This is a genomic window from Streptomyces sp. H27-H1 (genome assembly GCF_026627445.1).
GTDB lineage: Bacteria > Actinomycetota > Actinomycetes > Streptomycetales > Streptomycetaceae > Streptomyces.
In genome coordinates, this window is sequence record NZ_JAPNLJ010000009.1 from 109,872 (window position 1) to 223,451 (window position 113,580).

At 70.0% G+C, this 113,580-nt stretch carries 104 protein-coding genes and 3 pseudogenes (1 of these 107 cut by a window edge); 55 read left to right on the forward strand and 52 right to left on the reverse strand.

Features of this window, described 5'->3' with window-relative positions; all coding sequences use genetic code 11:
• The 13 genes from OTB20_RS12530 to OTB20_RS12590 all read right to left on the reverse strand — a co-directional run.
• On the reverse strand, positions 1–1,187 hold the 5' portion of the coding sequence (locus OTB20_RS12530) for a DNA cytosine methyltransferase (protein WP_267817224.1). 748 nt of this gene lie to the left of the window's left edge; only the first 1,187 of its 1,935 coding nucleotides appear in the window; its start codon is at positions 1,185–1,187; the stop codon falls past the left edge of the window.
• 334 nt (positions 1,188–1,521) lie between these two features.
• Entirely contained in the window at positions 1,522–2,019 is a 498-nt protein-coding gene (locus OTB20_RS12535) for a hypothetical protein (RefSeq protein ID WP_267751929.1), read from the reverse strand.
• A gap of 26 nt (positions 2,020–2,045) precedes the next feature.
• Positions 2,046–2,816: a hypothetical protein gene (locus OTB20_RS12540; RefSeq protein ID WP_267751930.1), complete on the reverse strand. Its 771-nt coding sequence runs from the start codon at positions 2,814–2,816 to the stop codon at positions 2,046–2,048.
• A 97-nt stretch (positions 2,817–2,913) separates the two neighbouring features.
• Entirely contained in the window at positions 2,914–3,495 is a 582-nt protein-coding gene (locus tag OTB20_RS12545; protein ID WP_267817225.1) for a hypothetical protein, read from the reverse strand.
• A 136-nt stretch (positions 3,496–3,631) separates the two neighbouring features.
• The gene (locus OTB20_RS12550) at positions 3,632–4,267 is read right to left on the reverse strand and encodes a hypothetical protein (protein ID WP_420716382.1); all 636 of its coding nucleotides are present in this window, start codon (positions 4,265–4,267) and stop codon (positions 3,632–3,634) included.
• An 81-nt stretch (positions 4,268–4,348) separates the two neighbouring features.
• Positions 4,349–4,819, reverse strand: coding sequence for a hypothetical protein (locus tag OTB20_RS12555; RefSeq protein WP_267751932.1), 471 nt, complete (start codon positions 4,817–4,819; stop codon positions 4,349–4,351).
• A 33-nt stretch (positions 4,820–4,852) separates the two neighbouring features.
• Positions 4,853–6,358, reverse strand: coding sequence for an ATP-binding protein (locus OTB20_RS12560; protein WP_267751933.1), 1,506 nt, complete (start codon positions 6,356–6,358; stop codon positions 4,853–4,855).
• 26 nt (positions 6,359–6,384) lie between these two features.
• Positions 6,385–6,837, reverse strand: coding sequence for a DUF6238 family protein (locus OTB20_RS12565; RefSeq protein WP_267751934.1), 453 nt, complete (start codon positions 6,835–6,837; stop codon positions 6,385–6,387).
• Between the two features lie 34 nt (positions 6,838–6,871).
• Entirely contained in the window at positions 6,872–8,344 is a 1,473-nt protein-coding gene (locus tag OTB20_RS12570; protein WP_267751935.1) for an SCO6880 family protein, read from the reverse strand.
• A 142-nt stretch (positions 8,345–8,486) separates the two neighbouring features.
• A complete protein-coding gene (locus tag OTB20_RS12575) occupies positions 8,487–9,881 on the reverse strand; it encodes an SCO6881 family protein (RefSeq protein ID WP_267751936.1) in 1,395 nt (464 codons plus the stop codon).
• Between the two features lie 27 nt (positions 9,882–9,908).
• Positions 9,909–10,595 carry a hypothetical protein gene (locus tag OTB20_RS12580; RefSeq protein WP_267751937.1) on the reverse strand — a complete coding sequence of 229 codons (687 nt, stop codon included), beginning with the start codon at positions 10,593–10,595 and terminating at the stop codon, positions 9,909–9,911.
• Positions 10,595–10,903, reverse strand: coding sequence for a DUF6112 family protein (locus OTB20_RS12585; RefSeq protein ID WP_030581509.1), 309 nt, complete (start codon positions 10,901–10,903; stop codon positions 10,595–10,597). The genes OTB20_RS12580 and OTB20_RS12585 overlap by 1 nt, the downstream gene beginning before the upstream one ends.
• An 89-nt stretch (positions 10,904–10,992) precedes the next feature.
• Positions 10,993–12,138, reverse strand: a complete 1,146-nt coding sequence (locus OTB20_RS12590; RefSeq protein ID WP_267751938.1) for a C40 family peptidase — start codon at positions 12,136–12,138, stop codon at positions 10,993–10,995.
• 578 nt (positions 12,139–12,716) lie between these two features.
• Here OTB20_RS12590 and OTB20_RS12595 point away from each other — a divergent pair.
• On the forward strand, positions 12,717–13,463 hold the full coding sequence (locus OTB20_RS12595; RefSeq protein WP_267751939.1) for a DNA-methyltransferase: 747 nt from the start codon (positions 12,717–12,719) through the stop codon (positions 13,461–13,463).
• A gap of 96 nt (positions 13,464–13,559) precedes the next feature.
• Here OTB20_RS12595 and OTB20_RS12600 read toward each other — a convergent pair whose 3' ends face one another.
• Complete coding sequence (locus tag OTB20_RS12600; protein WP_267751940.1) at positions 13,560–14,495, reverse strand: DUF5655 domain-containing protein; 936 nt, start codon at positions 14,493–14,495, stop codon at positions 13,560–13,562.
• A 230-nt stretch (positions 14,496–14,725) separates the two neighbouring features.
• Here OTB20_RS12600 and OTB20_RS12605 point away from each other — a divergent pair, with 230 nt between their 5' ends.
• From OTB20_RS12605 to OTB20_RS12635, 7 genes and pseudogenes are all read left to right on the forward strand, one after another.
• Positions 14,726–15,985 (forward strand): helix-turn-helix domain-containing protein, encoded by a 1,260-nt coding sequence (locus OTB20_RS12605; protein WP_267751941.1) that lies wholly within the window; start codon positions 14,726–14,728, stop codon positions 15,983–15,985.
• Between the two features lie 60 nt (positions 15,986–16,045).
• A complete protein-coding gene (locus OTB20_RS12610) occupies positions 16,046–17,290 on the forward strand; it encodes a hypothetical protein (RefSeq protein ID WP_267751942.1) in 1,245 nt (414 codons plus the stop codon).
• Entirely contained in the window at positions 17,287–20,616 is a 3,330-nt protein-coding gene (locus OTB20_RS12615) for a hypothetical protein (RefSeq protein WP_267751943.1), read from the forward strand. Before OTB20_RS12610 ends, OTB20_RS12615 begins: the two co-directional genes overlap by 4 nt.
• 22 nt (positions 20,617–20,638) lie before the next feature.
• Positions 20,639–23,443, forward strand: a complete 2,805-nt coding sequence (locus tag OTB20_RS12620; RefSeq protein ID WP_267751944.1) for an RNaseH domain-containing protein — start codon at positions 20,639–20,641, stop codon at positions 23,441–23,443.
• A gap of 179 nt (positions 23,444–23,622) precedes the next feature.
• Positions 23,623–23,882, forward strand: a pseudogene (locus OTB20_RS12625) (IS1380 family transposase); the annotation flags it as partial.
• Positions 23,842–24,282, forward strand: coding sequence for a DUF6087 family protein (locus OTB20_RS12630; protein ID WP_267751945.1), 441 nt, complete (start codon positions 23,842–23,844; stop codon positions 24,280–24,282). The pseudogene OTB20_RS12625 and the gene OTB20_RS12630, both read left to right, overlap by 41 nt.
• Positions 24,283–24,362: 80 nt before the next feature.
• Positions 24,363–24,713, forward strand: a complete 351-nt coding sequence (locus tag OTB20_RS12635) for a hypothetical protein (RefSeq protein ID WP_267751946.1) — start codon at positions 24,363–24,365, stop codon at positions 24,711–24,713.
• A 3-nt stretch (positions 24,714–24,716) separates the two neighbouring features.
• Here the strand turns inward: OTB20_RS12635 and OTB20_RS12640 are convergent, their stop codons facing one another.
• From OTB20_RS12640 to OTB20_RS12665, 6 genes and pseudogenes are all read right to left on the reverse strand, one after another.
• Positions 24,717–25,097 (reverse strand): hypothetical protein, encoded by a 381-nt coding sequence (locus OTB20_RS12640; protein WP_267751947.1) that lies wholly within the window; start codon positions 25,095–25,097, stop codon positions 24,717–24,719.
• A gap of 279 nt (positions 25,098–25,376) precedes the next feature.
• A complete protein-coding gene (locus tag OTB20_RS12645; protein WP_267751948.1) occupies positions 25,377–26,216 on the reverse strand; it encodes a hypothetical protein in 840 nt (279 codons plus the stop codon).
• A gap of 316 nt (positions 26,217–26,532) precedes the next feature.
• Entirely contained in the window at positions 26,533–26,955 is a 423-nt protein-coding gene (locus tag OTB20_RS12650; RefSeq protein WP_267751949.1) for a hypothetical protein, read from the reverse strand.
• Positions 26,952–27,158: a hypothetical protein gene (locus tag OTB20_RS12655; RefSeq protein WP_267751950.1), complete on the reverse strand. Its 207-nt coding sequence runs from the start codon at positions 27,156–27,158 to the stop codon at positions 26,952–26,954. Before OTB20_RS12655 ends, OTB20_RS12650 begins: the two co-directional genes overlap by 4 nt.
• A complete protein-coding gene (locus OTB20_RS12660; RefSeq protein WP_267751951.1) occupies positions 27,155–27,733 on the reverse strand; it encodes a DUF6907 domain-containing protein in 579 nt (192 codons plus the stop codon). Before OTB20_RS12660 ends, OTB20_RS12655 begins: the two co-directional genes overlap by 4 nt.
• 735 nt (positions 27,734–28,468) lie before the next feature.
• Positions 28,469–29,203: pseudogene (locus OTB20_RS12665) on the reverse strand (site-specific integrase); the annotation flags it as partial.
• A 13-nt stretch (positions 29,204–29,216) separates the two neighbouring features.
• On the opposite strand from OTB20_RS12665, the gene OTB20_RS12670 reads away from it, so the two are divergent.
• Positions 29,217–29,618, forward strand: coding sequence for a ParB N-terminal domain-containing protein (locus OTB20_RS12670; RefSeq protein WP_267817227.1), 402 nt, complete (start codon positions 29,217–29,219; stop codon positions 29,616–29,618).
• Positions 29,619–29,621: 3 nt separating this feature from the next.
• Positions 29,622–30,257 carry a hypothetical protein gene (locus tag OTB20_RS12675; RefSeq protein WP_267817229.1) on the forward strand — a complete coding sequence of 212 codons (636 nt, stop codon included), beginning with the start codon at positions 29,622–29,624 and terminating at the stop codon, positions 30,255–30,257.
• Positions 30,258–30,510: 253 nt separating this feature from the next.
• Here the strand turns inward: OTB20_RS12675 and OTB20_RS12680 are convergent, their stop codons facing one another.
• From OTB20_RS12680 to OTB20_RS12710, 7 genes are all read right to left on the reverse strand, one after another.
• Positions 30,511–31,506 (reverse strand): hypothetical protein, encoded by a 996-nt coding sequence (locus OTB20_RS12680; RefSeq protein WP_267817230.1) that lies wholly within the window; start codon positions 31,504–31,506, stop codon positions 30,511–30,513.
• Positions 31,500–32,117, reverse strand: a complete 618-nt coding sequence (locus tag OTB20_RS12685) for a glycosyltransferase (RefSeq protein WP_267817232.1) — start codon at positions 32,115–32,117, stop codon at positions 31,500–31,502. Before OTB20_RS12685 ends, OTB20_RS12680 begins: the two co-directional genes overlap by 7 nt.
• The gene (locus OTB20_RS12690; protein ID WP_267817234.1) at positions 32,114–32,518 is read right to left on the reverse strand and encodes a hypothetical protein; all 405 of its coding nucleotides are present in this window, start codon (positions 32,516–32,518) and stop codon (positions 32,114–32,116) included. Before OTB20_RS12690 ends, OTB20_RS12685 begins: the two co-directional genes overlap by 4 nt.
• Before the next feature lies 1 nt (position 32,519).
• Complete coding sequence (gene serS / locus OTB20_RS12695) at positions 32,520–33,812, reverse strand: serine--tRNA ligase (RefSeq protein ID WP_267817236.1); 1,293 nt, start codon at positions 33,810–33,812, stop codon at positions 32,520–32,522.
• Between the two features lie 153 nt (positions 33,813–33,965).
• A complete protein-coding gene (locus OTB20_RS12700; protein WP_267817347.1) occupies positions 33,966–34,319 on the reverse strand; it encodes a hypothetical protein in 354 nt (117 codons plus the stop codon).
• A 198-nt stretch (positions 34,320–34,517) separates the two neighbouring features.
• Positions 34,518–35,441, reverse strand: coding sequence for an aminoglycoside phosphotransferase family protein (locus tag OTB20_RS12705; protein ID WP_267817238.1), 924 nt, complete (start codon positions 35,439–35,441; stop codon positions 34,518–34,520).
• Complete coding sequence (locus OTB20_RS12710; RefSeq protein ID WP_267817240.1) at positions 35,441–36,688, reverse strand: methionine adenosyltransferase; 1,248 nt, start codon at positions 36,686–36,688, stop codon at positions 35,441–35,443. Before OTB20_RS12710 ends, OTB20_RS12705 begins: the two co-directional genes overlap by 1 nt.
• Before the next feature lie 206 nt (positions 36,689–36,894).
• Between OTB20_RS12710 and OTB20_RS12715 the strand changes: the two genes are divergently transcribed.
• Together OTB20_RS12715 and OTB20_RS12720 are read left to right on the forward strand one after the other, a co-directional pair.
• Complete coding sequence (locus OTB20_RS12715; RefSeq protein WP_324290362.1) at positions 36,895–38,118, forward strand: helix-turn-helix transcriptional regulator; 1,224 nt, start codon at positions 36,895–36,897, stop codon at positions 38,116–38,118.
• A 10-nt stretch (positions 38,119–38,128) separates the two neighbouring features.
• Positions 38,129–38,611 (forward strand): NUDIX domain-containing protein, encoded by a 483-nt coding sequence (locus OTB20_RS12720; protein WP_267817243.1) that lies wholly within the window; start codon positions 38,129–38,131, stop codon positions 38,609–38,611.
• A 226-nt stretch (positions 38,612–38,837) separates the two neighbouring features.
• Here OTB20_RS12720 and OTB20_RS12725 read toward each other — a convergent pair whose 3' ends face one another.
• Positions 38,838–39,521, reverse strand: coding sequence for an Eco29kI family restriction endonuclease (locus tag OTB20_RS12725; RefSeq protein WP_267817244.1), 684 nt, complete (start codon positions 39,519–39,521; stop codon positions 38,838–38,840).
• A gap of 546 nt (positions 39,522–40,067) precedes the next feature.
• On the opposite strand from OTB20_RS12725, the gene OTB20_RS12730 reads away from it, so the two are divergent.
• The 6 genes from OTB20_RS12730 to OTB20_RS12755 all read left to right on the forward strand — a co-directional run bounded on the left by OTB20_RS12730 (position 40,068) and on the right by OTB20_RS12755 (position 48,422).
• Positions 40,068–41,387, forward strand: a complete 1,320-nt coding sequence (locus OTB20_RS12730; protein ID WP_267817246.1) for a DNA cytosine methyltransferase — start codon at positions 40,068–40,070, stop codon at positions 41,385–41,387.
• Positions 41,388–41,656: 269 nt separating this feature from the next.
• Positions 41,657–42,163: a very short patch repair endonuclease gene (locus OTB20_RS12735; protein WP_267817348.1), complete on the forward strand. Its 507-nt coding sequence runs from the start codon at positions 41,657–41,659 to the stop codon at positions 42,161–42,163.
• A 276-nt stretch (positions 42,164–42,439) separates the two neighbouring features.
• A complete protein-coding gene (locus OTB20_RS12740; RefSeq protein WP_267817248.1) occupies positions 42,440–44,806 on the forward strand; it encodes an ATP-binding protein in 2,367 nt (788 codons plus the stop codon).
• Positions 44,803–46,473, forward strand: a complete 1,671-nt coding sequence (locus OTB20_RS12745; RefSeq protein ID WP_267817250.1) for a DEAD/DEAH box helicase family protein — start codon at positions 44,803–44,805, stop codon at positions 46,471–46,473. The genes OTB20_RS12740 and OTB20_RS12745 overlap by 4 nt, the downstream gene beginning before the upstream one ends.
• Positions 46,470–47,069, forward strand: coding sequence for a hypothetical protein (locus tag OTB20_RS12750; RefSeq protein WP_267817252.1), 600 nt, complete (start codon positions 46,470–46,472; stop codon positions 47,067–47,069). Before OTB20_RS12745 ends, OTB20_RS12750 begins: the two co-directional genes overlap by 4 nt.
• Positions 47,070–47,084: 15 nt before the next feature.
• Positions 47,085–48,422: a sigma factor-like helix-turn-helix DNA-binding protein gene (locus tag OTB20_RS12755; protein ID WP_267817253.1), complete on the forward strand. Its 1,338-nt coding sequence runs from the start codon at positions 47,085–47,087 to the stop codon at positions 48,420–48,422.
• A 466-nt stretch (positions 48,423–48,888) separates the two neighbouring features.
• Here OTB20_RS12755 and OTB20_RS12760 read toward each other — a convergent pair whose 3' ends face one another.
• The gene (locus tag OTB20_RS12760) at positions 48,889–50,412 is read right to left on the reverse strand and encodes a DHA2 family efflux MFS transporter permease subunit (RefSeq protein ID WP_267817254.1); all 1,524 of its coding nucleotides are present in this window, start codon (positions 50,410–50,412) and stop codon (positions 48,889–48,891) included.
• A gap of 14 nt (positions 50,413–50,426) precedes the next feature.
• Positions 50,427–51,065 carry an NADPH-dependent FMN reductase gene (locus OTB20_RS12765; RefSeq protein ID WP_267817255.1) on the reverse strand — a complete coding sequence of 213 codons (639 nt, stop codon included), beginning with the start codon at positions 51,063–51,065 and terminating at the stop codon, positions 50,427–50,429.
• Between the two features lie 110 nt (positions 51,066–51,175).
• Here OTB20_RS12765 and OTB20_RS12770 point away from each other — a divergent pair, with 110 nt between their 5' ends.
• The 5 genes from OTB20_RS12770 (at position 51,176) to OTB20_RS12790 (ending at position 55,839) form a co-directional block, all read left to right on the forward strand.
• The gene (locus OTB20_RS12770) at positions 51,176–51,841 is read left to right on the forward strand and encodes a TetR/AcrR family transcriptional regulator (protein WP_267817256.1); all 666 of its coding nucleotides are present in this window, start codon (positions 51,176–51,178) and stop codon (positions 51,839–51,841) included.
• Between the two features lie 235 nt (positions 51,842–52,076).
• The gene (locus tag OTB20_RS12775; RefSeq protein ID WP_267817349.1) at positions 52,077–53,234 is read left to right on the forward strand and encodes a serine hydrolase domain-containing protein; all 1,158 of its coding nucleotides are present in this window, start codon (positions 52,077–52,079) and stop codon (positions 53,232–53,234) included.
• A 115-nt stretch (positions 53,235–53,349) separates the two neighbouring features.
• Complete coding sequence (locus OTB20_RS12780) at positions 53,350–53,874, forward strand: GNAT family N-acetyltransferase (RefSeq protein ID WP_267817257.1); 525 nt, start codon at positions 53,350–53,352, stop codon at positions 53,872–53,874.
• 65 nt (positions 53,875–53,939) lie between these two features.
• Complete coding sequence (locus tag OTB20_RS12785; RefSeq protein WP_267755496.1) at positions 53,940–54,452, forward strand: SigE family RNA polymerase sigma factor; 513 nt, start codon at positions 53,940–53,942, stop codon at positions 54,450–54,452.
• Positions 54,453–54,570: 118 nt separating this feature from the next.
• Positions 54,571–55,839, forward strand: a complete 1,269-nt coding sequence (locus OTB20_RS12790; protein ID WP_267817258.1) for a hypothetical protein — start codon at positions 54,571–54,573, stop codon at positions 55,837–55,839.
• A gap of 100 nt (positions 55,840–55,939) precedes the next feature.
• On the opposite strand, the gene OTB20_RS12795 is transcribed toward OTB20_RS12790, so the two are convergent.
• Positions 55,940–57,598 (reverse strand): bifunctional 3'-5' exonuclease/DNA polymerase, encoded by a 1,659-nt coding sequence (locus OTB20_RS12795; protein WP_267817259.1) that lies wholly within the window; start codon positions 57,596–57,598, stop codon positions 55,940–55,942.
• 348 nt (positions 57,599–57,946) lie between these two features.
• On the opposite strand from OTB20_RS12795, the gene OTB20_RS12800 reads away from it, so the two are divergent.
• Entirely contained in the window at positions 57,947–59,113 is a 1,167-nt protein-coding gene (locus OTB20_RS12800) for a DUF2786 domain-containing protein (RefSeq protein WP_267817260.1), read from the forward strand.
• 8 nt (positions 59,114–59,121) lie between these two features.
• Here OTB20_RS12800 and tatA read toward each other — a convergent pair whose 3' ends face one another.
• Positions 59,122–59,304, reverse strand: coding sequence for a Sec-independent protein translocase subunit TatA (gene tatA / locus OTB20_RS12805; RefSeq protein ID WP_267755487.1), 183 nt, complete (start codon positions 59,302–59,304; stop codon positions 59,122–59,124).
• Between the two features lie 216 nt (positions 59,305–59,520).
• On the opposite strand from tatA, the gene OTB20_RS12810 reads away from it, so the two are divergent.
• Entirely contained in the window at positions 59,521–61,638 is a 2,118-nt protein-coding gene (locus OTB20_RS12810; RefSeq protein ID WP_267817262.1) for an FUSC family protein, read from the forward strand.
• A gap of 104 nt (positions 61,639–61,742) precedes the next feature.
• On the forward strand, positions 61,743–61,979 hold the full coding sequence (locus OTB20_RS12815) for a DUF397 domain-containing protein (RefSeq protein ID WP_112450436.1): 237 nt from the start codon (positions 61,743–61,745) through the stop codon (positions 61,977–61,979).
• A gap of 117 nt (positions 61,980–62,096) precedes the next feature.
• Here OTB20_RS12815 and OTB20_RS12820 read toward each other — a convergent pair whose 3' ends face one another.
• Positions 62,097–62,585, reverse strand: a complete 489-nt coding sequence (locus tag OTB20_RS12820) for an ATP-binding protein (protein ID WP_267817264.1) — start codon at positions 62,583–62,585, stop codon at positions 62,097–62,099.
• A 367-nt stretch (positions 62,586–62,952) separates the two neighbouring features.
• Between OTB20_RS12820 and OTB20_RS12825 the strand changes: the two genes are divergently transcribed.
• The 7 genes and pseudogenes from OTB20_RS12825 to OTB20_RS12855 form a co-directional block, all read left to right on the forward strand.
• The gene (locus OTB20_RS12825; protein ID WP_267817350.1) at positions 62,953–63,789 is read left to right on the forward strand and encodes a helix-turn-helix domain-containing protein; all 837 of its coding nucleotides are present in this window, start codon (positions 62,953–62,955) and stop codon (positions 63,787–63,789) included.
• A 93-nt stretch (positions 63,790–63,882) separates the two neighbouring features.
• A complete protein-coding gene (locus OTB20_RS12830) occupies positions 63,883–65,340 on the forward strand; it encodes an aldehyde dehydrogenase family protein (RefSeq protein WP_267817266.1) in 1,458 nt (485 codons plus the stop codon).
• Between the two features lie 60 nt (positions 65,341–65,400).
• On the forward strand, positions 65,401–67,476 hold the full coding sequence (gene mrdA, locus OTB20_RS12835; protein ID WP_267817268.1) for a penicillin-binding protein 2: 2,076 nt from the start codon (positions 65,401–65,403) through the stop codon (positions 67,474–67,476).
• An 81-nt stretch (positions 67,477–67,557) separates the two neighbouring features.
• On the forward strand, positions 67,558–68,112 hold the full coding sequence (locus OTB20_RS12840; RefSeq protein WP_267817270.1) for a DinB family protein: 555 nt from the start codon (positions 67,558–67,560) through the stop codon (positions 68,110–68,112).
• Positions 68,113–68,138: 26 nt separating this feature from the next.
• The gene (locus OTB20_RS12845; RefSeq protein WP_267817271.1) at positions 68,139–68,738 is read left to right on the forward strand and encodes a PadR family transcriptional regulator; all 600 of its coding nucleotides are present in this window, start codon (positions 68,139–68,141) and stop codon (positions 68,736–68,738) included.
• A gap of 93 nt (positions 68,739–68,831) precedes the next feature.
• The gene (locus OTB20_RS12850) at positions 68,832–69,584 is read left to right on the forward strand and encodes a MerR family transcriptional regulator (RefSeq protein WP_267817272.1); all 753 of its coding nucleotides are present in this window, start codon (positions 68,832–68,834) and stop codon (positions 69,582–69,584) included.
• An 81-nt stretch (positions 69,585–69,665) separates the two neighbouring features.
• Positions 69,666–70,334, forward strand: a pseudogene (locus tag OTB20_RS12855) (DedA family protein); the annotation flags it as partial.
• 111 nt (positions 70,335–70,445) lie between these two features.
• Here OTB20_RS12855 and OTB20_RS12860 read toward each other — a convergent pair.
• Positions 70,446–72,101, reverse strand: coding sequence for a threonine/serine ThrE exporter family protein (locus OTB20_RS12860; protein ID WP_267817275.1), 1,656 nt, complete (start codon positions 72,099–72,101; stop codon positions 70,446–70,448).
• Positions 72,102–72,335: 234 nt separating this feature from the next.
• Positions 72,336–72,830: an inorganic diphosphatase gene (locus OTB20_RS12865; protein WP_266960167.1), complete on the reverse strand. Its 495-nt coding sequence runs from the start codon at positions 72,828–72,830 to the stop codon at positions 72,336–72,338.
• A 142-nt stretch (positions 72,831–72,972) separates the two neighbouring features.
• On the opposite strand from OTB20_RS12865, the gene dacB reads away from it, so the two are divergent.
• The 6 genes from dacB to folE all read left to right on the forward strand — a co-directional run bounded on the left by dacB (position 72,973) and on the right by folE (position 80,513).
• Positions 72,973–74,439 carry a D-alanyl-D-alanine carboxypeptidase/D-alanyl-D-alanine endopeptidase gene (dacB, locus tag OTB20_RS12870; protein WP_420716379.1) on the forward strand — a complete coding sequence of 489 codons (1,467 nt, stop codon included), beginning with the start codon at positions 72,973–72,975 and terminating at the stop codon, positions 74,437–74,439.
• Between the two features lie 38 nt (positions 74,440–74,477).
• Positions 74,478–75,629, forward strand: a complete 1,152-nt coding sequence (locus OTB20_RS12875) for a zinc-dependent metalloprotease (RefSeq protein ID WP_267817279.1) — start codon at positions 74,478–74,480, stop codon at positions 75,627–75,629.
• A gap of 227 nt (positions 75,630–75,856) precedes the next feature.
• Positions 75,857–76,972, forward strand: a complete 1,116-nt coding sequence (tilS, locus tag OTB20_RS12880) for a tRNA lysidine(34) synthetase TilS (RefSeq protein ID WP_267755458.1) — start codon at positions 75,857–75,859, stop codon at positions 76,970–76,972.
• A gap of 65 nt (positions 76,973–77,037) precedes the next feature.
• Positions 77,038–77,598 (forward strand): hypoxanthine phosphoribosyltransferase, encoded by a 561-nt coding sequence (gene hpt, locus OTB20_RS12885; RefSeq protein ID WP_030158549.1) that lies wholly within the window; start codon positions 77,038–77,040, stop codon positions 77,596–77,598.
• A 182-nt stretch (positions 77,599–77,780) separates the two neighbouring features.
• Positions 77,781–79,808: an ATP-dependent zinc metalloprotease FtsH gene (ftsH, locus tag OTB20_RS12890; RefSeq protein WP_267817281.1), complete on the forward strand. Its 2,028-nt coding sequence runs from the start codon at positions 77,781–77,783 to the stop codon at positions 79,806–79,808.
• A 96-nt stretch (positions 79,809–79,904) separates the two neighbouring features.
• Positions 79,905–80,513, forward strand: a complete 609-nt coding sequence (gene folE, locus OTB20_RS12895) for a GTP cyclohydrolase I FolE (protein WP_267817283.1) — start codon at positions 79,905–79,907, stop codon at positions 80,511–80,513.
• A gap of 56 nt (positions 80,514–80,569) precedes the next feature.
• Here the strand turns inward: folE and OTB20_RS12900 are convergent, their stop codons facing one another.
• From OTB20_RS12900 to OTB20_RS12925, 6 genes are all read right to left on the reverse strand, one after another.
• On the reverse strand, positions 80,570–81,055 hold the full coding sequence (locus OTB20_RS12900; RefSeq protein ID WP_267755445.1) for a DUF3180 domain-containing protein: 486 nt from the start codon (positions 81,053–81,055) through the stop codon (positions 80,570–80,572).
• Positions 81,056–81,130: 75 nt separating this feature from the next.
• Positions 81,131–81,739 (reverse strand): 2-amino-4-hydroxy-6-hydroxymethyldihydropteridine diphosphokinase, encoded by a 609-nt coding sequence (folK, locus tag OTB20_RS12905; RefSeq protein ID WP_267817285.1) that lies wholly within the window; start codon positions 81,737–81,739, stop codon positions 81,131–81,133.
• A complete protein-coding gene (folB, locus tag OTB20_RS12910; protein ID WP_053678462.1) occupies positions 81,736–82,095 on the reverse strand; it encodes a dihydroneopterin aldolase in 360 nt (119 codons plus the stop codon). Before folB ends, folK begins: the two co-directional genes overlap by 4 nt.
• Positions 82,096–82,225: 130 nt before the next feature.
• Entirely contained in the window at positions 82,226–82,669 is a 444-nt protein-coding gene (locus tag OTB20_RS12915; RefSeq protein WP_267817287.1) for a nuclear transport factor 2 family protein, read from the reverse strand.
• On the reverse strand, positions 82,666–83,571 hold the full coding sequence (gene folP, locus OTB20_RS12920; protein ID WP_267817289.1) for a dihydropteroate synthase: 906 nt from the start codon (positions 83,569–83,571) through the stop codon (positions 82,666–82,668). The genes OTB20_RS12915 and folP overlap by 4 nt, the downstream gene beginning before the upstream one ends.
• Positions 83,572–83,685: 114 nt before the next feature.
• Positions 83,686–85,536, reverse strand: a complete 1,851-nt coding sequence (locus OTB20_RS12925) for a phosphatidylglycerol lysyltransferase domain-containing protein (protein ID WP_267817290.1) — start codon at positions 85,534–85,536, stop codon at positions 83,686–83,688.
• 153 nt (positions 85,537–85,689) lie between these two features.
• On the opposite strand from OTB20_RS12925, the gene OTB20_RS12930 reads away from it, so the two are divergent.
• Positions 85,690–86,799, forward strand: coding sequence for an alpha/beta hydrolase (locus OTB20_RS12930; RefSeq protein WP_267817292.1), 1,110 nt, complete (start codon positions 85,690–85,692; stop codon positions 86,797–86,799).
• A gap of 24 nt (positions 86,800–86,823) precedes the next feature.
• Here OTB20_RS12930 and OTB20_RS12935 read toward each other — a convergent pair whose 3' ends face one another.
• Entirely contained in the window at positions 86,824–87,786 is a 963-nt protein-coding gene (locus OTB20_RS12935; protein ID WP_267817294.1) for an ABC transporter ATP-binding protein, read from the reverse strand.
• A 132-nt stretch (positions 87,787–87,918) separates the two neighbouring features.
• Between OTB20_RS12935 and OTB20_RS12940 the strand changes: the two genes are divergently transcribed.
• The 4 genes from OTB20_RS12940 (at position 87,919) to OTB20_RS12955 (ending at position 91,588) form a co-directional block, all read left to right on the forward strand.
• The gene (locus OTB20_RS12940) at positions 87,919–88,650 is read left to right on the forward strand and encodes an ABC transporter permease (protein WP_267817296.1); all 732 of its coding nucleotides are present in this window, start codon (positions 87,919–87,921) and stop codon (positions 88,648–88,650) included.
• The gene (locus OTB20_RS12945) at positions 88,650–89,315 is read left to right on the forward strand and encodes an ABC transporter permease (RefSeq protein WP_267817297.1); all 666 of its coding nucleotides are present in this window, start codon (positions 88,650–88,652) and stop codon (positions 89,313–89,315) included. Before OTB20_RS12940 ends, OTB20_RS12945 begins: the two co-directional genes overlap by 1 nt.
• A gap of 97 nt (positions 89,316–89,412) precedes the next feature.
• Positions 89,413–90,405 (forward strand): ABC transporter substrate-binding protein, encoded by a 993-nt coding sequence (locus OTB20_RS12950; RefSeq protein ID WP_267817298.1) that lies wholly within the window; start codon positions 89,413–89,415, stop codon positions 90,403–90,405.
• A 97-nt stretch (positions 90,406–90,502) separates the two neighbouring features.
• Complete coding sequence (locus OTB20_RS12955) at positions 90,503–91,588, forward strand: hypothetical protein (RefSeq protein WP_267817299.1); 1,086 nt, start codon at positions 90,503–90,505, stop codon at positions 91,586–91,588.
• A gap of 33 nt (positions 91,589–91,621) precedes the next feature.
• On the opposite strand, the gene OTB20_RS12960 is transcribed toward OTB20_RS12955, so the two are convergent.
• The 5 genes from OTB20_RS12960 to OTB20_RS12980 form a co-directional block, all read right to left on the reverse strand.
• On the reverse strand, positions 91,622–92,782 hold the full coding sequence (locus OTB20_RS12960; protein ID WP_267817351.1) for an RNA-guided endonuclease InsQ/TnpB family protein: 1,161 nt from the start codon (positions 92,780–92,782) through the stop codon (positions 91,622–91,624).
• Between the two features lie 37 nt (positions 92,783–92,819).
• Entirely contained in the window at positions 92,820–94,175 is a 1,356-nt protein-coding gene (locus tag OTB20_RS12965; protein ID WP_267817300.1) for a lipase family protein, read from the reverse strand.
• Between the two features lie 95 nt (positions 94,176–94,270).
• Positions 94,271–94,486: a hypothetical protein gene (locus OTB20_RS12970; RefSeq protein WP_267817301.1), complete on the reverse strand. Its 216-nt coding sequence runs from the start codon at positions 94,484–94,486 to the stop codon at positions 94,271–94,273.
• 127 nt (positions 94,487–94,613) lie between these two features.
• The gene (locus OTB20_RS12975) at positions 94,614–95,531 is read right to left on the reverse strand and encodes an arylamine N-acetyltransferase family protein (protein ID WP_267817302.1); all 918 of its coding nucleotides are present in this window, start codon (positions 95,529–95,531) and stop codon (positions 94,614–94,616) included.
• A 26-nt stretch (positions 95,532–95,557) separates the two neighbouring features.
• Entirely contained in the window at positions 95,558–96,700 is a 1,143-nt protein-coding gene (locus OTB20_RS12980) for an NADH-quinone oxidoreductase subunit D (protein WP_267755410.1), read from the reverse strand.
• Positions 96,701–96,731: 31 nt separating this feature from the next.
• On the opposite strand from OTB20_RS12980, the gene OTB20_RS12985 reads away from it, so the two are divergent.
• Together OTB20_RS12985 and OTB20_RS12990 are read left to right on the forward strand one after the other, a co-directional pair.
• On the forward strand, positions 96,732–97,223 hold the full coding sequence (locus tag OTB20_RS12985) for a PH domain-containing protein (RefSeq protein WP_267817303.1): 492 nt from the start codon (positions 96,732–96,734) through the stop codon (positions 97,221–97,223).
• Positions 97,220–98,698 (forward strand): PH domain-containing protein, encoded by a 1,479-nt coding sequence (locus OTB20_RS12990; RefSeq protein WP_420716380.1) that lies wholly within the window; start codon positions 97,220–97,222, stop codon positions 98,696–98,698. Before OTB20_RS12985 ends, OTB20_RS12990 begins: the two co-directional genes overlap by 4 nt.
• Positions 98,699–98,728: 30 nt before the next feature.
• On the opposite strand, the gene OTB20_RS12995 is transcribed toward OTB20_RS12990, so the two are convergent.
• Together OTB20_RS12995 and OTB20_RS13000 are read right to left on the reverse strand one after the other, a co-directional pair.
• The gene (locus OTB20_RS12995) at positions 98,729–99,421 is read right to left on the reverse strand and encodes a response regulator (protein ID WP_267755405.1); all 693 of its coding nucleotides are present in this window, start codon (positions 99,419–99,421) and stop codon (positions 98,729–98,731) included.
• Between the two features lie 2 nt (positions 99,422–99,423).
• On the reverse strand, positions 99,424–100,626 hold the full coding sequence (locus tag OTB20_RS13000) for a sensor histidine kinase (protein WP_267817305.1): 1,203 nt from the start codon (positions 100,624–100,626) through the stop codon (positions 99,424–99,426).
• A 106-nt stretch (positions 100,627–100,732) separates the two neighbouring features.
• Between OTB20_RS13000 and OTB20_RS13005 the strand changes: the two genes are divergently transcribed.
• A complete protein-coding gene (locus tag OTB20_RS13005; RefSeq protein WP_267817306.1) occupies positions 100,733–101,713 on the forward strand; it encodes an SAM-dependent methyltransferase in 981 nt (326 codons plus the stop codon).
• A gap of 46 nt (positions 101,714–101,759) precedes the next feature.
• On the opposite strand, the gene OTB20_RS13010 is transcribed toward OTB20_RS13005, so the two are convergent.
• From OTB20_RS13010 to OTB20_RS13020, 3 genes are all read right to left on the reverse strand, one after another.
• On the reverse strand, positions 101,760–103,313 hold the full coding sequence (locus tag OTB20_RS13010; protein WP_267817308.1) for a M28 family metallopeptidase: 1,554 nt from the start codon (positions 103,311–103,313) through the stop codon (positions 101,760–101,762).
• A gap of 247 nt (positions 103,314–103,560) precedes the next feature.
• Positions 103,561–104,685 carry a DUF5937 family protein gene (locus OTB20_RS13015; protein ID WP_267817309.1) on the reverse strand — a complete coding sequence of 375 codons (1,125 nt, stop codon included), beginning with the start codon at positions 104,683–104,685 and terminating at the stop codon, positions 103,561–103,563.
• 189 nt (positions 104,686–104,874) lie between these two features.
• Entirely contained in the window at positions 104,875–106,029 is a 1,155-nt protein-coding gene (locus OTB20_RS13020) for a threonine aldolase family protein (RefSeq protein WP_420716383.1), read from the reverse strand.
• Positions 106,030–106,549: 520 nt separating this feature from the next.
• Here OTB20_RS13020 and OTB20_RS13025 point away from each other — a divergent pair.
• From OTB20_RS13025 to OTB20_RS13060, 8 genes are all read left to right on the forward strand, one after another.
• Positions 106,550–107,503, forward strand: a complete 954-nt coding sequence (locus OTB20_RS13025) for a Rossmann-like and DUF2520 domain-containing protein (RefSeq protein ID WP_267817311.1) — start codon at positions 106,550–106,552, stop codon at positions 107,501–107,503.
• A complete protein-coding gene (panC, locus tag OTB20_RS13030; RefSeq protein ID WP_267817313.1) occupies positions 107,500–108,510 on the forward strand; it encodes a pantoate--beta-alanine ligase in 1,011 nt (336 codons plus the stop codon). Before OTB20_RS13025 ends, panC begins: the two co-directional genes overlap by 4 nt.
• Entirely contained in the window at positions 108,507–110,297 is a 1,791-nt protein-coding gene (locus OTB20_RS13035; RefSeq protein WP_267817314.1) for an L-aspartate oxidase, read from the forward strand. Before panC ends, OTB20_RS13035 begins: the two co-directional genes overlap by 4 nt.
• Before the next feature lie 2 nt (positions 110,298–110,299).
• The gene (gene nadC / locus OTB20_RS13040) at positions 110,300–111,310 is read left to right on the forward strand and encodes a carboxylating nicotinate-nucleotide diphosphorylase (protein WP_267817315.1); all 1,011 of its coding nucleotides are present in this window, start codon (positions 110,300–110,302) and stop codon (positions 111,308–111,310) included.
• A gap of 3 nt (positions 111,311–111,313) precedes the next feature.
• Positions 111,314–112,123 carry a type III pantothenate kinase gene (locus OTB20_RS13045; RefSeq protein ID WP_267817317.1) on the forward strand — a complete coding sequence of 270 codons (810 nt, stop codon included), beginning with the start codon at positions 111,314–111,316 and terminating at the stop codon, positions 112,121–112,123.
• Positions 112,124–112,375: 252 nt separating this feature from the next.
• On the forward strand, positions 112,376–112,561 hold the full coding sequence (locus OTB20_RS13050) for a DUF397 domain-containing protein (RefSeq protein WP_267817318.1): 186 nt from the start codon (positions 112,376–112,378) through the stop codon (positions 112,559–112,561).
• Positions 112,562–112,724: 163 nt separating this feature from the next.
• Positions 112,725–113,303, forward strand: coding sequence for a hypothetical protein (locus OTB20_RS13055; RefSeq protein WP_267817354.1), 579 nt, complete (start codon positions 112,725–112,727; stop codon positions 113,301–113,303).
• 14 nt (positions 113,304–113,317) lie between these two features.
• Positions 113,318–113,491 carry a hypothetical protein gene (locus OTB20_RS13060; protein WP_267755388.1) on the forward strand — a complete coding sequence of 58 codons (174 nt, stop codon included), beginning with the start codon at positions 113,318–113,320 and terminating at the stop codon, positions 113,489–113,491.
• Positions 113,492–113,580 lie beyond the last annotated feature (89 nt).

Sequence of the window (113,580 nt, forward strand, 5' to 3'; positions counted from 1 at the left end):
CCGATCTGCCGAAACGCGTCACTCCGTGTACCTGCGAACCGGAAACGGTCCGGGAAGGTCTGTACGCGCGCGGCCTCGCGCACGGTCAGGGTCCGCAACTGCTCCGGATGGATGTACCAGTAGCCGTCCTTGGCGATGTGGGCCGTGATCGTTCGGCTGAGTTCGTTCCAGGCCAGCTTCTTGTACTTGTCGGTGTACTTGTCCGGGCTGTACCGCTGGAACTGCTTCTCGTCGTCGCCCAGCTTCTCCTGCAGGTCGGAGTACTTGGTGGAGGAGTCCATGACCTGGAAGATCCGGTGGTCGTCCGAACGGACCCGCCGGGTCATGTGGTCCCAGATGACACCGCGGGTCGCTCCCTTCCGCATCTCGTCCGCGAACTCCGAGATCCCGCGGGGCTTGCGGTACGTGAGCTTGCGCTGCCCGACTCGCTCGGTGGCGACGACTTCCAGCTCCGGGAGGTCCCCGATCGCGTCACGCAGCGTGGTGGGCTGCGGGTCTGGCTCGCGCCAGGTGAAGTCGTCGATATCCCGCCTGGCCAGGAGAATGAGGCGCTTCCGGTGCTGCGGGACTCCGTAGTTCCACGCGTCGACGAGCCGCACCTGGGTTGCGTAACCGAGCTCCTCGAGCTCTTCCTCGATCGTGCGGATCACGAAGAAGTCGTCGTGGAGCCCCATGTCGGGAACGTTCTCCATGAGAACCACCCGCGGCCTGATCCGCTTGACCATGTCCAGATAGGCGCTCCACAGCTCCTTCCGGCGGTCCTCCGGGTCCCGGCCGTGGTTCTTCACGAGGTCACGGATCTTGTTGCGCCCAGCCCTGCTGAAGGGCTGACACGGGGGCCCCCCCGCCACGAGGTCGATGTCTGCAGGCGCCAGGATCGCCTCCAGCCTGTCCCGCTCCTCGGGGTCACCAAGATCTATGCGCAGGCTCAGGCCCGGAAAGTTCGCTCTGTGGGTCTCGAGTGCACGCTCGTCGGCGTCCACGGCGGCCGCCGTGGTCCACCCGGCCCGCTCGACTCCGGCGCTCAGCCCGCCGGCACCGGAGAAGAGGTCGACCGCAAGACGTTTCCCTTTACCAAAGCCCTCCAGCCAGTCCTGGAAGGACTCCGTGGTGCAGCTGTGAGGGTGAGACGGCAGCTCAAGGCGGTCACTGCGTTCAAGAGGTACGCCATAGTGCCCCTGACTCACAGCGCAACCTCCGTAATGCATGACATGAACGAGCACCAGGAGAACACAGAAGCGCTGGTGGAAGCAAGGTTCTCGGTAGATCGCCCAACCGGTTCAGCAGAGCTGACAGTCAGCGTCTCCCCAGCGTGCGTCACAGCCTGGCAGGTTCTCCGACCTGCGACTTCGAACCGCTGTTCTGTGCCCTAAGACGATCGATCATAGTGGAATCCACTGCCATCGCGTGCGTCTTGGGCGAGTGCAATGCGCCGGGGCCTGCCCGGCACCCTGACGAAGAGCTTAGTTGCTTGTAAACGCCGTTCGAGCCAGTGCCTCGCCGTAGCGGGACACCGGACGGTCAGAAATGAGGATTCTCGGTGGGCCGGTCGGCCTCGGTGGCTGCCTGGAGGAGTTCGGCGAGGTCGTCGGGCTCGGAGGAACGCTGGTCGATCCACCACCCGGCACGGGTGATGGTGCGAGCGGCCTCCTCGATCTCCTCCCACTCCGTCTCGCTGGTCTCGCCTTCGAGGACCAGGGCGGTGTAGGCAGCGGCCAGGACCTGGTGGCGACAGCGCACACCCCAGGCGACCGCTCGCTCGGTTCCCTCCAGAGGAGGCATCCGGTACTGCTGAGACCAGGCTTCGGATTCAGCCTGATCTTCGGCCCGCTTGGCCTCCAGCCAGGCGGCCTTGTCCTGCTCGTCGCCCTCCTTGGCGGCCCGCCAGCAATCGGTGCACTCCTGCTTGGCGAGCCATTCGGCGAAGCCCGCGCGACGGTCGGCTGCCCGGTCGGACAGGTCGCGCTCGGCCTGATGGCCGCAGGAGTGGGTGATCTGCCAGATGGTCTTCACGGCCATGGGAACTGCTCCTTACGGAAGTTGGGTCAGCGACTGCGGGAGAACGCGATGCGCGGGTCGACCGGTCGGGCCGCCGGAGCGGACGCGGCGGAAGCGGGAACCGGCGCCTTGCCCGGGAGGCCGGCGCGGGCTGGGCTGGCGGCGAGCGCGGCGGCGCTGATGGGGAACTTGCGGGCGGTGAAGCTCTGACTGCGCTCGTGGCGCGCGGCCGGCGCGGGTGCAGGAGGGCGGCGCGCTGCTACGTCCTGGGCGAGACGGGGCTGCACCGCGACCTGGAGATCGGATCGGTGCATCGACACCGTGGCGCTGGCGACCTTCTCCAGGGCCTCGCTGCGGTTGGCGGTGACGGGCAGCGTGTAGATATCCAGGTTCGGGTTCAGCCGCCAGCCGTGTTCCTCCAGGATGAGTCGGCCGCCGAGCGCGGAGGAGTGGTCGCTGGTGGCCGCGACGATGCCGAGCCGCGGATGCTCGGCGAACGCGACGTCGGGATCTATGCGCGGGGGCCGGTCACGGGCGGGAGTCCCACCGGCGGCCAGCGAGGGGTCGAACGCGGCATCCACGTCGACCTGGTAGCCGGCCTTGCGTAGCAGTGCGACGGCCCGGGTAGCGCGACCCTGTCCGTCACGCTGCTGGTCGGCCAGTGCGTACAGCGTCGGCTGGTCAGGGACCGGGTGAAAGTGGAAGCCTTTCAACATCCATGTGCTGGCGGCGAGTTGTTTCGGGTTTGCAGCAACGATGCCGTGGTCGGGGTGGCGGCCGATCGCGATGTCGGGAAGCGAGTCGTAGTGGGTGGGCATGGCTGATCCATCCGGTGCAAGCTCGGGGGCAGAGGCGGTCGAGGGCCGGGATGGTTCTGCTGGTGCGGGACATGGCGCACTCCGAGGCGGGAAGCGGTCAGCGACCGGGTGCGGACGGGGGACGGGGAGCCGTCAGCGCGGGGCGCACGGCCGAAGCCGCTGGCAGTGGTGCTGGGCTCGTGCGCTGAGCGGTCGGCGAGAGCGCGAGAGCAGCAGTCACGCGCGGCGAGGCGGAGCCCGGCCGTGGAGGCACGTCGAGCTGATCAAGACGCGCGTCGACGGCGGCGAGGAGCTTCGGGACACTGCCGCCGTGCCGGGCGTGGGGACCGTCTGGCTCCGAGTCGTAGATCACTTCGTGGACTGTGGAGTCGTCGGGATGCCCGCGGGTCACCAGCCAGCTCTCGGGATGTCCGGGTGGATGGTCGGTCGACGGCTCCTGGGGTGGCGAGATGATCAACGAACTGCCGTCAGGGAGTGCGACGTGGACGATGTAGTCGCTGAGGCCGTACTCGACGGTGCACTCCAGGCCACGTTGCCGAAGGGGAGCGGTGAGGTGTCCGTACCCGTGCTCCCGTTCCGGGGCGCTGGCAGTGGAGTGCGGAGGAAGAGGAGCACTGGTGCGTGCGGTGACGGTTGTGACCTCCCGGCGGAGGGAGACCAAGGACTGGTCGGGGTGCATGGGGCTTCTCCATGGCGGGGTGCCTCAGCAGCCGACGACGCGAGCCGCAGGCGCTGGGGCGATGGGGGTAGCGGCGTTCCATGAGGATCCGGCGATTTGGCCGGTTTGGTGCCGCCGAGATTCGGTGCTAGAGGGGTCAGCGGGAACGACGCGGGGCCGCCGGATTCGTTGCGGGCGGTACAGGAGGCGAAGCGGATGGGGCCCCGCGGTTGCCTGATGTGGACCGGGCGAGGGCCACATGGGCACGGTCGGCCTGCGAAGGTTGGTCTGGGTCCACCCGGCTGGCCAAGTAGTCGCCAGCCCGAGCGAGCGCCGGGCCGTGGAACGACAACTCGTCCGCGTAGTGCCAGCCTTCGGAGTTGCGGATCTCCTCCGCCCGGCTCGCGTACATCGCTCGCGAACCGGGTTGCGAGGCGTCCATAAGCGCCATGACCTGGTCCCACTCGTTATGGATCTGGCCTGCCCGTTCCAGGGTGGTGTCGATTCCGCGTATCCGCCGGAGGTCCTCGCTGACCGGCCCCTCGACGTAGTCGGCGCCGCTGGCGGCGGCGCGGACACCGGCCAGTACCTCGGGGCCGTGGGCGAGGAACACCTCGACGTGCTTCCACGCTTCGGCGTCACGTTCCACTTTGCCGTCGGCATAGCCCTTCTCGTCGGTGGGCCAGTCGTCGGTTCCGCAGAAGGAGTCCGAGATTGCGTCCCAGGCGTCGGACGCCTGCCTGATGCCGGTGGCGGCAGAAGCCAGTGCCGGGACATGCTGCCGCCAAGCCAGGTGATCGGTGGCCGACGCTGGCTGGTCTTCATGGGGAGCGGGAGATTCGGGCACGATGGGTCCCTTTTCTTGTGCCTCTGCTCACCGCGAACGCGGCAGTGAGCGGACGGCGGACGGTGGAATGGGAGCAGCAGCCTGGTTCTGCTGACCGACGGAAGGCCCACTGGCTGACACGACCGGGGAGACACGAGCCGCTGCTGCCGCTCGGTGCGAGCGGGAGTGGATCTCGTGACCCAGGCCCTCCCCCATGAGGTGCAGCTCCTCGCCGAGATCGGTCAGGCGGCCGGTCAGGGCGTCCAACTCGGAGGCGCTGCCCCGGGCTCCGTGGGTGCGGCACCACTCCGAGGCGGTTTCGAGCATCTGGTGCAGCCGGGCCACCGCGCCGAAGTCGTCCGTGAGCGCCTCGTGGAACAGCTCGGCGAACTCCTCGGGACGGGCTGCGGCGAGGCGGTCAATCCAGTCGCTAGCCGGTGCCGCGGTGCGCGGGCTCAGGCCCGAGGCGGAACCTCCCCCGTGGACTCGGTGGTCTGGTCGCGGTACGGTTGACGGCATGGTTTAACTCCGTGTATGCGTCGGCTGGTTGAGCTAAGCGGACATTCGGGCGTCGGTGTCGAACAGCTCTCGCTCGGCGGGGTGCAGGATGTGCTGGGTGATGAAGCTCCGGCCCGCGACCTTCCACAGGCCCCGGCCCTTGGTCAGGGCGGACACGGCCTGGGTCTCGACGCCGGTCAGGCCGAGCAGGGAAGCGGCAGCAGCGAGCTGGTCGGGTTCCTGGCGGTAGATGATGCGGGTGGAGCAGTCGGCCAGCAGACCTTCGGCCAGCACTCGGCCGCGCGAGCCGGCATCGCCTGCGCTGAGCAGGTCGCTGAGGCGGTGGATGACCATCAGGTTCGCGATGCCAAGCCCGCGAGAGAGCTTCCACTGCGACTGCATGCGCTCCAGCAGGCCGACGTGCCGCATCACCCGCCACGCCTCGTCGTAGATCACCCAGCGCCTGCCGCCGTCCGGGTCGGCGAGGGCGGACTCCATCCACGCGGAAGCGCAGGTCATCGCGAGCACCAAGGCGGTGTCGTCACCGGACCCGCCGAGGCGGGAGAGGTCGATGGACAACATCGGGGTGGTCGGGTCGAAGGCCACCGTCGAGGGGGCGTCGAACATGCCGCTCAGGTCGCCGTGCACCAGTCGGCGAAGGGCGTGCGCGAGGTCCTGTGCGGCGGGCCCCATGTGTCCGGCCTGGTCGCCGAGGGCTCGGTCGAGGCGCTCGGGCGAGCCGAGGGCGTGCGCGATCTCGCCGAGCAGCGGCACCGTGCCGCTGGCGTCGGCCTCGGCGACGACCAGGTCGAGAGCGAGGTCCAGGGCGGTGTGCTCCATCGGCAGGAGATCGCGCTTCAGCACGGTGCGCGCCAGGCCCGCCAGGAGAAGGAGGCGGCGCTTTCGAACCTCGGTCGACCAGTCGCCCTCGCTCACCGAAGCGGGCCGAGCCGGAGCATCCAGCGGGTTCAGCCGACCCGGAAGCCCCGGTCCGAGCGCGATGCTGTAGCCGCCGAGGGCCTGCGCGACGGCCGTCCACTCTCCCTTGGGGTCGCAGGGAACGTAGACCCGGTAGCCATGGGCAATCGCCCGGGTGGCTATCGACTTGGCCAGCGCGGACTTGCCCATGCCGATGATCCCGGCCAGGACGGCGTTCGGATTCGTGAAGCCCTCGATCCGCCCGCTGCTGTACAGCGAGAACGGGTCGTAGCAGAACGCCGCCTCCGCGTGTACGTCCCGTCCGATGAAGATCCCTTCGGCGCCCAGGCCGCCCTCTGCGAGAAACGGATAGGCGCCGCTGACAGTGGCTGTGGTCATGCGGTGGGCGGGGAGGCTGAGCTTGCCGCCCCGAGCCGAGGAGGAACCGGGACGTCCGGACGGCGGGTAGGCCGGCCGCAGTTCCGGGCCGAGGTGCTCCTCGGCGCGCTGCTTCGGCGAAGCTCCGGCGCGGCGGGCCTGGCGGCGGGCCTCGGCGAAACCGGCGCGGGCGGCACGCTGCTCGGCGCGTGACGCCTTGCGGGGGACGAACAGGTGGGAGGCGCTGGCGCGAGTGCGGGGCATGAACGTTTCTCCAGACGGAAGGCGGGTCAGCGGCGTACGAGACCGGTGAACGGCGAGTGCAGGTCGGCCGGGGTAGTGCGGCGGCGCACCAGGTGCGCGCTGCGCTGGTGGCGCTGGCAGATGGTCAGCTCGGGCGCCCCCTCGGGCAGGCCCGCCTGGCACGCCTCGCGTTCGGGCACCTCACCGGAGTCCGGGCTGGGTGCCGCGTGGTACGCGGCGTGGACGTGGTCGGCGGCCTGCCAGATCCGGGTGCGGGTGGCGCGGAGCTGGTCGCCTTCGACCGGCACGAGCTGGCCCGTGCGGGCGGCGTGGGCGTCGAGCAGGCCGTGCAGCGAGACGAGATGGGCGTGCAGGGCGTCTAGCTCCGCGCGGGTGGTGACGAGGGGACCGCCCGGAATGTTGAGCGCGCGGTGGAAGTCGAGCGCGGCGGTGGCGAAGGGCACGAAGTCCTGCGCGGTCGGGCTGGCGGTGCGGGACATGGGGGTGCTCTTTCGGGGGGAAGGAGGGCCGGCATCAGGCGGCGAGGGCGAGCGGCATGGCGGCGACGGTGAACGCTTCGGCCTGCTGCCATATGAGCGGCCGGAGGTCGAGCTGGGCGCCGACGGCCGCGGTCTCCACGACGGCGCAGGCGGAGCGGAGTTCCTCCTCGGAATCGGCCGAGACGGTCAGCAGGCCGGTCAGGGCGACATCCGCGTGGCCCGCGATGAGCTGACGCTCCCGGGACTTGATGTCCTGGTACTCGATCGAGTCCGCCTCGGAGTCGACCTGACCCCGTCGGGCTCGCTCGGCGGCATCCGCGATCACGCTGGACTTCTTGCGCTGGACATCGCGCAGGGCGGCGTCCAGTCCCTTCGGCTCGTACGACAGCGACAGCGTGCGCCGGACCCCGGCGGTGAACAGGAGCTGGTGCAGGAAGCCCGCCGACGTTTCGGTGCGGGGCCAGTTCTCCACCCAGTACGTGGCGTGGACGGCCGAGTCAGTCATGATGTGGTCCGACTTCTCGACGACCACGACCGGACCGGCAGCAGCGGGCTCAGCCTCGGGACGTCCTGCGGCGGACCAACGGTCCAGCGGCGCAAGGGCCTTGGGGTCGTACGCGGTGCGCACGACGGCCGCGATCTCGCGGGCGGTGAGCCAGCCCGTGGGGTTGAGGCCGGCGGTTCGGGCTGCCTGATCGAAGGTCGAGGTCAGTTGCGCCAGGACGCTGAAGGACCCGGGGAGGCCGCCACCGGCCTGGTTGATCAGACGTCGTGCGGCCCTGGCGTCCAGGGACACCGCGACGTACGCCTCGTGCGGTGCCGCCGCCGGGCCGGCGCTCTGGATCAGCTCGCTGTAGATCGCACCCGCGACGGGGGCATGGGGCTGGCCGTGCTCCTCCCAGTACCGGCGCAGCGCGTCACCCGAGTCCGGGACGGTGCGCTCGATCACCTGGATACGGGCGACGTGGCCCGTGCGGGCGAGCGCGGCCAGCGCGCGTCCCCATCCGCTGACGTTGGCGTTCTGGGTGCCCGGGTCGAGCAGCGCGTAGGCGTGGGAGGAAACCTTGACGACGGCAGTCAGGGTGCCGGTGTGGGGGTTGTGGACCGCGCCGTATCGGCGGTCGGGCGCAGTGACCACACGCAGGCTCGCCGCTGTGCCGGGCAGGTGGAGCAGCCCTTCGCGGACCGGGCGGCGGGACGGCCGGGTGAGCCAGACCAACTGGCCCCGCATCCGGCGCAGGACGTACCGGGTGACGATCGGAGCCCAGTCGGCCAGGGCACGGCCTCGGTAGCGGACGAAGACGAGGAGGGCGATGGCCGCCCAGACCGGAATGAGTTCGAGGGCGCCGACCACGCCGCGGGTGAGGATCACGGCGAGCAGGAGAAGGCCGGTGAGGCTGACGACGATCAGTTGCGAGGCGGTCAGGCCGAGCAGGATGCCGCGCCGCGAGCGGTGCGGAAATTTCACGCTGGCCGTGGTGGCCTCGGCCTGGGGCTTGTTGGACATGGTGGTTCCAGACGGTGGGAGCGGGCGGGGGCGGGGCGCGCGGCGCTCTTCTGGAGGTCATGGCGAGGCTCCGTTTCTGGTGATCGGTGGTGCGGGGGCGCGGGGCGGGCTGCGGGTGCAGCCCGCCCCCGGATGTGATTGGTCAGGAACCCGAAGGTGGCTGGCTGGGATACACCCAGTTCGTCGGAGTCGGGGAACCGGTTGCCGACGGCCCCGTGGACGACGGCGGCGGCGGTGCTGCAGGGGCCGCCGGCGGCGCGGCACCGGCGCGGGTCATGCTGCTGCCCGCAGCCGAAGCGGCAGCGAACTGGCCGCCCGCGGAGTCTCCTTCGGAACCTCCCGATTCGCCCTCGCCGGGTCGGGTGATGAGCGGCGGGATACCGGGGCGCTGGATCAGGGCCCGACCCTTGTCGCCGGAGGCGTTCGGGTCTTCGCCGTACCGGAAGCTGGTCCGCGGCTTGGGCGGACCGGCGTCGATGCCCTCCTTGCTGAGGTTACCGCCGGAGGGGTTGATGCCGGAGGCAACACCGTCGCTGCCCGCGCCGGGGACCTGGCCCGGCCCCTGCGGTGCAGGCGTGCCGGTGCTGGCCTGCATCGCCAGGCTGCCCGCAGTCTTCGCAGCCCCTGCGGCGACCGCCATGCCGGCAACACCGGTGCGGTGCAGGTCGTCGTGGCCGCCGCCGTCGCTGGCCCAGTGGACGAACTTGTACGTCGCGTAGGGGCACAGGAGCACCAGAACCATCACGACGATGCCGGCCATCGCGTCGGACAGGGCCGACATGCCGTCGTTGGCGTCGGTCTTGCCCATGGCGGAGACGCCGATCAGGAAGACGACGGTCATCAGGAGCTTGGAGACCACCAGGGTGGCGGTGGCTTCGATCCAGCCGCGCCGCCACCGCTTGGCGACCTCCCAGCCACCGCCGGCCCCGGCGAAGACTGCGAGGGCGACCATGATCAGGACGCCGACCTTCCGGGCGACCATCACGCCCCAGTACAGGAAGACGCCGATCGCGCACCCCAGGGCGACCAGGGCTGGGACGCCCCAGCCCAGGCCGTACATCGCCCCCAACTGGTTGACCTTCACCACGCGGCGGATCGCGTCGTCGATCGAGGTGTTGGCCGCTTGGAAAAGGCCGTCGGACAGGGCGTCGACCACGGTGATGGCGACGGTGGTGAAGGCGATGGCGCAGAAGCTGAACAGGATGCCGGTCATGGTGCCGATCGCAGCCTGGGCCAGGGCGCGCTCGTCGCGCCGCCAGGCGGCGAACATGAGCTGGATGCAGAACGTGCCGACGGTCAGCGCGAGCCCGATGGGCAGCAGCAGCTCGTAGTTGTCCCGGAACCATCCGGCGTTGAGGTCGATGGCGGTCGTCTGGTTGACGGCATTGGCGGCGAGATCCGCCGCGCTGGCTGCCAGTTCGCCCGCCGACTTCGCGATCCACGCGCCGATGCCGTCGGTGACGGCTCCGGCGGGGTTGGTGGCGAAGTCGACGGCGCCGCACACCTTGTCCATCAGCGGGAAGTCGCAGACTCCCATGGTCGTGCCTCCTTTCTTAGACGGGGGTCAGGGCGCGACGGACGGCATGACGCCGACCAGAGCGCAGTGATGGTCGGGCCGGCACTGGACCGCGAGGGTGGTGCTACGGCTCTCCGCGCCGCCGGCGCGCGAGCCCTTCCATGCGATCGACTGCTTGCCGGAGACCGTGACGGCGTAGACGTACGCCTGGGTGATCGCGCCGGGGTCTTCCTGAAGGGCCTGGGTGAACGCGTTCGGGAAGTGCCCCTCGTGCACGTCGGCGGTGGCGAACTGGCCGTTGGCGGCCATCTCCTTCCACAGCACGGGCGAGGGGACGATCTTGTCGACCGAGGCCGGGTCGGCGTACTTCGCCTCCGTGGTCAGCCACCCGCGCAGGGCGGTTCGCAGCTCGGCCTGCGAGTACGCACGGGTGTCGTAGGACCACAGCGCTGCTGCGGCTGCCTTCCCGAACGCGATCGGGTCATGGGTCTTCGGCGGGACCGGGAGGGCACGAGGACCGGTGTGCGGCGTGAGCGGTCCGGACGGCGAAGATGAGGAGGAAGCCGTGGGCGAACTCGACGGTGGAGCAGGAGTTTGGGAGGGGCTCCTGCCATCGCGGGTGAGGTACGCGGCCAGGCCGGCGAGGGCGACGAGCACCACTAGGACGACGGTGCCGAGCAGCGCCCGGCGGCGCACGCGAGATGCGCCGCCGGGGTGGGTGGAGTGCTGAGCCATCAGTGGACCTGCGTCCCCAGCGTGCTGAAGAACGCCACCACGCCGTTCGCCGCGCCGAGCAGAAGGGCCGCGCCGGCGCTCACCAGCACGCCCTTCTTGCCGTTCGCCTCGGCCTGGTGGCCGCCGGAGTGGTGGCCCCAGGCCCACACGCCCGCGCTGACGGCGAGGGCACCGACCACGGCGACGAGGCCGAAGAGGTTGATCGAGCCCATCACCTGCTTGAGGACGGACAGGCCCGGCAAGCCGCCCTCGTTCGGCTTGATCCCGGGATCGTAGGCGAGCTGTATGACCTGGTCGGCGAGATACATGGGGAACTCCAGTTCGATTTATGGCACGTCAAAGCTCACGAGGGCGGAGCGGCGGTGCGAGGAAAGGGGAGAGGGGAGAAAAGCGCCGGTCAGGCGACTCGGCGGACCGCGAGAACCTGCGGCCTCCAGGACGCGAGGGTCGAGATGCGGACCACGTCGCCGGTGCGCGGCGCGTGGACGATCAAGCCCTGCCCGATGAACATGCCGACGTGCTCAGGTACGGCGGCCGTCCCCCTGGTGAAGAGGAGGTCTCCCGGCTGAAGAGCATCGACGGATGCCGCCTTGCCGTCCTTGACCTGCGTGTACGTCGTCCGCGTCAGGGTGACCCCGGCGGCCTTGTACGCGCCCTGCATCAGAGAGGAGCAGTCGCACCGGCCCATGGGGTTCTTGCCGTGGGAGTCGGTACAGCTCCCGCCCCACTGGTAAGGCGTGCCGAGCTGGCCGAGCGCCCACCGGATCGCCGTCTGGACCTCTCGTGGAGCGTCGGCCGGGATCTTGTACTCGGCCGGCACCGCGCCGGGCGGAATGGTGCCGAAGTCGGTCCCGTCCCCGTCCGCCGAACAGCCAACCGCCGTGCTGGGCGAAGGGCCGCCGGGGCCGGTCGAGCCGGACGGCGAAGGACTCGGCGGCCCGTTACTGGACCTCGGCAGCAGGGGATCGATGGCCTTCTGCAGGGCGGTGGCCAGGGCCTCCCACTTGGCGTATGCCTCCGGGAAGCCTGACCGCTGCACCGCCTGGGCGGCCTGAGTGACCGACAGGGACTGCCAGCCCGAGACCTTCTTGAGCCCCTCGTAGAACTTGGTCGAGGCGTGCACCGGGTCGAGGATCTGGTTCGCCGTGCCCCAGCCCATCGACGGCCGCTGCTGGAACAGACCCAGCGAATCACGGTCGCCGTAGGTCAAGTTCCGCAGCCCGCTCTCCTGCAGGGCGGTCGCCAGGGCCACGACCTGCCCCCGGGCCGGGATGTTCATCGCGACGCCGGTGGCCTGGATGGTCTTGGCGTTGGGCACCTGCTCGGCCGGGTCATCGAGACCCGGCACGGAGACCGAGCCTTTGTCGCCGCCGTCCAGGATGGCCTTCACCTGTGAGGCAACGGCTGCGGTATCCACAGCCTGTGCACCGCCGGTCGAGCAGGAGGCCGAAGCCGTACCGGCACCGATGGCGAGGATGGGAACGGCCAGCAGCAGCGGGCCGGATGCGAAGAGACCGACGACGGCTCCGGTGGTCTTCTTCATCGCCGCTGCCGTCCACCGGTACGGCAGTGCCAGCCAGACAGCGGTGTTGGGTCGGGGCGCGGGGGTGTCAGGGCATGCTGCATCGCAGCGGCTCCTCGTGGTTCGTAGGAGGCGCGGTGCCGACTTCTCGTGCAAAGCCGTCGGCACCGCGCCGATGTGAATTCGCCTCTCAAGGCGGGCCCGGGTCAGAGGAGTTGGTAGCTCCCGGACGCCGGTGTTGGATCAAGCGCGGCAGCCAGCCGCGCTCGTAATCTCAGGCGGTACACCGGGTCTCCTCACGGCTTCTCGGACGAAGGGCTAACGGGCCTGTCGTGCTGCCCATTCGTACGAGACAACACGGATAAGCACAGGTCAGCTGGGGTGGAGCGCTGCTCCGTCCCGGTGACATGGCGAGACAGTAGACCGGGATTCCGGCCGCGCCAAACGGCTCTCGGGCTCGGTCTCGGACAGGGACACGGCTCGTTAGGTGCGGCCGGAATTCGCGATTAACCTCCGGCGCAACCCCGCTCGAAACGAACGCTGTTGAGCGACGTCCTGAGCGGGTCCAGTCCCGCCGTGCCCTGAAAGAGGCCCCGCACATGAGCTACACGCTGCACCGAGGCGATGCCCTCACCGTGCTGAAGACCCTCCCGGACGAGAGCGTCAACGCCGTCATCACCGACCCGCCGTACAACTCTGGCGGGCGTACCAGTTCGGACCGCACCGGTCGCACCGCGCGAGCCAAGTACGTCACCAGCAACAGTGCGCACGACCTGCAGAACTTCCCCGGAGAGAACCGCGACCAGAGGAGCTATCGGAGCTGGCTGACCGCCCTGCTCACCGAGGCGTACCGGGCCTCCACCGAGCACTCGGTCGCCATCGTCTTCTCGGACTGGCGCCAGGGGCCGACCACGTCAGACGCCCTGCAGATGGCGGGCTGGACCTGGAGCGGCACGATCCCGTGGATCAAGCCCGCCAGCCGGCCTCGCAAGGGTGGGTTCAAGCAGTCGGCCGAGTTCATCACCTGGGGAGTCAAGGGCAGTCTGGCGAAGGACCGGGACCTGTACCTGCCCGGCCACTTCATCGCCTCCCAGCCGCGCAAGGACCGGGTGCACATCACCCAGAAGCCGGTCGAGATCATGCAGCAGCTCGTGCAGATCTGCCCCGAGGGCGGAACCGTCCTCGACCCCTTCACCGGCAGCGGCTCCACGGGGATCGCAGCCCTCCGCGAGGGGCGCCGGTTCGTAGGGGTCGAGCTGTCCTCGCACTACGCCGACGTGGCAGAGCAGCGGCTCCGCGCGGAGCTGACGCAGGACGACTTCGTCCTGGCTGGACCGGAGGAGTGATCATGAGAGCGGAGAGCCCGGGGCCCGCGGACCGCAGACGCCAAAGGGCGGCTGGAGCATCGAGTAACCGATGCGCCAGCCGCTCTTCTGTTTGCGTCAAGCCGCTTCGAACGCCCGTCGGATCAACGGCGCCGCCTTCTCCAGGTCGGCCGCCGAGGCGAGGCGTACCTCCAGGTCCCCGGTCCCGAGGTGCCCGATGCCGCGCATGTCCCGGGTGAAGCCGTCCTCCAGCGTGACGGTGTCCGGGTCGAGTCTGAGGTAGACCAGGATCGCTTCGTGCTTCGGACGGAAGATCACCGACGCGACGTTCACCAGCCGTCGGTAAGCGATGTAGTGCCTGAGAGGGGCCACCTCGACCTCGCCCCACGCCGTGAGTGCGTCGTCCAGCTCCGCGTACAGGTCCCGCAAGCACCCCGGGACGAGACCAGAGCCCGTCGGCGGGGAAGTTACAGGGGCAGTCGGCACGCTGATGGTCGCCGTGTCCCGCTCCCGGCGCCGCCGAGACGAAGCAGCGTTCGTCGAACCGGGCGACGAGTCCACGAGCAGTAGGCTCAGGAGGTCGCCGTCGAAGATGCGGTAGCGCACCAGGTCGATCCGCTCGGGCAGCCTCTGCACGGCCACGCGGTCGTGGTGGGAGAAGCTGGCCGCGATGCAGACCATCCGCGGGCGGCGCCAGTCGATGCTCTCGGCGGCCTCCGCGCCGAGCACCTTCCGGACGAGCGCCTCGACCTCGTGGTGAGCGGAGTCCAGCCAGGACATGTATGAGACGGCCTGCGACAGGGCCCCGCTGTCGGAGCCCTTCTTGTACTCGATCACCACCGGGCTGCCGTTCTCGTCCAGCCCAAGGGTGTCGATCCGGCCCCGGTGCCACGGACCGGTCGGGTACTCCGACGCCAGGAACCGGATGCCGAGCATCGCCTCCAGGCCGGCCTCGACCCGCCGCTGCAGTTCCACCTCCAGCGCCACAGTCGAACCCCGCAGCTCGACGTCCTGGCCATCTGCATCCAGCCGGAACAGCTTCAGGTCGGTCACCAGCGTCCCCCTCCTGTAATCACTACAGGAGGATCAATCGATACCGGTACCGCACTATTCCGGCCGGAGGAACGCTGGAGACCGTACCGGCTCGAGGACGAAGGAGTGGTCGGGCGGCACGCACCGTTCAGGGGACGGCTCGCCGGTGTCGGGGTTGATCCATCACGGTAGTAGGGCCGACAGCAGAGGCGCGGTTGCAATGAAGTCTTCAGTCTGGTTCTTATGGAGTCATGACCGCGCCCCTTCGAAGGATCGAGCCGAGCCGCCTGGCGGCCCGGCGCGAAGAGTTGGGGCTGACACGAGCGGAGCTGGCAGCTCGGGCTGGGGTGTCGGAAAGGATGATCTTCTTCTACGAGGAGGGCCGGCACTCGCCCACTCCGGCCCGGTTGGACCAGCTGGCCAAGGCTTTGGGGTGCGACTCTGGAGAGCTCACCGGAGCTCCGCGCGGTGCGGAAACGCTGATCGATCTTCGTTATGCCGCTGGACTGCCCGTCGACCGAGTCGCTGAACTGCTGCGAGCATCGTCCGCCGGACGTGAGTTGTGCGTGTCCGCGGCCAAGGTGGCGGCTCTGGAGAGCGGTCGCCAGGTGCGTGGCCGGGGGTGGAAGGACACCCAGACGACCGGCAGGTTGCTCGCTCCTCTTGCGAAAGTCTACGGCGTGCCCGTGCGTATGGTCCTGGACGCCTGGATGCGTACACGTGCAAGTGAGCCGGCGCCGCAGATCCCGGGCAAGCGGCAGCAGGACCCCTCGCAGGCCGCACTGAAGACCTGGGAGTTGTTGAACGAACGGCAACGCATCTACCTGGGAGAAATCATGCGGGATGACCGTATGACGGCGACCGAGATGTGGATGCGACGGATGCAGCGTCTGCCAGTGCCCCGAGCGGCCGAGTGGCGCAAGCTGCCGTTGACCCTCAAGGCCGCACCGTCACTGGTGGGCTATACACGCCTGCAGGAACGCCTTCGGCGTGGCGGAGTGCACGATCCTGGCGCTGGTCAGACCGTGCATGCACTTGAGCGGCGCGGGCTGCTGACCATTACGGAGGACGCCGTCGAGCATCCCGGCGTTGGTTATGTGGACCGGGTGTTGGTGGAGATTACCCGCCGGGGCCGAGCAGCCGCCCGCGCCGGGCTGGGCGAGCCTCGTGAACCCGACCACGCAGTGCATCTGCTGTCGGAGTGGCTGTGGGGCGTATTGGCACGGGTTGCGGCGGCGGAGCCGACCGGGTTGGAGGACGACCGGTTGGCGGGCCGGTCCCTCTTCTTCATCGGCGTGGGCTACAAGGGGAAAGCGGGCGGTCAGCCGAGCCGGGGCTTCGTCGAATCCGTTCCGGTGATGGCGGCAGGGGGCACGCACGTTGCCGAGTACCGATGGCGATTGACCAGGCTCGGTAAGCGGCATATCGCGGAGTATCTCGATCTCTACCGGGAGCTCTATCCGCAGGTCAATACCACAGGGCTCGGCCTTTTTCCGGTCGACTCACTCTAGAAGCTGGTATTCCCTCCATCTCGGGGTGATTGTCAGTGCTACGGTCTACGCTGCGGATTTGTGACGAGCCCCACGCACGACGATGCTCAGACACTTGACGAAACCAGGGTCCGCTACCTGGTCACCCGGGCCGCCCTGCGGGCGGCGAAGGCCATGACGTCGCCCGGCTTGAAGCCGGAGCAGCGTCTGGCGACCCTGATGGAGTGCCACGGCACAATGCTGGCGGCTCGCGGGCCAAGCAGCCCGCTGCGATTCGCCGAGTTCCGGAAGGCACTCAGAGGGGATCTGGCCGGGCTGCTGCCGGACGGCGTGAGCGCCTTGGACCTGGGCGGGTTGCTGGTTATCGACCGGGACGGGCAGGTGACCGAGGATGCCTTCGACCTCGATCTGGAGCAGCGAATTCTGCTGCATACCCTGCGGAAGCTCGAACAGGACGCGGGCACGATCAGCGACCGGGAGCTCCAGTCAGAGATCGAGCAGGAGACGGCATACGCGCTTCTGCGAAAGCAGGGTACGCAGCACGCCTACGAGGCAGGCCGGTCCGACCTCATCCGGCATCCGGCGGGTCCGGTCGACCAACTGCGCAAGCTGAAATTGCCGATGGGGGTCGTCGACTTCTACGAGGAGATCCCCTACGGGTCCGTCCACCACGGCTGGTGGTTTCCCTGCCCGGTCTGCCGCTGGCCGATGCGCCTCACGCTCCGCAAGAACGCCGGCAACATCGTGGGGTCTGCTCGCTGCTGGCACGCCCCCCACGCGGACATGGGTGCCGCGTACCTGTTCCGTCCAACGTCGGACGAGAACGCGCCGGAGTTGCTGCCAGAGCCGTCGCCGGCGCGCCCGAGCGGGAGGGAGGCAGTGCTGTATCCGGACACCGAGACCCCGCCCGAGGCGCTGCCTGCGGAGGGCCACAAGGCGCTCGCCCGCGGCATCTGGAGATACACCACCGTGCCGGGGCTTCCGGAGCTGGCCCTGTTCGACCGGTTGAAGGAGCGCGGGCTGAAGGTGGACCTGTGGCCGGGGCTGGACGCCTACGACCTGCTGGTCGAGGTTGTGCCGAAGCGACGCAAAAAGGTGTCGTTCAAGGTCGACGTCAAGGATTACACGTCGGTCACGACGCTCGCGAAGCTCATCCACGCACAAGAGGGCGACAAAGGCGGAGCCGAGTGGCTGGTCGTGCCGGACTACCGGGCCCGCCAGGTCCCGCTGCTCTCTGGGGTGTGCGAGAGGTACGGGATGAGGGCGGTCACCGCCTCCGAGTTCGGTGAACTGGTCTGCAAGGAGGCAGGGGTGAGCTGGACATGAGCGAGGCGTCGGTCAAGGAGACTGCGGTACTGGCGGCGCTGGCACTGGCCGCCCACTACTTCCCCGAAACGGTGGACGGGGACGAACGCGGCGCTGCCCCGTTTGAGCAGGCGGCGTTCCTGGTCTCCGGCAAGTACCAGGCGTGGGACCGATGGGACAGCCTCACCCATGAGGAGAAGCAGCGGATCACGGCGGTATACGCCATCGCCCCCACCGAGATCTCGGGTCTCCGGGCCTTCTCGATCACAGCCCGGACCATGCTCGCGCCCCTGCATGGAGACGACCCCAACGGCCCAGGGACAATGCTTCCCTTTGAGCTCGTCGGTGAAAACCCGTTCACCGCCGTTGCCGCCTTCCCACGGGTAGGCGGCGACCTGCCGGGATACGTCGACCGTCTCACGGCCCGCTTCCGCCGGCCCAGCGGCCGTCCCAAGCCTCCGGACTTCGCCGGTCCGGGGACATGGGCCACGCAGGAGATGTTTGTGAACGGGGAGGGACAGATTCAGGGGCGGCTCACCATCCCCACCTACCCGCAGTTCACCGCCCCGCTCGGCCACGATCAGCTCCCACACGTCTCCTCTGTCCCCTACCTGCCTGACGTCCGTATCCCCACGCCCGAACTCCTTGGGCTGGCCCGGCATATCGACCGGCGCTACACGCCGGAGAAGCGCTATCTGCACCAGATCCTGCAGCAGCTCTTCGAGGTGCTGCAGACCACCGACAGTCTGTCCCCCCGCGAGGCGCTGACGATGACCGCCGGTCGGACAGAGATCTTCAACGCCCCGACCGGCACCGGCAAGAGCGTCCTGGTCCGGGTCATGGCCGCATGGTTCGCCGCGAACCAGTTACGCGTCGCCATCGTGCTGCCCGATATCAAGGCGTGCCTGGCAGCCACGTGGAATGTGCGTGGGGACCTCGACCACCTGCGTAAATCGGGGGTCATCGAACACGAGGCAGGTTGTGCCCACCTGATGTCCTCGTCCGGGATGCACGACCGCGCCCTCAAGCACGCCTCCCTGATCAACGAAGACCCCGACCTTCCCGGTGAGTGGGGTGAGCGAGGCGAGCGTGATCTTGACCAACTGGCCTACGGATGCGCGCAAAAGACCTTCCTGGAGGCCACCGGCGACTACCCGCCCGGGCGCGAGCCGTGCTTGAACCTGCGCCGTCAGGGGGTGGGGTCCGCAGCCTGCCCCTGGATCCCGACGTGCGGGAAGTTCGCCCCCGTCTACGACGCATGCGCCGCGAACGTCGTCGTCATGAACCACTACGCCTTCATGCAGGGCAACCTGCGCATCGGCGTAAACCTGGACGGCCGGGCCGTCCGGAGTATGACGGCGGCCGAGTTCGCGCTTCGGACCTGCCACGCCGTGCTCGTCGACGAAGTGGACCAGTTCCAGTCCCGGGCCATCGACAACTGCGCCGGCGAGGTGGTCCTGCACTCTCGGCGGCACTGGTCCGCAGCGCCGCAGGAGATGGACACCGACGCGAAGCGGCTGCACATCGACGACGAGCACAACCTGCTGCCCGCTGTCAGCCACGTGCGGCTGATGGCGGAGTTCCTCCTCCTGAGCATCTGCAAGAACGCCCTCAGCTTGCACGCCACGGAAGACGAGCGAGCCCAGGCCCGCATTCCGGACCAGACCAGTACCCGCTGGCACTTGGCCCGTGGGCGGGACCGCGCACTGATCCGCCTGCTCTGGCCCGAGACGGAGATCGCGGAAGAGGCGGACATTCCGCCGGACTTCTTCCAGCGGCTCAACGCCCTCATGCCGGCCCGATATCGGGGCCTCGATCCGCTCGCCTCCCAAGCGAGTCTGCTCGAACCCGACTGGGACGACGTGCGGCGTGCCCTCGGCGCCCTCGTGGCGCCACGAGGCGAGCACCTGCTCGACATGGTGAAGCTGGAGCTGCACACGCTTCTCGAGGATTCCATCAAGGACGTTCAACGGCGCTCCAAGGCCATCAACCTCCTGGTGACGCGCACCGCCATGACCGAGCTGGACGAAGCTCTGTCCGAACTGCAGGACAAGGCCCAGGACTATCGCTCCTCCGGCCTGCGGTCGGCACAGAAGATCGTGGAACTCCTGCGGGCCACGGCAGTCTCCTCGGTGATTCCGCTGGGCATGCTCGGCCGTTCCATCACCGGCTACCGCATCACCGGGCTTGACGACAAGGAGAAGAACGCCAGCCTTGTCGCCCAGACCATCACCGGTGACCCGCACACCTACACCGCCGAGCTCGGCGGTGTCGTCTCGCTCCTCCTGGCCGCTGTGGAGCGGCCGGTGATGGGCTTGTCGGCCACCGCATACTTCCCCCAAGCCGTGCGCGAACATGTCCATGCCCCCGTCCGATGGTGGATGACCGACGCGCAGGCCAAGTCCATCCGGGCCAGGAAGCACCGTATCGAGTACGGAGAGGGCCACCCCCTGTTCGGGGAGCCCATCAAGGTGTCAGGCACCCACCCCAGCCGCAAAAAGGACGCCCTGATCGAACTGGGCAGCAACCTGTACGACCAGAAGATCCACCGCGAACTCGAACGAACGGCGGCCCAGGACCCCGATCGCGCCCACGTGCTCGTGGTGGCCAACTCATACCAGCAGTGCGCCTGGCTGGCGCGCGGCATCGCGCAAGCCGGCCACTACGGCGGCGGATTGTGCGTCGCGGTGCGGGCGGAGGACCGTCACCGCGCAGACCCCGACCTGCCCAAGGAGAACGTCGCAGTACGCCTCACCGCCGAGGAGTTCGAGGACTTCCCCAAGCACGGCAAGATCCTGGTCGTGCCCCTGTCGCTGATTGCCAGGGGGCTCAACATCGTCGTCGGCATCCGCTCCGCCGTCCGCTCCGTCTACCTTTGTGTACGTCCCCTGGCGCTCCTCAGCGAGCCCGCCGAGATGTACGCCAGCATCAACGCCGCCGGTCTGCGGGCCCTGCCGACCGGCGGTCGCTCGAACCCGTCACAGGGGCTTGCCGTCGGTCGTGACGCTGCCTGGGAACGTCTGTCCCTTCTCCTGCGGACGGCCCCGCAGTTCACGGCCATGCACAAGTCGCTCCAGGAGGAGGTCGTCGCGGGCATGATCGTCGATCTCATCCAGCTGGCCGGCCGGGCTCGCCGCGGAGGCACCGAAGCGGTCCTCCACATGGTCGACTACGCCTTCCACGAGGACACCTGGAACGCCGACCTGGAAACAGTCCTGCACCGCATCTACTCCCAGTGGAAGCCCGAGGTGCGCCAACGGATGAACGAGCTGTACGGAGAGGCGCTCAACGCGTTCCTCTCCTACGCCGGCATCGAACCCCACGAGCCCGGCTTCCCGGACGCCTGAAGAGAAGAAGAGAAGAGGACGCGTGACCCAGCCAGACCGCGAGCCCGGGATGTACCTGAACACCCTCGGCTACCGCTGCACCCCGAAGCTCGTCGGCGACGCCTCGGTGTACGTTCGGCACTTCGACAGCGAGACCGAGAAGCTGTGGAGCGACTTCAGCAGGCAATGCGCACGCCGCTACGGCGACGACGCGGCGCAGGCCCCGTACTCCATCGCTACCACCGTGCTCAGCACCCTAAGCGGCGGCTACGTCTACTTCGATCCCGACTTCCGTGGGCCGTTCCTCGCCTCGCGCGAACCGCTCGACAGCGAGCTGCTCTGTCAGGTGTTCACCCTCACCCATGCGCTGGCGCTCGGCGAGAAGATCGACACCATCGACCTCACCATGGCTCCTGAGCTCGCCAAACGAATCGCCGCGTCAACAGAACACCGATACGCGCTGGCCGACCACCTCAAGCCGGTCGACGGCACGCAGCCCAACGCCCCCGGATGGGTCTACCGGACCGTCGCCTGGGACCTCTCCCGCCGCATGGCCGCCAAGCCCTGGGCAATCTCCGACAGCAGGAAGATCGCACTGCGCCCCGACACCACCGGCGGTCTGGTCGCCCTGGAAGAGCCCTGGCAGAACGAGCAGGGCGGCCGGTACGCACTCTCCCGCACCGCGCTGCGGCTCAAGACTCTTCCGAACATCGCCAGTCCCGTGCTCCTGGTGTCATCGAGGGTGACCCGCATCTCCTCCTCGCTGATCTTCTCGAAGACGGCCCTGGCTGTGCAGCCCGGCTCTGGGCGCCCGCTCCTTGAAGTGTCGCTCAATGGCCGCGGCGCCGCCCGCACCGTGAACCGGCTCGCGCTGGAGGCGCTGGGGCGTCTGGAGATGGACTACTCGATCTTGCGGACGATCGACCAGCGATCCCGCAGGGAACAGGAGCTCCTCAAGACGGCCCGCGAGGAGAAGAAGCCGGCGGCGTTCCCCCGCGAGCACCCCGGCCAGGTGTGGCCAGTCCTCCCCAAGAGCTTTTCCTTCCCCATCGGCACCGGCACCGGGATGCAGCACCTGCGTCTTCTCTACGACCACGTTGCCGAGGCGTTCGGCGACGCGGCCGTGCCTTTGACGATGCGGGAGGCGCCCATGACGCTTCCCCACCGGCCGACCGACCCCGAGCGCGTCACCAAGAAGGAGCTCGAACGCCGCAAGGAGGAACGAGAGAAGAGCGAGAGCAAGGAGCCGCTCCGGGCGCGAGGCAGCGCCGTGCCCACGCCGGAGTCCGTCTTCTCCGCCGTCGAGGCCGCCGGCTTCAAGAAGCTGCGCATCGCCTGCCTTTGGTACCGCGACGAGACCCGGCTGCGGATGCTCGACACCCTCTGCAAGACCTACGGCATCGACCCCACGGGGCTCGACCCGCACGACGGCCAGGAGTTCAGCCTCCATGGCGACCAGATCACCGCGGTGCTCCACCTGGCCACCGACTTCCTCAAGCCCGGTGGACCGGACGGCAGGCGAGAAGCCCTGGCACAGACCGGAGCTTCGCTGGCCTCCCGAGACGGAATCCTCGTCGGCGCCTGGTGCGAGACCGAGAAGCCCGAGGCCGTGGACGAGCAGAACGGCACGGACGCCGACAGCCGCGACGGCAAGCTCCTGACGCGATCGTTCCTTGCAGGCCTCGGCGTTCCCACCCAGTACATCCTGGGCAAGAACGACAAGGGCATCGTCATGCCGAAGGCGAAGGACCACCCGGCCGAAATGGCCCTCCTCGACCTCTACCGCTCGCTCGGGGTCATCGACGACCGCATCGCCAACGCGCTGGAACCCGAAACCTCCGACTATCCCGTTCACCGAGTCGCCCAAGTCGGTGTCCATGTACGCCAGCAGAACCGGCGGAAGGGGGAGAACGGGCCCCCCAAGGTCGTGATCACCGCATCAGCACTCATCCCGCCAGCCCATGTCGGCGGAGCATGGAGCATGCTCGGTTGGAGCTCCACCCGACCCCAGTGGCAGCCCTACCGCAGCGCCCAGCCCGCCTTCCACGCCACGGCCTACCCCCAGGAGAACGGGGACAAGAAGACTCACCGGCAGCGCTGGGACGACGCAGCCGAGGCGGTCGAATTGGCCCTCGGAGACCTCGCCGAGGAGCTGGACGATGTCCCCTACATCGTCACCGTGGACGGGCTGGCCTGCCGCCGCATGTGGGAGGGGCTGCAGAACATGAACCAGGGAGCCTCCCGGACTCCGCGATTCAGCCGCTACTGGCTCCCAGGCAGCTCCCTGAGCAGCGACGAGAGGCCGCGCGCCGTGATCCGCATCAACATCGCGGACGAGGAGGTCCCGCCGCCTGTCAGCACCACGCGTGTGCTGAAGGGACAGGCTGGCGCCACGACAGATGGCGAAACAACTCGAATGCTGTATCAAGTGGATGTGGACTTCGGCGCACCCGTCTGGATCTTGTGCAACGTGCCGCGGGCGTATGACGGCGACGGTGCTGGCCGGCTTGGCTCGAAGTACGCCCGATGGGACGCCAAGCGGTCCGTCCACTCGGAGAAGAAGGAGGAGCGTCGCAAGGGTGAGATGCCCCAGAACTGGTACTCCATGACCGCGACCGAGATCTACCCGCTGGCCTGCGCCGAGGGCGTCTCGGCGGAAGCTCTTGCCGTGGCCACGGCAAAACTTTGCCACCAGACCCTCTTCTGGTCAGACCGGGCCCGCTTCCCCGTGCCCTTGCACGCCGCCAGGCAGATGGACATCGACCACCCGCAATACCGGCGCACTGCTCCTCCCGAGGAGAAGCCCGCCGCCGAGCCGGGTTCTGACGGCGAGGCACCCGAGCAGTAACGGCCGGGGAACAGGGGGCCGTGGAGGCGCCGCTGTTTGTCTACCAGCCCGCCCTAGCCTCGGGCTTTCACGAGGTGGGATGTCCGATGCTTGATCAAATAAGCGGAGAGCGCTCTTGATCAGCAACGATGGGACTTGTCTAGGGTCCTGCTGGCTGCACGGAAGGAAGCAGTCTCCAGGTGAAGAAGCGTATTGGGTCGTACCCGCGTATCCGCATCGAGGGCGGCGGTCTCGCAGGCCGGGTCGTGCTGCTGGTCCAGACACTCCGCAAGGCCGGCTTGGACACCGCGATATCAGCGGCGCTGATGCCATGGCGGAAGGCTCGGGCGGTGCACGATCCGGGCAAGATCCAGCTGGACGTGGCCTGGTGGTCGCGCTGGCCGGGGACTGTCTCGCGGATGTCGGCATGCTGCGCGCTGAGCCGGCCTTCCTCGGGCCCGCTGGAGGAGTGGGCGCGCCGGCGAGCCGAACGCCAGGCCGCCTCGAAGGGCAAGCGGCGCGCGGTGCCGCTCGGTGACGGTCCTCACCGCGGGGCCCACGTCGACCCTGGCGCCCCGAGATCGATCGAAGAGTGGACCGGCACGGAGTGGCACGTGGTCGGCGTTGTCGAGAACCTGGCCGCTGCCCAGGCCCTTCTGTACCCGCCGCCGCCCGAGCTGGCGAAGCCTGCCGAGTGGGACCGGCCCGCGATGGGCAAGGGCCGGGGCCGACACCGAAAGCCGACCTCGGCGGAGGAGCGGGTCCAGCAGGCGGCCGAGCGCCCGACGGTGGTCACGGCGCATCAGCGTCGCTCGGCGAAGGCCCCGCTGCGGAGGCAGGCAGTGGCCAGCAGGGCGTAAGCGGTCGTGATCGCCAACTGGGCCAGCCAGGCGATACCTTCAGCAGCTCGGTGTCGAGTACGGGGAAGGGGAGGGGCAGCATGTCGAGGGGCAAGCAGATGTTGCGCGAGCTTGGCCACGCGGTACGGGAGGGGGCCAAGGAGGGGGCAGAGGAGAGCGCACGCGCCTATTACTTCAGTGTGTACTATCGCGGCTTCAACGAGGCGGCCCAGACCTGTCTGGGTGTCCTGTCCGATGCCACGGAAGAGTTGTTGGCGAGGATGAAGTCCGGAAACCTGTCCAAGCAAGAACAGGCGTTGTACGCGCGGCTGACTGAACTGACGGCCGAAATGGACGAACGTCTCCGGAATGTCTGCCAAGAAGAGCCGACAGCAGACGCCCTGCCGCAGCCGTCCGGCGCCCGACCCGGCCAGCTAACAGAACGGTCCTGAGGCTCACTTCTGAGGTTCGGCCCCGTACGTCACGACGTCCGGTACACCGAGAGCCATGCCGGTGATGCAGCCCTTGTTCCATGCGTCGCGCTCGTCGCCGTCCAGGCCGCCAGGGAGCGCGTCTGCGCACTCCCGATGTCCCACGGAGGCGGGGTACCGGGTGTCGGTGCCGTCGGGGCGGGTGCACATGTCCTGCCGGGCGGCCACCTCCCCGCCGGTCGTGCAGTACGTGAAGTTGGTGTCAAGGACGCGCTTCGCGTAGTCCGTCGCCGTCTGCTCGCCGAACCGGTAGCCGTCCCAGTACCTCGCGGCCTTGTCCTCCTCGGTGGTGCAGCCGGCCAGCGCGAGAGCGGCGAGGGCGAGCGGTATGAGGGTGCGTCGCATGCGCCGGAGCATACGAGAAGTACCCCGCCCCCCGCAGGGGGCCGGGGTACCGGCCAGACCGCCAAGTCGTACTCGTCGGTCCAGGGTTCCTCGGTCCACAGGTCGTCGTAGTGGTACAGGCCGGTCAAGCCCGCCGCCCGTGCGGTAGGCGTACACGAACGGGGCCCATGATTCGGCATGGAAGAAGATCACCCGCGATGCGGATCTTTCGAATCGCGGATAACGGCTTTACCCAACGGGGAAGGTCCCCTGCGGACTGCCAGTAGGGCGAAGCGGTCCCTAGTCGATCTGTTCCAACTCAGCACGTAGACGCTCGGCCTCGGTTTCGGCCTTTCGCAGCCTCCGCTCCAAGGCGGACCGCGAGGGTGTGGGTGCGGTGCTCGCCGCCCTCCCGGACTGTCGCTGCCGGGGGACAAGCCATCCGACGCGCTCGTAGGCCGAGATCATCCGAACTTGGGGGCAGGAGTAGCAGAGTCGCTCAGGCTCCGGTCTCGGCCAGCCGTCCGCGAGCATCCGTCGGGTGTGCTCCCGATCCCGCTCGGTCTGCAGCTCCGGGTTCGCACGCCACGCGTCCTCGAACTCGGCAGACATCTGCTGGACTCGTTCCGGAGGCGCACGACGAGGTCCAGAAGCAGGCACCCAACCGAGACTCGGGGCGATGGCCTCCTCCACGTGACCGCAAGCCAGCGTCACTTCCCAGAAGGCGGAGGTGTGCGGCTCGTCATGGCAGATCACCGACCAAACCTTGGGGTCCGTGTCGTCCGGCGGTTCGACCGGGTCGGCGGGAAACATCACCTCCCTCCGTTCTCCCCACTCAGCGATCACGCGATAAGGCGGCGGTGGGGAGCCGTCGTGATGACAGACCATCTGCCCCGGAGGCAGTGGTGAGTGGAGAGCCTTCCGCTGTGCCTCGTGCGGTGGGGTGCCGTCGTCACGAGTAAGGACCTCGGGGATGCAGCCGCAGTCAAGCTGAACGCGCCACCGGAACACGCGGCTCAGATCCGGAATCAGGAAGTTCCAGAGCACCCTCGGGATGTACCCGCGCATTTCGGCGACCTCCGCCTCGCACTCCCGCAGCACCTCCTGGCGTGACCTGGCTTTGCCGGGAAGCCGCTTCACCGTGGGGGTGCTCGGCGGCGGTCGGTCTTCTAGGAGAAGACGGCGACTACTAATTGAAGGAGCACCCATGGCGTCCCCCCGTTCCGCGTCCGGTGTTGCCATTCATCGTCCGAGTGGACTGTGAGTTGCAGCCAGGCACGCTACGGAGCTGGCCGCACTGTCAGGAAATGTCCCGCCGTTTCACCCGTGTGGGTGGTTGTTCGCGCGGGTGCCGAGTCTTTAAGGACCCATAAGGTTTGCTGTCAGGTGCGGGCCGGGCAGCCGGGGCTGTCCACGAACAGCACACCCCCGACCACCGAGGTCTTCGCGGTCGTCCTCACGCAGCCATAGCTTTGGTTTTCGCGCGGGCCTGCCGCAGCAGGTCCAGCATCTGGTCCATCACGCCCTTGGAGTCCTGGGTGCGGTCGATCTCGCTGAGGACGATCTTCCAGATCTCCCGCCCGCCCGCTGCCTTCTCCTCGTAGTAGGCGTTGCGGACGCCCTCGCGGATCGGGTCCTCGGTGAAGGTGGCGTAGATGCCAAGGAACTGGCGCGCCATGAGCCCGCTGGTCTGCCGCGGATCGTAGACGATGTGGTGGCCGTCGCTGTCGAGCCGGTGAGTGAAGTACTCATCCGGGCCGAGCGAGGCATGTTCGATGTGGAGATGCTGGTTGCCTAGCCCGTCGGACAGCTGTCCGAAGTGGCGGCACATGCGGTCGCGGAAGGCGTCGAAGCCGGCGCGCGTGGTCAACGTCGTCATACCGTCACCTCCACTGGCTTGCTGAGGAGGTTGCGCATCGCCGTTTCGGCGGCGGCCTTTGGAGACTCGCAGACGACGATGTGGATGATCAGCTCGTCGGCGGACTTCTCCATGGCAGGGAAGCAGGAGCCGAGTTCTCTCATCTTGGTATGGAACGTCTCGACCTCGGCGATGGCGCGTTCGGTGATGGCCGTGTTCTTCATGCCGCCAACTCCGGTGAATTGAGGTACGCGGTGCGGACGTTGACGAGCTGGGTTTGGGCTTCGCGCAGGGAGTCGACCTGCTTCTGTAGATGGCTGATGACCATCTCCAACGTGTCTGGGTCGAGGTACTCGATGTAGTGGTCGTCGATGGCCTCGATGGATACGAAGGGCAGCCGCTCCGACGGCCGTCCCGAGAAGGGGTGGGACTGGATTTGCCAGCTGAGGAAGCGGAAGTCCTCAGGGCTGCCCGTGTCGCACAGCGGGCCGTAGAGGGGAAGCTCGCCGGCCGTGCCGGGGATGTTGCAGTAGATGTCGTGCGGGTGCTCGGGCCTGTTGTTGTACGCCTTGTGGTCGATCGTGCAGCCGGGCATGCAGGTCGCGGTCACCTTTTCACCGGTGATGGAGCTGGTGAAGGTGAATGTGCGTCGGACAGCGGACGCTCCCATGGCGGGCTCACTGTCGGACGGGGCTGCGGGGACGGGCTGGAGCCGCGTGGCCAGGCCGGTGCTCCCGAGAGGATGGGTGGTGTGGTCCTCGGGACGGCCGTTGTTGGCAGCCGTTGGTAAGTTTTTCATGTTTTGTCTCCTTCATTATGGGAGTCGGGCTATGGCCTTACCTCCGGTGTTGAACCCACCGGCCGGGACCCTTGCTTTGGTGATACGCGCCCTGTGGAAGCCGGGGCGAGAGCACTGTCCCGTTCGAGGGGTCCAGGCTCGGAATGGGGCTATTTCGCGGTAACTGGGGCGTACAATGCGCTGTTTCGGCTGGCGGGGTGACTCCTCGGGTACGTCCCGCCAGGCGGTGCCGGTGCGGAACTACTGGGTTCTCGCCCGAGCCGCCCGCAACCTCAAGGCCGCAAGCGCAGCACTTATCCTGAGCTGAACCTCTTCGATCGGATTGAGTGATTGTCGAGTTCCGACAAGCGCGGAAGTCTGGGTGACCCGGACGACCTTCCGTGGTGACAGTGAGCCGGAAGGTCGTCTAAGTGGTGAGCGTCGAGGTGCGCCGGTGGACAGCCGGTGGACAGACGCCTTTGGACCGTGCATCACGGGGTGGCACGGGCCAACCTGCTGCATATGCTCTGATCAGGGAAAACGTCACCACACAGCACGACGAGGCACCACACAACATGATCGCTCACGGTCTCGTAATGCGTAGGTCTCGGGTTCGAATCCCGAAGGCGGCTCTGTAGAACCCCCAGGACTCACTCGCCGTGACCTGGGGGTTTTGCTATTTCCGGGGGCTGTCGGGGCGTGGGTCGGCCAAGAACCGAGACCCCGTGCGTGAGCGATGCGTGAGCGGAGGGGCTGTCAGCCCTTCTTCGCGGCCTTCTTGGTCTTGACCTTCTTCTTCCTCTTGGCCTTCGCCTTCGCTGCTTGCTCGGCCTTCTCGGCGGCCTTGCGGGCCTGCTCCTCCTGCTCCGCCTTGCGTTGGGGAGGGACCAGCTTGGCTGTGGCCTCGGCGGCGCTCTTGCCGACGTGGGGGAGCACGCTCTGGTAGATGTCGCGCGTGATCCGGGTGTCACTGTGCCCGAGGGTGTCGGACACGATCTTGATGTCGATGTCGGCCGCCAGCATGAGCGTTGCCGCCCCGTGTCGCAGATCATGCAGCCGGATCGGCGGGAGCCCTGAGGCCGCCACGAGCCGCTCGAAGAGATCGGTCACCTTGCCCGGGTGGAGCCAGGAGCCGTCCTCCTGCGTGAAGACGAGTCCCGTGTTCACCCAGGCCGACCCCCACTCCGCGCGGTCGGCTTCCTGCCGTTTGCGGTGCAGCTCCAGGACGCCGACGGTGTCGTCATCGAGCGCGACCACCCGGAACCCGCTGTCCGTCTTCGGCTCGGACGCCTCGACCTCCCAGCCATCCTGGACGAGCTGCCCCGTCACGGTGAGGGAGTGCCGGTCGAGGTTGGTCTCCGACCAGGGCTGCCCGCACGCCTCACCACGCCGCAGGCCGCGGAAGGCGATCAGGTGCCACATCGCGTACAGCCGGTGGCCGGCGACGAAGTCGAGGAAGGCGCCAGTCTGTTCCGGCGTCCAGACCATCACCTGACGTCCTCGTATGGCGACTGCACCGGCTCGCCGACCTGGACCCGCACCCGACCGCAAGCCACCCCGCGCCCACACCGGCTTCGGCCGTGCTGCCCGCTCAGTCGCGCCGTACGCGCTGACCCCCACATCCCACCCCAAGGAGACCACCCTGAAGATCCACCCCATCGCCGCCATCTTCCCCATGTTCCCCGAGGACGAGCTGCACGACCTCGCCGAGTCCATCAGGACCGAAGGCCAGATCAAGGAAATCCTCCTGGACCGCAACGGAGTCCTCCTCGACGGCCGCAACCGCCTGGCCGCTTGCACCCTCGCCGGCGTCGAACCCCGCTTCACCCGCTACGAAGGCGACAGCCCCCACGCCCTGATCCTCAGCGCCAACCTGTACCGTCGGCAAATCAGCAAGGGTCAGTAGGCCATGATCACGGTGATGGCGCGTTCACTCTCGGGACGCTCCCCGCGCACCCAGGCCAAGCTCCACACGATCAGCCTCAGCGTGCTCTCCCGCGCCAACGTCGTACTCGAACACGGCCCCGGCCTCGCCGAACAGGTCCGCATCGGCGCACTCCGGCTCGACGCCGCCTACGACGAAGTCTGCCGTCGCAAAGCCCAAGCCGCAGCCGTCACCGCCCAGTACGACAACCTGCTAAGGCATGCACCCGACCTCGCCGCACAGGTCGCCGAAGAGCTCCTCACTCTCGACGAGGCAACCACCAAGCTCGGCCGGCGGCTCGAAGAAGATCGCCTTCGCCAGCGCGTGAAGGAAATCGACGCCGTCCGGCAGGCCGACGGCGACACCACACCTGCCCACACTTACCTCGCCGAGCAGGGAGAGATCACTTGGCAGCAAGCACACCAGCTCGCCGAACAGCACCACACCCAGCGGCAGGAGAGCATCCATCGCACTCAGCAGGCCATTGAACAGATCAGCGCGAACTGGACCGCCATCCAGAACGTCTCAGCGCGCCCGGACACCCCCTACACGCGAGAAATTCTTGAAGGCCTCACCCCAGAAGCCCACACCCTTATCCAGGGTCTGACCGCCCAGGCCTGAGCCGTGAACACCTCTGGGGCCAACGCCAAGGAACGGGTTTGGCCCCAGAGGCACATGTAACGGGCAGCCAATCCGTGACCGCCGCGCTAGCGTGCGTTCCGTTGCGGGACACTCCTGCGGAGCGAAACCACTCCCGCCGTTGTTGCCCGGCCCCTGACGGCGAACCGCCACGGGCACCGCGGCTGGGATGTCATCCCGGCCGCCGGCCGTGTTGTCGTGTTTGCGCTTCTGGCACGGATATCGGCGCCGGTGCCTACCGGCGCAGCTCTTCCTCGATGAGACCCGCGATTGTCGGCCACGGGACACGCAGGACGCCGCAGTGAGACCAGTAGTTGAACGCCTCGCGGACGATGGCGCTGACGCCGAGATGTGCAACATCAGGGTCGATCGTGCCTATGACCCGTCGTGTGACGCCCCCAGCCCCGCGGGGCGCGGGATTGATCCCGTGGCCAAGGAGGAGCGTGGCGGTGCGAACGGCGTCCAGCGTCGCTGGAGGTGCCATTTCAGCGAAGCGCCCATAGACCAGGGCCGGCCAGTGTTGCTGCGTACGCGCCCAGGCGAGACGTTCCAGGCCGGTTCCGAGGTCGACGGCCATGCAGGTCGGGTCGTCGGCGTTCCACAGGAGGACGATGTCGCCAAGGTCGAGGCCGAGGTGGCGGAAGTGCAGCGTGATGCCTGCGACCTCGCGCCGGCGCCACGGGGTGAGAGTCCCGCGGGCGCTCATGTGGCGGGCGTGGAAACCGAGTTGGGAGAGGACGGAGAGCCAGCCGTCGAGGATGTTGCCGTACTCGTCGAGTCGTTCTATGGGCTGGACGCGGGAGACGTTGACGAAGGAGGTCAGGAAGCCGTCGCACAGATCGCCCGAGGCGTCGCGTTCCCCGGTGAAGCGGACGACGGGCTGGGGAAGGAAGCCCTGGCGGTACGTCTGGGGTCTGCCGTCCTTGAGGAGCGGGTCGAGGGCCTGGACTGCTGAGATGGTGAGCTCTGTGTCGCGTCCCCAGCGGAGCGGGAGGCAGTCGTCGCGTGGAGCGCCGGTGTCGGCGAAAGCGGTCTGCAGGCTGTGGAGGAGTCCCTTCCACGAAGGCGGCCGGCGCGGCGGGCGGTAGGGGGTGCCTCGGTGGGGGTGTTGGATCTCGATGCGGGGGCCGTCGACGGTGAACTCCCAGTGGGTGCCTAACGCCGTGCGGAGCACGGTGGGTATTCGCAACGCCAGGACGTCGCCGGCCGTACTGCTGGCCGTAGTCAGCACGATCGGGCTGCCATCGCCGAGAAGTGCCGCGCGGGGGCGAAGCGGCGCATGCCGATCTCTTGGACCTGACCGTGGTCGAGGTCTTCAGCCTGCTCGATGGCATGGGCCAGCTGGCGAGCCGCGGCCTCGTCGTCCTCGTCGGGGTTGGCCACGGCGATGGCGCCAGTCTGGTCGCAGAGCGCGGCCTCGGCGCAGGTGCCGGTGCGCCAGGTGAGGGCGGCCATGGGAGTACCGGCGCGGAGGGACTCGCCGAAGACAGCGGCGCCTGCCTCCACATAGGTACGGGCGTACGTGTAGACGAAGACCGAGGCGTCGCGGAGGGCGGCGGTCTTGGCGGGGCCACCGAGTTCGCCGACCCACTCGACGTGGTCCGCGCCGAAGAGCCGGCCATGGCTCTGTACGTAGTCGTGATCGAAGACCGGGCCGACGATGCGGATCTTCCGGCCCAGGATCTGGGCGGCGCGTACGGCCAGGTGCGGCGCCTTCTCGGCGTCGATGCGGCCGAGCCAGACCAGGTCCTGTCCCGTGACGGCCGGGGGCTCCTCCTCGTTGAGGCCGAGGTGCACGGCCAGCTCGGGGATCGGTTGGTGGTCGGCATACCGCTCGATCATCTCGGGCGAGTAGCAGTAGAGGCGGGACCGCTTGCCGTCGAAGGCCGCGGGCTGGAAGACCGGCGAGTGCTGGAAAACGTGGCGACGTCGCAGTCCAGCGCGTTCCAGGTGCGGGTCCAGGCGGGCAGCGAGGGGTACTCGTGCCCCACGACCAGGAGGTCGTACCCGGTGTCGCGGAGCTCGCGCTCGGCGAGCGATCCGGTGGTGATGTCCTCCAGTCGGACCGGCTTGCGGACCCAGTCGTGTTCCAGGTCCGTGAGCCAGCCCTGCCCGAGGAGGTGTACGTCGGCGCCTGCGGCCCGAGCGCCTACGGCGACCGCCCACAGCCATCGTTCGATCCCGCCGTACCCGGCGGGTGGAAAGGCGTAGCTACCAGGGAAGTCGCAGACGCCGACGAGCACGTTATGCCTCCGGTGTTCCGTCCGCCGAGATACGGCGGAAGCCGAGGTACGGGAAAAGGGATTCGGGAAGGACGAGGGAGCCGTCCTGCTGCTGGCACTGTTCGAGGAGCGCGGCCAGGGTGCGGCCGATTGGCAGGCCAGAGCCGTTGAGGGTGGCGACGAGCTTGGGCTTGCCGTCCTCGCCTCGGGTGCGGATGTTCGCGCGGCGGGCCTGGAAGGTGCCGAAGTTCGAGATCGAGGAGATCTCGCGGTACGTGTTCTGGCTCGGGATCCAGACCTCGATGTCGTACGTGAGCTGGGCCGAGAAGCCCGTGTCGCCTGCGGCAAGCTTGACGACGCGGTACGCGAGGCCGAGCTCCTTCAGGCACGCCTCGGCGTGACCGACCATCGTCTCCAGCGTGGCGTCCGCGTCCGCCGGGTCGACCATCTGGACGATCTCGACCTTGGCGAACTGGTGCTGGCGGATCAGGCCGCGGGTGTCGCGACCGTACGAGCCGGCCTCGGACCGGAAGCACGGCGTGTGGGCGGTCAGGGCCAGCGGCAGGTCGGCCGGCGGGATGATCTCGTCGGCGTAGAGGTTGGTCAGCGGTACTTCGGCCGTCGGGATGAGGAACAGCTCACGGTCGGCTACGCCGGTCTTGAACAGGTCCTCCTCGAACTTCGGCAGCTGTCCGGTGCCGGTCATCGTCTTGCGGCTGACCAGGTACGGGACCGCGTGCTCGACGTACCCGTGGCGACGGGTTTGGATGTCGAGGAAGAGCGTCGCCAGGGCGCGCTCCAGCGCGGCGCCGGCGCCGCGGGAGACCGCGAAGCGGGGGCCGGACAGCTTCGTGGCCCGGGCGAAGTCGAGGATGCCGGTGCCCTCGCCGAGGTCGACGTGGTCCTTCGGCTCGAAGGCGAAGGCCGGCGGGGTACCGACCCGACGGACCTCGACCGCGAACTCCTCCGAGTCGCCGTCCGGGGCCGCGTCGTCGGGCAGGTTCGGGATGGTCAGGAGGAGCTCGGTCAGCTCCTCCTGGACCTGCTCCTGCTCGGTCTCGATTTCCCGGATCTGGTCCTTCAGCTCGCGGGCGCGCTCCTTCAGCTTGGAGATGTCCCCGCCCTGCTTGGCTGTCTGCTGGACCTCGCTCGCCACCCGCTTGGCTTCCGCCCGCATCTCGTCGGCTGAGCGGATGCTCTGGTTGCGCCGGGACTGGAGGTCTTCCAGGCGGGACAGGTCCAGGGAGTAACCGCGACGAGCGAGCCGACGAACTGCTTCGGCACCCATTTCAATCAGGGCGCGGGCGTCATGCATGAGGGAGATCCTTTTTATCCAGCGAGTGGGATGGGGATACCCCATCGACGTTAGCAACCGTCGACCCGTCGCTGATCCGCAATATCGCCGCGTCACTGGCGCCGGTGATCTCCCTACACGCACCCGAATCAAGATCGTCCAGGAGCGTGGTGATCAGAATGGGCAGCTCGTCATCGGGAATGGCGACCGGTTCGACGTACGGGGCCTCGGGGAAGAACAGCGGCATTGCTTCTCCCGCGGCGCGGTCGCGGTACCAGAGGAGGACCGAGACCAGCAGGCCGTGGCCGACGAGGACCCGGGGCCCGGGCCGCTCCAGAGCCCCGAGCGCTCCGGCGAGCATCCGGCGGATGCCCTCGCGTTGGGACTCGGAAGCGCCGGGTGGGCGCTCGCGGAGCCGTGTGTGTCGAGCCAGACGGCGTATTCGAGGAAGGGACTGCTCTCGAATTGCCCGTAGTCCAGTTCGTTCAGCCGGGCGTCGACCACGAGCCCGGCGGACGGTACGCCCATCAGCAGCGAGGTCGTCTGGCGAGCCCGCGGGAATTCGCTGGTCAGCCAGGTGGCCACCGAGTGCAAGGGGGAGCGTGGTCCAGGCGCGGCGTAGGGAGTGCCGGCCTTCCTCGTTGAGATGGATGTGCTTGGCCGGGTCGCCGTTGACGAGGTAGCGCTTGCTGTAGTTCGTCTGGCCGTGACGGAGGACGTACGTCGTCATCGGTCACCCCCTGCTCCAGTAGCCAGCAGATCGGACAGGACCGCGGCGATCTTCGGTTCCGCGGGGTCATGGATCTCCCTGTAGTAGAGGAGGCCATCGACAGCGAGGGCCCTGCACCACGGCAGGATCTCTGGTACGGGGATACGGGAGATCCGAGCGGCGGTGGCCAGCCGATCGGCCAGCCCCTGTTCGAGGTCGTAATAGACGCTCCAGAAGGCCCAGTCGAAGACTGCGTCACCTTTCACAGGGTGTGGATCGATCAGGCGCGGTTGCCGCCCCGCGTCGAAGATCACGTTCTCCGCGTACAGGTCAGCGTGCAGGACTGTCGTCCGGGCTGGGGCCTGGCTCAGGCCGGCGAGCCCGTGGCAGGCCTCCTGAACGAGTCCTTCATGGGTGCCGAGGTCGAGCGCCTGCGCTCGCTGGTGGATGCGAGGCAGAACGACCTCGCGCATGAAGTCGGTCAGTAAGGGCACGCCCGATCCAGGCCTTCGGCGGCCAAGGGCATGGAGCCTGTGGATCGCGCCAGCCACCGACTGCGTCGCTCGTGCGGGACGATCGGCGCCCCCGGGCCGTCCGCCGACCAGCTCCAGGGCCGCCACCGAGAGGTCATCCGCCGCTTCGGCTACGTTCGCGGTCGGGCCGCCGGCCCATACCCGTAACGCGGTGATCTCGTGGCGGTAGCGGACGGGGTCGACCCACGCCTTCAGGACCAGCTGGCTCCCGTCGGGCGCCACGGCGAGCGCGACCGCCGAGGCGTGTCCGGCATCGTGGTAGCCCCTCAGCGAGAGGCCCCACCGCTTCGCCGCCTCGGCGAGGAGGCCCGGGGCGACCTCCAGCCACTCCTGGACCAACGGGCCGTAGTGCGCGAGCAGCCGCTCCCGACACCCCGACGGCAGATCTCCGAGGGTCTGCGTCGCCATCAGCTCAGCACAATCCCGTCGGAGACCAGCTCGTCCGTGAGGGCCGGGAAGCCCTCCAGCGCCTCGGCCACGAGGGCCTGCACCTTGTCGGTCTCGACGTCCGGGGAGGACAGCCGGACCAGGATCCGCCACGGCTGGTCGAGACGCTGGCCGGTGGTGCTGAGCAGGTGCACCTCCGCGTGCCCATCGGTGGCCTCGTGCAGCCGCTCGGCCAGGCGCTGGGCGGCGATGTTGTAGAGCTTGCCGACGTGGTAGACGGGGTTCTTGCCGTTGGCGCCCTCCAGGTTCATCGGCCGCAGCGGCGTGATCAGTCCGTTGACCCGGTTGCCGCGGCCGACGACTCCTTCGTCGCCGGACTCGATCGAGCTGCCGGTGTACGTCAGGTACAGCTCGTCCTTCTCCGGGACGTCGCGGGCGTTGAGCCGGAAGCGGGCCTCTGCACCGGGGAGGCGGAGGCCGGCCATGCGGTGGCACTCGGCGAGGACGCTCTCGGCATTGCGGACGTACTCGGCGCGGCTGCCGACGTGTCGCGACTTCTGCGGGACGCACAGGACGACGTCGGCCTGGTCCCCGTCCCAGTAGCCCATGAGCTTGACGTCGGATCCGCACCAGGCGTGGGAGAGGGTGAAGTCGCTCTCGCTGGAGAAGTGGTTCACCAGCTCGCGGACGAACGACTCGAAGGCGTTCTCCGGGGCCCAGCCGGTGCCGAGGGAGGTGTCGTTCGAGAGCCGCACCCGACGCTCTCGCAGGTCGTCGATGGAGCGTGGGTTGAACCAACGGGTGCGGTCCGGCACCGCGTCGCCCGTGAGGACCGCGCCGGGACTGGAGTTGCTGGTGATGTTGAAGGTGATGTCGAGGTGGTCCGACACTTCCGGGAGCCGCTCGGCGAAGAATGCCCTGACCTCGGCTTCGATGATCTCCTCGACGGGGATCGTCCCGCCTCCGCACATCGGCGCGGCCCGCCCGTTGACCAAGACACGGACCGGGGCCGTCATCCCACCGGCGCCGTACCGGACCTCGCTGGCCCCGCCGAGGAGGGCGAGCTTGTCGAAGTTGTGGTGCAGCACGGCGCCGAAGCGCTGCACGGTGTGCTGGCTGTAGGCGCGGGACAGCCGCTCGGCGAGGTGGTCAGCCAGGGTGTCGGGGTGGCCGAGTCCCTTCCGCTCCACGATGGTCGTCGCGTCGGGCTTGGTGGTGCCCGTCTCGATGGACAGGCAACCGCCCTCAGTCGTGATGGTTTTGCGCATGACAAACTCCGATCTCTCTGCCTGAAGAAGACGGGTGGGACGGATGAGCGTCATTAGCCAAAGCCGGTGGATGCAGATTGAGTTGCTCGCATTTCCCAGCGGCGTTCTCGGTCTGTTGCGACAGTAGCCAGGGCGCCCCGCGACACCCCGGAAAATCCTTCCGGGGTCCACTTCGGCCACGAGGTGATGATCAGGACATGCGAGGGATGACAGAGAACCTGACCATCGGGGAGCGCGTTGCCTGGTATCGGCGGCGGCGCGGCCTCTCCCAAGAGGTCTTGGCCGGCCTTGTCGGCCGTACCACGGACTGGCTGAGCAAGGCGGAAAACAACCGGATCGAGCTTGATCGCCTCTCGGTGATCACCTCACTCGCCGACGCCCTCGACATCTCCCTCGGAGACCTACTCGCGGAGCCGACGCTCATGGAGTGGTCGGCCGACAGCGGGCACCGGACGGTTCCCGCGCTGCGTGAAACGCTCATGGACTACAAGCAGCTCACCCCTTTACTGGGTTCAGCGGCCGACGAGGAACCACCCGCCCTGCGGGACCTTCGAGGCAACGTGGGCGACGTGCTCGATGCCTACCAGGCGTCTCGGTACGGCTTCGCCACCCGGCGTCTCCCCCTCGTCTTGGCCGATGCCCTCGCCGCGTCCCGCGCCTACTCGGGGCACGAGGCGGAGGAAGCTCACGCCCTGCTCGCTCTCGCCTACCACGGCGCCGCCATGGTGCTGGGCAAGGTCGGAGAGTCCGAGCTGGCATGGATCGCCGCAGACCGCGGTCTGGCAGCAGCGCAGCACAGTGGCCGCAGCGAAGTCACGGGATCGCTCTTCCGAGCGGTCACCCACTGTCTCCTTGCCACCGGACGCTTCACAGCTGCGGTCCAGCTGGTGAACGACGCAGCAGCCGTCATGCAGCCGGAGCTGGGCAACGCCAACGACGAGTACCTCTCGGTGTACGGCACGCTGTTCCTCACGGGCGCGATGGCCGCCGCAAGGGCAGAAGACCGGACGACCACGCAGACCTTCCTCCGCGAGGCGAACGAGACCGCACAACGACTCGGCGCCGACGCCAATCACATGTGGACGGCCTTCGGCCCGACCAACGTCGCCATCCACTGCGTGGCCACCGCCGGCGAACTCGGCGACATCCAGATCGCCGAAGACCTGGGCTCACGAATCGACACGACCGCCCTGCCCGTGGAGCGGCGCGTACGGCACAGCCTCGAAGTCGCCAGGGCGCTGAGCTCCTGGAACCGTACCGAGGAAGCCCTGGCCGTCCTGCTGGAAGCGGAACAGGCCGCTCCCGAGCAGGTACGCCACCACTACCTGAGCCGCGAACTGGTCATCGGCTGGATACGCGGCATCAGGGGGCGGCCCGCCTATCCCGTGGCAGCCCTGGCCCGCAGATTGGGCATCGTCGCGGGCAGCTAGAGTCCGAACCGTGAGTGAGAACGAGAACGAAGCGAAGATGGCCCGCCCCCGTATGGCAGCCGGCGCTCTCTTCTTCGACGAAGCCGATCGAGTCCTCCTCGTCGAGCCGTCTTACAAGGACTACCGCGACATCCCCGGGGGCTACGTCGAGGAGGGGGAGTCGCCCCGAGAAGCCTGTGTGCGCGAGATCCAGGAGGAACTCGGCATCGCACCGCTCATCGGCCGCCTCCTCGTCGTCGACTGGGCACCGAACCCCGGAGAGGGGGACAAGGTCCTCTACCTCTTCGATGGCGGCCGCCTGAGCGCCGACGACCGCCAGCAGATCGTGCTGCAAGCGGATGAGCTCCGTGCCTACGACTTCCACCCAGCCGACCAGGTGCCGGACCTCACCATCCCCCGCCTCGCGCGCCGAATCGCCGAAGGCGTCCAGGCCCACGCGAATGGCTTGACCGCCTACCTGGAGCACGGGGAGTCGCCGGAGACAGGGACTTGAACAGTCACCGGATCGCCGTAGGCCCGTGCGGCGATCCGCAGGCGGGTCGAGAGGCTTGGCGCGGCCTGCGCGGAGAATGGGCGGGGATGCGGACGAGCTGGACGCCGTAGTCAGGTCCTTTTACCTGCCTGCTAACGGCAACAGGTGTCGACGACTGGCGGCAAGTAAAGGCCGATCCCAGCTCCCCATCGGCCCGGGGCGACGAACGGTGGGGTGTGCTGCGGCACTACGCTGTCGCTTCATCCGCCGCGCCGCTCTCGATGGACTCAATTTCCGCCTCGGAGAGTTCACCGGCGAAGAGCGCTCGTATTCGATCACGGGAGACATCTGCCGGAGTCAGGCTGTCCGTAGGCATGTTCAAGGGATGGGACCACCACCGGCCCGGGTGGAGTTCATCCCACGCCGGCCGCTTGCCCGATTTACGCCGGTCGGCGCCAGGGTCGTGATTTCCAAAGCCGTCCACGACACGGTTCCAGACCGGCCGATATTTCCTGATCATCACACGCTCGGTGAGGCTAACGAACGCCTCGATCGCGACCAAGTAGCGGACGCGGAAGTCGGAGATGTCCAGGTCATGGACTGCGGTGATGGAATCTTTGTGCTCCTCGATTCGATCCCACAGAGTGGTTGTCTCCTTGGTCGGATCCTCCGATCCCTTACGGGTTCCTTGAGGGCGTGCCTGGCCCACATAGATGGGGACCTTGCAGTCTTCGGAACTGATCGGAGTGTAGAGCTCGTGCGCACCTGTGAAGTAGATCGCGTACACGCCGGCGCCGAAGGTGTGCGGTACCTGTCCCAGGGGCTCGGCGGGGCGCTCGAGAAGCTCTCCCTCCACGCTGCGACCCAAGTTGTCCAGGTCGAGCGGATTGAAGGGCTCGAAGCGCTCTGCGGCCTCGGCCCACTTCTTCATGTTGCGTCGTTTCTTGTGCGGACGCGTGGGCGCTGTCGGCTGCTCGCTGTCTGAGGCCGGAGCCAGGCTTGGCACTGTCATGATTCCTCCGGGAGAATGACGCCCTTGGAGGGCTCGGACGGGAAGGCGCGGAGAGTTGGCGTGCGCCCTTGGGGTATAGGTCGATCGGTTCGTCACGGGTCGAAGTGACATTCGTTGAAATCGGTCACGTCGCGCTGGCCGCCAGGCCGCTCCTCCCGAATTCGCCGCGGCTCCACGGGGAACGCGTCTCCACCCGCCAGCGACGACCGGTAGGCCTGCTGGCACGTGCGTCGGGACGAGCTCCTCGGGGGCGGCTGCCAGCTGGTTGCCGAGCGCCTTGGTGATGCTGTGCTCGAAAACTCCGCGTCCGCGCGTGCGCCTCGCGCCGCCGGGCGGGTACGGGGCGACTCTGGAGGCTCCTTTCGTCACCGTGATCACCGAAACCCTATCGACGCTCCGCGCTCCCGAACAGATCAATCCTTGCGAAAGCCTGGAAGATCACCAACTCCGCGGTACACTTTGCTCATGTCTGATCAGGGAGAAGAGAGCCCCGCAGTGGGAACGTCTGTCGAGCTATTCGCGGGCGGCGGGGGGCTTGCGATGGCTGTTCACAACGCGGGCTTCCGGCCGCTGCTCGTGAACGAGTTCCACAAGCGGGCCTGCGAGACCCTTCTGGCGAACCTCGCCGAGAAGCGAGACGCGGACGACACGTCCGTCTCGACGGGCGGGAAGTGGCCCCTTGTTGAGGGCGACGTGCGCGACATCGCCAGCTTCGCCTACTTGAAGGGGAAGGTCGACGTCCTCGCGGGTGGACCGCCCTGTCAGCCGTTCAGTCTCGGCGGAGTCGCCAAGGGCACGGAAGACGAACGGAACATGTTCCCGGAGATGTTCCGCGCGATTCGGGAAATGAAACCGAAGGCGGTCATCTGTGAAAACGTGCGCGGTTTGTTGCGCCCGTCCTTCGAGCCGTACTTCAAATACATCCTGAACGAAATGCGTCTTCCTTTCGAGGAACGAGGCAAGGGGGTGAGCTGGGAGAAGCACAACGAGATCCTCGAGGGGATTCTTAAGGAAGGATCGGCAGACTCCTCCCAGCGGTACCAGGTATATCCGATTGAGGTTAACGCGGCGAATTATGGTGTCCCACAGATCCGTCACCGAGTGATTATTGTTGCCTTCCGTGCTGACCTTGATGTCAGGTGGGACGATTTCCAGCCGGTAGAGGAATATTCGGAAGAGGCGCTTCTCCACTCGATGCAGGAGGGTGGGGAATACTGGAAGCGCCATGACTACGTGGTCGACGCGGCCAAGGAGCGGGTCGTGGCCAAACTCCCGTCGACGCTGCCCGTTCCGGACGGGAAGAAGCCGTGGCGCACTCTGCGCGATGCGATCCTGGGCATCGACTGGGAAGATGGAGGGCCAGTTGAGGACCCTCTTCCTCCGGTGCTGGAGGACCACCTGAAGCCGAAGAACCCGGCTGACCGTGTGGTCGAAGGCGTTCGTGATCACGTCGGCTGGCCAGGAGCGCGCAAATACGACGGCCACACGCCGAACCTGTTGGATAGGCCCGCTAAGACCGTCAAAGCCGGCGTGCACGGTGTTCCGGGAGGCGAGTCGGTCATGGAACTCGACGAAGAGACCTTCGATGAAGGCAAGGGCTACCGATACATGACCGTGCGCGAGACCGCCCGCGTCATGACTTTCCCGGACAAGTGGATCCTTGAAGGCCCGCGCGGAGAGAAGATGCGCCAGCTCGGGAACGCTGTGCCCGTCAAGCTCGGCGAGGTCTTCGCCAAGGCAGTGGCCGCCGCGCTGGAAGACGCGCGAAAGAGGAAGCGGAAGTGACTGAAACCGCAACTGATCAACCGGGGCGTTGGAAGGACCGTACGCCTCCCGATCGGGCGTGGAAGTCCAAGTCTGATATAAACGCCGCCGCTCGCGTCGCGGAGCAGGACCGCGCGGCTGGAGGCCAACACAGGCGGGCTGTTGATGTCGGCGAGGGCCGGTTCGCACGTGCCTCGATCGCGTTGCGGCTCTACCAACGCACGCGGCGGATCCGCGCGTACCTACGCTGGTCTGAGGGAGGCCGCACCCGCGAGCGCTACGTCGGAGAAGTGGACGGCTCCACCCGATCAGAGAATCTGAAGCAGGCATGGTCCGCCGCATGGGCTCTTGAGCTTCTCACTGACGAGCCCGTTCCTGCTGGGTCATGGGCCTCATCGCGCGAGGCGCGTGCGGTAATGAGCGCCAACAGAAGCCGGGACACCGTTCCGGAGCTCCTCGTCCGGAAGGCATTGCACCGACGAGGTCTGCGCTATCGCGTTTCCGCGAGGCCGCTTCCTGGACTGCGACGGACCGCCGACGTTGTCTTTACCAAAGCCCGCGTCGCGGTATTCGTGGACGGGTGCTTCTGGCACGGATGCCCCGAGCACCATCGGCCGGCGACCAAACAGCACAGCGACTTTTGGCGCCGGAAGATGGAGGAGAACCGCTCACGCGACACGACGACCAACCAAGCGCTCCAAGAGGCTGGTTGGACTGTCATCCGGATCTGGGAGCACGAGGACCCGGACGAGGCGGCCGGTCGAATCGCAGAGATCATCTGGTCCCGGGGTCGATGAAACCCGCGGACCTTCTGGAGCCGGACCACTGCCCGATATCTCACCATGCGACACGGTAGGCTCCGCGATGTCGCTGATGGATACCATGATCGAGAACTGCGGGAGATCACGTCTCTGCGCGAGATCACGCGATCGGGTTCGGTCGTCGGTGGGGACCTCTAGCCTGTAAGTCGCGCGTGACTCTGAGTGGGGTCAGGCCGCGAGCCGCTGCCCGCGACAGGGTTAGCTTCGCCGTGCCCGCGTGAACGACGGGGACCGAGGGGGAACGACCACCCGATGAAGATCACTCCTTCCGCGCGCGTGCTTCGCATGCTGGGTGAAATCGAGTTCGACGAGTGGCAGTGCGTCGGCGAACTGGTCGACAACGCCTTCGACGACTTCGCGGAGATCCACCGATCCGAGATCCCATGGGTGGGCGGCTTCCGAGTCAGTGTGCAGTTGCCCAGTTCCACCGACGGGGAGCTCGTGATCTCGGACACGGGCAGGGGGATGAGCTACGAGCGGCTCGAGAGGGCCGTCCGTGCTGGCTGGTCCGGCAACGACATGCACGACAAGCTCGGGCTGTTCGGGATGGGATTCAACGTCTCGACCGCGCGGCTCGGCCGACGCACCCGAGTGTTGACGACCCGCCAGGGAGATCCTGAGTGGATCGGGGTGGAGATCGACCTCGACCGGATCGGGGACGACTTCGAGGCCGACGACATCACCGAGCCCAAGAGCGATCCGAATGAACACGGCACACGCATCGTCGTAAGCCGTCTGCACCGCCCCCGGGCGGAGTGGTTGCGCAAAAACGGGCCCGCGCTCCGCAACACGCTCGGAGGTGTCTACTCCTGGCTGTTGGAGAACCAGCCCTTCGAGTTGTGGATCGGCGGACTGAAGGTCAAGCCGGTGCGTCACTGCCGGTGGGGGGACGACCGGTCTGTTCTATACAACAACAAGGAGCGCATCCCGGCGTACATCGAAATCGACCAGAAGCTGGAGGACGGTCTGGCCTGCTCGGAATGCGGCCAGTGGCAGCTCCCGGGACGGGAGGTCTGTGAGGACTGCGGCAGCGTCCGGCTGTCGGTCCGTCCCCGCCGGGTGCACGGGTGGCTGGGCATCCAGCGCTACCTGGACAAGCGCCAGTACGGGATCGATTTCTTGCGTAACGGCCGCAAGATCCTCAGGTGGGATAAGCAGCTATTCACGTGGCGCAACCTGGATGGTGGCATCGGTAACGAAGAGCCTGAGTATCCAGTGGAACTCGCCCACCAGGGCGGCCGGATCATCGGCGAGATTCACCTCGACCACGTGCCGGTCACTTATCAGAAGGATGCCTTCGAGTACGGCGACCGCAGCTGGCGCGCGGCTGTGGAGATCCTTCGCGGTACCGCACCGCTGCTGCCGCAGCGCGCCGAAAAGCTGGGCTATGCGGAGAACGTCAGCCCTCTCGCCCTGTTGTTCAAGGGGTACCGCCGCAATGACGCCGGCGAGAGGTATCTGATTCCCGGCGACGGCAGGAAGCCCATCCACGACGACACCCGGCGCTGGGGGCTGGAGTTCCAGAAGGGCAACCCGGACTACGTCACCGACGAGCGTTGGTGGCGGGCCGTCCTGGACCACGAGGAGGCGAAGAGCCGCGGCAAATCGGATCGGGCGTCGGTGAGTACCCCCGGCCGGCCCGACGAGGCCGCCGTCATGGAGGCGCTCGGGTTCGGCGCCTCCGGTAGCGAGCCCTCGGCGGACTCCCCTGCCGGTCCTGCCGGGGAACATGCCGGTGTGGCGGAGGCCGACACGGCCCAGACGGCGGTGCCCGAGTCTCAGGCGCCGAGGCGGGAGACCTGGCAGGAGCGCGTTGAGCGCCACACCGCCGGATCCACGGTGTACCCCGAGCTGTGCCGTTCGATCGGACACCCGCGCATCGGGTTCGTCGAGGTCGAGGCGCGTCGACTAGCCGTCGGCCCGCTACTGGATGAGCAGCGCAACCCCACTCCCGTGCTGATCGACCAGCGCCGTGGCAATGCCTGTGTGGCCTTCCTGGACCTGGACCACGAGGTCTTCCGCCGTTTCGGCGCGGAACCAGCGGACCTGCTCCTGGTCGAGGTCGCCACCCTTCTCAAGGTGCGCTCCGACAGCGACTGGAGTCACTCTCAGCTCGTCGCCTCGCTGCGCGCGGAGTCGCTGCCCGGCACCGCGCTCGATCCGCAGACGATCAGCGTTGAAGCGCGGGAGCTGCTTTCCGAGGTCCGAATCCGCATGGTCGCCGCGCTAGACCGGACCGGAGAGCCACAGCGAGCGTTCCAGTACCTGTCGCCGGACGAACTGACCGCGACCGAGCACGCGATGATTGCGAACGGCAACGTCATTCGGACCGCCGATCTTGGCACTCGCGGTGACTTCCTCCTCCACGTGCCCGCGCTGTTCCTCGTCCGCCTCTTGGAGTCCTGGCCGGAGGCGTTCATGGACGACGTGGTTTTCCAGGGCGTCTACCAGGGTGTCACCTCGGCCTCCGCGCAGCGTCTCAGCCTGGCTCGTACGGTCGGCTACCTCTCGGACATCGCCACACAGGCCAGTTACGAGGGGGCCAGCCTGCCCGCGCAACTCCTGCGTACGCGGCTCAGCATCCGGCTGCTCCCGGACAAGCTCGCGGACGAGGAGTGAACGCCGCCTTCCTGACCGCCGCTGAGCTCCTCGCCGGTGGGCCTGCGGGGCTTCCTCACGCTCTCGAGCGGGCCTTGTGGCACCTCGGGTTCAATGACGTCCGCGTCGTTGACGGAGCCGGAGATGGGGGAGCTGACCTGCTTGCCGTACGTGACCGCGAGCAGTGGGTCTTCCAGTGCAAATGGAAGGCTCAAGGCAAGGTTGACCGCGCCGGTGTGGACGACCTGGAGCGTGCCCGCACTCGGTACCGCGCGGACAGGGCGGTCCTGGCCACGAACACAGACGCCAACCGGACAGCCGAGGAACGGCGTCGGGCCCTCGCCGGCGTCGGTATCCCCATCACGGTGTGGCATGGTGCCACCCTCGCGGAGATCGGCGACCGGATGCCGACCGATGTCGCGGGTCAGTACGAGCTGCGTCCGTACCAGGACGCCGCCGTCGAAGCGATCATTCGGGACCTCGACGCGAACGGCACGTCCCTGCTGGTGCTGGCCACGGGCCTGGGTAAGACGGTGGTGGGTGGCGAGGTCATCCGCCATTACCTAGCACGGCGTCCGGACGCAAGTGTCCTGGTCGTCGCCCATATGAAAGACCTGGTCGAGCAGCTTGAGCGGGCCATGTGGCGGCACATCGCCAAATCCGTCCCTACCAGGCTGCTGACTGGGGAGTCGAGGCCTCCCGCGCTGGACGGTGTGGTCGTCGGCACCGTCGAATCCGTGCTCGGAGCCGTGCGCACGGGATACCGGCCCGGTCTCATCCTGATCGATGAGACCCACCACGTTGCTGAGACCGGCAGGTTTGCGGAATTGCTAGACCTGTGCGGCGATGCGAAGCAGCTCGGCGTCACGGCCACACCTTGGCGCGGGGACAAGTTCGACATCACCGCGCGCTTCGGCAATCCCAGCTTCAAGATGGGCATCGCTGAGGGTATGGCGGCTGGATTCCTTTCCGCAGTGGACTACCGCCTGTACGTCGACAATGTCGACTGGGACGTCGTCAAGGACGCCAGCCTCCACGGGTATTCGATCAGAGACCTCAACCGTTCCCTGTTTCTGCCGCAGCGGGACGAGGAGATCGTCGAGCACTTCCGGGAGGCCTGGCGTGGTACTCCGAACCCGCGCGCGATCGTCTTCTGCCAGACCATGGAGCACGCCGAACACATGGCGAAGCTGCTGGCGACTTCCGACAGTGCCTGGGCAAACGCCTCGTTCCTCCATAGCGGTTTGCCCAGGCAGCGGCGCCAGATACTCCTCAACGAGTTCCGGCTCGGGAGAGTGCCCGTCATCACCTGCGTCGACGTATTCAACGAGGGCGTCGACGTCCCGGATGTGAACCTGATCGGCTTCCTGCGTGTCACCCACAGCCGGCGGATTTTCGTCCAGCAGCTCGGGCGTGGACTTCGCTTGAGCGAAGGAAAGAAAGCGCTGCGGGTCCTGGACTTCGTGACGGATATCCGCCGGGTCGCGGCCACGCTCGATCTCAAGCGCGCCCTGGAGGCAGAGGAGAGCGAGCACCTCAAGGTGCGGATGCCGCACGCGTCGCGCGTCGAGTTCAGCGACAAGACCGTCGGCTCCCTCATGGACCACTGGATCCGTGACGCCGCTGACTTGGAGACAGCAGCCGACGAGGTGCGCCTCCAGTTCCCTTCAACGAGAGGAATCGGATGACTACGTACTCTCTGCCCCGAGATCTTGAGGAGCAGGTCGTGAGGCTTCTCTACCAGCGTGCGGCCGAACTCAACTGGACCTACCTCCCTGATGCCGAGCGCACCAAGCAGTACCAACTGTGGACGGCCGAGCCGGCCATCGGGGGAAAACTCCTCGGGTTCATCGCCAAACCGGAGAACGTTCGGCCTTGGATCAAGGACGGTCCGATGAAGGAGTACGCACGTGCGACCTATGGTGTAGGCAAGTACGCGCCGCTCGTGACCAAGCCCGCTACGCCCGTCGACGCCCTGGTGGTCAAGGCACTCGGACCCGGATGGGTGGTGGACCTTGCCACGCTCGACATCAAGCCCTTGAAGGTGACCATCCGCAGGGAGGATGACGAGGACGAGGAGAGGCGCTTCGTCTGGGGACCGGTGAAGGACTTCAAGCATCTGGCCTGGGCGGCGATCCTGGCGCAGGCGGGCGGGGACCCGCTCCCGTGGGCCGTCTGTGTGGTGGATTCCTTCGTGCGACCGGTGAGCAAGACGCAGAAAGTGTCCCATCAACGGATCGCGGAACGGCTCGGGCTCCTTGTCGCACATGTCAGCGACGGCTGAGAGGGAGATCGCCCCATGGACGAGAACGGACGGGGAGCTTGGCTCGAGCGCGCCTGGTCCTTCCTTGACGAGCGGTCGAGGCTCATGTTCGCGGAGCGCGAGGACGGAAGGACCCTGAACGAGATCGGTCAGGTTCATGGGGTCACCCGTGAACGTGTCCGTCAAATCCTCCTCAAAACCGAGCAGCACCTGCTGGTGACGGCGGATCTCATGGCACCAGATTGGCGTGAACATCTCACGGAGCTCACTACGCGACCGGCCGTGACGACCAAGAGCTTGGCGGACGTCCTCGGCGTGGACGGTCACGTGACGATAGGTGCCTATGCCCGCGCCGCTGGGTTCGTCCATCCACGCGTCTGGGGCCGCGACCTGAACGGCTGGTGGGCCGCAGGCTCCGGCGATCTCGAGCGCCGTCTGCGCGAGATCGCGGAGAGGGCTCCCCTACGAGCGGGTGAGTTGAGTGACGTCGCGAAGGCCGCGGGTGTGTCGGAGAGTGTTCCTCTGGAGTCGCTGTTCGGAGGTGAGCGAAGCCCCTTGGTCCAAGGGGCGGACGATAGTTGGCTGCGGCGTCGCGCCCGTGGTCGCGACGCCTGTTACCTGTGGTTGCTTCAGCGGGGAGAGCCGTGCCGGGCGGAGGAGCTGGCGACCGCAACGGGCGTGTCCACGGCGCATGCCGTCAGGGAGGCCCTGAGGCGTGACGATCGGTTCGTCCAGGTCCGACCGGAGGGTACTTGGGCTCTGGTCGAGTGGTCCCTTCCGGAGGTGACGCCGTACGCCAACGCAGTCGAGGCCCTCGTAGCCGTAGTGAGGGAGAGTGGTCCGATCAGCAAGGACATTCTCTTCTCGAGGGTCGCCGAGCGGTACCCGGTGACGGCATGGCGCATGCAGCAGTGCCTTCTGAGCGATCAGATCGGCACGACGGCGGACGGGCTGATCGACCTGGTGGAGCGAGGCGCCGTACCGAACGAGGAGAGCGAGCCGCCGAAGCCTGACACGATGGCGGTCGATCCCCAGGGCAACGTCTACGGCATACGTCTGAAGGTCGACAAGGACGTCCTGCGGGGGAGCGGGATCCTGGTCAGCTCCTGGATCACATGGAGCCTGGGGCTGAGGCGGGCTCCGATGTCTAGGACCTTCGCTCTCCCGGGCGAGGCCGGTCCGCTGATCCTGCGGCGAGGTACTAGTGGAGCCCAGATTTCAAGCCTGCGGCTCTACGCACAGGCACAGCGCATGACGATCGGTTGCGACATCGCCGTTCTTCTGCGCGCTGATGATTCGACAGCTGATGTCCGTCACGCTTGCGAGGAGGGGACCTGTCCGGCCCGGTACCCGGATTACTGTCCCGTCGGGTGAGCGGCGGTGCGGGCGGGCCGAGGCCCGTCCTTCTTCAGGTCTCCCCTCGCGAGCCGGTCTCATGCGTGAGCGGTGCGTGAACGGACGGGGTGGCACAGGGTGGATTGGCCCGGCATGCGGTAGCCGGGCCGCACCTTGCTGACCTGGGGAAACAGGATGCGGCGGCACGGCCCGGCACCACTCGGGATGATCTTGTGGGGCCTCGTAATGCGTAGGTCTCGGCTTCGAATTCCGACGGCGGCTCGGATTGGCCCGAGGACTCACTCGCCGCGATCTGGGGCTTCTTCATGCCCTCAGCCGCGTGCCCGGTCGAGCCGGTGGTGCGCTTCCGGCTCTTCGCTTCTGCGGGGGGACTGGCGCATCGTCGGTGGTGCTGACCGTGGGGCCGTGAGGACCACCGGCTGAGGCCGGAGTCGGGTTCGGGGCCCGAGGCTTGGCCGGAGCCATGGCCCGGACCGGAGCCCGGTCAGGGGTGGCGGGTGGGGAGGCGGGAGGCGGGGAGGAGGGCCAGGGCGAGGAGGGCCGCTGCGATTGCGTACGTGGTCTGGAAGCCGGCCGGGTTGGTGCCTGCTCCGCCCAGGGTTACCGAGAGGAGCGCCGTGCCGACCGAGGCGCCGATCTGGGAGTTGATGCTCAGGATGGTGCTCGCCGCGGTCAGCCGGGCCCTGGTGAGGTCTCGGCTCGCGGTGGTCATCGTCGGCATCAGGACCATGCCGGCGCCGATGCCCATGACGATCGAAGCGGCGACGAACCGCCAGGGCGCCGCCTCGGGGGAGCCGGCCTGCAGGGCGGTCAGGGCCATGCCCAGTGCCCCTGTCGCGATGCCGGCCTGGATCAGCCGGCGCGGGGAGACCTTGTCGACGCGGCGCGAGGCGATCTGCATCACCAGCCCGACGGCGAGCCCGGTCGGCGCGCCCAGCAGTCCCGCCGCCGTCGCGCTCATGCCGCGGCCCTGTTGCCAGTACATCGGTCCGAGCAGCATGGATCCGAAGTAGCCGCAGGTGAAGAGGGTGAGCGTGAGGATCCCGGACCTGAAGGTTCGGTCGCGCAGCAGGCGTAGGTCGAGCAGCGGCTCGCGGGCCGTCAGCGCGCGTCGGGCGAAGGCGGCGACGAGTGCGGCGCCGGCCAGGGTGGGCAGGAGGGCGCCGGGTGCGGTGAAGGTGCCGCCCTCTCCGCCGCGGGCCAGGCCGAGGAGCAGCAGGGCGAGGCCCGGGGACAGCATCAGCAGGCCGGGTACGTCCAGTCGGGGCGCGGCGGACGGTTCGCTCGGGGCGTCGGACCGCAGCAGCTTCGCGGCGAGTACCAGCGCCACCGCGCCGACGGGCAGGTTGACCAGGAAGATCCACTGCCAGGACGCCGAGTCGACCAGCCAGCCGCCCAGGACCGGACCCGCCACCGGTCCGACGATGATGGGCAGCCCCAGCAGGGCCATCACCCGGCCGAGCCGGGCCGGGTCCGCGGCGCGCATCACCATGGCCATGCCGACGGGCATGAGCAGCCCGCCGCCGAGGCCTTGTACCGCGCGGAAGGCGATCAGGCTCTCGGCGCTCCAGGCGCAGGCGGCGAGCAGCGATCCGAACGCGAACAGGGTGAGGGCGCCCAGGTAGGTGCGTTTGGCGCCGAACCGGCCCATCGCCCAGGCCGAGGTGGGGATGACGGCGGCGAGCGCGAGGGTGTAGGCGCTGGCGGCCCACTGGATCGTCGCCAGCGGTGCGTGGAAGGCCTCGGAGAGGCGGTGCAGTGCGACGTTGACGATCGTCATGTCGAGCACCGACATGACCGAGCCGACGATCACGACGCCCGCGGTGCGCCGGAGCTGCCGCGCGGAGGCCGCTGCGGTTTCGGGCGCCTGAGCGGCGGGGCCGGGGCCGGGGCCGGGGCGGTGTCCGGAGTCGGCGGTGTGCGCGGTGCCTGTTAGGGCCGCAGTGCCTGTGGGGACCGCGGGCGGCGCCGCAGAATCGGTGCGCCGGAGCTTGTGGATCGTACGCATCCTCGTGCCGCCCCTCAGCCCTGGTACGGGTGGCTCGTGCGGGCGGCGCGCAGCGCGCGTCCCCACCAGACCAGCTGGCCGACCATGCCCTTGACCGCGCCCTCGGTCACGGCGCCGTCGCGCGGTACGCCGTCCGGGCCGAGCCCGGACCACGGCCCGTGCAGGCTGACGGAGTCGCGCATGGTCACGGAGTGCAGCTCGGCGAAGATCAGCCGGAGCTGCTCGACGGCGCGCAGGCCCCCGCCGAGGCCGCCGTAGGAGACGAAGCCGGCCGGCTTGGCCAGCCACTCCTCGCGGTGCCAGTCGATGAGGTTCTTCAGGGCGGCGGGGAAGCTGTGGTTGTACTCGGGGGTGACGATGACGAAGGCCTCGGCGGCGGCCAGCCGCGGGCTGACCTTCGCGAGCGCGGCGGCGGCCTGCGGGCTCGGGGAGCCGCCCCAGCCGGGCATGGCCAACGGCAGGTCGACGTCGGCGAGGTCGATGAAGTCGAGGTCCAGCCCGCCGTGGGCGCCCGCGGTCTCGAGGAACCAGTTGGCGACGGCGGGGCCCTGGCGGCCCTCGCGGACGCTGCCGAGGATGACGGCGACGCGCAGCGGCGCGTCCTCGTGGGGCGTGGCGGGAGCGGCGGTGGGAGTGGAAGCGGTGGTGGCCATGGCAGGGTCCCCTCGTTGGCGGGGCGACCGCTCGGTGTGGCCGCTCCTCCGGTAAACTACAACGGCCGTTGTAAAAAATGCAACGGGCGTTGTACTTTTTTGGAGGCGAAGTGAGCACCGGCGGCACCCCTGACAAGAAGCTGGCGAAGCAGATCGCCATCGCGAGCGCGTCCTGCGGGGTCTTCGGCCGTGAGGGCTACGCCCGCGCCTCGGTCGACGCGCTCGCCGCCGCGGCCGGCGTCTCGACCCGCACGCTCTACAACTACTTCCCGGACGGCAAGGCGATGCTCTTCGCCACCGTCGTCACCTGGACCTCGGCGCAGGTGCGCGACGCCCAGATCGCCCAGATCGAAGCCGCCCTGAACCCCGAACGCCCGCCCCGGTCAGAGGATTTGGAGCGCGACCTCGTCACGTTCTCGCACCGGGTCATCGGTCTCATGACCGACTACGCCGACCACTTCGCGCTCGTCCGCCACATCCACGCCGAGGCCGACCACGTGCCGTCCGAGGTGCTGGAGGCCTGGGCGAACGCCGGACCGGGTCCGGTGTCCCGCGCGCTCGCGGACGCCATGTCGGGCCTCGACGCCGCCAGGCTGATCGACGTACGCGGCGACGCGATGCTGGCGGGCGCCCACTTCATGGCGCTGACCTCGCACTCCATCGTGCAGCTCTCCCACTACGGGGTCCTCCCCCTCCCCAAGGAGCAGACCGACCACTTGATCGCGGGCGGCGTGGCCGCCTTCCTGCGGGCCTATCGGGTCCATCGGGCCGACTGAGCCCGAAACCCGGGGGCGGCCCGAAACCCGGGTGCGGCCCCGGGACCCGGGGCGGCCCCGGGACCGGCCGAGCCGGCCGCACCGGGCGGGGTGGCGGGCACGGCCTCCCCGCACGGCCACCCCGCACGGCCACCCCGGAAAACTCGCCCGGTCCCGGGCCCGGGGCTACGTTGGACGGGTGAGTACGACACGGTTGCGCAGGGCGGCTGTGGGAGTGGCCGCAGTGGGGCTCCTGATGGTGCCCGTGGGGGCCGGTGTCGGATACGCCGTGGACGTACCGACACCTCCGGCGGCGAGCAGTCCGGCCGTCTCCGATGAGTTTCCGCAGCTCAGTCCCGCCGTGGCGCGGCAGTTGGACGACGCCGTCCGGAAGGTGATGGGCGAGGCCAAGGTGCCCGGGGTCCAGGTGGCCCTGTCCGCGCCGGGCAAGGGAGAGTACGTACGGGCCTTCGGCGTGGCCGACAAGGCCACCGGGGCGCCCATGACCGACAGCCTCAACATGCGGATCGGCAGCGAGACCAAGACCTTCACCGTGACCGCGCTGCTGAAGCTCGTCGACGACGGGAAGATCGGGCTGGGCGACCCCATAGGCAAGTACGTCGACGGCGTCCCCAACGGCGACCGCATCACCCTGCGCGAGCTGGCGGGCATGCGCAGCGGACTCTTCAACTACTCGGCCGACGAGGGTTTCTTCAAGGCGCTGACCAGCGATCCGGACCGGCCCTTCACCCCGCAGGAGCTGCTCGCGTTCTCCTTCAAGCACCCGGTCCTCTTCGAGCCGAACGCGCAGTTCTCCTACTGCAACACCAACCTGATCCTGCTCGGGCTCGTCGTGGAGAAGATCAGCGGACAGACGCTCGCCGACTACATCACCGAGGAGGTCATCGAACCCGCCGGGCTGAAGCACACCCTCTTCCCGACCGCCGCCGAGTTCCCGAAGCCGCACGCCCAGGGCTACACGGACCAGACGGCCTCGGGAAAGACCGAGGACGCGGCCGATTGGAACCCCTCCTGGGGCTGGGCCGCCGGAGCGATGATCTCCGACCTCACGGACCTGCGGCAGTGGGCCAAGGTGCTGGCCACCGGTGAGCTGCTCACCCCCGCCACCCAGGCCGAACGCCTCGACGTCGTACAGGCCCTGCCGGGCACCGGCTACGGACTGGGCATCTTCAACGTCCAGGGGTGGATCGGGCACAACGGGTCCCTGCCCGGCTACCAGAGCCTGGTCGTCTACGACGCACAGTCGAAGGCCACCCTGGTGGTGCTGCTCAACACCGACATCTCCGCCGAGGGCGAGGAGCCGAGCACGCTGTTCGGCCAGGCGATCACCAAGATCGTGACCCCGCAGCACGTCTACACGCTGCCGGCCCAGCCCGTCACCGGGGACCACTGACCGACCGCGAGCCCGCCCTCCCGGGCCCGGCCCGGCCGCGAACGGCGGCAGCGCTGTTCGCGGCCCTCCCGCGCGACAATGGATCAGGCACGGGAGTGGACCGAGGGAGAGCGATATGAACGGTCGGACAACGACACAAAGCGAAGCGGGGATCGCGGGAGACGGGCACAAGGTGGTCCTGCGGGAGGCGGGCGAGGCGGACCTGGACATCGCCGCCGAACTCTTCCGCGGTTACCTCGACTTCTACGAGGTCGAGGTCGAGGACCCGCAGCGCCCGCGCGCCTTCCTGGCGGAGCGGCTGGCGGCCGGCGACTCCTTCGTCCTGCTCGCCGAGGTCCCCGGCGCGGGCACGGTCGGCTTCACCCAGGTCTACCCGATGATCTCCTCGCTGGCGATGAGGCCCGCGTGGCTGCTGAACGACCTCTACGTCGCCCCCGCCGGCCGCCGCACGGGCGCGGGCCGTGCGCTGCTGCGCGAGGTGCTGCGCCGGGCGCGGGAGGCCGGGGTGTCGGGCGTGCAGCTGGAGACGGCGTACGACAACCAGGTCGCGCAGGGGCTGTACGAGGCCGAGGGGTTCGTCCGCGAGGAGTTCCACGTGTACTTCCACGACCTCGCCGGGGCAGGTTCCGCAACAGTCTGAGAGAGGCTGCAACATTCCCGGCCTCCGTCGCGTCATTGGGGTGAGACGGACGCGAGGGGGAGTGGATGCCGTACGGGGGGAGCAGGGACGGGTTCCGTGATTTCGCGATGGGCAGATCGGCGCACTTGTACCGGTCGGCCTGTCTGCTGACGAGCGGTGACACCCACCTCGCGGAGGATCTCGTACAGGAGACCCTGGGGCGGATGTACCTGCTGTGGGGGCGCGTCGCCCGGATAGACAATCCGGCGGCGTACGCGCAAACCGTGCTGGTACGTGCCTTCCTGACGCACCAGCGCCGCCGGTCGGCGGGGGAGCGCCCGGTCGGGGATTTTCCCGACGCGGGCGCACCGGCCGGCGGCGATCCCGCGCTGCGGCTGACGCTGCTGGAAGCGCTGGGGCGGCTGGCGCCGAAGGACCGGGCGGTACTGGTGCTGCGGTACTGGGAGGACCGCAGCGTCGAGGAGACCGCCGACGCGATGAACGTCAGCTCGGCGGCCGTCCGTACCCGGAGCTCGCGTGCGCTGACCCGGCTGCGGGGGCAACTGGGCGGATCGCTGGCGGAGTTCGCGGAACGCTGACCTTCCTCGCCTTCCTCGCCTTCCACCCATTCCGCCCTCCGTGCCGTCGACCTGCCGGCCCCTTTCCCGCACGTCTCTCTCGTTCCGCGATCCCTTTGAATGGAAGGTCTGATTCCGCATGCCTTTTGAAGACGAGCTCGGTGAAGCCCTCCAGAGTACGGGGAACGGCTTCACGGCCGAGGGCCGTGACCTCGTGGACGCCGGGGAGCGCCGCGGCCGGCGGATGGTGGCCCGGCGCCGGGCCACCATGGCCGGCGGCTCCGTACTCGCCCTGGCGCTGATCGGAACCGCCGGGGCCTACGCGAACGGCCTGCTCGGCCCGGGCGGCGGAGGAGGCCAGGAGGACGTGGCCACCTCGGCGGAGCCGCCCGCACTCCTGCCTTCGTCGGCGCAGGCCCGGCCCGACGTCGGAACCGGGGCCGTCTCCGCCGAGCAGATGATCGGGGTGCTCAAGCAGCTGCTGCCGCAGGGCAAGCTCACCGACACCACGTCGAGGGGAACGGACCACGAGCTCGGCCCGATGGTGACCGGGGCCTTCGACGAGGGTGAGGGCAAGGGCCGTATCGGCTTCTCCCTCAGCCGGGTGGACCCCAAGGGCGTGATGGCCGACGACATGGTCGAATGCCCCTCCAGGGTGGCGTTGACATACGACAGTTGCACCTCCGAGAAGCTCCCGGACGGTTCGCGGCTGATGCTCTTCAAGGGCTACGAGTACCCCGACCGCCGGGTGGACACGAAGAGCTGGCGCGCCACGGTGGTGACCCCGCAGGGGTTCCTCGTGGACGCCCAGGAGTTCAACGCGCCGACCGAGAAGGACTCGGCCATCAGCCGTTCGACACCGCCGCTGACGCTCGCGCAGCTCAAGGCGCTCGTGATCTCCCCCCTGTGGCATCCGGCCCTGAACGACCTGCCGGCCGCCGGTCAGGACGAGCAGCGTCCGCCCGCCCGGCAGGGGGCGAAGGCGGTGGACATCCTGGAGGAGCTGCTGCGCCAGGACGAGATCCCGATCGTGCTCAGGGAAGAGGACGGGGCCGATCTGGGCCACCTGGTGCTCGACGACGGCAAGGGCAAGTCGCTGGTCAGCCTGCAGATCCAGCCGGACAGCGCGAACGCTCCGAGGATGTGGGCGGATCTGTTCACATCAGCCGAGACCCTGCCGGACGGAACGAAGGTGCTGGTCCGGGACCAGCCGGGGGAGAAGGGCGGGGCCGGCGTGATCTGGTGGAGCGCCGAGGCGCTGCGGCCGAACGGTACCCGGGTGATCGTGTCCGCGTTCAACGCCAAGAGCCAGTCGTCGGCGGCTACCCGGAAGGAGCCGGTGGTGTCGCTGCAGCGGCTCAAGGAACTCGCCACGAGCCCGAAGTGGTCCTCGGAGTACGGGCAGTAGGCCCACCCGCCGGGTATTACGGGGCGGCCGCTGCTCGGCGGTCGACGCGTCCCGTCCGCTGCTTTCCGTCCGCTACTTCGTGGCAGCCACTCCCCGTCCGCTACTTGGCGTCCGCGTAGCACTCGACGACGGCCGTGGTGAACGGGAAGCGGACCGGGGTCTCGCCGAAGGTGATGCGGCCGGCCAGTTCGCCCGCCGCGCGGATCGCCTCGGCCACCGCCTGCGCCTCCTCCTGCGGGCAGTGGACGATGACCTCGTCGTGCTGGAAGAACACCAGCTCGGCCCGCATCCCCGCCTCCGCGAGGGACCGGCGCAGGGCCGCGAGCATCAGCAGGGCCCAGTCCGCGGCGCTGCCCTGCACCACGAAGTTGCGGGTGAAGCGGCCGCGCGCCCGGGCGTCGGTCGAGGCGTAGCTCGGGGTCCAGCCGTCGGGGGCCTCCTCGGCCTCCTCGGGATCGGCCGGCGGCGGACAGGTCCGGCCCAGCCAGGTCCGTACGAGCCGCCCCTCCTCGCCCGCCTTCGCGGCGTCGTCCACGTACGCCACGGCCCGGGGGAAGCGGCGGCGCAGCGCGGCCAGGTTTTTCAGGCCGTCCCCGGAGGTCTGCCCGTACACCGCCCCGAGCACGGCCAGCTTCGCCATGTCGCGGTCGCCGGAGAAGCCCTGGCGGGAGATCGAGGTGTACAGGTCCTCGGGGCGGCCGGCCACCTCCATGAAGGCGGGGTCGCGGGAGATCGCGGCGAGCACCCGCGGTTCCATCTGGTCGGCGTCGGCCACGACGAGCCGCCAGCCCGGGTCGGCGACGACCGCCCGGCGGATCACCTTGGGGATCTGCAGGGCTCCGCCGCCGTTGGTGACCCAGCGGCCGGTGAAGGTACCGCCGGGGATGAACTCGGGGCGGAAGCGGCCGTCGTGGACCCAGTCCGCCAGCCAGGCCCAGCCGTGGGCGGTGTAGATCCGGTACAGCTTCTTGAACTCGAGGAGCGGTGCCACGGCGGGATGGTCCAGGTCCTGGATCTCCCAGCGGCGGGTCGACTTGAGCTTGATCCCGGCCTCCCCGAAGGCCTTGACCACATCGGCGGGCAGCTCGGGGCGCACGCGCCGGCCGAACGCGGCCGAGACGTCGTCGGCCAGCTCGGCGAGCCGACGGGGCTGGCCGCGGCCCGCGTACCGCTCGCCGAGCAGCTCGGTGAGCAGCGCCCGGTGGACGTCGGCCCGCCAGGGCAGGCCCGCACGGTTCATTTCGGCGGCTACGAGGAAGGCTGCCGACTCGGAGGCCACGAGCAGCCGCATCCGGTCGGGATGGGCGGTGGCGTCGAGCCGTTTCGCCTGGTCGGCGTGGACGGCGACGAGGGCGTCCAGCGGGACGGGGGCGGGCTGGGGGTCGAACAGGGAGTGCTGGCTGCCGGGCTCGGCGGCGCGCTGCGGGGGGTCGGGCGGTACGGGTGCGTTCCTGAGGCGGGCCCAGGCGGCGGCCGCCGAGCGGGGTTCGCCGAGACGGCCCTCGTGGGCGAGCAGCAGCAGCTCCGCGTCCTCGATGTCGTGGCAGCGGTCCACGCGGATGCCGGCGGCGAGCAGGCGGGGGTACACGGCGGGGGTGGATCGCCAGACCCAGCGGGTCCCCTCGGGGGCGGCGCGGATCGCCTCGGCGGGGTTGGTGGTGGTGACGCGGGCCCCGCCCGGGGTGGGGGGCAGGGGGGTGGCGTGCCATCGGCCGTCGCCGTCCTCGGCCAGGGCCCACCGGGGGGCGTGCTCGCTCATGAGTGCGAGTGTCCCATCGGGGTCTGACAGTGTCGGGGCGCGCCGCGCGGGCACGGGTGTTCGCTGCCCGGGGCGAAGTCCCCTCCCCGCCCTTCCACCGTTCCCAGGGCCCGGCCCTGACCCGGTCCTCAAACGCCGGACGGGCTGAAAAACCCTGGGGCTCCGCCCCGGACCCCGCGCCTCAAACTCCCCCGGCTACCGCTGGGAGGGGCCCCCTGGCGAGGCTGGATATACGCCAGGCCGGCCTGGATGTACGCCCGCGGGGCCGGGCCGGCCGGGTCGGCCGGAGGATCCCGGGGCCGGGTCGGGCGGGCCGGGGCGGGAGTGGGGGCGTGCCAAGCTGGTGGGGTGAGAGACATTGTCGACCGGGCCTGTGAGGCCGCGCTGTACAGCCAGGATGACGCCGGACTGGATGCCGGGGCTTCGGTGCTCGTTGCCGAGGGGGAGCGGTGGGGCGGGGTCGGGCAGGCGCTGCTCGCGCGCGGGGAGGCTTACGTACGGCAGGCCTGGGAGCGGGGGTGGCGGCCGGCCGACGTGCTGCGGCTCGTACGCCGGGACCTGGAGCAGGCGCACCTGCGGATCGCCGAGGACCTGGTCGCCGCCGAGGCGCGGCGGTACGCACGGCTGCCCGAGCGGTGGACCGACGCCGAGGTGTGGTGGGGGAACGACACGGAGTACGGGGAGCAGCTCGTGCGGCGCGAGCGGACCGACCGCTTCAGCCTGGCCGGGGCCGTCCTGGAGGTGTTCCGGCTGCTGATCCGGCTGCCGTCCATCGAGCCGGTCGGGCCGCTGCCGGGGGACCCGGCCGACGTACTGGAACACGCGCACATCGAGCCCCGCATGCTCGGGCGGATCCGGGCGCTGCTCGCGAAGGCGGAGGCGACCACCTTCCCGGAGGAGGCGGAGGCGCTCAGCGCCAAGGCGCAGGAGCTCATGGCCCGGCACACCGTGGATGCGGCCCTGCTCGCGGTGAAGTCCGGCACGGCGCAGATACCCGGCGCCTGCCGGATCGGCGTCGAGGCCCCGTACGAGGAGGCCAAGGCGGTGCTGCTCGACGCGGTGGCGAGCGCGAACCGCTGCCGGTCCGTGTGGAACAGCGCCTACGAGTTCTCCACCGTCGTCGGCTTCGAGAGCGACCTGGAGGCGGTGGAGCTGCTCTACACCTCCCTGCTCGTCCAGGGCACCGCCGCCATGACCCGCGCGGAGGCCGGGCAGCGGGCGGGCGGGCGCAAGCGCACCAAGACCTTCCGGCAGTCCTTCCTCCTGGCCTACGCGAGCCGGCTCGGCCAGCGCCTCGCCGAGACGGCCGAGCACACGGTGGCCGAGGCCCCCGACAACCTGCCGGTCCTGGTCGCCCGGGACGTGGCGGTCACCTCGCGGGCCGAGGAGATGTTCCCCCGGACCACGACGACCCGGCTGCGCGGGGCCACCGACCTCGCGGGCTGGGAGGACGGCACGGCGGCGGCCGACCGGGCACACATGGCGGACGGCAGCCGCCGGTCGCTGCGGGGCTGACCCCCGGATCACCGCTCCGAGGAGCCTGCCGGCGGATCCTCCTCGCGCAGCGCCCGGGCCTCCGCCTTCAGGATGCGCGCGGACCTGCCCAGCCCGCGCGCCATCTCGGGCAGCTTCTTCGAGCCGAACACCATCAGGCAGACGAGCACGATGATGGCGACGTGCCAGGGCTCCAGTGCGTTCCTGAGCATGCGGGTATCCGCCTTTCCGCGGGTTCCGGCAGCCTGCCGGGCGGCGCCGGAACCGGCCCCGCCCGGCCGATGATCGGCGCTGCCGGCCGCCGGCGCCACAGATCACAGGAAGCCTGAAGAACACCTGAAGAACACCTGAAAACTCCTGAAGACCGCGTACGGCCGCGCCCGGCCCGGGCTCCGGCGTTCCGCGTACGCCGGGGCTACGCTCGGGGGATGAGCTGGGTCCGGGCGCTGAAGGACACCGCCCGGTCCGGTCTGCGGGTCGAGCGGGCCCGGCTCCAACCCCTCATCGCGCTCCGGGCCGCCGTCGGGCTCGCCATCGTCATCGGCGCGGGCCTCGCCTTCCTCGGGCCCGGGTCAGCCGCCAGCTCCGCCTTCGGCGCGTACATGGCGGCCATCGCCACCTTCCAGAAGAGCTGGCGGCCCCGGCCCGTCCTCGCGCTCGCCGCCGGGCTGACCCTGGCGGCGTCCACCTTCATCGGCTACCTCGTCGGGGCCTCGCACGTCCTGGCCTTCATGCTGCTGCTCGCCGTGTGGAGCTTCGCGGCGGGCCTGATGTGGGCGGCCGGCCCCACCGCGGGCATGATCGCCTCCGGCAACGTCGCGATCATGCTGGTCACCATCACCCTGCCCACCTCCGTGCCCCAGGCCGCCGGGCACGCCGCGATGATCGCCGCGGGCGGGGTGGTCCAGGCCCTGCTGATCGTCCTCTTCCCCATCCGCCGCTGGGGCGCGCAGCGCGACGCCCTGGCCGACGCCTTGGCCGCCGAGGCCGACTACGCGCGCCGCCTGCGCCAGGACCCGGTCGCCTCCTTCGACCCCGAACCGCTGATGAAGGCGCGCGCAGCCGCGACCGTGACGGCGCGCCAGGCCCGCCGCCGCCCCGCCGAGCTGCACGGTGCGCGGGGGCTCGCGGAGCGGATCCGGCCGGTGCTGGCCCTGCTGGCCGACCCGGCGGTCGGGGCCCCGGCCGAGGGCCCGGCGCGGGACCGGGTACGGGAACTGCTCGCCGCGGCCGGGTCGGTGCTGGACGCCGCCGCGTCCGCGATCCGGCACGGCGAGGCGGTACGGGTGCCCGCGCCGGCCCTCGCGGTCCTCAAGGCCCCCGACATCGCGGAAGTGTTCAAGGGAGCCCCGCTGCGGGCCGCGCGCAGGCTCGCCGCCCTGCTGGACGACGTACTCGACACCGCCGAACCGGGCTCGGGGCGCACCGCCGATCCCGGCGAGTCGATGCTGCGGCCCACCCTGCCGGCGCTCGCGCCGATGGTGCTGGCCTCCTTACGGGCCGAGCTGCGCCCCGGCTCGCCGATCCTGCGGCACGCCGTGCGGGTCACCGCCGTCGCCTGCGTCGGCTACCTCATCGGCCACGCCCTGCCGCTCGGCCATGCGTACTGGGCCCCGATGGCTTCCGTCATGGTCATGCGGCCCGACTTCACCCAGACCTACACCCGCGCCGTCGCACGCTTCGCCGGCACCCTGGTCGGGGTGGCCCTCGCGACCGCCGTCGTCCAGCTCGCGCACCCGGGCATGTACCTGTCCGGGCTGCTCGCTGTCGTCAGCGCGGGCCTGATGTACACGTTCATGCGCACCGGATACGCCGTCTCGATGGTCTGCGTCTCCGCCTACGTGGTCTTCCTGCTCGGCATGGGCGGGGCGCGCTGGGACCAGACCGTGCCCGACCGGGTCACCCTCACTCTGCTCGGCGGACTCCTCGCGATGCTCTCCTACGCCGTCTACCCGGCCTGGGAGACCCCGCGACTGCGGACCCGGCTGGCCGACTGGGTGGCGGCCGACGGGCGGTACGCGGCAGCCGTGCTGGAGCGCTACGCCGACCCGGCCGGAGCCCGCCGGGGCGAGGTGCGCGAGGCCCTGCTCGCGGTGCGCGACGCCCGGGTCGCCTGGCAGGAGGCGGTGGAACGGGCCGCCGGGGAACCGGTGCGCCACCGCGGGATCTCCCGGACGGCCGCCGAGAACGCGGGCCGGGCCCTGGCCGCGATGGGCCGCCACGCGATGCTGCTGGAGGCGCACCTCCCGGACCGCGCGCAGGCTCCGGTCCCGGGCGCGGCCGAACTGGCCCGGGCGCTGCGCGAGGCGACGGAGGCGGGCGCGAAGGCGGTACGGGAGCGCGGGGTGCCCGACTGGGGTGGGGTCCGCACGGCGCTGGCCGACGGGGACACTCCCGACCCGGGCGTGCTGCGCGGGGCGGCGCGGCAGCTGCTGGCCTCCCTGGAGGAGGTCTCCGAGGCCCTCCGCGCCCAGCCCGGCCCGGAGTCCGCGAACGAGCCCCGAACCGGGCCCCCAGCTGGGCCGCCGAACGGGCCCCGCCCCTAGCGGCGCCTGGCCCTCCGCTCGTGCACGTGCATCTGCCCATGCAGCTGTTCATGAACACAGCTATGATCCCGTGCAGTTGACATCTGCACTATCGGGGGCTTCCTGTGGACCACGCGTACAACGGGATGGCAGCTGCAGAGCTTGACGGGGTGACCTGGCAGAAGAGCAGACACAGCAACTCGCAAGGTTCCTGTGTGGAGTTCGCGAAACTGCCGGGAGGCGACGTTGCCATGCGCAACTCGCGGTTTCCGGACGGACCGGCGCTCGTGTACACGCCGGCCGAGATAGAAGCGCTGCTGCTGGGTGTCAAGGACGGCGAGTTCGACCACCTGATCAGCTGAACACGCGGATCTGTGCAGATGATCAAGCCATGCACGTGCACTGGCCGGGACTGATCGCAATGATCAGACCCGGCCGGTTGTCGTGAATGTGGTGGTTCGCGGGCCCGCCCGGCCCGGTCAGTCCTGGAGCGTGAACAGCGCCCAGACCACCTTGCCGGTCAGCCGCCCCGCGAGCGGGTGCCAGCCCCAGCTGTCGCTGTAGGAGTCGACGAGGAAGAGTCCGCGCCCCGACTCCAGGTCGCTGTTGCACTCCGTCGCTTCCGGCGCGAAACACCCGCCGGGCCGGCCCTCGCTGGGGTCCCGCACCGCGCACACCAGCCGTGTGCTCCACCGCATCAGGTGCAGGCGTACCGGGGGCTCGTTCTCGCCCGCGGCCGGCCCGGAGTCGTCCGGGAGGGCGTGGCGCAGCGCGTTGGTGACGAGTTCGGAGACGACCAGTGCCACGTCGTCGAACCGGTCGTCGAGACCCCAATGGGAGAGGGTGGAACGCGTGAAGGTGCGTGCACCGCGCACCGCGTCGAAGCGGGCGGGGAGGGCGCAGGACGCGGACCCGGAGACAGCCGTGGGGTCGACCGGGGGAAGCCCCTGCCGTAACGGCTCGAGCATGGTCGATCCATTCGTCCCCATGCGAGGCACTCCCGGGATTCGAAAGAACTGCGGGGCACGCAGGTGCGCGGGACCATGCTTCCGAATGCGAGAGCCGGATGCAAGGGCAGATGCACGTGCACGCGCCGGACCTGTCCGCTCCCGTGACGGTTCTTGCTCATTTCTTCCTACGCATCCTTACGGACTTCTTTTACGGCGAGGCCGATTCCGTTACAGAACGAGTACGGAGAGATGCGTTTTGGTGGCAGACTGCGGGCCTTGAGGGGCACGGGGGCCCCTGCGACGCAGCCATCCAGACGTATCCGTACGCATCCATCCACCGCATAGGGGAGGGGCAGGACTAGTGACCGCAGAAGCCAGTGGTTCTGTGGTGCGCCGCATACTCCTGGGCTCGCAGCTCAGGCGACTCCGAGAATCCCGCGGCATCACCCGTGAGGCGGCCGGTTACTCGATCCGCGCATCCGAATCGAAGATCAGTCGCTTGGAGTTGGGAAGGGTGAGCTTCAAGGCCAGAGACGTCGAGGACCTCCTGACGCTCTACGGAGTCACGGACGGCTCGGAGCGCGAATCCCTCCTGGGGCTGGTCCGCGAGGCCAACGTGGCCGGCTGGTGGCACAGCTACGGCGATGTCCTGCCGGGCTGGTTCCAGACGTACGTCGGCCTGGAGGGCGCCGCCTCCCTCATCCGTATCTACGAAGTCCAGTTCGTGCACGGCCTGTTGCAGACCGAGGCCTACGCCCAGGCCGTGGTCGGCCGCGGCATGCCCGGCGCCAGCCGTGCCGAGATCGACCGCCGCGTCGCGCTGCGCCTGGAGCGCCAGAAGGTGCTGGTCTCCGAGAACGCCCCCGTCTTCCACGCCGTCCTCGACGAGGCCGCGCTGCGCCGCCCTTACGGCGACCGGGACGTGATGCGCGGTCAGCTGGAGCACCTCATCGAGATCTCGCAGCGGCCGAACGTGCACCTTCAGGTCATGCCCTTCTCCTTCGGCGGCCACTCCGGCGAGAGCGGCGCCTTCACCCTGCTGCGCTTCCCCGAGTCCGATCTCCAGGACGTCGTCTATCTGGAACAGCTCACCAGCGCCCTCTACCTCGACAAAGACGAGGAAGTGAAGCAGTACGAGCGGGCGATGCTGCGCCTCCAGGGCGACTGCCCGGACCCCGGGCAGACCCGTGATCTCCTCCGTGGTCTGCTCCAACTGTCTTGATTCGCACGTACTATGACGCCTGATCAGAGCATGACGACGGCCCATGGGTCTTCCGGTGCAGCGCAAGGACGCGCATTCGACGTAAGGGATGGCATGTCCATATTCGAGGACCTGGCTCACCAGTACATCGACGGCGAATGGCTGGCCGGTACCGGCTCGTGGGACATCATCGACGTCAACCCCTACAACGGGGAGAAGCTCGCGGCCATCACCGTGGCCACCGTCGAGCAGGTCGACCAGGCCTACCGGGCGGCCGAGCGGGCCCAGAAGGACTGGGCCGCCACCAGCCCCTACACCAGGCGAGCCGTCCTGGAACGCGCCCTGCGGATCACCGAGGAGCGCGAGCCGGAGATCGTCGAGGCGATGATCGACGAGCTCGGCGGGACCCGTCCCAAGGCCCAGTACGAGGTCCACCTCGCCAAGGAGTTCATCCGCGAGGCCATGCAGCTGGCCGTCCGCCCCGAGGGCCGCATCCTGCCCTCGCCGGTCGAGGGCAAGGAGAACCGGGTCCAGCGCCTGCCCGTCGGGGTCGTCGCCGTGATCAGCCCCTTCAACTTCCCCTTCCTGGTCACCCTGAAGTCGGTCGCCCCGGCCCTGGCGCTGGGCAACGCCGTCGTCATCAAGCCGAACCAGAACGCGCCCGTCGTCGGCGGCGGGGTCATCGCCAAGATCTTCGAGGACGCCGGCCTCCCGGCCGGTCTGCTCAACGTCCTGGTCACCGACATCGCCGAGATAGGCGACGCACTCCTGACCCACCCCGTACCCAAGGTCATCTCCTTCGCCGGATCCGACCGGGTCGGCCGGCACGTCGGCGCGGTCGCCGCCCGCCACTTCAAGCGGACCGTCCTGGAACTGAGCGGCAACAGCGCCCTGGTCGTCCTCGACGACGCCGACCTCGACTACGCGGTGGACGCGGCCGTCTTCAGCCGCTTCGTCTACCAGGGGCAGGTCTGCATGGCCGCCAACCGGATCCTGGTCGACGCCTGCGTCGCCGAGGAATTCACCGAGAAGTTCACCGCCCGGGTGCGCGCCCTGAACACCGGCGACCCGCACGACGCCGACACCCACATCGGCCCCCTGATCAACTCCTTCCAGGCCGAGGCCCTCACCGCGCTCGTCGACCGCGCCGTCGAGTCCGGCGCGCAAGCGCTCGTGCGGGGCACCACGCGCGGCAACCTGGTCGAGCCGACCGTGCTCGCCGGGCTCCCCGAGGGCTCCCCGCTGCTCGGCCAGGAGATCTTCGGCCCCGTGGCCCTCCTCGTCGTCTTCGACGGCGAGGACGAGGCGGTCCGCCTCACCAACGAGACCCCCTACGGACTCAGCGGCGCCGTCCACACGCGGGACGTGGAGCGCGGGGTGCGCTTCGCGAAGCGCATCGAGACCGGGATGATCCACGTCAACGACTCCACCATCGGAGACGAGCCGCTCGCGGCGTTCGGCGGGGAGAAGGCCTCCGGCATGGGCCGGCTGAACGGCGAGGCCACCATCGAGGCCTTCACCACCCAGAAATGGATCTCGGTCCAGCACGGCCGGACCCGGTTCCCGTTCTAGAGGTGCGGGAGACCTAGACTCGGGCGGGTCAGGCGAGGACGCGTCCGGGGGAGAGCCGAGTTGAGCAACATACCGGAGACCGGGCGCACGCCCCGGGTCCAGAACCGGCTCATCATGATCCAGATCGTGGTGTTCTCGCTGCTGCTGACCCTCGGCGGCCGTCTCTGGTACCTCCAGATACGCAACGGCCAGGAGTACACGGACGAGGCGAAGAACAACAACACCCAGCAGGTGGTCCAGCCCGCCGTGCGCGGCTCGATCCTCGATTCCCGCGGGGTCCCGCTCGCCGACAACGAGACCCGCATGGTGGTCTCCGCCAGCCGCACCGAGCTCTCCAAGATGAAGGACCGCGGCAAGGGCGTGCTGACGCACCTCGCCGGGGTGCTGGGCCTCGATCCCGAGGACGTGGTCGACGGTGTCCGGCTGTGCGACGCCAAGACCCCCAAGCCCTGCTGGAACGGTTCTCCGTACCAGCCGATCCCCATCACCGACGAGGCGACCACCGACCAGGTCCTGGAGATACGGGAGCACGCGGAGCAGTTCCCCGGCATCACCGCCGAGCCCACCCCCCTGCGCCGCTATGCGGGCCCCGACGGCGCCAACACCTCCCAGGTGCTCGGCTACCTCTCCCCGGTGACCGATGCGGAGATCATCAAGGCGAAGGGCTCCGACTCCCCGTACCTGCGCTCCGACCAGGTGGGCCGCAGCGGCCTGGAGCGCACCTACGACAAGGAACTGCGCGGCAAGGCGGGCATCACCCGCTACGAGGTGGACAACCTCGGCCGGATCATCGGCGAGGGCGTGAGCGACAAGCCGCAGTCGGGCGCGAACATCGTGACCTCGATCGACTCGCGCGTGCAGGCGGTGGCCGAGCGCGAGCTGAACAACGCGATGATCGAAGCCCGCAAGGGCTACGACAAGAACACCCGCCGTAACTACGAGGCCGACTCGGGCGCCGTCGTGGTCATGGAGTCCAAGACCGGCCGGGTCGTCGCAATGGCCTCCAACCCGACCTACGACCCCAACGCCTGGGTCGGCGGCATCTCCGCGAAGGACTACGCCTCCCTCACCGACAAGGGATCGAACTACCCGCTGCTCAACCGCGCCATCCAGGGCCAGGCCGCCCCCGGCTCGATCTTCAAGGTGGTCTCGTCGACGGCCGCGGTCAACGCCGGCTACCCCTTCAACAGGCTCTACGGCTGCCCGAGCTCGTACTCGGTCGGCAGCCAGGTCTTCACGAACTTCGAGTCCCACGGCTACGGCGACATCACCATCGGCAGGGCCCTGGAAGTCTCCTGCGACACCGTCTACTACGCCATCGCCGACAAGGAGTGGAAGAAGGACGGCGGCATCAAGCCCAAGGCCCAGCCCGGCGACTGGTTCTTCAAGACGGCCCACGACTTCGGCCTCGGCAAGCGCACCGGCATCGACCTGCCCAGCGAGGTCCCCGGCCGGGTCCCCGACCGCCAGTGGAAGAAGGACTTCTTCGAGGCGAACAAGGCCGCCTGGTGCCGCGACGGCAAGAAGAACGGCTCCTACGCCGAGAAGATCGCCTACGAGAACTGCCGCCAGGGCAACCAGCTCCGCGAGGGCGACGCGATCAACTACTCCATCGGCCAGGGCGACACCCTCGTCACCCCCATCCAGATGGCCTCCGTCTACGCGGCCATCGCCAACGGCGGCACCCTGCACCAGCCCAGCATCGGCAAGGCCGTGGTGAGCGCCGACGGCGCCTCGGTGCGGGAAATCGCCCCGGAGGAGACGGGCAAACTCCCCATGAACGCCAAGCTCCGCAATGACATCGACGGGGCCCTGGCCGACGTGGCCACCACCGGCAGCGCGGCCTGGCGCTTCGTCGGCTGGCCGCAGAAGCGGATCCCGATGCACGCGAAGACCGGTACGGCCGAGGTCCAGGGCAAGCAGACCACCTCGTGGTTCGCCTCCTACACCGCGGACTACTCGATCGTGATGACGATCTCCCAGGGCGGCACCGGCTCCGGAGCCTCGGGACCGGCCGTCCGCAAGATCTACGAGGCGATGTACGGCCTGGACGCGAAGGGCGGCCAGGACCTGTCCAAGGCCCTGCTCCCCAAGCCCCGGACCGAACTCCCGCCGGCCCGGCAGGAAAATCAGTGATTGAGGACAGGAACTGACCGCAAGGCTTCATAGTGTGGTTCTTGCCAGCAGGAAGCCACACCACGAAGGCGGTAGGTCAGCATGGTCACTCACGTCCCGGCGGAGTCGTACGGCGACGAGCGCGGCGCGCTCCTGAACTTCGTAGAGGCCCAGCGCGGGGCCCTGCGCCGCTCGGTCCTCGGCCTGAGCGCCGAGCAGGCCGCGAGCCGGCCCAGCGCCAGCGAGCTTTCCCTGGGCGGACTGCTCAAGCACGTCGCCGAGTGCGAGCTGAGCTGGCTGCGCATGGCGCAGCGGCAGGTCAACGAAAAGGGGCGCCCCCAGGAGACCTGGGGCGACAGCTTCAAGCTCGTCGACGGCGAGTCGGTGGAGGAGGTCCTGACCTTCTGGGAGGGGGTCTCCGCGGAGCTGGCGCAGTTCATCGCGTCCGTCCCGAGCCTGGACGACACCTTCCCGCTGCCCGAGGCGCCCTGGTTCCCCAAGGACGGCAAGGTCTCGATGCGCTGGCTGCTCCTGCACCTGGTCGAGGAGGACGCCCGGCACGCCGGCCACGCGGACGTCATCCGCGAGTCCCTCGACGGCAAGACGGCCTTCGAGCTGGTGGCCCTGGCCTCCGGCCGGAGCTGGCCGGCCAGCTGAGCGCGCGGGCTCGATAGCCTGGGCCCATGTCAGCGATCCGCCTCCTCGTCCTCGGCGCCGTCCGCCAGCACGGGCGGGCCCACGGCTACCAGGTCCGGGCCGATCTGGAGTTCTGGGGCGCCCACGAGTGGTCGAACACCAAACCCGGGTCGATCTACCACGCGCTCAAGCAGATGGCGAAGCAGGGCGTACTGCTGGCCCACGAGGTGGCCCCGTCCGCGGCGGGCGGGCCGCCTCGGACCGAGTACGAGCTGACGGAGGCGGGCCGCGCGGAGTACTTCAAGCTGCTCCGCGAGGCGCTGTCCTCCGCCGACCAGAAGGCCGACGTCCTCGCCTCGGCCCTCGGCTTCATGGTGGACCTGCCCCGCGCGCAGGCCCTGTCCCTGCTCCGTGAACGCCTCGGCAGGCTGGCCGCCTGGCGCTCCGCCGTCACGGACCACTACGTCCCCGAGGACGGGCCCGAGCAGCTGGGCCACATCGGCGAGATCATGCACCGCTGGATCCACTCGGCGGATGCCGAGGCGGACTGGACCCGGGGCCTGATCGCCCGGGTCGAGGGCGGCGCGTACTCATTCGCCGACGACCCGGGCGACGCCTTCGAGGGGGTCCTCGCCCCGTCCTCCTGACCTCCCCGGGCCCGGACCCGCCCCGGAGCTTGCACCTCACGCGGCGTGAGGGGCCAGGGTGGGGTGCGTACCCGAGAAGAGGAGCGGAAAGCGATGGGCTACTCCGTGGGCCAGGTCGCCGGATTCGCCGGAGTCACGGTGCGCACGCTGCACCACTACGACGAGATCGGGCTGCTCTCCCCGAGCGGCCGCAGCCAGGCGGGACACCGGCGGTACGACGACGCCGACCTCGACCGGCTGCAGCGGGTCCTGTTCTACCGGGAGCTCGGCTTTCCGCTCGAAGAGGTCGCGGTTTTGCTGGACGACCCGGAATCGGATCCGGGAGAGCACCTGCGCCGGCAGCACGCGATCCTGTCCGGCCGGATCGCCCGGCTCCAGCAGATGGCCGCGGCCGTCGAGCACGCCATGGAGGCGAAGAAGATGGGCATCAACCTCACTCCCGAGGAGAAGTTCGAGGTCTTCGGGGGCTTCGACCCCGACGAGCACGCCGCGGAGGCGGAGCAGCGCTGGGGCGACACGTACCGGGAGTCCGCCCGCCGGACCGCCTCGTACACCAAGGAGGACTGGCTGCGGATCCAGGCCCTCGCCGAGGACATCAACGGCCGGTTCGCCGCCCTGCTGGACGCCGGTACGGCCGCCGACTCCGAGGAGGCCATGTCCCTGGCCGAGGAGCACCGGGGCTGGATCAACGGCAGCTACTACTTCTGCACGTACGAGATCCACACCGGCCTCGGCGAGATGTACGTCGCGGACGAGCGGTTCACGGCCTATTACGAGGCCGTCCGGCCGGGGTTGGCGGTGTTCGTGCGGGACGCGATCCTGGCCAACGCCGTACGCAACGTATAGCCGCAGGTCTGGAACCGGGCGGGGGCGGTGTGCGTTCATACTGGGACGGACACCCCCCCGATCCAGGAGAGCCCGGAACCCGTGAATACGCTTGCGCTCGGCCCCGAGTGGATCTCCCCGGAGTATCTGATCGGGCAATTCGGCCTGATCGGCATCCTGGTCATCGTCTTCGCCGAATCGGGCCTCTTCGCCTTCCTGCCCGGCGACTCCCTGCTCTTCACGGCCGGCCTGTTCGTCGCGAGCGGCACCATCAAGCAGCCGCTGTGGCTGGTCTGCGCCCTGATCGTGGCCGCCGCGATCGTCGGTGACCAGGTCGGATACATGATCGGCAAGGTCTTCGGGCCGAAGATCTTCAACAAGCCCAACTCCAAGCTCTTCAAGCGCGAGAACCTGGACGCGGCGCACGAGTTCATGGAGAAGCACGGCCCCAAGGCGATCGTGCTCGCCCGGTTCGTGCCGATCATCCGCACCTTCGCGCCGATGGTCGCGGGCGCCACCGCGATGAAGTACCGCACCTTCCTGGCGTTCAACATCATCGGCGGAGTCCTGTGGGGCGCCGGTGTCACGGTCCTGGGCTACCAGCTCGGCCAGTTCGAGGTCATCAAGAACAACGTCGAGCCGATCTTCATCGGCATCGTCCTGATCTCCGTGATTCCGGTGGTCTTCGAGGTGCTGAAGTCCCGCAAGGAGAAGAAGGCGGCGGCGCAGTCCGGCGGGGAGTCCGGCGAGGGCCCGCAGTCCCCGGGCCAGCAGCGCAGCGGCCGCCACGCGAAGCGGTAGCGGCTGCGACGAGCTCCGCGAGCATTCCCACGAAGCCCCGCGCGACCGGATCCGGTCCGCGGGGTTTCGCACACCCGGGTGCTAGAAACCGCGGGTGCGCTTCGCCGCGCGGCGTTTGGCCGCGCTGGTCGCGCCCGGGATGCGCATGAACAGGCGGGACATCTCCGAGCCGAGGTTGACCCCGATCGCGATGGCCAGCGCGACGGCCACGGCGTTCGTCAGCGAGCCCAGCCCCTCGTTCAGCCGGTTCTCGGCGATCAGCAGCAGCCCGTAGTACGTCGCCGAGCCGGGCAGCAGCGGGCCGATGGCCGCCGTGACGAAGGGCAGCGCCGAGGAGAGGCGGTGGCGGGAGAGGAGCTGCCCGAAGAGGCCGACCAGCCCGGCCGCGATCGCGGTGGACGGCACCGGCGGGATGCCTCCGGCGTAGTGCAGGGCCCCGTAGACCACCCAGGCGATCCCGCCGTTCAGCGTCACGAACAGCACGGTGGAACGTTCCTGCTGGAGCAGGATCGCGAACGTGAACACCAGCACCATCGAGGCGGCGATCTGCAGGAGCGGCCGCTGGGTGATCTGGAGGATGTCCTCCGGCTGCGGGTTGGAGCCGAGCTGGAGGCCGATGTAGAGCACCACCAGCACGCCCATGATGATGGCGATGAAGAAGTACATGACCTCCAGCAGCCGGGCGGACGCGGTGATGTAGTAGCCGGTCAGCCCGTCCTGCACCGCCGCCACCAGGGCCCGCCCGGGCAGCAGCGCGAACAGCCCGCCGGTGATCACGGCCGAGGAGCGCACGTCGAGGTCGGTCATCTTCAGGGCCACGCCCATCGCGGCCGGCGGCATCGCCGCGACCACGAACTGGTAGAACTCCGGCAGCCCGCGCCCGGCGCAGAACCAGGCCAGCCGGTCGCCGAGCACCGCCCCGAGTGCGGCTGCGAAGAACACCAGCACGCCACCGCCGACCAGTGTGGAGGCCGCCCCGGCGAGCAGTCCGGCGGCGGCGGTGAGCATCCAGCCGGGGTACGGGTGCCGGTTTCGGCGGATCTCGGCGAGGCGGCGGTAGGCGTCCTCCAGCGAGATGTCGACGTCGTGCGTGCTGATGTCGTTGACGAGCCGGAAGACGGCCGAGAGCCGGTTGTAGTCGGTGCCCCGGCGGCGGACGGTGCGGTTCGCCGAGACCGGATGGTCCACCAGGGAGGGCTGGTAGGTGATGGACAGCAGGGTGAAGGTGACGGTCGGCTCACAGCGGTCCAGGCCGTAGCTGCGGGCCACCGCGAACATCGCGGCCTCCACGTCCTCGGCCCCCTCGCCGCCCGCCAGCAGCAGTTCGCCGATGCGCAGCGTCAGGTCGAGCACGCGGCCCACGGCCGGCCCGGTCTCCACGGCCACCCGCTGCGCGGGCTCTGGCATCGGCCGGACGTCGACCGGCATGCGCAGCATCGTGCGCATGCGGTCCTGCCAGGGGGAGTCCTTCAAGCGGGTGCCGGGGAACCCCGGCGGGCCGGTGTACGCCGACGGGGACTGCGAGGCGCTGTAGGCGTGCGGGGTGGCGAACGCGGACCCCTCGGACTCCACGGCCACCGAGGCGAGTCCGTCGGGGACGGAGAACTCCGAGGTCGGGTGGTCCTCCTCGGCCGCCTCCGGCTCCACCCCGACGCCGGACGGCACGGCGAACGCGCTGCGTGCCTCGTCCGACTTCGGCTTCCGGTCCTCTGTCCCGGATCCTTCGCCCTCCGCCACCCGTCCTCCAGTCCCTGGCCTGCCCGTATCAGTATGCGGAACGCTTCACTCATCTTCAGCCCCGCCGGCGTCCGGGGCGCGGGGGCGTGCGGCCTCGGCCCGGCGTCCCGGCCGGGCCGCGGGATCCGGGAGGCCTCCGGACACGACAACGGGCGGCACCCCTCGAGAGGGATACCGCCCGCGATGTCACAGGGCCGACGGGGAGTCCGCCCCGCCCGCCTCACCGAGCGGAGCTCAGTGCTGGCCGCCCTGCGCCTCGAGGCGCTTGTACGAGGCCTCGATCTCGGCCTCGGCCTCGGTGCGGCCGACCCAGTTCGCGCCCTCGACCGACTTGCCCGGCTCCAGGTCCTTGTAGACCTCGAAGAAGTGCTGGATCTCCAGGCGGTCGAACTCGGACACGTGGTGGATGTCGCGCAGGTGCTCCACACGCGGGTCGGAGGCCGGCACGCAGAGCAGCTTGGCGTCGCCGCCCGCCTCGTCCGTCATGTTGAACATGCCGATCGCGCGGCACTTGATCAGGCAGCCCGGGAAGGTCGGCTCGTCGAGGATGACCAGCGCGTCCAGCGGGTCGCCGTCCTCACCCAGGGTGTTCTCGACGAAGCCGTAGTCGGCCGGGTAGCTGGTCGAGGTGAAGAGGCGACGGTCCAGGCGGATCCGGCCGGTCTCGTGGTCCACCTCGTACTTGTTCCGCGAACCCTTGGGGATCTCGATGGTGACGTCGAACTCCACGTCCTGCTCCTCCATGATCAGCTTCAGCAGCTTGACTGCTTCGAGACTGCGTTGATTCAAATGCGTGCGCGTCCGACCCAGCCCTGCCGGGTGGGGTGCCGTGCTCACGGCAAGACGCAATGGTTAAGTGTCCCTCACGCATATGTGTGATCGCGAAAGGGGCTGGTCCGAGGTGCCATTGGTCAAGACCTGGCAGCTCATCGCGGTGTCGGCCGTCGCCGGCCTCGCCCTGTCGGCCACGACGGTTGCCGCCGCCGGTCCCTGGGACTCCGGCCAGCGTAAGGCCGAGCGGGACAAGGCCGCCTCCTGGGGCCGTACGGGTGGCGCAGATCACGGTGGAGACGCCGCCGGGGCCCTCCCGCAGGCCGCCCCCAGCGCCCCCGGAGTGCTCCTCGCAGTACGTCCGGCCGGTTCCGGCGACCAGGCCGCGGCCGCGGACTCCGGATCACTCGCCGCCGCCCTGGGGCCGCTGCTCGCCGACCCCGCGCTCGGAACCGTCCGCGGCGCCTCCGTGATCGACACCGCCACCGGGCGGGTCCTCTACGAGTCCGGGGCCCGGGAACAGATGACCCCCGCCTCCACCGTCAAGATCGCCACCGCGGCCGCCGCCCTCGCCGCCCTCGGCCCCGACCACCGCATCCGCACCACCGTGACCCCCGGCGCCGGACCCGGACAGATCATCCTCGTCGGCGGCGGCGATCCCTCGCTCACCGCCAGGAAGAAGGCACCCGCCGGCTCCGGCGGCAGCCTCGTCGCCCTGGCCGCCGACACCGCCCAGGCCCTCAAGGCCGCCGGCACCGACTCCGTGGCCCTCGGCTACGACGACTCGCTCTTCACCGGCCCCGCCCGTCACCCCATCGGCGTCAACGACAACATCGCCCTGGTCACCGCCCTGACAGCCGACGAAGGCCGCCCCGACGCATCCTTCTACGGACCGGTCACGCGCAGCGAGAACCCCTCCCGGGACACCGCCCGTGCCTTCGCCGCCCTGCTCGAGGAACGCGGGGTCGAGGTCACCGCCGACCCCGCCAAGGCCAAGGCCGCCACCGGCGCCGTCCCGCTCGCCGCCACCCTCTCGCCCCCGCTCGCCGGACTCGTCGAGCGGATGCTGACCTACAGCGACAACGACATCGCCGAAGCCCTGGCCCGCCAGACCGCCCTCGCCTCCGCAGCCCCCGCGAGCTTCGACGGCGTCGCCCAGGCCGTCGGAGCCAGACTCGCCACCCTCGGAGTCGACCCCACCGGCTCCCGCTTCGCCGACGGCAGCGGCCTGGGCCGCGCCGACAAGGTCAGCGCCGGCCTGCTCACCGCCCTCCTCGCCAAGGCCGCCGACCCGCAGCGGCCCGAACTGCGGCCCGTACTCACCGGACTGCCCGTCGCCGGATTCACCGGCACCCTGCGCACCCGCAACTCCGGCGGCTCCCCGGCGGCCGGCCTGCTGCGCGCCAAGACGGGCACCCTGAACGGCGTGAACACCCTCGCCGGCACCGTCGTCGACCCCACCGGCCGACTGCTCGCCTTCGCGTTCCTCACCGCGAACACCCCGGACGCGGGCGCCGCCGAGAAGGGCCTCGACAAGCTCGCCGCGACGGTGGCCACCGCGTCGTAGGGATCCCGCCCGCGCGCAGGTCCACGTACGGTTGACGCATGACGAGCTTCGGTGGTGCGGAGATGGTCGACTGGAACCTCGCGGTGGCGACCGCGACCAGGCTCGTGCGGCCCGGCCCGGAGGTCGGCCGGGACGAGGCGCGGGCCGTCGTCGCGGAGCTGCGCAGGCATGCCAAGACCTCGGAACGGCACGTACGCGAGTTCACGCGGATGATGCCGCAGGGCCTGACCCCGCCCGACACACCCGTCCTCGTCGTGGACCGGGCCGGCTGGGTCAAGGCCAACGTCGAGGGCTTCCGCGAACTCCTCACCCCGCTCCTCGGCAAGATGCAGGACCGCCGCGCCGGCACCCCCGGCGGCGCCGTCCTCGGCGCCGTGGGCGGCAAGATCACCGGCGTCGAGCTGGGCATGCTCCTCAGCTTCCTGGCCTCCCGCGTCCTCGGCCAGTACGAGACCTTCGCGCCCTCCACCCTCGGCCTGCCGGGCTCCGCGGGCGGCGGCCGACTGCTGCTCGTCGCGCCGAACATCGTCCACGTCGAACGCGAGCTGGAGGTGGACCCGCACGACTTCCGGCTCTGGGTCTGCCTGCACGAGGAGACGCACCGTACCCAGTTCACGGCCGTCCCGTGGCTCCGCGAACATCTGGAGGGCGAAATCCAGACGTTCCTGGGCGCCACCGAAATGGACCCGATGACCGTCCTGGAACGACTCCGAGAGGCCGTCCAGTCCTTCGCCGGCGCCCGCCCCGACGCCGAGAGCGGAGACGAGGGCCGCTCCCTCGTCGAACTCGTCCAGACCCCCGAACAGCGCGAGGTACTGGCCCGGCTCACCGCCGTCATGTCCCTGCTGGAGGGCCACGCCGACTTCGTCATGGACGGCGTCGGCCCCGAGGTCGTCCCCTCGGTCGCCGAGATCCGCGAGAAGTTCCAGCAGCGCAGGGCCAGCGGCGCCGGCCGGCTCGACGCCGCCCTGCGCAAACTCCTCGGCCTCGACGCGAAACTGCGCCAGTACCGCGACGGGGAGCGCTTCGTGCGCGCCGTCGTCGGCCAGGTCGGCATGGACGGCTTCAACCGGATCTGGACCTCCCCGAACACACTGCCGACCAAGGCCGAGATCGCCAAGCCCGCGGACTGGGTGGCCCGGGTCCACCGCAAGGGGAGCGAGCAGAGCGAGGCCAGCGAAGAGGTGTGACCCGAGAGGCGTGAAGATGCCCCTCTGGGGGAGGCAGCGTCACCCGTCCGAGGGACCGTGGGGCGTGGAAGGGCGTGCAATGCTCGGGGAACCGCTCGGTTCTGTCACCATCGTCGCACTCTGAGTGACAGCCCCCGTCCGCGGGGGAGCCGGGCAACAACCCAGCACACCACCCCCCAAGCCTCCCAAGCGCCGAGGCATCCGAACTCCACCGAAGGGCACCGGACATGGGTCCCCATCCTGCGGTCGCGGCGATACGCCTGGCGGTCCGCCGCGTACTCCACGACGTCCTCACCGACCTCACCGACCGTCCCGCTCCCACCCCCGCACCCCGGGTCGGCCGCCCCGGCCGCAGTATCGGAACCCCCGCCGGTGCCGCGCCCCACGACCCGCTCCCCGACACCGCCCCGCTGGTCCTCGTCGCCTGCTCCGGCGGCGCCGACTCCATGGCGCTCGCCTCCGCCCTCGCCTTCGAGGCCCCCAAACTCGGAATCCGGGCCGGCGGCATCACCGTCGACCACGGCCTCCAGGCCGGCTCCGACCTGCGCGCCGCCGAGGTCGTCTCCCGCATGACCGCGCTGTGCCTCGGACCCGTCGAATCCGTCGCCGTGCGCGTCGGCCGCGGCGGGGGCCCCGAAGCCGCCGCCCGCGACGCCCGCTACGCGGCCCTGGACGAGGCCGCCGACCGGCTGGGCGCCGTAGCCGTGCTCCTCGGACACACCCGCGACGACCAAGCCGAAACCGTCCTGCTGGGCCTCGCCCGCGGTTCCGGCACCCGGTCGCTCTCCGGCATGGCGGAAGTCTCCGGCGGCCCTGGTGACCCCGGCGCCCGCGGTCGCGGCCACCGCTACCGCCGCCCCTTCCTCCAGGTCGACCGGCAGACCGCCCGCAAGGCCTGCATGGTCCAGTCCCTCGCCGTCTGGGACGACCCGCACAACATCGACCCCGCCTACACCCGCTCCAGGCTGCGCCACGAAGGACTGCCCGCCCTGGAGAAGGCGCTCGGCAAGGGAGTCGTGGAGGCGCTCGCCCGCACCGCCCAGCTCTCCCGCGACGACGCCGACGCCCTGGACTCCTGGGCCGCCGAGGCCGAGAGCGGCGTACGCGACGAGGACGGCCGCCTGGAGTGCGCCAAGCTGTACGCGCTGCCCCCCGCCGTCCGCCGCCGCGTACTGCGCCGGGCGGTCGTCGCCGCAGGCTCCCCCGCAGGCTCCCTCTTCGCCCGCCACATCGAGGAAGTCGACCGGCTCATCACCGGATGGCGCGGTCAGGGAGCCATCAACCTGCCCGGCCGGGTCGAGGCCCAGCGGCAGGGTGGCAGACTGGTCATCCGGCAGGGCTGATTGGTGCTGAAACACGGCTGAGACCTCCGGGGTCACCCCCGGAGCCCCAGCCGACAACGAAAGTGATGCGGGTGGACGAGAAGGACATGGGCAGCGACCTCCAGTCGGTGCTCATCACCAAAGAAGAGATCGACGCGAAGCTGGCCGAGCTGGCCGCGAAGATCGACGCGGAGTACGCGGGCAAGGACCTGCTCATCGTCGGCGTCCTCAAGGGTGCCGTGATGGTGATGGCGGACCTGGCACGCGCCTTGTCCACCCCGCTCACCATGGACTGGATGGCGGTGTCCTCGTACGGCGCCGGGACCCAGTCCTCGGGCGTGGTCCGGATCCTCAAGGACCTCGACACCGACATCAAGGACAAGCACGTCCTCATCGTCGAGGACATCATCGACTCGGGCCTGACCCTGTCGTGGCTGCTGTCGAACCTCGGCTCCCGCCAGCCGGCCTCCCTGGAGGTCGTCACGCTGCTGCGCAAGCCCGACGCCGCCAAGGTCGCGATCGACGTGAAGTGGGTCGGCTTCGACATCCCGAACGAGTTCGTCGTCGGCTACGGCCTCGACTACGCGGAGAAGTACCGCAACCTGCCGTTCGTCGGCACCCTCGCTCCCCACGTCTACGGCGGCTGATCCAGCGTCCGGCAGGGGAACCCTGGAGCGTCTCCCGCCGTTGGAGCATGGAAAGGCGGGTCTGTCAGCCGTCCCATGAGGCCGCGGGTGACAATGCAGGGGTACATTCCGAAGAACAGTCTTTACTCACAGCAGCATTTACCTACGGGCAGGAGGGACGGGGTGCCTAGCGCCCCGTATGGATGGACGTGAAGCGATACTTCCGTGGGCCGGTTATGTGGATCGTGCTGGCCGTCCTCGCCGTGGTCGTGTTGATGAACGTCGTCGGCTCCGGCGGCGGCTACAAGTCGGTGGAGACCAGCGAGGTCATCAAGGCGATCAACAGTGGCCAGGTGGAGAGCGCCAAGCTCACCACCGGCGATAGCCAGATGATCAAGATCGAGCTGAAGAAGGACCAGAAGCTCGGCGACAACGACGGCACCAAGTTCCAGGCCAACTACATCGGAGACCAGGGCGTACAGCTCGCCCAGAACCTCCAGACCAAGTACGAAGCCGGTCAGATCCCGGACGGATACTCCGTCACGCCGGACAAGACCAGCCCGTTCCTGAGCGTGCTGCTCTCGCTGCTGCCGTTCGTCCTCATCGTCGTCGTCTTCCTGTTCCTGATGAATCAGATGCAGGGCGGCGGTTCCCGAGTCATGCAGTTCGGGAAGTCCAAGGCCAAGCTCATCACCAAGGACACGCCGAAGACGACGTTCGCCGATGTCGCGGGCTCGGACGAGGCCGTCGAGGAACTCCACGAGATCAAGGAGTTCCTCCAGGAGCCGGCGAAGTTCCAGGCCGTCGGCGCCAAGATCCCCAAGGGCGTGCTGCTCTACGGCCCGCCCGGCACCGGTAAGACCCTGCTCGCGCGTGCCGTCGCGGGCGAGGCCGGTGTCCCCTTCTACTCGATCTCCGGATCCGACTTCGTCGAGATGTTCGTCGGTGTCGGTGCCTCGCGTGTCCGCGACCTGTTCGAACAGGCCAAGGCCAACGCCCCGGCGATCGTCTTCGTCGACGAGATCGACGCCGTAGGCCGGCACCGCGGTGCGGGCCTGGGCGGCGGTCACGACGAGCGCGAGCAGACCCTCAACCAGCTGCTGGTCGAGATGGACGGCTTCGACGTGAAGGGCGGCGTCATCCTGATCGCCGCCACGAACCGTCCGGACATCCTCGACCCGGCCCTCCTGCGCCCCGGCCGCTTCGACCGCCAGATCGCGGTCGACCGTCCGGACATGCAGGGCCGTCTGGAGATCCTCAAGGTCCACCAGAAGGGCAAGCCGGTCGCCCCGGACGTGGACCTGAGCGCCGTCGCCCGCCGTACGCCCGGCTTCACGGGTGCCGATCTCGCCAACGTGCTGAACGAGGCCGCGCTGCTCACGGCCCGCGCGGACGGGAAGCTGATCGACAACCACGCGCTGGACGAGGCGATCGACCGCGTCGTGGCGGGTCCGCAGAAGCGGACCCGGATCATGTCGGACCGGGAAAAGAAGATCACCGCGTACCACGAGGGCGGACACGCCCTGGTCGCGGCGGCCTCCCCGAACTCCGACCCGGTCCACAAGATCACCATCCTGTCCCGCGGACGGGCCCTGGGTTACACCATGGTCCTGCCCGAGGAGGACAGGTACTCCACCACGCGCAACGAGATGCTCGACCAGCTGGCGTACATGCTGGGCGGGCGCGCGGCCGAGGAACTGGTCTTCCACGACCCGACCACGGGCGCGGCCAACGACATCGAGAAGGCCACGGCAACGGCCCGCGCGATGGTCACGCAGTACGGCATGACCGAGCGCCTCGGCGCGATCAAGTTCGGCGGCGACAACACCGAGCCGTTCCTGGGCCGCGAGATGTCGCACCCGAGGGACTACTCGGAGGAGGTTGCGGCGCTGGTCGACGAAGAGGTCAAGAAGCTCATCGAGACCGCGCACAACGAGGCCTGGGAAATCCTGGTCGAGAACCGTGACGTCCTCGACAACCTGGTCCTCGCCCTCCTGGAGAAGGAGACGCTCAACAAGGAGCAGATCGCCGAGGTCTTCTCGACGATCGTGAAGCGCCCGGCTCGCCCGGCGTGGACCGGCTCCTCGCACCGCACGCCGTCCACCCGTCCGCCGGTGCTCTCTCCCAAGGAGCTCCAGCTGACGAACGCGGCGAACGGTACCTCCGCGGCCCCGGCCGTATCCGTGGACAAGGCCCCGGAGCCCTCCCCGGAGGAGCGTCCGGAGGCCTAGTACCTCCCGGAATGGAAGCCGCGCCCCCCAGGTTCTAGCCTGGGGGGCGCGGCACTTTCACATGTCCGCGACTGTGCAGACAGGAACGAGGAAGAGATGACCGACCCAGTGACCCTGACCGGTGGCGAGGGCACGATCGGCGAGTTCGACGAGAAGCGCGCCGAGGCGGCGGTCCGCGAGCTCCTGATCGCGGTCGGCGAGGACCCGGACCGCGAGGGGCTGCTGGCGACCCCGGGTCGCGTGGCGCGCGCGTACAGGGAGATATTCGCCGGTCTCTACCAGAAGCCGGAGGACGTCCTGACGACGACCTTCGACCTCGGTCACGACGAGATGGTCCTGGTGAAGGACATCGAGGTCATGAGCACCTGTGAGCATCATCTGGTGCCGTTCCACGGCGTCGCGCACGTCGGCTACATCCCGTCCATCGACGGCAAGATCACCGGCCTGTCGAAGCTGGCCCGCCTGGTGGACGTGTTCGCCCGCCGCCCCCAGGTTCAGGAGCGTCTGACCACCCAGATCGCCGAGTCGGTCATGGAGATCCTGGACCCCCGCGGGGTCATCGTGGTCATCGAGTGCGAGCACATGTGCATGACCATGCGGGGGGTCCGCAAGCCCGGCGCGAAGACCATCACCTCGGCGGTCCGCGGCCAGCTCCGCGACCCCGCGACCCGCAACGAGGCGATGAGCCTCATCATGGCCCGCTAGGCCCTCGGAGGCGGGCGGGAGCGCGATCACCGGGCCCCCCGCCCGCCGTACGGGCCTCAGGCGCGGGCCGGGGCCTCCGGGCCTTCTTCGTCGTCCGGGAGTTTCAGGACGTGTTCCAGGAAGAGGGCCGCCGCGACGACCGCCGCGCCCGCCAGGACCGAGAAGCCGGCGTACCAGGTCTGGTCGCGGCGGGCCGGGACGTCCAGGGCGGTGGTGAGCAGGAAGACGCCCACGCCGCCGTAGGCGCCCGCCGCCAGGGCTGCCACCAGGGCGCTGGCCTGGCCGAAGACCACCGCGCGGGCCGCCATCAGCGGCTCCACGCCCTTGGCGCCGGGCATGCGGTCGCGCTGGGCCTTCAGGCGGGAGCGCAGGGACAGGGCCGTCGCCAGCAGGACCACCGCGATGGCGGCGAGGACGATGGGCGCGGCCAGCGGGACGCCCGGGAGGGTGCCGTACGCGTTCCACAGCCGTGCTCCGGCCCAGGACAGCACTCCGGCGATCGCGAAAATGCCCGCCAGGACCGCCGGCCTCAGTTGCTTCACGTCGCCTCTCCCGATCTCCGTGCGTGCGTACCCGGTGATCCTAAGTCTTCGTCGGCCCCGCCCCGCGGGCGCGGCTCACTCGGGGAGGCGCAGTTCCAGGTCGGGACGCTGGGTGAGCCCCTCGCGGCCGAGGGCGGCCAGGAGCGCGGAGACGGGCCCGTGGCCCGGGATCTGCGCTTCGGGGTCGATGTCGTTCCAGGGGGCCAGCACGAAGGCGCGCTGGTGGGCGCCCGGGTGCGGGAGGGTGAGGACCGGGTCGGCGGAGACCACGTCGGCGTAGGTGAGGATGTCGACGTCGATCGTGCGGGGCCCCCAGTGCTCGTCGCGGACGCGGTCGAAGGCTTCCTCGATGGCGTGGCCGCGCTCCAGCAGGGAGCTGGGGGGCAGGGTGGTCTTCACCGAGATGACCGCGTTGAGGTACGAGGGCTGCGAGGCCGGGTCGACGCCCCACGGTTCCGTCTCGTACACGGGGGAGACGGCCTTGACCCGAAGGCCCGGGGTGTCGCCGAGGGCGTCGATGGCGCCCTGGAGGGTCTCCAGGCGGTTCCCGAGGTTCGCGCCGAGCGCGACGACCGCCCATTTGGGGTTGGACAAGGTGACGTCCGCCGCGTCGACGGTTTCCACCACGGATGCCGGCACCGGCTGGACCGTGGGGTCGCTCTGTGCGTTCATTCCGTTGTTCATGCGCGGCTCCGGGTGATCGTGATGGTCACGTCGTCGAAGGGGACGGTGATGGGCGCGTCCGGTTTGTGGACGATGACCTCCACCTGGGCGACCGCCTCGTGCTTCAGGCACTGCTGTGCGATCCGCTCGGCGAGGGTTTCGATCAGATCGACCGGCTCTCCCTGGACCACGTCGACGACTTCTTCCGCCACTACCCCGTAGTGCACGGTCTTAGCCAGGTCGTCGCCCGCCGCCGCGGGACGGGTGTCGAGGTGGAGCACCAGGTCGACGATGAAGGTCTGGCCTTCCTCGCGCTCCCGGGGGAAGACGCCGTGGTGCCCGCGAGCCTTGAGGCCGCGCAGCGCGACACGATCCACGCGAATCACTCCTGCTTTTCGTAGGTGCTTCCGGTCCGGGACTCCCCGGATCCATGGGCTGAGCCGAGTGCGGTCGGCGTCGTCCATCTTCGAATTTACCTGCGAAATACCTCGGACCCCGACGGTGGGGTCAGGAGGGCTCCTCCTCTTCGTCCTCGTCGGAGTCCGTGAGGACGGGAGAACCGTGGTGCGACCAGAGCCGCCAGCCCTCCGGTGTGCGTCGGAACACATTCGTGGCGACGACGAGCTGGCCGACGAGCGGGCCCAGTTCTCCGCCGTCCTCGGCGGGTCCGCCGCTGAGGATGTTCTCGGTGCAGGTGACCAGGGCGGTGTCGCCTATGACGGTGACTTTGGTGTCGGTGAGGAAGAACTGGATGTACTCGGTGTGCGACATGATCAGCGCGTAGGAGCGCAGCACTTCGCCGCGTCCGGACAGCACCGGCCAGCCCGGGTGCACGCAGGAGATCTCGTCTTCGATCCAGAGCGCGGACAGCGCGTCGAAATCCCCCTGCTCCATGGCCTCGTAGAACGCCGTGTTGACCTCTTCGACGGATTCGATGTCGGTACGGCTCACCGTGTCCCTTCCTCGTTGCTACGGGTGGTACGCAGTGCCCCTTCCACGGCGCGGGCCACCCGAACCGCGTCGGCGCTCGCCCGTACCTCGTGGACCCGTACGGCCCAGGCGCCCTGGGCGGCGGCGAGGGCGGAGACGGCGGCGGTGGCGGCGTCGCGTTCGCGGGCGGGCGGCGGAGACGCGTCGTCGGCGCCCGCCAGTACCCGGCCGAGGAAACGCTTCCTCGAGGCGGCCACCAGCAGCGGGAAGCCCAGGGCGCGCAGTTCGCGGAGGTGGGCCACCAGGGCCAGGTCGTGCTCGGCGTTCTTCGCGAAGCCCAGGCCGGGGTCGACCAGGAGGCGTTCGGGGGCGATGCCGCCCGTGACGACGGCGTCGATGCGGGTGCGGAGTTCGGCGGTGACCTCGGCGAGGACGTCCTCGTAGACGGCGAGGCTGTTCATGCCGTCGCTGAAGCCGCGCCAGTGCATGACGACGAAGGGCACTTCGGCCGCGGCGACGGCCGGAATCATGCCGGGGTCGGCGAGGCCGCCGCTGACGTCGTTGACCAGGACCGCGCCGGCGGCGACGGCCCGGGCGGCGACGGAGGCGCGCATGGTGTCGACGGAGACGACGACTCCTTCGGAGGCGAGGCCGCGGACGACGGGGACGACCCGGCGCAGCTCTTCTTCCTCGTCGACGCGGGAGGCGCCGGGGCGGGTGGACTCGCCGCCGACGTCGACGAGGTCGGCGCCCTGGGCGACGAGGTCGAGGCCGCGTTTGACGGCCGCGGTGGTGTCGAACCAGCGGCCGCCGTCGGAGAAGGAGTCGGGGGTGACGTTGACGACGCCCATGACCCCGCAGCGGTCCCATTCCGGCAGCCCTGTGACCCGGCCCCTGTCGGCCGCCCCGCGCTCGTTGTTCATGACTCCAGGGTATGGGCTGGCCCGGAAGCGGCCGGGCCCCGCAGGAGGCCGGGCCCCGGGACGTGCCGGGGCCCCCGGAGCCGGGCGGCTCCGGGGGCCCGTACGGCGTTGGGCTCAGGCGGCCTGGACCTTGCGGTCCGCCTGGGCGGGTACGGAGTGCACGCGGTGGTGGGTGCAGGTGCGGACGGGCTTGGGGCGCCGGCGGCTGGCGAACAGGCGGGGCAGTGCCAGCGTGACGAAGCCCTCGGCCTGCATCGCGGCGAAGCCGATGCGGGGCAGGTCCCGGGGGGTGCGGAAGACCACGAAGCGGGGCTCCCAGCGGGGGCGGAACTTCGCGTTGAACTTGTACAGCGACTCGATCTGGAACCAGCGCGAGAGGAACACCAGCAGGCTGCGCCACATGCGCAGGACCGGGCCGGCGCCGATCTTCTCGCCGCGGGCCAGGGCCGAGCGGAACATCGCGAAGTTCAGGGAGACCTTCTCGATGCCGAGCGCCGGGGAGGCCTCCAGGGAGGCGACGATCAGCAGCTCGTTCATGCCGGGGTCGGCGGCGCGGTCGCGGCGCATGAGCTCCAGCGACATGCCGTCCTTGCCCCACGGGACGAAGTGCAGGACGGCCTTGAGATCGCCGAAGGGGGAGGTGTCGCCCTCCTCGACGCGGTGCGCGGTGGCGATGTAGCAGTCGCCGTCGCCGGGGTCGCCGACCCGGCCGAGCGCCATGGAGAAGCCGCGCTCGGTGTCGGTGCCGCGCCAGGCCTCGGCCGCGCCGCGTACCCGCTCCAGTTCGGCTTCGGTGAGCTCGCTGACCCGGCGGACCTTGGTGGTGTAACCGTTGCGCTCGATGCGCTTCACCATCTGCCGGACGTTGCGCATCGCCCGGCCGGCGAGGGAGAAGTCTTTGACGTCGACGATCGCCTCGTCCCCGAGCTCCAGGGCGTCGAGGCCGGTCTCGCGGGTCCAGACCTCGCCGCCGGTCTCGCTGCAGCCCATGACGGCGGGGGTCCAGGAGTGGGTCTTGGCCTCCTGCATGAACCGTTCGATGGCGCCGGGCCAGGCCTCGACGTCGCCGACCGGGTCGCCGGAGGCGAGCATCACGCCGGAGACGACGCGGTAGGTGACGGCGGCCTTGCCGCTGGGGGAGAAGACGACGGCCTTGTCGCGGCGGAGCGCGAAGTGGCCCAGCGAGTCGCGGCCGCCGTGCTTGGCGAGCAGCTCGCGGAGTTTGACCTCGTCGTCGGCGGTGAGCCGGGCGGCCGGGTGCTCGGGGCGGAAGGCCAGGTAGATGGTGGTGACGGCGGTCAGCATGCCGAGGGCGCCGAGGGAGTAGCCGACGGTCCAGGACACCCGGCCGACGTAGTCGACGGGTCCCTCGAAGCCGAAGAGCCCGTAGACGACGTGGCTGATCTCCTCGTAAACACCCGGATTGCCTACGACGCGACCGGGGTGCGAGTTGACGATGACCAGTCCGAGGCCGATGGAGCCCGCGCTCATGAGGACGAAGTTGGCGAGCGCCTTCCACCGGCTGCGCGGGTCGGGGAGTGCCTTGAATTCACCCTGATGGCGCAGCAGGAGCCCGAGGAGGACCGCCGCGATGACCACGCCGATGATCGAGTGGCGGTAGGTGAACTGCGCGACGGCGCCGGCCGGCAGCAGCACCACCGCGGCCCGCCAGGCGCGGCGCTTGTGGCGCTTGAGCCCGTGGGCGAGCAGCAGGAGCAGGACGCCCGAGCTGATGGCCAGGGCCGCGGCGAACGGGCCGACGGAGCCGGGCAGCACCTCGGTGACGGCGTGGATACGGCTGTGCCTGAAGCGCGGGAAGACTCCCGCGGCGATGTCGAGCAGTCCGACGACTGTGACGGCTGTGCCCACTACGCCGGGGACGGACTCCGGTCGTGGGCCTCGGAGGATTCGGCTGACAGGCTTCGGAACCTGTCCCGACTTATCGCCATCTATCCTGCTAGACATCGCTTCCCGGTGTTCCGCGAGAGATCATGTGGCCGAAGGCCGCTGGAGCCTCCGGAGTGTGGTGCGTCCACTAGGACGGCATCGAGGGGGAGCGGGTTCACTCTTTCCTCGAGAAAAAACCTAGTCCTGCCATAGAAAGTCGACTGACTGCTCATGGGTCTCACCAGTAATACGGTTCTGGCGCTGGCCATCCTTGCCGGTGTGCTGCTGTTCGCGGCCACGGTGTGGTTCTGGCCGAAGCTGGCGGGCCGCTCCTGGCGCTCGGTCCTCGGCCGGATCGGCCTCCTCCTGGCGGCGCAGGTGGCGTTGTTCGCGGCGGTGGGTCTCGCGGCGAACAAGTCGTTCCTCTTCTACGGGTCCTGGGCCGATCTCTTCGGCCAGGAGACGTCGATCGGGAAGGTCGTCGACCACAGCATGAGCAGCGACGACATCAAGGTGGTCGACAAGCAGCACCTCGACGTGCCCGGCGGCGCCAAGCCACAGGTCGGCGGGCAGATCCTGAAGGTCGCCATAACCGGCCAGAAGTCGAAGATAACGTCGCTCGGCTACGTGTGGCTGCCGCCGGAGTACTTCCAGCCGCAGTACAAGGAGACGAACTTCCCGGCCTCCGTCGTCCTGACGGGCTACCCGGGCATCGCCGAGAACCTGATCAAAGGGCTGGACTACCCGATGACGGCCTTCAAGCAGGCCAAGACGGGCAAGATGAAGCCGATGATCCTGGTGATGCTCCGTCCGACGGTGTCGGGCAACCGGGACACCGAGTGCGTGGACATACCCGATGGCCCGCAGAGCGAGACGTTCTTCGGAGTGGACCTCCCGCAGGCCGTCCAGAGCACCTTCCGGGTCGGCAAGAAGCCGGAGAACATGGGCTTCATCGGCAACTCCACGGGCGGTTACTGCGCCCTGAAGATCGCCGCGCACTACCCGCAGAGCTTCGGCGCCGCCGCGGGCCTGTCCGCGTACTACGAGGCCGCGGACGACCCGACGACCGGTGACCTCTTCCACGGGGACGCGAAGCTGAAGGCGCGCGCGAACGTGCTGCAGTCGATGAAGACCAAGCAGCCGGCCGGTACGTCCTTCCTGGTCACCAGCAGCGAGAAGGGCGAGCCGAACCTCGCCGGCACGAAGAAGTTCATCAAGCTGGTCAAGGGCCCGGACCGGGTCTCCTCGATCATCCTCGACAGCGGCGGCCACAACTTCAACACCTGGCGCCGCGAGATCCCGCCGATGCTGGTGTGGATGAGCGGCCGCATCCAGGCGTGAGGCGGCGGGCGTACGGCAGGGCGCTCAGGCCTCCTGCAGCTGGGCCCGGCGCAGGGCCCGGTGCACGCCCTCGGGGGTGAGTACGCCGATCAGCTCGCCGGAGTCCGGATCCGTGACCCCGATCCGGCCCGAGTCCTCCTGCAGCAGCAGCGCGAGCGCCTCGCGCAGACTGGCCCCCAGCGCCACTTCGGCGGTGGGGGCCTTTCCGTCGGCGGCGGCGAGATCGGCCTGTGCCACCGCCGTGACCGCGAGCCGCTTCAGCCCCCGGTCGGCGCCGACGAAACCGGCCACGTAGTCGGTGGCCGGGGCGCCCAGCACCTGCGCCGGGCGGGCGAACTGCTCGATGGTGCCCTCTCCGTAGACCGCGATGCGGTCGCCGAGCCGGACCGCCTCCTCCAGGTCGTGCGTGACCAGCAGGATCGTTTTGCGTACGGTCTTCTGGAGCGTCAGGAACTCGTTCTGCAGCCGCTCGCGCACCACCGGGTCCACCGCGCCGAACGGCTCGTCCATCAGCAGCACCGGTGGATCCGCGGCGAGCGCCCGGGCCACGCCGACGCGCTGGCGCTGCCCGCCGGACAACTGCTCCGGGTAGCGGCCCCCGTAGACGGCCGGGTCCAGCCCGACCAGTTCGAGGAGTTCCGCGGCCCGGGCGCGGGCCCTGGCCTTCGGGGTGCCGATGAGCTGGGGCACCGTGGCCGTGTTCTCCAGCACCGTCTTGTGCGGGAACAGCCCGACCTGCTGGATGACGTAGCCGATGCGCCGGCGCAGTTCGACCGGGTCGGCCGCGGCGATGTCCTCGCCGTTCAGCAGGATCCGGCCGGAGGTCGGCTCGATGAGGCGGTTGACCATCTTCATGGTGGTCGTCTTGCCGCAGCCGGACGGGCCCACCAAGGTGACCAGTTCGCCCTCGGCGACCTCGAAGGACAGGTCCGCGACGGCCGTGGTCCCGTCGGGGTAGCGCTTGGTCACTTGCTCGAATCGGATCACCCCGCCATCTTTCCCTACCCGCGGGGTCCGTTTGTGAAGGGCGTGTTGCCCGCGTGCGAAGGATTCCGGCCATTGTCGGTGCCGGGGGTTATGGTCGCTCCTACGTACGGTCGGCGGCGGGGATGAGGAGCGATGGCAGGGCAGGACTGCCTGGTGGCGAACGACTGGATCTGCTGGGAGTACGTCTCGTCCCGCTCCCAGGAGCTCACCGACGCCACCCTCGAACACGTGTGGATCACGGGTGTGTCGGTACTGATCGGCATCGCCGTGTCCGTCCCGCTCGCGCTGCTGGCCCGCCGCGGCCGCCGCTGGGCGGCCCCCGTACTGGGCATCACCACCTTGATCTACACGGTCCCCTCGCTCGCCATGTTCTCCCTGCTGCTGCCGGTCTTCGGGCTCTCGGCATCGCTGGTCGTGACCGGTCTGGTGCTGTATTCGCTGACCATCCTCGTCCGCAACGTGCTGGCCGGTCTCGAAGCCGTGCCCGAGGACGTACGGGAGGCCGCGCGCGGGATGGGGTACGGCCCGAGCCGGCTGCTGTGGCAGGTCGAACTGCCGCTGGCGCTGCCCGCCCTGCTGGCCGGCGTACGGATCGCGACCGTCTCGACGGTCGCGCTGACGACCGTGGGCTCCATCGTGGGCAAGGGCGGCCTCGGCAATCTCATCGCACCCGCCGTGAACAGTTCGTTCAAGGCGCAGGTGCTCACCGCCTCGGTGCTGTGCGTGCTCCTCGCACTGGTCGCGGACCTGGCTCTGCTCGGCCTCCAGCGGCTGCTGACGCCCTGGACCCGGGCCACCCGAACCAAACGTGCCCGCCGCACCAACGGTGCCGCGCGCACCGCCGACGTCAGCGGGGGAATCTGATGGGAGTGCTGGGACAGGCCTGGGACTGGCTGGCCGACGGGGCCAACTGGTCCGGGGAGAGCGGCGTCTGGCACCGGCTCGGCGAGCACGTGTACGTCAGCGGGATCGCCCTGGCGCTGGCCTGCGCGGTGGCCCTCCCGGTCGGCTTGTGGCTGGGGCACCTCGGCAGGGGCGGCGGCCTCGCCGTCAACGTCTCCACCATCGGGCGGGCCGTACCGGTCTTCGCGGTGCTGGCGCTGTTCATGGTCTCCCCGCTGCGCAACGCCGGGTACCTGCCCACCATCGCCGCGCTCGTGCTCTTCGCGATCCCGCCGCTGCTGACCAACGCCTACGTCGGCATGCGCGAGGTCGACCGCTCGGTGGTGGAGGCGGCCCGGGGCATGGGCATGTCGGGCCGCCAGCTCTTCTGGCGGGTGGAACTGCCCCTCGCGCGCGGCCTGGTGATGACGGGGCTGCGCTCGGGAGCCGTCCAGGTCATCGCCACCGCCACCATCGCGGCCATGGTCGGCCAGGGCGGCCTCGGCCGGATCATCACCGCCGGCTTCAACACGTACAACACCCCGCAGGTCGTCGCGGGCGCCCTGCTGGTCGCGGCGCTGGCCCTGCTCGTGGAGGGCGCGCTGGTGGCGGCCGACCGGCTGCTGCCGGGGGCCGCCGTCCGCTGAGCCCGAGGCCCCATGCGGTGCCCCCTCCGCCCTTGAAGACTCTTTGAACACCGCTTTGACCACACCGCTCGTACACCGCCCTCCAAGGAGATTTGAGATGAGCAAGTCCACGCGTGTCCTCGGCGCGGCCCTGGGGGCCGTCGCCCTGACCGCATCGCTCGCCGCGTGCGGTGGCGACAGCCTGGAGAAGACCAACGAGGGGGACTCCTCCGCCGCCGCCTCCGCGCCGTCCGAGGGCGGCAAGGGGGGCAAGCTGGTGATCGGCGCCGCCGGCTTCGCGGAGTCCAACGTGCTGGCCGAGCTGTACGCGCAGATCCTGAAGGACGCCGGCTACAGCACCTCGATCACCACGGTCAACAACCGCGAGCTGTACGAGCCCTCGCTGGAGAAGGGCGAGATCGATGTCGTCCCGGAGTACGCGGCGACCCTCGCGGAGTTCCTCAACGCCAAGGTGAACGGCTCCAAGGCGCCGACGGAGAAGCCGGTCGCGTCGAGCGATGTCACGGCGACGGTGGCGGCCCTGGAGAAGCTGGCGGCCCCGCTGGGGCTGAAGGCGCTGCCCGCGGGCTCGGCGGTCGACCAGAACGCCTTCGCGGTGAGCAAGGAATTCGCCACGAAGAACAATCTCAAGACCCTTTCCGATCTGGGCAAGTCCGGTCTGAAGGTGAAGATCGCGGCGGGTGACGAATGCTCGGTGCGGCCCTTCTGCGCACCCGGATTGCAGAAGACGTACGGGATCGACGTTTCCGGTATCGACCCGAAGGGCGTCGGCACCGCGCAGGCCAAGCAGGCGGTGAAGGACGGCACGGACCAACTGGTCCTCACCACCACCACGGACGCCACCCTCGAGGCCTTCGGCCTGGTCCTGCTGGAGGACGACAAGAAGCTCCAGAACGCCGACAACGTGCTCCCGGTCATCAACGCCAAGGACGCCGGGGCCCCCGAGATCACGGCCGCCCTCGACAAGATCACCAAGGCGCTCACCACGGCCGACCTGGTCGAGCTGAACCGCAAGATCGACGCCGAGCGCGCCAAGCCGGCGGATGTCGCGAAGGCCTACCTCGAGTCCAAGGGACTGCTGAAGAAGTAGGAGTTGCGCCTTTCGTGCGGCACGTGGGGTAACTGCTCGGAAACAGATTCCCGGGCGGCTACCCCGCACCCTGTCCACGCACTGTAAATTTCAGGCCATGCCCCGTGGACGCCACCGCAATCCCGAACCCCTTCACCGGCTGCTCACGCCGACGGCCGTCGCCGGTGTGTCCGTCGCCGGCGCCGGCGCCGCCTGGCTGCTCGCGGAACCGATGGCGCTGCGCCTGCTCGTGGCCGTCACCGCGGCCGCCGGGCTCGTCGGCGCCGTCGTCATGCGTTCGTGGGACCTGTCGGCCGGACGCCGGGTCACCGAGCTCGGACGCGAGCGGGTCAAGGACGAGTGGAGGACGGACGAGCGGATAGCCGAGCTCGAATCCGACCTCGAAGAGGCCCGGGTGCTGCGCGGCAAGCTCGATGCCAAACTGCGGTCCAAGCGGGTCGAGCTCGCGGGCCTGCGCGGGGAGCACGCGTCGCTGCTGCGGCGTTACGCGACCGCCGAGACCGAGCGGGCCAGTGCCCTGGAGCGGCGCCGGCTGCTGGCCATCGAGGCCGCGGCCGCGGCGGCTCCGCCCGCCGTTCCGAAGGAACTTCCCGCGGTCACCGAGGAGCGCACCTCGGCCGGCGCGGCCACCACGGTGGGCTTCGCCCGCGCGCACGCGGCGCTCGCGGCGCTGGCCCACAAGGCGGCCCCGGCCGCTGCGAAGACTCCGGCGGCCATCGCCCCGGCGAAGCCCGCCAACCAGGCGAAGCCTTCGGCCCCGGCGAAGCCCGCCGCGCTGGAGGCGCACTCCCGCCCCGCGCTCACCGGGCCGGTTCCGGCGGGCCCGGTGCCCGCGGGCCCGGCGGCAGCCGTCCCCGCGCGTCGGCTCGCGGCCGCGGTGGCCCCGTACGCCGCGCAGCGCCGGCCGACCTCGCGCGTCGAGGGCGGCTTCGACTTCTTCGGCACGAAGACCGCGGCGCAGGCCCGCGCGGTCATCGAGTCCGTGCAGAACGAGGACCTGGCCGATGTGGTCGGTGCGGAGGCCCTCGCGGTCCACAAGGCGGAGTCCGCCCAGGGCGGGGCGGATCCGGAGTTCAAGGCGGCCACCGAAGAGCACCGCGCCGTTGGCCAGGTCATCGACCTCACCGCCCACGACGAGACCGAGCCGATCGACGTGGTGCAGCTCCGTACCGCGATCTCTTGACGATCCTCGCCCCTTGAATCGGGGCGATTCCCTTCAGCTCGCCTGAGCGGGCTTCGGGGTTTCACGCGTATGCCTCCGGCTGCTGGCCGGGACTCGCACCCTGGGGGTGCTGCGCGTGCTGTTGATGACCGAGCCGCCCGTCCGGCGGGCTCGAACCTCGATCTCGACCGAGGCATTGTGATCGGCATCGTCCTCGTGCCTGCACCGAGTGCAGGCGAACAGCCGGCCGCATCCCTTACGGGATTCGGGATCGACCTGCCCACATGCGGCGCAGGTCTGAGACGTGTGGAACGCAGGTACGGCGATGAGTACTGACCCGTACATCAGGGTCTTGTACTCAAGCTGCCGCCGCCGCTCGCCAGGCGTGTTGTCGAGGACGGACCGGTTTAGTCCGGCCTTCGCCCTGACGCTCCTTCCCGGCTTCTCTGTGGTGCCTTTGGCTGACTTGCTCATGTTCTTGACACGCAGGTCCTCGACACCGATCAGGCCGTGGTTTTTGGCGAGGTCGGTGGTGAGTTTGTGCGTGAAGTCCTGGCGGCGGTTGACCTGCCGGGTGGTGAGCTTCGCGATCTGGCCGATTGTCGCGCGCAGGCGGCGACTGTACTTCCCGCCCTGGTATTTTTTCGCGTAGGCGATCTGGCGGGCCTTACGCTGCTCCAGTGCTTTGAGCCGCTTCTTCTCAGGGGCGGTCAATATCGGCGGCATGAGGCGTGGCATGGTCTCGGAGGAGACGAACGCGGACGCGGCGACGCCGAAGTCGACCCCGCACGCAGGCTTCCCATTCGGCCGGTCCGGCCTGCGGCCGGTGTGGACACCGAAGGAGACATGCCAGCCATTGCCGTCCCGTGAGACGGTGGCGTTACGGATCGTCCCCCCAATGGCGCGGGAGAGCCGGAATCGCAGCCAGCCCAGCTTCGGCAGGCGTACCTCGGCCCACTTGTGGTTCAGCTTGCGGACCTTGACCGCCTGGCCGGGAAACGGGACAGACAGGCGATGCCCGCGCTTCTTCCGCGCCGGAAACCGAGCCGGATGTCCGGGGTTCCAGAAATTGTCGTACGCCAAGTCCAAATGACGCAGGATCTGCTGACCTGCCTGCGCGGGCAGATCACCGATCCAGTGGAGATCCGCACGGGCGGTCGTCAGGTACCTGTTTTGCTCGGCCGACCTCAGGGTGTAGCGACGCTGCTCCCACAGGTGGCGATCTGACCCGACAGCCGGTCAGCTCGCTCTCCTAGGACGTCACGAGCCGGACCAGGGGCCGGGCCGCCATCGGGAGTGGGGTGCGGCTCGGGACGACCTGGGCTGCTGGGAGGGTGGTCTGACTCAACGAGTCGAACCAGCGGACGGACTCGGGCGCCGAGCGGACCGCCGAGGTGAAGTGGTCGGCGCCCGGGCCCTGGTCGACCACCTTCGCCCGGACCCCGTTGCGGGCCAGGTCGGCGGCGCAGGCGCGGGTGTTGGCGATGGGCACGTCGGTGTCGGCCGAGCCCGCGTAGAGGCGGACAGGGGCGGCGGGCTTCCAGTCGCAGGTGCCGTCGTTGGCCTCCAGCGCCGTGCGCAGGCCCCCGCGCGGGTCGAGGATGTTCGCGGTCCACTCCGCGGTGAGCAGCTCCTGCGGCGTCGCGGGGAGGGCGGCCACGATGTCCTGCTCCTGGTGGTTCCCGTCGAACAGTCCTTCCACAGCCTGTGCATAGGGCGCGCGGAAGACTTCCGCCGGGTCCTTGTAGAGCGGGTGCAGCCGGTTCTGCGCGGTGAGGAAGTAGGAGAGGTAGAACACGGCGGTGCGCGGTTCGATCCGGCCGTCGGAAATGCCGGGCAGCTCGGAGCCGGCCAGGTCGTACGGGCCGGCGATCGGGGCCAGCGCGCGCAGCCGGAATCCGCTGCGGCCGAGGGAGAGTTCGCGGCCCAGCGCCATCGCGACCTGGGCGCCCTGCGAGAAGCCGGTGGCGTACACGTCCCGGGTCACGGTGCGGCCCAGCCGGTCGGCCGCGGTACGGGAGGCCTTGAGCATGTCGACGGAGGCGGTGACCGAGGAACGGGTGTCCATGTACGGGTGGCTGCCGGGCCCGCCGCCCAGGCCCAGGTAGTCGGGGGCGGCGACAGCGCGGCCGGCGGAGGCGTGCAGGTACGGGGTGAGCCGGGTATGGCTCGAGCCCGAGGACGGGGCGTCGCCCCGGTTGGCGAGCGTGCCGTGGGTGTCGGAGACCACGTCCAGGCGGTGCGGTCCCCCGCGGGGCAGGACGAGGAGGCCGGTGGCGGTCGTGGGGCGGCCCTGAGGGTCGACGGTGGCGTAGGAGAGGCGGTACGCGGCGACCCCGTACCGGACCGTCGAGGTGTCGAAGCCGACCGGGGAGAGCAGGGCGGCGACGTCGGCGCGGCCGATGCTCTCCAGGGGGGTGAGGGAGATCAGGTGCCCTCGGCCGCCACTGTGCGCGGCGTCGGCGGACAGGGCGGGGGCGGGGGCGGGGGCGGACGGGGCGGCGAGCGCCGCGGGCGCGACGACGGCGCCGAGGACGGCGGCGAGGGCCACGGCCGCGGCGCCGCGCTGGAGCCACGGACGGGTGCGCTGCTTCTGCTGGATCGTCATACCCCGAAGCTACGACGCCCCCGCAGCACCCAACATCCGGCCGTCCCAACCCTGTTGCGGGGGGTTGCCCCCGTAAGGCGCCGGCCGGCGCAGCGCTAGAACAGCGGAAGCTGGCCCGGGTGGGGGCCCAGGGTGAAGCCGTCCAGGGTGGGGGCCGAGGCGCCGAGGGTGACGCGGGCGCGGGAGCCGGGGCAGGAGACGAGGTCCCCGCGGTCCCGCCCGGTGGGCGGGTCGTGGCGGGCGATCCGGCCGGCGGTGACGGCGCAGTCGCGGCCGCAGGAGGGGCAGGCCCGGCGGGGTGAGAGGGACATCCCCCAAGTCTGCCCTGCCCCAAGGACATCGGCCCGCCCGGCCTGCGGGCCGCGGCGCCCCGCCGGTGGCATCCGGCCGGTGGCATCGGCCGGCGGATCCGCCCACGGCCGTGGGGCCGCCGAGGGGTCAGGTCCTGCGGGTGGCCAGCCAGGTCTCGTGGGCGCGGCTGACCCGGGTCCACAGGGCGGTGCGGTCCGTCGGGGTCAGGTCGTCGAGCTCCCGGCCGAAGCGGCCCTCCAGCGTGGCGTAGAACTCCTCCGGGCCGTCCAGCACCCGTTCGGTGTTTCCCTTCACCGGGTCGATCCGGCTCAGCACCCGCCCCCGTAGGACGTCGATGCCGTCCGCGTCGCGCCGCAGGGCCGCGAAGGCCCGTACGAAACCGGAGTCCTCCGAGGTCGACAGCCGCAGGTGCTCGGCCTCGAAGCCGGCCGTCCCGGCCGTTCCGGCGGGCTCCGTGCGGAAGCTCACGAGCGGGGCGGAGCTGCCCGGGTGCCGGTAGAGCCAGCCCGTTTTGGGCAGCCGCTCCAGGGAGTAGCTGAAGGCCCCCTGGCGGTACGGGCCTTCGCGCAGGGGCAGCGGCTCGTACGGGCCGTCGCCGAGCCCGGCGTCCACGTAGTACTCGGTGGCCTCGGCGGCCTCGGTGTCTTTGGCGTCCCCCGCCGCTGCCACGCGGACGGTGAGGGCCAGGTGGTCGCCGCTCTCGCCCCGTACGGCGGCCTCGGACTCGGATTCCGTGTACACGCCGCCGACATGGCGGGTGACCTCGTAGCCGAGGTGGTCGAGGAGCGCGGCGAAGGCCCCGTTGAGGTGGAAGCAGTAGCCGCCGCGTCCGGCGCCGAAGCGGCGTACCGACAGCTCGGGGTCGATGCCGGCGGCCCGGCCGAGCTGTATGTCCACGTTCTCGTACGGGATGCGTTCCAGGTGCGCCCGCTGAAGGGCGAACAGCCCCTCGGCGGAGGGCGCGCCGGGCTCCTCGATGCCGAGCCGCCGCAGGTAGGCGGCGTACGCGCCGGGGCGCGGGGCCGTTGATGTGCCAGGGGTCATGCGAGCAGCCTAAAACGCGGGTGCGGCTACTTGTCGATGTCGCCGACCACGAAGAACAGCGAGCCGAGGATCGAGACCATGTCCGCGACCAGCTGCCCGGGGAGCAGCACCGCCAGCGCCTGGATGTTGTTGTACGACGCCGAGCGCAGCTTGAGCCGGTACGGGGTCTTCTCGCCCTTGGAGACCAGGTAGTAGCCGTTGATGCCCAGGGGGTTCTCGGTCCACGCGTACGTCTCGCCCTCGGGCGCCTTCAGCACCTTCGGCAGCCGCTGGTTGATCGGGCCGGGCGCCAGCTCCGCCATCCGGTCCAGGCAGGCGACCGCCAGGTCCAGCGCGTTGCGGGTCTGCTCCAGCAGGACCTCGAAGCGGGCCAGACAGTCGCCCTCGGTGCGGGTGGCGACCTTCAGCACGTCCTGGAGCTCGCCGTAGGCGAGGTACGGCTCGTCGCGGCGCAGGTCGAAGTCGACGCCGGAGGCGCGGGCGATCGGGCCGGAGACCCCGTACGCGTGCACGGCCTCGGCCGACAGGACGCCGACGCCGCGGGTGCGGGCGCGGAAGATCTCGTTGCCGCGCACCAGGTCGTCGTAGATGTGCATGCGCGTGTTGACGTCGGCGATGGCGGCCCGGGCCCGGCCCAGCCAGCCGGCCGGGATGTCCTCCTTGAGGCCGCCGACCCGGTTGAACATGTAGTGCATGCGGCCGCCGGAGATCTCCTCCATGACGGCCTGCAGTTCCTCGCGCTCGCGGAACGCGTGGAAGATCGGGGTGATGCCGCCGAGCTCCAGGGGGTACGAACCGAGGAACATCAGGTGGTTCAGGACCCGGTTCAGCTCGGCGAGCAGGGTCCGCATCCACACGGCCCGCTCCGGCACCTCCATGCCGAGCATCCGCTCGACGGCCATGACGACGCCCAGCTCGTTGGAGAACGCGGACAGCCAGTCGTGGCGGTTCGCGAGCATCACGATCTGGCGGTAGTCGCGGGCCTCGAAGAGCTTCTCGGCGCCGCGGTGCATGTAGCCGACCACCGGCTCGGCGCTGACGATCCGCTCGCCGTCGAGGACGAGGCGCAGGCGGAGCACGCCGTGCGTAGAAGGGTGCTGGGGGCCGATGTTGAGCACCATGTCGGTGCTCTCCGCCGCTCCGCCGATGCCGACCGTGGTCTCCGTCATGGCGGCATTGTCTCAGCCCTAGGGTGGGGGGATGGAAACGGGGACAGAGGATGAGACGGGTCCACCCCAGTGGGTGGGGCTGCCGGGCGGGCTGCTGACTCTGCGCAGGCTGCTGCTGGTGCTGTGGATGTCCCTCCTGACGGCGGTGACGGCCGTCGTACTGGGGCTGGCCGTCGGACCGGGCTGGGCGGCGGTCGGCGGGTTCTGGCTGGTGGTCCTGGCCTGGGGCTGGGTCATGCTCGGACGGAACTGGCGGTCCTGGCGGTACGCGGAACGCGCGGACGACCTGCTGATCAGCCGGGGCGTGATGTGGCGGGCCCAGACCGTGGTTCCGTACGGGCGGATGCAACTGGTCGAGGTGACCTCCGGCCCGCTGGAGCGCCGCTTCGGACTGGCCTCCGTACAGCTGCACACGGCCGCCGCGGCGACCGACGCCAAGATCCCCGGACTCGCGCCCGAGGAGGCGGAACGGCTGCGCGACCGGCTGACGGTGCTCGGCGAGGCAAGGTCGGCGGGGCTGTGACGCCGTCGGCGGGGGCCGGGCCGGAGGCCGGGGCAGGGGCCGAACGCGAGCCGGGGACTGAGCCCGCGACTGAGCCCGGGGCCGAGGGCGCGTCCCCGGCGGGAGCCGTATCCGCAGCCGGGTCCGCCGCAGCCGGGTCCGCCGCGTCCGAGTCCGCAACGTCCGGGACCGCCGTCTCCGGCCCCGCCCAGGAACGGCGGCTGCACTTCCTCACCCCGCTGCGCCGTGCCTGGGTGCCGATCGCCGCGACCATCGGCCTCGTGGCCCAGCAGGGCGAGAACGTCACGGAGTGGGTGACGGCAGTCTCCGTGGCCCTGCGGTTCCTGGCGCTGGTCGCGCTGGTCCTCGTCTTCGGCGTGTACGGCTTCCTCAGCTGGTGGTTCACGCACTACGCCGTCACCGACACCGAACTGCGCATCCGCAGCGGGCTCCTCTTCCGCCGCACCGCGCACATCCGCCTCGACCGGATCCAGGCGATCGACGTCACCCGCCCCCTGCTGGCCCGCCTCGCGGGCGTCGCCAAGCTGCGCCTCGACGTCATCGGCACCGACGACAAGGACGAGCTGGCCTTCCTGTCCGAGAAGGACGCCGTCGCGCTCCGTGCCGAGCTGCTTGCCCGCGCGGCCGGTTTCACCCCGGCCGAGGCCCCGCTGCTGGGCGAGGCCCCCGAGCGGGAGCTGCTGCGGGTGGCGCCGCGCGATCTGGTGATGTCGCTCGTCCTCACCCTGTCCGCCTGGGCGGCCCTCGCCGGCGGGATCCTCGGGCCGTTCGCGGTGTGGTGGTTCAGCTCCAGCCCGTGGGTGGCCCTCGCCACCCTGCTGCCGGTCCTGGGCGCGGTGTGGGCGGCCAGCGCCGGCCGGTTCCTCACCGAGTACGACTGGCGGGTCGCCGAGTCCCCGGACGGGCTCCGGCTCGACCACGGAATGCTCGACCGGGCCCACGAGACGGTGCCGCCGGGTCGCGTGCAGACGGTACGGATCGTCGAGCCGCTGCTGTGGCGCCGGCGCGGCTGGGTCCGGGTGGAGCTGGCGGTGGCCGGCTCGAAGAACGACGTCCTGGTCCCGGTGGCCACCCGGGCCGCAGCCCATGCCGTCGTCGCCCGGGTACTCCCTGACGTCGACCTCGGGTCCCTCGTCTTCGAGCCCTCGCCCCGCAACGGATCGCGCTGGGTGGTGCCGGTGTGGTGGAAGGGGTACGGCCTGGCCGTCTCCGCGGACGTGTTCGCGGCCCGGCGCGGACGCCTGTGCCGGCGTACGGAGATCGTCCCGCACGCCAAGGTGCAGAGCGTGCGCTACTCCCAGGGCCCCTGGCAGCGCGCCCACGGGGTGGCCGACGTCCACGTGGACACCGGCGCGAACGCTACGGTCACCGCCCGCCTGCGCGAGGCCGGCGAAGCCGCCGAGCTGCTCCACGCCCAGGCGGCCCGCTCCCGTACCTCCCGGGCCGCCGCCCGCCCGGACCGCTGGATGACCTGAGGGCCGGGCACGGCCCTCAGGGGAGACGGCCTAGTTCGCTCCGCCGCCCGCGCGGACCAGCCCGGTCTCGTACGCCAGGACCACGACCTGGACCCGGTCGCGCAGGCCCAGCTTGGTCAGGATGCGGCCCACGTGGGTCTTGACCGTGGCCTCCGAGAGGACCAGGCGGGCGGCGATCTCGCCGTTCGACAGGCCTTGGGCGACCAGCAGCATGACCTCGCGCTCGCGCTCCGTCAGCCGCTCGACGTCCTTGTTCCGCGGTTCCGCCGAGGTCGAGGGCAGCATCGGCGCGAACCGGTCCAGCAGCCGTCGCGTGGTGGACGGGGCGACGACCGCGTCGCCGCTGTGCACCGACCGGATCGCGGCCAGCAGCTCGCCGGGCGGGACGTCCTTGAGCATGAACCCGCTCGCCCCCGCCTTCAGACCCGAGAAGGCGTACTCGTCCAGGTCGAAGGTGGTCAGGATGATGACCTTGGGGTGCTCGTCGGGCTCACAGATGCGGCGCGTCGCCTCGACCCCGTCGAGCCGCGGCATGCGGACGTCCATCAGCACCACGTCCACCTTGGTGGCCCGCAGCACCTCCAGCGCCTCCAGGCCGTCGCCGGCCTCGGCGACCACCTCCATGTCGGGCTGTGCGGCGAGCACCATCCGAAAACCGGTGCGCAGCAGCACCTGGTCGTCGACCAGCATCACGCGGATGGAGGAGCTGGTGGGGAAGGACATGATCACCTTTTCTTCAGGGGGAGCAAGGCGCTGATCCGGAAGCCGCCGCCGGGCCGGGGGCCCGCGTCCAGGGTGCCTCCGACCATACCGATGCGTTCGCGCATGCCGATCAGCCCGTGTCCGGCGCCGTCGGCGCCGCCGTCCTTGTACAGCTCGTGGGCCGCGCCCCGGCCGTCGTCCTCGACGAGCAGGCCGAGCCCGTCGTCGAAGTAGACGAGCCGCACGCTGGCCTTCGCGCTCGGACCGCCGTGCTTGCGCGTGTTGGTCAGCGCCTCCTGCACGATCCGGTACGCCGTCAGCTCGACGCCGCTGGGCAGCGTGCGCGGCGCGCCCTCGACCTCGAAGTCCACCGTGAGCCCGGCCGCCCGTACCTGCTCGATGAGCACCTCGATCTGCTCCACGTCGGGCTGCGGAACGTAGTCCTCGGACTCCTGCGGCTCACCGGTGCGCAGGACGCCCAGCAGCCGGCGCATCTCTGCCAGCGCGAGGCGCCCGGTGCCGGAGATGGTCTGCAGGGCCTCCTTGGCCTGCTCGGGGGCCGCGTCCATCACGTAGGCGGCTCCGTCGGCCTGGACCACCATCACCGAGACGTTGTGGGCGACGACGTCGTGCAGCTCGCGGGCGATCCGGGCGCGCTCGGCGGCGACGGCCACCTGGGCCTGGGCGGCGCGCTCGTTCTCCAGGCGCTGGTTGCGTTCGACGAGCTGGTCGTAATAGGCGCGGCGGGTGCGCAGGGAGTCGCCCATCACCCAGGCCAGGGCGAAGGGGACGATCATGAACAGGGTGTAGGCGAGGCTTTCGAAACCGGTGGTCCCCTTGTCCAGGCCGAACCGCAGGAAGTAGAGCGGCGCGGACGCGAGACCCCAGCCCAGCGCGGTGCGGGACACCCAGCGCGGGGCGTCGCCGGCGGCGACGGTGAAGAGGATCACGAACATCGCCAGGTCCCAGGTGCCGGCCTCGATGCCCAGGACCAGTTGGTAGAGCCCCGCCCCCAGGACGAGCCAGAACATCTGCGGGGTCCACTTGCGGCGCAGCGCCACCGCCGCGCACAGGGCGAGGACGAGGGGTACGGCGGCCATCTTGTGGGCGGTGTCCAGGGCGGGCTCGCTCACGACGTTCATCATCGCGACCCCGAAGAGGAGGACAGCCCAGAAGCTGTCGACGCCCGTCGGGTGTCTGCGGAGGAAATCGTAGAGGCGCTGCACGTAACCCAGAGTAGGGAAAGGAGATAGGTGCTGGAGTCAACCAGAGGGGCGATCCACACAACGGTGGAGTACTACCGAAGGTGTAGGCGACCATAACCTTTCACCGATGAGCACTCAGGGTGAAGGCACGGCGCAGGCGGGTCCGGTCCGCTGGCGGACGGCGATGGAGCGGGCGCTGTACGGGCCCGACGGCTTCTACGTACGCCCCGGCGGGCCCGGCCCCGCAGGGCATTTCCGCACCTCCGTGCACGCCTCGCCGCTCTACGCGGGGGCGGTGGCCCGACTGCTCCTGTGGGTGGACGAGGCCCTCGGCCGTCCGGAGGAGCTGGACCTCGTCGACGTAGGGGCCGGCCGCGGGGAACTGCTGACCGGGGTGCTGGCCGCGCTCCCGCCGGAGACGGCCGCGCGGGTGCGGCCGTGCGGGGTGGAGCGCGCGGGGCGCCCCGTCGGGCTGGACGGGCGGATCCGGTGGGTGGGCGAGCCGCCCGGCGGGACCAGGGGGCTGCTCTTCGCCAACGAGTGGCTCGACAACGTACCGCTGGACCTCGCCGAGGACGGCCGCTACGTGGCGGTCGCGCCGGACGGTACGGAGAGCGCGGGCGGCCCCCTGGACGGGCCGGACCTGGCCTGGCTGGAGCGGTGGTGGCCCGGTGCGGGCCGTGCGGAGATCGGGCGGCCGCGTGACGAGGCGTGGTCGGCGGCCGTCGCCACGCTGGAGCAGGGGCTGGCGGTCGCGGTGGACTACGCCCACACCCGGGACTCCCGGCCGCCCTTCGGGACGCTGACCGGATTCCGCGCAGGGCGGGAGGTCGCCGCGGTGCCGGACGGCGGCTGCGACGTCACCGCGCACGTGGCGCTGGACGCGTGCGCGGGGCCGGGGGCGGTGCTGCTGACGCAGCGGGACGCACTGGCCGCCCTCGGCGTCTCGGGGGCCCGGCCCCCGCTCGCCCTGGCCTCGACGGACCCGGTGGCGTACGTCCGGGCGCTGTCCTCGGCCGGGGAGGCGGCTGAACTCACCGCGCGCGGCGGGCTGGGCGACTTCGGCTGGCTGGTCCAGCCGGTCGGCGTCCGGGAGTGGCCGGAGTAGAGGGCGGCCCCGTGTGGTGGCTGCCCTCTGCTCCGGCCGGGCCGGACTATTCCGTGGTGTCGTGGTCGTGGCCTTCGTGGAGGCCGCCTCCGGTGCCCGTGCCGGTGCTCGGCTCCGAGACGACCGGGCGGCCCAGCGGCGCCAGGTCGTACGCGTAGTGGCCCACCGCGTCGGCGATGACGTCGACGTTGATGTCGAGCGCCTTCTGGTCGATGTTCGCGAGGGTGTCGCCCTTGCCGTGGTAGTTCACGTCGTACGCGACCCCGGCCTGTCCGCCGAACTTCGCCGCCTGCTCCGGCGTCTTGATGCCCTCGGCGCCCGTGAAGGTGCCTCCCGAGGGGATGCCGACCTCGATGAACGGGCCGTAGTCCGAGCGGCCCGAGAAGTCGGTGCCCTCGCGCGGGATCTTCTTGGAGTCGAGGAAGTCGTTGATCCCCTTCTCCAGCTGCGCGGAGCCCTCCGGGCCGGGACCCGAGCCGACCTTGTCGGAGTCGTCGCCGTCGTAGACGAAGTACGCGGCGTTCGGTGAGGCGATCATGTCGAAGTTCAAGTAGAGCTTGATCTGCTTCTTCTGCGCGTCCGTCAGCCCGCCGACGTACGCCTCGGAGCCGAGCAGGCCGAACTCCTCCGCCGACCACCAGGCGAACTTGACCTTGTTCTTGACCTTCGCCTGGCTGCTCGCGAGCTGCTGCGCGACCTGGAGGATGCCGGCCGAGCCGGAGCCGTTGTCGTTGATGCCCGGGCCCGCCGCGACGGAGTCGAGGTGCGCGCCGAGGAAGACGGTGTTGTTCTCGTCGCCGCCCCGCGTCTCCGCGACGACGTTGTACGACTTGCGGTTCTCCCGGAACTCGCGGATGTCGAGGGTGACCTCGACCGGTCCCGCGGCGGCGTCGGCGGCGAGCCGCTCGCCCTCGGCCCGCGTGACGCCGCCGGTGGGGATCTTCCCGGCGTCCGCCGAGCCGATGGTGCCGTTGAGGGCGCCCTCGGTGTTGTTGTAGATGATCGCGCCGACCGCGCCGGCCGTCGCCGCGTTCTCCTGCTTGACCGCGAAGGCGCAGCCGCCGCGCTTGATCAGCGCGACCTTGCCGGTGAAGGCGCCCGCGGCGAAGTCGCCGGGCTCGCAGCCGCTCGTACCGTCGGCGTCGACCGGGGCGGCGGCGATCTGCGCCGTCACGCCGTTCGCCGGACCGCTGGCGGTGTACGTCATCAGCTTGATCGGGACGCTACGGCCCGCCGGGCCGTTGACCTTCAGGGATTCGGCGACCGTCTCGACGTACACGAAGTCGAACGCGTTCCTGGTGACCTTGTACCCGGCCGCGCGCATGACGAGCTCGACGTACAGGGCCGACTGCTCGTGGCCCTTGGAACCCGCCACACGGGTGCCCTTGTTGTAGTCGGCGATGGCCTGGAAGACCTTCAGGTGGTTGTTGGCGCCCTTGCCGGTGGAGTCCTTGACCAGCTTTCGAGCCAGTGCGTCACCCCGGGCGGCGTCGCTCTGCGGGCTGCCGGTGGCTCCGGCCGGTCCGGCGAGGAGCAGCGGGGAGACGAGGGCCGCGGCCGCCAGGGCGGCGGTGGCTGCGGCTATACGGCGTGAGGGCATGAAAGTCCTTCCACAGCTGATGGGCGTGCGCATGCCGAAGGAGCCAACGGGGGCACGGAGGCAGACGCAGGTCAGGGCGCAGGTCAGGTGCGTTGCGCTGGGTAGGGGGAGCAGTGGACGCACGTTAGGCACCAAGTGGCTTCCATGGCCAGACTTTTCACTGATTCCGGTTTGTGAAATCCGTATATCGGAGCATCTGAGTCGTCGAGAACCGGCCAGTGCCCGCCCGCGGTTCCGGGTCTCCCCGTTACCGCAGGATGCCCTCGATGAAATCGGAGCCGATCCGCGCGATCGCCGCCAGGTCCAACTGATGCTGTACGTAGCGCCCTTGCCGGTGCGTCCGGATCAGTCCGGCCCGCTTCAGCACCGCGAGGTGGCGGGACACCTCCGGGGCGGTTATCCCGTGCGCGGACGCCAACTCGCCGGTCGTGTACGGGGCGCGCGCCAGATTGCGGCACAGCCTCATCCGCAGCGGATGCGCCAGGGCCTCCATGCGCCGCTGCAGCAGCTCCACGGACCCGGGTGAGGAGGCCAGTTCGGGAGTGCCGAGCGGGTAGTGGACGACGGGGCGCCAGCCGGGGGCGTGCAGCACCAGCAGGTGGGGCCAGCCGAAGTTCGTGGGCACGAACAGCAGGCCGTCGCCTATTCGGGGATCGGTGGCCGTCGCGGAACCGTGGACCATCTTGTCCGCCGAGATGCTGGTCAGCCCCTCGTCGACGCTCAGCGCCGAGGAGACCTCCTTCAGTACGGCCGGCAGCCCCTTGCGTCGCAGCAGCTCCGTCTTGTGCCGGGCGTCCGCGCTCTGGCCGGGCTCGACCCGGCGCCAGGTCTCCGCGAAGAAGGCCTCGTCGCAGTCCTCCAGCAGTCGGCGCAGCCACACCCGGACACCGGCGGTGTCGTCGAGCACCCGTACGGCGAAGGCCAACTGCTGCGGACCGCGCGCGGAAGCCGTCCCCAGGGCCTTCGCCCGGGTGAGCGGATCCGAGAGCGGCGACGGGCCGCCGCCCTCGTTGTAGTGGGCCAGCCGGCAGTGCTCCAGGGCGGCCGCCACGAAGCGCTCGTCGTCCAGCCGGTCGAGTACGTCGAGCTCGGCGGCCAGGGTGCGGCCGGGCAGGCCGGAGCCGCCGGGAATCCCCGCGAAGGCCATGAAGAGGTCGGCGAAGGAGCTGCGCCACATGAAATCGCCCTCCAGCAGCCGGTCCGCCAGGCCTGGGTCGAGTCCGGCCGCGGTGGTGGAGGTCCAGGAGGCGAGCCCAGGGTGATGACCGGGCTGGGAGAGCGCGTGCAACGCCATGCGGAGCTCCGCCAGCGGGGACGGCGCGAAGGCGATCCGCTCCGCGGGGAGCCCGGTGATGTCGATGGTGACGCTCATCGGATCATTCTGCCGGTGCGCCTGCCGGACGGTGGACAGGGCGCGCACCCCGTCCACCCGCACGGCCCCCGGCGCGGGGCGGCCCGGGCGAACCCGGACCGACGGCCGCCGGGCCGCCCGGGCCTGGGGCTGCAACCAGGCCTGCAACCAGGCCTGCAGCCGGGCCTGCAGCCGGGCTTCGTGGCCGGCCTACAGCCGGGCCACGAAGCCCCGTACCGCCTCCGCCACGTCGGCCTCCGTCCAGGACAGGCCCGGCTGCGTGACCTCGACCTCCGTCACGGACAGGCCCGGCGGGCCGTCGGGGGACCAGCGGCGGAAGAGGACCGTGCCCGTCTCCTCCGCCAGGCGGACGCCCGCCTCGGTGAGGCGGTCCGCGTCGTAGGGGAGCCACACCTGGAACTGGTGGGTGTGCGGGACCTCCGTGTGGACCCGGAACCAGGGGACCTCGGGGGCCGCCGCGAACGCCGAGGACAGGGCGCAGGCCACCGTGCGGGCCTTGGCCACGTAGGACGGCAGCCGAGGCAGCTCCCGTTCCAGCCCGGCCAGGGCGGAGAGGGCGGCCGGGAACTGGCGGAAGATCTGGCCCCCGTACCGGTGCCGCCAGACCCTCGCCTCCGCCACGAGCGACGTGGATCCGGCGAGGGCGGCCCCGCTGAGGCCCCCGAGGGACTTGTAGAAGGAGACGTACACCGAGTCCGCCAACGCCACGATCTCCGGCAGCGACCGGCCGAAGTGGACCGTCGACTCCCACAGCCGGGCCCCGTCGAAATGGACCACCGCGTCCCGCGCCCGGGCGGTGTCCACCACGGCCTGCAGCTCCGCCCAGCTCGGGAGCAGGAAACCCGCTTCCCGCAGTGGAAGCTCCAGCATCAGCGTCCCGAACGGCTCCGCCAGGTCGGCGAGCTCGGACGCGGTCGGCTGGCGCGGTTCGCCCGTCGGGTGGACGGTCCGCAGCCCCGAGACGACGGACAGCGCGCCGCCCTCCCACACCTCCGGATGGCTCATCGGATGCAGGGCCACCACCGGGTTCCCGGTCCGTCCGGCCCAACAGCGCAGCGCGATCTGCTGGGCCATCGTCCCGGTCGGGAAGAACGCCGCGTCCTCGGTGCCGAGCAGCTCCGCGACCCGGCGCTCCAGCCGCTCCACGACGCCGTCGCCGTAGATGTCGGCCGGCTCGTCCGGGTCCGGGGCCAGGCCGCCCAGCTCCGCCAGCAACTCGCCGACCGTCGCCTCGCGCAGGCTGTGCGACAGCTTGCGCGACGCGCTCCGCCCCGCCACCACGAGCCTGCGAGCCACGGAATCGGCCCCGGCCGCCTGGGGTTCGGGGCCGGTCTCAGCGCCCAGGCCGGCGCCGACGTTCGGGCCGGTCTCGACGTCCGGGTCGGCGTCAACGTCCGGGTCGGCGTCAACGTCCGGGTCGGCGTCAACGCCCGGGCCCGTCTCGACGTCCGGGCCCGTCTCGACGTCCGGGCCCGTCTCGACGTCCGGGCCCGTCTCGACGTCCGGGCCCGTCTCGACGTCCGGGCCCGTCTCGACGTCCGGGCCCGTCTCGACGTCCGGTCCGGTCTCCGCGTTTGGGTGGGTCCGAGCCGCTGGGCCGGTCTCGATGCCGGGGCCGCCCTCCGTACCCGGTCCCGCTTCCGCACCCGGACCGGTCTGCGCTGCCCTGGCCCCGGCCCCGTCCGCCCCCGCCTCCCCGTCGGCCTCCGCCGCCCCGTCCATCCGTCCGGCCGCCGGCCGGGCGTCCCGCTCCGTGTCCTGGTTCATCCACCGATCATCGCCGACCGGCCCGCAGGCCAGGGGCTAGCATGGCGACGTATCGTCCGGTACCCCCCCGCGGACTGGAACGGAAGGCCTTCCCCGCGTGAATACAGCCCCCCAGGCGGAGCGCCCCGCCCGGCTCACCGTCGGTGTCGTCGGAGCAGGCCGGGTCGGCCCCGCGCTGGCCCGCGCCCTGCAGCAGACCGGGCACCGCCCCGTCGCCGTGTCCGGAGTCTCCGACGCCTCGCGCCGTCGCGCGGCGCGGATGCTGCCCGATGTGCCCGTCGTCTCACCCGCCCAGGTCTTCGAGGCCGCCGACCTCGTCCTGCTGACCGTCCCCGACGACGCGCTGCCCTCCCTGGTGGAGGGCCTCGCCGAGACCGGCGCGATCCGTCCCGGACAGCTCCTCGTGCACACCTCCGGGCGGTACGGGGTCTCCGTGCTGGACCCCGCCCGCCGCGCGGGCGCCCTCCCGCTGGCCCTGCACCCCGCGATGACCTTCACCGGCACCGAGGTGGACGTGCAGCGCCTCGCGGGCTGCTCCTTCGGGGTGACCGCCCCCGACGAGCTGCGGCTCGCCGCCGAGGCCCTGGTCATCGAGATGGGCGGGGAGCCCGAGTGGATCGCCGAGGTGAACCGCCCGCTCTACCACGCGGCCCTGGCCCTCGGCGCGAACCACCTGGTCACCCTGGTCGCCCAGTCGATGGAACTGCTGGCCAAGGCGGGCGTCGAACACCCGAACCGGATGCTCGGACCGCTCCTCGGCGCGGCCCTCGACAACGCCCTGCGCTCCGGCGACGCCGCCCTGACCGGCCCGGTGGCCCGCGGTGACGCCGGTACCGTCGCCGTGCACGTCGCGGAGCTGCGCAAGCACGCCCCGGCCACCGTCGCCGGGTACCTCGCGATGGCCCGTACGACCGCCGACCGGGCCCTCGCGCACGGTCTGCTCAAGCCCGAGCTGGCCGAAGACCTCCTCGGCGTACTCGCCGACGGCGCCGACGGCCCGGGCGGCCCGGCCGGCACCGGCCCCGCGGGATCCGGGGGCGGTGACCAGTGATCCTCCTCGACACCGCCCGCGAGCTCCACGACCTCGCCCGCACCGGTTCCGGCGACGCCCCCGCCCGCCGCGCCGTCGTCATGACCATGGGCGCCCTCCACGAGGGCCACGCCACGCTGGTCCGCACCGCACGCGCGCAGGTCGGCCCCGCCGGCCAGGTCGTGGTCACGGTCTTCGTCAACCCCCTCCAGTTCGGGGCGAACGAGGACCTCGACCGCTACCCCCGCACCCTCGACGCCGACCTGCTCATCGCCGAGGAGGCCGGCGCCGACGCCGTGTTCGCCCCCGCCGCCGACGAGGTGTACCCCGGCGGCGACCCCCAGGTGCGGATCACCGCCGGCCCGATGGGCGGCCGCCTCGAAGGCGCCACCCGCCCCGGCCACTTCGACGGCATGCTGACCGTCGTCGCCAAGCTGCTCCACCTCACCCGTCCCGACCTGGCCTTCTTCGGCCAGAAGGACGCGCAGCAACTGGCTTTGATCCGGCGGATGGTGACCGACCTGAACTTCCCCGTGGAGGTGGTCGGCGTACCGACCGTCCGCGAGGGCGACGGGCTCGCGCTGTCCTCCCGCAACCGCTACCTCTCCGCAAAGGAGCGCGGCGTCGCCCTCGCCCTCTCCCGCGCCCTGTTCGCCGGCCGCGACCGGCTCGCCGCGCAGGCCGCGCTGCGCGCCCGCGCAGAGGCGCTGGCGCCCCCGGCCGGAGACGAGCGGGCCACCGGCCTGGCCCGGCTCGGCGAGATCCGCGCCTCCGCCGACGCGCATGCCGTCGCGGCGGCGGGCACCGGGCTGCCGGAGGCCGTACGGGCCGCCGCGCGGCACGTCCTGGAGGAGGCGGGCCGGCACGATCCGCCCCTCGTACTGGACTACCTGGCACTGGTGGACCCGCAGGACTTCACCGAGGCCGGCCACGGCTTCACCGGTCAGGCCGTGCTGGCCGTCGCCGCGAAGGTGGGCGCGACCCGGCTGATCGACAACATCCCATTGGAGTTCGGAGCACACGCGTGAGCACCCCAGGCAGAGTCCCCGCAACAGCGGGCACCAGCACCGGCATACGGCTCCACGCCCCGGCACCCGGCTGGTCCGTCGACGCCGATGTCGTGGTCGTCGGATCCGGAGTCGCCGGACTGACCGCCGCACTGCGCTGCGCGGCCGAGGGCCGCCGTACCGTCGTGGTCACCAAGGCCCGGCTCGACGACGGCTCCACCCGCTGGGCCCAGGGCGGCATCGCCGCCGCACTCGGCGACGGGGACAGCCCCGAGCAGCACCTCGAAGACACCCTCGTCGCGGGCGCCGGCCTGTGCGACGAGACCGCCGTCCGGCTCCTGGTCACCGAGGGCCCCGACGCCGTACGCCGCCTCATCGCGACCGGCGCCGTCTTCGACACCTCCGCCGAGACCGGCGAGATCGAGCTGACCCGTGAGGGCGGCCACCACCGCCGCCGCATCGCGCACGCCGGCGGGGACGCCACCGGCGCCGAGATCTCCCGGGCACTCGTCGAGGCCGTCCAGGCGGCCGGCATCGAGACCGTCGAGAACGCCCTGGTCCTGGACCTGCTCCTGGACGCGCGCGGCCGTACCGCCGGCGTCACCCTGCACGTCATGGGCGAGGGCCAGCACGACGGGGTCGGCGCCGTCCACGCGCCCGCCGTGATCCTCGCGACCGGCGGCATGGGCCAGGTCTTCTCCGCGACCACCAACCCGTCCGTCTCCACCGGCGACGGGGTGGCCCTCGCGCTGCGCGCCGGAGCCGAGGTCTCCGACCTCGAGTTCGTCCAGTTCCACCCCACCGTGCTCTTCCTCGGCGCCGACGCCGAGGGCCAGCAGCCCCTGGTGTCGGAGGCCGTCCGCGGCGAGGGCGCGTACCTCGTCGACGCCGACGGGGTCCGCTTCATGCTCGGACAGCACGAGCTCGCCGAGCTGGCCCCCCGCGACATCGTCGCCAAGGGCATCATGCGGCGCATGCAGGAGCAGGGCACCCAGCACATGTACCTGGACGCCCGGCACTTCGGCGCCGAGATGTGGGAGCAGCGCTTCCCGAACATCCTCGTGGCCTGCCGCTCGCACGGCATCGACCCGGTCACCGAGCCCATCCCGGTCGCCCCGGCCGCGCACTACGCCTCCGGCGGCGTACGGACCGACCTGCACGGCCGCACCACCGTCCCCGGCCTGTACGCCTGCGGGGAGGTCGCCTGCACCGGCGTGCACGGCGCGAACCGCCTCGCCTCCAACTCCCTGCTGGAGGGCCTGGTCTTCGCCGAGCGCATCGCCGACGACATCATCGGGAACCCGCCCACGGGCACCGGCCCGGGCATCCCGGTCCCGGCCACCGGCCCCCTCCAGCCCGCCGAGGCGCGCTACGAGATCCAGCGGATCATGACCGACGGCGCGGGCGTGCTCCGCTCCGCCGAGTCGCTGCGCCGGGCCGCCGACGCGCTCGAAGCCCTGTACGCGACGGCGCTGACGGAGCTGGAGACCCGCGGCAAGACGGCCGTCCCCGGCACCGAGACCTGGGAGGCCACCAACCTGCTGTGCGTGGCCCGGGTGCTGGTCGCCGCCGCCCAGCGGCGCGCGGAGACCCGCGGCTGCCACTGGCGCGAGGACCACCCGGACCGGGACGACACCGACTGGCGGCGCCACCTCGTCGTACGCCTCTCGGAGACCGAGCGGCGGGCCCTGGTCCTCGTCCCCACGGATTCGGCGGACTTCCCGTCCGTACGGATCCCCTTGAGCAGCGACAGCACCGACAGCAGCGACACCGACAGCACCCGCAGCACCGACAGCCTGGAGCGGTAACCGTGAGCACGCACGAGCAGGACCCCCACCAGCACGACCAGCACGAGCACGAGGAGCTCCCCCTCCTCGACCAGAGCGAAGGCGGCGGCTGCGGAGACGGCTGCGCCTGTGGCGAGGGCGAGGAGACCGGCCTGGACCCGGCGCTCGCCCAGCTGCTCGAGGACGCGGGTCTGGACCCCATCGAGGTCGAGGACATCGCGCACATGGCGATCTCCGAGGACCTCGACGGCGGGGTCGACGTCACCACCGTCGCCACCGTCCCCGAGGACGCCGTCGCCACGGCCGACTTCACCGCGCGCGAGGCGGGCACGGTCGCCGGCCTGCGCGTCGCCGAGGCCGTCCTGTCCGTCGTCTGCACCGACACGTTCGAGGTCGAGCGGCACGTCGAGGACGGCGACAAGGTCGAGGCCGGCCAGGTGCTGCTGTCCGTACGGGCCCGCACCCGGGACCTGCTCACCGGTGAGCGCAGCGCGCTGAACCTGCTCTGCCTGATGTCGGGCATCGCCACGGCCACCCGCGCCTGGGCCGACGAGCTCGAGGGCACCAAGGCCAAGGTCCGCGACACCCGCAAGACCACCCCCGGCCTGCGCTGTCTGGAGAAGTACGCGGTCCGCTGCGGCGGCGGCGTCAACCACCGGATGTCGCTCTCCGACGCCGCGCTGGTCAAGGACAACCACGTGATCGCGGCGGGCGGGGTCCGCGAGGCCTTCAAGGCCGTGCGCGAGCAGTTCCCCGACCTCCCCATCGAGGTGGAGGTGGACACCCTCCAGCAGGTTCGCGAGGCCCTGGACGCGGGCGCGGACCTGATCCTGCTGGACAACTTCACGCCCATCGAGACCGCGGAGGCGGTCGCGCTGGTCCGCGGTCGCGCCGCTCTGGAGTCCTCGGGCCGCCTCACCATGCACAACGCCCGCGCCTACGCGGAGACGGGCGTCGACTACCTCGCCGTCGGCGGCCTCACCCACTCCTCCCCGATCCTGGACATCGGCCTCGATCTGCGCGAGGCGGTGTAACCGGTGCTCCTCACCATCGACGTGGGCAACTCCCATACGGTCCTTGGCCTGTTCGACGGTGACGAGATCGTCGAGCACTGGCGCGTCTCGACCGACCCGCGCCGCACCGCCGACGAGATGGCCGTGCTGATGCAGGGCCTGATGGGCATGCACCCGATGCTCGGCAACGAGCTGGGCGACGGCATCCACGGCATCTCGATCTGCTCGACGGTGCCGGCGGTCCTGCACGAGCTGCGCGAGGTGACCCGGCGGTACTACGGGGACGTTCCGGCGGTGATCGTGGAGCCCGGCACCAAGACGGGCGTACCGATCCTGATGGACAACCCGAAGGAGGTCGGCGCGGACCGCATCGTCAACGCGGTCGCGGCCGTCGAGCTCTACGGCGGCCCCGCGATCGTCGTCGACTTCGGTACGGCGACCACCTTCGACGCGGTCTCCGCCAAGGGCGAGTACGTCGGCGGGGTGATCTCCCCGGGCATCGAGATCTCCATGGAGGCCCTCGGCGTACGGGGCGCCCAGCTCCGCAAGATCGAGCTGGCCCGCCCGCGCAACGTCATCGGCAAGTCCACGGTCGAGGCGATGCAGTCGGGCGTGGTCTACGGATTCGCGGGCCAGGTCGACGGGATCGTGGGCCGCATGGCCAAGGAGCTGGCCGGCCCGAACGGCGCCCCGGACGACGTCCGCGTCATCGCCACGGGCGGTCTGGCACCGATCGTCCTCGGGGAGGCCGAGGTCATCGACGACCACGAGCCCTGGCTCACCCTGATCGGCCTGCGGCTGGTCTACGAGCGCAACGCGCCCTCCTTCGGCTGACCGGGCCGGGCGCCGCCGGGCGCCCGCCCGCCGAGCGCGCCGGCGGCCCCCGTCCTCCCCTCCGGAGGCCGGGGGCGCTTTCCGTACCCCCGGCCACGCCCGGGCGGCCGTCTTTAGCGCGTCCTGCCACCCGCTGTGGGAATTTCCCCGGAAATGGCCGGAGCGCGGCCACGGCGGGGATACCGTCGCCCCACGAGATGTACCGAGAGCCCGTCCACGGCGCCGCAAGCGCCTGTGACCGGAGGAGACGACATGACCGCTCGGCCCGCCTGGCAGAAGTCCTCGTTCTGTAGCGAGGGGGACAACTGCGTCTACGTCAGCGCCGCCCCCGGCACCCTGGTCCGCGTCGCCGACCGCGCCGACCCGGCCCACCTCGTCCTCGCCACCACCCAGGCCGCCTGGGCCGATTTCCTGCACGTGGTCAAGCAGTCGGACTGAGGACGTTCCCCGGTCCCGTCCCGGGTCCGTCCCTGTCCTGCCCCGGAAATTTCCAGGGACTTTCCCGCGGTGACACGCGCCGTGAACGTGTTGGCTCAAGGGATTTTGTCCGATTAGCGCGTATCTTCGGCCCATGCCCACGCCCTACGGATCCCGCGGCGGCATGGCGTTCGGCGCCGATGAGCTTCACGTGCTCAGGCGCTCGCTCGCTCACGCCCTTCAGTCCTCGAACGCCCCCCTGACGGCCGTCGAGGTCCAGGACTGCCTGCGCCTCGCGGCGTCGGTGGACGACGCGGTCCAGGAGGCGGGGCGGCTCAGAGCGTTCCTCCTCGCCGACCTGGCCCGGTACAGAGCCGCCCTGCCCGGCAGTCTCTCCGGCTACCTGGAGCTGCTGCAGGACGCCCTCGCCGCCGGCTACGAGCCGGTGCCGGACGACCTCGCGGCCCTACGGGCGCTGCGCGCCAACCCGGTCGCCGCCGCGCTGCTGGAGCGGGCCCAGACCATCGCGGAACGCTCCGTACGCCGCAGGCTGTCCATGACGCCCGCACCGCGCACCCGGCTGCTGACCCTCGCGGGCGGCACCGAGGCCGGCGGCGCCGAGAAGGAGAACGACCCCGCGCGGCCCAAGCCCCAATCGCGGCCCGACGACCGGCCCGGGCGCCCCGTCCCGACGCCCGGAGAAGTCTTCCCGCCGCGCCGCAAGCCCACACCGCCCCCGGAGGCCGGGCGCGCGGCCGGCTAGCTAGGCTGTGGGGCATGGACTACGTTTCCGCGCTCGTGCCCCCCTTCGTGATGGCCGTGTTCTTCATCGCGCTCATCGTGGTGATCGTGAAGAGCCAGGGCGGTGCCAACAAGGCCAAGGAGGACGCGGCCGTCGACGCCGTGCTCGCCCGCGCCGAGGCCGCCCAGCAGTCCCACCCCCAGAAGTAGCCCCCTCGACGGGGGACGGGCGTACGGCTCCCCAGCCGTACGCCCTCTCACTTCGTTGCGGGGACCCCCGGATTTTGTTGCGCCTTGCC

Coding starts and splice junctions, on each gene's coding strand:
- OTB20_RS12995 (WP_267755405.1), bottom strand. CDS start 99,421: ATGTCCTTCCCCACCAGCTCCTCCATCCGCGTGATGCTGGTCGACGAC.
- OTB20_RS12640 (WP_267751947.1), bottom strand. CDS start 25,097: ATGCGACGCACCCTCATACCGCTCGCCCTCGCCGCTCTCGCGCTGGCC.
- OTB20_RS12570 (WP_267751935.1), bottom strand. CDS start 8,344: ATGTCCAACAAGCCCCAGGCCGAGGCCACCACGGCCAGCGTGAAATTT.
- OTB20_RS12875 (WP_267817279.1), top strand. CDS start 74,478: ATGACGAGCTTCGGTGGTGCGGAGATGGTCGACTGGAACCTCGCGGTG.
- OTB20_RS12930 (WP_267817292.1), top strand. CDS start 85,690: ATGGGTCTCACCAGTAATACGGTTCTGGCGCTGGCCATCCTTGCCGGT.
- OTB20_RS12725 (WP_267817244.1), bottom strand. CDS start 39,521: ATGAAGAAGTGGGCCGAGGCCGCAGAGCGCTTCGAGCCCTTCAATCCG.
- folP (WP_267817289.1), bottom strand. CDS start 83,571: ATGAACAACGAGCGCGGGGCGGCCGACAGGGGCCGGGTCACAGGGCTG.
- OTB20_RS12560 (WP_267751933.1), bottom strand. CDS start 6,358: ATGCCCCGCACTCGCGCCAGCGCCTCCCACCTGTTCGTCCCCCGCAAG.
- OTB20_RS12670 (WP_267817227.1), top strand. CDS start 29,217: ATGGCGACTGCACCGGCTCGCCGACCTGGACCCGCACCCGACCGCAAG.
- OTB20_RS13060 (WP_267755388.1), top strand. CDS start 113,318: ATGGACTACGTTTCCGCGCTCGTGCCCCCCTTCGTGATGGCCGTGTTC.
- OTB20_RS12685 (WP_267817232.1), bottom strand. CDS start 32,117: ATGATCGAGCGGTATGCCGACCACCAACCGATCCCCGAGCTGGCCGTG.
- OTB20_RS12775 (WP_267817349.1), top strand. CDS start 52,077: ATGGTGCCCGTGGGGGCCGGTGTCGGATACGCCGTGGACGTACCGACA.
- OTB20_RS12750 (WP_267817252.1), top strand. CDS start 46,470: ATGACTACGTACTCTCTGCCCCGAGATCTTGAGGAGCAGGTCGTGAGG.
- dacB (WP_420716379.1), top strand. CDS start 72,973: ATGTGTGATCGCGAAAGGGGCTGGTCCGAGGTGCCATTGGTCAAGACC.
- OTB20_RS12655 (WP_267751950.1), bottom strand. CDS start 27,158: ATGAAGAACACGGCCATCACCGAACGCGCCATCGCCGAGGTCGAGACG.
- OTB20_RS12785 (WP_267755496.1), top strand. CDS start 53,940: ATGCCGTACGGGGGGAGCAGGGACGGGTTCCGTGATTTCGCGATGGGC.
- OTB20_RS12575 (WP_267751936.1), bottom strand. CDS start 9,881: ATGGGAGTCTGCGACTTCCCGCTGATGGACAAGGTGTGCGGCGCCGTC.
- OTB20_RS12710 (WP_267817240.1), bottom strand. CDS start 36,688: ATGCGCAAAACCATCACGACTGAGGGCGGTTGCCTGTCCATCGAGACG.
- OTB20_RS12925 (WP_267817290.1), bottom strand. CDS start 85,536: ATGTCTAGCAGGATAGATGGCGATAAGTCGGGACAGGTTCCGAAGCCT.
- OTB20_RS12985 (WP_267817303.1), top strand. CDS start 96,732: ATGGAAACGGGGACAGAGGATGAGACGGGTCCACCCCAGTGGGTGGGG.
- OTB20_RS13015 (WP_267817309.1), bottom strand. CDS start 104,685: ATGAGCGTCACCATCGACATCACCGGGCTCCCCGCGGAGCGGATCGCC.
- tatA (WP_267755487.1), bottom strand. CDS start 59,304: ATGCTCAGGAACGCACTGGAGCCCTGGCACGTCGCCATCATCGTGCTC.
- OTB20_RS12810 (WP_267817262.1), top strand. CDS start 59,521: ATGAGCTGGGTCCGGGCGCTGAAGGACACCGCCCGGTCCGGTCTGCGG.
- OTB20_RS12715 (WP_324290362.1), top strand. CDS start 36,895: ATGACAGAGAACCTGACCATCGGGGAGCGCGTTGCCTGGTATCGGCGG.
- OTB20_RS12840 (WP_267817270.1), top strand. CDS start 67,558: ATGGTCACTCACGTCCCGGCGGAGTCGTACGGCGACGAGCGCGGCGCG.
- OTB20_RS12950 (WP_267817298.1), top strand. CDS start 89,413: ATGAGCAAGTCCACGCGTGTCCTCGGCGCGGCCCTGGGGGCCGTCGCC.
- OTB20_RS12955 (WP_267817299.1), top strand. CDS start 90,503: ATGCCCCGTGGACGCCACCGCAATCCCGAACCCCTTCACCGGCTGCTC.
- OTB20_RS12660 (WP_267751951.1), bottom strand. CDS start 27,733: ATGAAAAACTTACCAACGGCTGCCAACAACGGCCGTCCCGAGGACCAC.
- OTB20_RS12580 (WP_267751937.1), bottom strand. CDS start 10,595: ATGGCTCAGCACTCCACCCACCCCGGCGGCGCATCTCGCGTGCGCCGC.
- OTB20_RS12700 (WP_267817347.1), bottom strand. CDS start 34,319: ATGGGCGTACCGTCCGCCGGGCTCGTGGTCGACGCCCGGCTGAACGAA.
- folE (WP_267817283.1), top strand. CDS start 79,905: ATGACCGACCCAGTGACCCTGACCGGTGGCGAGGGCACGATCGGCGAG.
- hpt (WP_030158549.1), top strand. CDS start 77,038: ATGCGGGTGGACGAGAAGGACATGGGCAGCGACCTCCAGTCGGTGCTC.
- ftsH (WP_267817281.1), top strand. CDS start 77,781: ATGGACGTGAAGCGATACTTCCGTGGGCCGGTTATGTGGATCGTGCTG.
- OTB20_RS12965 (WP_267817300.1), bottom strand. CDS start 94,175: ATGACGATCCAGCAGAAGCAGCGCACCCGTCCGTGGCTCCAGCGCGGC.
- OTB20_RS12845 (WP_267817271.1), top strand. CDS start 68,139: ATGTCAGCGATCCGCCTCCTCGTCCTCGGCGCCGTCCGCCAGCACGGG.
- OTB20_RS12565 (WP_267751934.1), bottom strand. CDS start 6,837: ATGTCCCGCACCGCCAGCCCGACCGCGCAGGACTTCGTGCCCTTCGCC.
- OTB20_RS12535 (WP_267751929.1), bottom strand. CDS start 2,019: ATGGCCGTGAAGACCATCTGGCAGATCACCCACTCCTGCGGCCATCAG.
- OTB20_RS12740 (WP_267817248.1), top strand. CDS start 42,440: ATGAAGATCACTCCTTCCGCGCGCGTGCTTCGCATGCTGGGTGAAATC.
- OTB20_RS12675 (WP_267817229.1), top strand. CDS start 29,622: ATGATCACGGTGATGGCGCGTTCACTCTCGGGACGCTCCCCGCGCACC.
- OTB20_RS13005 (WP_267817306.1), top strand. CDS start 100,733: ATGAGCACTCAGGGTGAAGGCACGGCGCAGGCGGGTCCGGTCCGCTGG.
- OTB20_RS12650 (WP_267751949.1), bottom strand. CDS start 26,955: ATGACGACGTTGACCACGCGCGCCGGCTTCGACGCCTTCCGCGACCGC.
- OTB20_RS13050 (WP_267817318.1), top strand. CDS start 112,376: ATGACCGCTCGGCCCGCCTGGCAGAAGTCCTCGTTCTGTAGCGAGGGG.
- OTB20_RS12940 (WP_267817296.1), top strand. CDS start 87,919: ATGGCAGGGCAGGACTGCCTGGTGGCGAACGACTGGATCTGCTGGGAG.
- OTB20_RS12820 (WP_267817264.1), bottom strand. CDS start 62,585: ATGCTCGAGCCGTTACGGCAGGGGCTTCCCCCGGTCGACCCCACGGCT.
- OTB20_RS12540 (WP_267751930.1), bottom strand. CDS start 2,816: ATGCCCACCCACTACGACTCGCTTCCCGACATCGCGATCGGCCGCCAC.
- OTB20_RS12975 (WP_267817302.1), bottom strand. CDS start 95,531: ATGACCCCTGGCACATCAACGGCCCCGCGCCCCGGCGCGTACGCCGCC.
- OTB20_RS12555 (WP_267751932.1), bottom strand. CDS start 4,819: ATGCCGTCAACCGTACCGCGACCAGACCACCGAGTCCACGGGGGAGGT.
- OTB20_RS13055 (WP_267817354.1), top strand. CDS start 112,725: ATGGCGTTCGGCGCCGATGAGCTTCACGTGCTCAGGCGCTCGCTCGCT.
- OTB20_RS12980 (WP_267755410.1), bottom strand. CDS start 96,700: ATGACGGAGACCACGGTCGGCATCGGCGGAGCGGCGGAGAGCACCGAC.
- OTB20_RS12635 (WP_267751946.1), top strand. CDS start 24,363: ATGTCGAGGGGCAAGCAGATGTTGCGCGAGCTTGGCCACGCGGTACGG.
- OTB20_RS12605 (WP_267751941.1), top strand. CDS start 14,726: ATGACCGCGCCCCTTCGAAGGATCGAGCCGAGCCGCCTGGCGGCCCGG.
- OTB20_RS12790 (WP_267817258.1), top strand. CDS start 54,571: ATGCCTTTTGAAGACGAGCTCGGTGAAGCCCTCCAGAGTACGGGGAAC.
- OTB20_RS12585 (WP_030581509.1), bottom strand. CDS start 10,903: ATGTATCTCGCCGACCAGGTCATACAGCTCGCCTACGATCCCGGGATC.
- OTB20_RS12780 (WP_267817257.1), top strand. CDS start 53,350: ATGAACGGTCGGACAACGACACAAAGCGAAGCGGGGATCGCGGGAGAC.
- OTB20_RS12850 (WP_267817272.1), top strand. CDS start 68,832: ATGGGCTACTCCGTGGGCCAGGTCGCCGGATTCGCCGGAGTCACGGTG.
- OTB20_RS12760 (WP_267817254.1), bottom strand. CDS start 50,412: ATGCGTACGATCCACAAGCTCCGGCGCACCGATTCTGCGGCGCCGCCC.
- tilS (WP_267755458.1), top strand. CDS start 75,857: ATGGGTCCCCATCCTGCGGTCGCGGCGATACGCCTGGCGGTCCGCCGC.
- OTB20_RS13010 (WP_267817308.1), bottom strand. CDS start 103,313: ATGCCCTCACGCCGTATAGCCGCAGCCACCGCCGCCCTGGCGGCCGCG.
- OTB20_RS12830 (WP_267817266.1), top strand. CDS start 63,883: ATGTCCATATTCGAGGACCTGGCTCACCAGTACATCGACGGCGAATGG.
- OTB20_RS12795 (WP_267817259.1), bottom strand. CDS start 57,598: ATGAGCGAGCACGCCCCCCGGTGGGCCCTGGCCGAGGACGGCGACGGC.
- OTB20_RS12970 (WP_267817301.1), bottom strand. CDS start 94,486: ATGTCCCTCTCACCCCGCCGGGCCTGCCCCTCCTGCGGCCGCGACTGC.
- OTB20_RS12755 (WP_267817253.1), top strand. CDS start 47,085: ATGGACGAGAACGGACGGGGAGCTTGGCTCGAGCGCGCCTGGTCCTTC.
- OTB20_RS12545 (WP_267817225.1), bottom strand. CDS start 3,495: ATGCACCCCGACCAGTCCTTGGTCTCCCTCCGCCGGGAGGTCACAACC.
- OTB20_RS12730 (WP_267817246.1), top strand. CDS start 40,068: ATGTCTGATCAGGGAGAAGAGAGCCCCGCAGTGGGAACGTCTGTCGAG.
- serS (WP_267817236.1), bottom strand. CDS start 33,812: ATGCATGACGCCCGCGCCCTGATTGAAATGGGTGCCGAAGCAGTTCGT.
- OTB20_RS12615 (WP_267751943.1), top strand. CDS start 17,287: ATGAGCGAGGCGTCGGTCAAGGAGACTGCGGTACTGGCGGCGCTGGCA.
- folK (WP_267817285.1), bottom strand. CDS start 81,739: ATGAACAACGGAATGAACGCACAGAGCGACCCCACGGTCCAGCCGGTG.
- OTB20_RS12945 (WP_267817297.1), top strand. CDS start 88,650: ATGGGAGTGCTGGGACAGGCCTGGGACTGGCTGGCCGACGGGGCCAAC.
- OTB20_RS12630 (WP_267751945.1), top strand. CDS start 23,842: ATGTCGGCATGCTGCGCGCTGAGCCGGCCTTCCTCGGGCCCGCTGGAG.
- OTB20_RS12705 (WP_267817238.1), bottom strand. CDS start 35,441: ATGGCGACGCAGACCCTCGGAGATCTGCCGTCGGGGTGTCGGGAGCGG.
- OTB20_RS12765 (WP_267817255.1), bottom strand. CDS start 51,065: ATGGCCACCACCGCTTCCACTCCCACCGCCGCTCCCGCCACGCCCCAC.
- OTB20_RS12590 (WP_267751938.1), bottom strand. CDS start 12,138: ATGAAGAAGACCACCGGAGCCGTCGTCGGTCTCTTCGCATCCGGCCCG.
- OTB20_RS12595 (WP_267751939.1), top strand. CDS start 12,717: ATGAGCTACACGCTGCACCGAGGCGATGCCCTCACCGTGCTGAAGACC.